This window comes from Sphingomonas sp. S6, assembly GCF_043498045.1.
Lineage (GTDB): Bacteria > Pseudomonadota > Alphaproteobacteria > Sphingomonadales > Sphingomonadaceae > Sphingomonas.
The window spans coordinates 1-112,889 of sequence record NZ_JBIEOE010000004.1; the positions used below are offsets into that span (position 1 = coordinate 1).

Consider the following 112,889-nt stretch of genomic DNA (forward strand, 5'->3'; position numbering starts at 1 on the left):
TGTAACTAGGACATGGAACGGCTTATTGCTTAACGTGCATCCCGGGCCTTGAGGACCCGAAACACACGAGCCGCCGCCCACATGTCCCTTCATCTTACCTACAATGTCAAAGAGCCGACAAAAACCGACGCCCAGTCAATCCCTCTTTTTGGAGGGCGACCCCGGCGCCTGGATTTCGGTGACCGTAGAAGCGAACCGTGTGGTCCGTCGCTGCGGTGACGTCCCTCTAGGCGGGGTGTTCCGAACGGTCAAACACTTTTTTGCATTTTTCTTTCAGGGGACGTGCAAACCCGCAGAAAAGCTGGGATTTACGGGATGTGAAGACCCCCTCCCCTACTCCCCGCCGGATGGCCACCACCCCGAATCACGCCGGCAACCGGTCCGAATCACTCGAGAATCAGGTGCGACGCGCGATTCTGTGGCGCTCGGGCAGCCAGATTTTCGCGCAGACGGTGCAATGGGCCGCCACCTTCCTGGTCATCCGGATCCTCGATCCACGCGATTACGGCCTGTATGCGATGACCTCGGTCGTGCTGGTGTTTCTCAACATGCTCAACGGCTACGGCCTGGCGAGCGGGCTGATCCAGCGCGACGACGTGACGCCGCATCAGACGCGGCAGCTGTTCGGGATGCTGATCGCGCTGAACGGCACGCTCGCGGTCGTGCAGCTCATCCTCGCGCCGGTCGCCGCAGCCTATTACCGCCAGCCCGAAGTCGCGCAGCTGCTGCGCGTGCAGGCGCTGATCTATTGCGTCACCCCCTTTGCCGCGCTGCCCTATGCGCTGCTCAGCCGGCAGATGGAGTTCCGGCGGCAGGCGACCGCCAACGTCGCCGCCTCTCTGGCGGGCGCGGCGACCGCGCTGGCCGGCGCGCTCGCCGGCCTTGGCGTGTGGACATTGGTGTGGGCACCGATCGCGCTGTTCGCGGTGCGCGCGACGATGCTGACCTGGGGCGCCCGATCGCTGATGTGGCCGAGCTTCGACTTTCGCGGCGCCGGCCACCTTGCCCGCTATGGCGGGGTAATGGCGGCGGGGCAGTTCTTCTGGTTCCTGCAGAGCCAGGCCGACGTGTTCATCGGCGGACGCTGGTTCAGCGCCCACCAGCTCGGCATCTACACCACCGCGCTGTTCCTGGCGCAGATCTTCGTGTCGAAATTCGTGCCGCCGCTCAACGAGGTCGCGTTCAGCGCCTATGCCCGCATCCAGCATGACGACGCCGCGGTGTCGCGCGCGTTCGTGCGATCGGTGCGGATCATCATGCTGGCGGCAATGCCCTTCTACGCGGGCCTTGCCGTCACCGCCTATCCGCTGGTGCTGACGGTGCTCGACGCGAAGTGGGTGGAGGTGGCGCCGGTGGTGCAGGTCATCGCGCTGGCCATGCCGTTCATGACGATCCAGGTCCTCTATTCCCCCGCCTGCGATGCGCGCGGGCGGCCGGGCATCGGTGCGCGCAACGGCGCATTCGGCGCGCTGGTGCTCGCCACGACCTTCCTGATCGGGGTGCATTGGGGACCGGTCGGGCTCGCGTGGAGCTGGGTGGTGGCCTATCCGGTGTATCTGGCGGTGAGCAGCTGGCGGTCGCTGCCGGTGATCGGCGTCGCGCCGCTGGCACTGATCCGTGCGGTCGCGCCCGCGGCGATCGCCGCCGCGGCGATGGCGGGCGTCGTCCGACTGGTGGAGGCGCTGCTGCCGCCGCTGGCACCGCCGGTGCAGCTGGCGATCCTGGTCGGCGTGGGGGCCGCGACCTATGGCAGCTGGCTCGCGCTGTTCGCACGCGGCACCGTGCGCGAGCTGATCGCGATCCTACGCAAGCGGCCGCTGCCCGCCTGACGGGGGCAGCTCCGGCCCGTCCTACCCCTGCTGGATATAGTCGCGCATCGCCGCGGCATCCGCCTCGATCCGGTCGATGCGGTATTTGACCAGGTCGCCGATCGATACGAAGCCGACCATCCGCCCGTCCTCGACCACCGGCAGATGACGGATGCGCCGCCGCGTCATCAGCGACAGCGCGCCGATGACGTTTTCGTGCGCGCCGACGCTCTGCACCGGCTGCGTCATCACCTCGGACAGCGGCCGGTCGAGCGCGCCCGCGCCGGCCTGCGCCAGGCAATGGACGACGTCGCGTTCGGAAAAGATGCCCACCGGCACGCCCTCCTCGCAGACCGGCACCGCGCCGATCCGTTTGTCCGCCAGCACCGCCACCGCCTCGCCGACGCGCGTCTGCGGGGTCAGTGCGATCACATCGTCGCCCTTGGTGCGCAGGATTGCCGCGATCGTCATGTTCATCCTCCTCCGTCACATCCGACTCGGTCCCGTCCGGGTCTTCGGGCCGGATCGGGGTTGAGCAGATCATGTTTGCGCGTCATTGGCAAAGCCATGGATCAGCGCCCCGCCGGACTGGACGATCCCGCACTCGCGGCGCACGCCTGGGCGCGGTTCCGCAGCATCATGGCGTGGATGATCGCCGCCGCCGCCGCGTGCAGTGCAGGCGCGATCGGCGGCCTTGCCTGGGTGCACGGGCCGTTGCGGCTGATCACCATGGCAGCGGTGATCGGCGGGGTCGGCGGATCGATCGCGCTCGCGGGCGCGTTGATGGGTCTGGTGTTCCTGAGTTCGGGCACAGGGCATGACGAACACGTCAAGCGGCACGATCCGCCCGCGCCGGGACCGCGGCACGACCGCTAGGTCTGGCGCTGCGGAGGTGTTGCGTGTGCCGCACCGGCAGCCTGCTTATCTGGGGCGATTGTAGACGCGGCATGCACAGGCTCGCGCCAAGCTGAGGTCTCGCGGTTTGAGGGCACGCCCCCGCGCCGCAAGAAACCCCAAGCGTCGCTGGGGCGATCTTTCGAGCGGGATAAGCCCGACAACAACAAAAAAGGGCCGGCTCCTCATCGGAACCGGCCCCTTATGGCGTTCGAAAGACCCCGCGCTTATTCGGCAGCAGGCACTTCCACCGCGGGCGTACGCGGGGTGCGACGACGGCGCGGCTTGGGCGCCTCTTCGTCGGAATCGTTCGCCGCTGCGATGTTGAGCGAGGGCGGCAGGCGATCGGCGTCGACGCCATTGCCCTGATCCTCGACCGCGGGGGCCTCGACCTGCGCATCCCGACGCGGGCGACCGCGGCGCTTGGGCGCGGGCGCGTCGGCGGCGATCACCGTCTCGGCGCGCTCGGTGAGCGATTCGCCCTCTGCGATCGGATCGGCACGATGCTGGCCGGCAACCTCGACCGGCGCCTGCTCCGCTTCGAAGCGGGGACGACGGACGCGGTCCTCGCGCTGGGGGCGGTCTTCACGTTGCGGGCGATCGTCGCGCTGGGGGCGATCGTCGCGCTGGGGGCGATCGTCACGATTGCCGCGCTCTTCGCGATTGCCGCGGTCGTCCCAGGTCCGGCCCTGGCGCTGGTCGCCGTCCTGGCGGTCGCGATCCTGCCGATCCCGATCCTGCCGATCCCGATCCTGGCGGTCGCGGGTCTGGCGCTGCGGGCGATCCTCGCGGCCCTGCCCCTCGCGCGCCTGCGCCTCACCGTCCTGGTCGCCGGCCCGGATCGGTTCGCCTTCGTCGCCGTAATCCTCGTCGTCGTTCAGATCGAACGGCTGCTGGCGGCGCGGCTGATTATCCTCGAAGCGGCCGCGCTGATCGGCGAGCACGCGGAAATAATGGTCGGCGAACTGCAGATAATATTCGGTGTTGACGCGGTCGCCCTGGCGCTGCGCCTCCATGGCGAGGTTCTTGTACTTCTCGAACAGCTGGTTCGCGTTGCCGCGCGCGCGGCTGTCGATGCGGTTGCCGTTATCGGGACGCCCCTGGCCACCCTGCCGCGGCCCGTTGTTGCCGCCGCCGTTGTTGCCACCACGGCCGCGACGGCGGCCGTTCTGCCGATTGTTAATCAAGCTGATGTCCCATGATCTGAGTAATGGTCCTCAAAACCAATCCGGCCCTTCGGGCCTGACGCACGGTCAAACGGTGCCATCCTTTGCGTCCGCGGCGTGCCCTTCGGGGCAACGCTGGAGCCTGTCACGGCCCCCGCCCATGCGGCGACCTGATGACGAAAGGATGCGGGTAACCGTCCTACGACCCCTTGTGATCGTCGATGGTGCTTGCCCCGGCCCGACCAATAGCTGGCGCAAGGGCGTTCCTACAAGCGAAATATGTGGATGGTCGTGCCATCTTTCAACCGGCGCCGCGGGGCGTGACGAGAAGGCAGCGGTCGCGCTGCCCAAGATCGCGATGGACGATGCAGTCGAGGCCGGTCGCGGCGAACAGCGCGGCCACCGCCGCGGCCTGGGTATGACCGATCTCCACCGCCGCGCAGCCGCCGGGCGCGATCAGCCGCGCGAGCTGCCCCGCGAGCAGGCGATAATCGTCGAGGCCATCGGTGCCCGCGAACAAGGCGGAGCCCGGTTCGTGGCGGCGCACCTCGTCGGGCAGTGGCTCGTCGGTGCCGATATAGGGCGGGTTGGCAAGGACGAGATCGAAGCGCGCATCGATCGCCGCTGCCCAATCGCCGCGGACGAAGGCGGTGCGGTGCGCCATCCCCAATGCGATGGCATTCGACGTCGCATAGGCCAGCGCCTGCGCGGAGCGGTCGACGCCGACCCCACGCGCCGGCCATTCGTCGAGCGCGGCGAGCAGCAGCGTCCCCGGACCGGTGCCGAGATCGAGCACGATCGCGGGCGCGCGACTGCCGAAATGCGCGAGGGCGGCGATCAGCAGCGTCTCGCTGTCGGGTCGCGGCACCAGCGCGCCGGGACCGACGGCGAGGTCGATCGTCCAGAAGCCGCGCGTGCCGGTGATATACGCCACCGGCTCGTGCGCCGCGCGCCGTTCCACCAGGCCTGCGAAGGTGGCGGGTACTGGCCGCTCCATGTCGAGCAGCAGCGCGTTGCGATCGATCCCCAGCGCGTGCGCCATGAGCAATTCCGCATCGAGCCGCGCGGTAGGGGAAAAGCCGAAGCGCGCCGCGGCATTTGCGATGGCGGTGCGGAGGGACGTCACACGCCCCTCTGTTGGTCATCCCGGCGAACGCCGGGATCCATGGACACGCGACGCATCGGTCGCGTCCGCACGCCGGCCACACTCCCATCCGTGGATCCCGGCGTCCGCCGGGATGACGAAGCAAGGCAATGGGAACTCACGCCCTCACCCATCCAGCGACGCCAGCCGCTCCGCCTCGTCCTCGGCGATCAGCGCGCCGATCAGTTCGTCCATCTCGCCCTGCAGGATTTCGGGCAGGCGATGCAGCGTCAGGTTGATGCGGTGGTCCGTCACGCGGCCTTGCGGAAAATTGTACGTCCGAATGCGCTCCGACCGATCACCCGATCCCACCATCGCGCGGCGGGTGCCCGAGCGTTCGCTCGCCAGCCGCTCGCGCTCCGCTTCGTACAGGCGCGTGCGCAGGACCTTTAAAGCCTTGGCCTTGTTCTTGTGCTGCGACTTTTCGTCCTGCTGGATCACGACCAGGCCGGTGGGCAAGTGCGTGATACGCACCGCGCTGTCGGTGGTGTTGACCGACTGGCCACCGGGCCCCGACGAGCGATAGACGTCGATGCGCAGGTCCTTGTCGTCGATGCGCACATCGACCTCTTCGGCCTCGGGCAGCACCGCAACGGTGGCGGCGGAGGTGTGGATGCGGCCGCCCGCTTCGGTGACGGGCACGCGCTGCACGCGGTGAACGCCCGCTTCGAACTTCATCTTGGCGAACACGCCCGTCCCGGTGACGCTGGCGACGACTTCCTTGAACCCGCCCGCATCGGACGAGGAGCTGGAGATCACCTCAACCCGCCAGCCCTGCGTTTCGGCATAGCGCTGGTACATGCGCAGCAGGTCGCCGGCGAACAGCGCGGCCTCGTCGCCGCCGGTGCCGGCGCGGATTTCGAGCATCGCCGCGCGTTCGTCCGCCGCATCGCGCGGCAGCAGCGCGAGCGCGAGGCGCCGGTCCGCCGCTTCGAGCGCGCGGGCATTGTCGCGCAACTCCTCCGCGGCCAGGCTACGCAATTCCTCGTCGCCGGTATCCTCCGCCATATAGGCGAGGCTGTCCGCCTCCTGCCGCAGCCGCCGCACCTCGCTCGCCGCCTGGGCGACGGGTTCCAGCTCGGCATATTCCTTCGACACCGCGACGAAGCGGTCGGAGGGCAGATCGCCGGTCGCCATCTGCGCCTGCAACTCGTCCCGCCGCGCCTCGATCTGCGCGATCCGTTCGGGGGAGATGGTGGTCATGCCACGCTTCCTCCGTCACCCCGGCCTTGAGCCGGGGTCCCGCTGCAATCCGCCGCCTTGAACATGAAGCGGGACCCCGGCGCAAGGCCGGGGTGACGAACAAGGCTCACAGCAGCCCCTCCAGCCGCGATGCGCCTCCATCGAGCACGCGCCCGCGCCGGCCTTCACGGCTGAAGGTCAACGTCTCACGCGGTTCGAGTTTGAGCGCCTTGTCGTACCGCTTCTTGGGCGAGCCGGTTGCAACCAGTTCGGCGGACACACCCGCGCGGCGCAGCCTGGCGAGAGTCGCGATCGCCTCGTCCCGCATCGCGTCCTCTTCGATCACCAGGACGACGTCAGGCCGCTCCACCGCCGGCTCGTCCAGCAACATCGCCAGCCGCTCGACACCCGCCGCCCAGCCCACGCCCGCCGTCGGCGCGCCGCCGAGGCTCTCGACCAACCCATCATAGCGCCCGCCGGCCAGCACCGTGCCCTGTGCCCCCAACCGATCGGTGACGAACTCGAACGCCGTGTGCCGATAATAGTCGAGGCCGCGCACTAGCCGCGGGTTGCGCGTCCACCGCACCCCCGCCGCATCCAGGCCCGCCGTCACCGCGTCGAAGAACGCCCGCGCCCCCGCCGTCAGATAGGCGTCGATATCCGGCGCCGCGTCGGCGATCGGCCGGTCGCGCGGGTCCTTGGAATCGAGGATGCGCATCGGGTTCTTGTCCAGCCGGGTCAGGCTGTCTTCGGACAGCTCCCCGCGATGCGCCTCGAAATGCGCGACCAGGCCGGCGCGCCATGCGTCGCGCGTTGCGGCGTCGCCCAGGGTGTTGAGCTGCAACGTCACGCCCTCGGAGATCCCCAGCTCGTGCAGCAACTGATCCGCCATCACCAGCAGCTCGACGTCCGCCGCCGGCTCGGGCGCGCCCAAAATCTCGGCGTCGATCTGGTGGAACTGGCGATAGCGCCCCTTTTGCGGGCGTTCGTAGCGGAACACCGCGCCACTCGTCGCGACCTTCAGCGGCGCATATTGCTGCCAGCCTTCGGTCAGAAAGGCGCGCGCGATGCCCGCGGTGAACTCCGGCCGCAGCGTTAGCGAATCGCCGCCGCGGTCGGGGAAGGTGTACATCTCCTTCGACACGACATCGGTCGTCTCGCCGATCGATCGCGCGAACACCTCGGTCGCCTCGAACACGGGCAGATCGACGCGTTGGAAACAGTACAGGCGGCGGACGCGTTCGAACGTCTCGATCACGGTTGCGAAGCGGCGCTGCTCGTCGCCGAAGATATCCTGGGTTCCGCGCACCCGGCGCGGCGTTTCGATACGGGCCATATGGTGGCGGTATCTAGGCGACGCCGCTGCCAAGCGCTAGCACCCGAAGCATGAGCAATCCGCGCCGCTATTGGGGAATCGGCAACCGCATCGCACCCCCGCGGTTCGCGCTGTTCGTGGCGATCTTCGCCATCGGGCTGGCCGCCCTGATCCCGATCGTCGGCAAGGGGCGCGGGATCATGGGGGCGTTCGATGCCGCCGCGATCGTCTTCCTCCTGTCGCTCGTCTCGCTGTTTCGCCACGCCAACGCCGCGCGCATGCGGCGGGCGACGCGTGAGAACGACGCCAATCGCGCGTTGCTGCTGGCGATTACCGCGGCGACGATGGGCGTGATCCTGGTCGCGGTGGCGGGGGAGCTGAAGGGCCGCAACGATACGCTGGCCATCGTGCTGGTTGTGACGACGCTGGCGCTGAGCTGGCTATTTTCGAACATGGTCTATGCCATGCATTACGCGCATCTGTTCTACAGCGCCGACGACGGCGGTACGGACGCGGGCGGCATCGACTTTCCCGGCTGCAAGGAACCCGATTACTGGGACTTCCTGTATTTCAGCGCGACGCTGGGCATGACGTTCCAGACCAGCGACGTCGAGATCACCTCGCGGCGCATCCGCCGCGTCGTGCTCGGCCAGTGCCTTGCCGCCTTCGTGTTCAACCTGGGCGTCATCGCCTTCACGATCAACGTGCTGGGCGGCGGCGGCAGCAACTGAATCTTTCTCGTCTCGTCACCCCGGACTTGATCCGGGGTCCCACTATTGCCAGCAGGAGAAGCGGGATCCCGGATCAAGGCCGGGATGACGGGTGTGGATATCGGATGGTGCCAGATCGTGAGGAGCGGGGTTTCCGGAGCGACTACGCCGCGTAAGGGCTGGACGCCGCGGCTTTGCGAAGCTTACACCGGTGTATTCGTTTCTTGCCGAAGGCTCGCCATGCTCCGTTCCGTCGCCGTCGCCACCCTGCTCCTGTCCACCGCCGCGCCAGCCCTTGCGCAGGTGCCCGCCGGCAATTCGGCGCCGCAGCCGGTGCCCTTCGTCGACACCATCCCGGAAGCGCAGGACACGCCCTATCCCGGCACGATCCTGCTCAACGTCGATGCGACCAACACCGAACAGGGCATCTTCCGTGTGAAGGAGACGATCCCCGTCGCCAAGGCGGGGCCGACGGCGCTGATGTTCCCCAAGTGGCTGCCCGGCGCGCATAGCCCGCGCGGTGAGATCGAGAAGCTCGCCGGCCTCGTCATCAAGGCGAACGGCCGCGTCATTCCGTGGACGCGCGACATGGTCGATGTCTTCGCCTTCCACATCGACGTGCCGCAGGGCGCGCGCAATCTGGATGTCGAGTTCCAGTTCATCTCGGCGACCAAGGGCGATCAGGGCCGCATCGTCGCGACGCCCAACATGATCAGCCTGCAGCCCAATTCGGTCAGCCTGTATCCGGCGGGCTATTTCACCCGCCAGATTCCGATCCAGATGACGGTGAAGTTCCCGACCGGCTGGACCGCGGCAGGCGCGGTGCCGGCCAAGGCGAACGGCTCGACCTACGTCTATGACAAGACGAATTACGAGATCCTCGTCGATTCGCCGCTGCTCGCCGGCCGCTACGGCAAGACGTGGCCGCTGTCGGAGCGCGTGAACCTCAACGTCTTCGCCGACGATCCCAAGGAACTCGCGGCGACGCCGGAGCAGATCGACGCGCACAAGCGGCTGGTCGAGCAGGCCGAAAAGACGTTCGGCGCGCACCATTACGACCATTACGAATTCCTGCTGTCGATCAGCGACCAGTTGGGCGGCATCGGGCTGGAGCATCACCGCTCGTCGGAGAACGGCGTGACGCCGGGCTATTTCACCGAATGGAATGCCAGCCCCGGCCGCCGCAACCTGCTGCCGCACGAATTCACCCACAGCTGGGACGGCAAGTTCCGCCGCGGTGCGGAGCTGTGGACCCCCGATTACCGTACGCCGATGCGCGACAAGTCGCTGTGGGTCTATGAAGGGCAGACGCAATTCTGGGGCTATGTGCTGCAGGCGCGTTCGGGCCTGGTCAGCAAACAGGACACGCTGGACGCCTATGCGGGCATCGCCGGCAGCTATGATCTCGCCCCCGCCCGCCAGTGGCGCGACCTGATCGACACTACCAATGATCCCGTCATCTCGGCGCGCCGGCCCAAGGGCTGGACCAGCTGGCAGCGTAGCGAGGATTATTACAACGAAGGCCTGATGGTCTGGATGGAAGTCGATGCGATGCTCCGCCAGAAGTCGGGCGGCACCAAGTCGATCGACGATTTCGCCAAGGCCTTCTTCGGCATCCGCAACGGCGACTGGGGCGAAGTCACCTATACGTTCGACGACGTCGCCAACACGCTGAACGCGATCGTCCCCTATGACTGGGCAAGCTTCCTCACCAAGCGCCTGACCGAGACGGGCCAGCCCGCGCCGGTCAACGGCTTCGCGATGAACGGCTACAAACTCGTCTACACCGCCGAACCGACGAAATACTTCACCAACGCCGAAAAGAGCGGCGGCGTGAACGTCACCTATTCGATCGGCCTGTCGGTGGCGAAGGACGGCGAGGCGACCGCGGTGATCTGGGACAGCCCGGCGTTCAAGGCGGGCCTCGACGTCGGCACCGTCATTCAGGCGGTCAACGGCACGGCGTATAGCGGCGATGTGCTGAAGGCGGCGATCGTCACCGCACAGACCTCGAAGGAGCCGATCAAGCTGCTGGTGAAGAGCGGGCCGCGCTATCGCGAAGTCGCCATCGACTATCACGGCGGTCCCCGCTATCCGCGCCTGCAGAAGACTGGCACCGGCGAAACCGGACTCGACAAGCTTCTGATGCCGCGCTGAGGGGCAGCGGGCATAGGATTATCAAGGGACTTTCATGCGTATCGATCTGATTCCGGTCGGCAAGAGCCCGCCCGACGACCTCAACGTAATCATCGAGGTGCCGACCGGTGGCGAGCCGGTCAAATATGAGTTCGACAAGGCGAGCGGCGCGCTGTTCGTCGATCGTATTCTACACACGCCGATGCGCTATCCGGCGAACTACGGCTTCGTGCCGCACACCCTGTCGCCGGACGGCGATCCGCTTGACGCGCTCGTCATCGCGCGCTCGCCGTTCATCCCGGGCAGCGTCGTGCGCGCGCGTCCGATCGCGGTGCTGAACCTGGAAGACGAAGCCGGCGGTGACGAAAAGCTCGTCTGCGTGCCGGTCGACGCGGTGTTCCCCTATTATTCGAACGTCGACGGCCGCGCCGACGTGCCGGAGATCGTGTTCGAACAGATCGAACACTTCTTCACGCACTATAAGGACCTCGAAAAGAAGAAGTGGGTCCGCATCGGCGTCTGGGGTGACCGCGACGAAGCGCGCCGCATCACGCTGGAAGCGATCGAGCGCTACGACGCTGCCAAGGCGAAGGGCGAAGAGCCGCACGACCACGACGTGCCCGGCCGCGAGGGCTGATGCAGCCGAGCCTCCCCCGCACGCGCGGGGGAGGCTCGACCCGCTCACCAGCACCGAAACGTCGCCCCAGCGAAGGCTGGGGCCTCCGGCGGCTCCTGTCCCATGCGCCACCAGGAGATCCCAGCGTTCGCTGGGATGACGTGCGGCGGATCGTATCAGCCGCCCGCCATCCGCCTGAGCGCCTCACCCTCGACGCGCTGCACGGTCCACTCCTCCAGCCCGACCGCGCCCATCCGGCGGTAGACCGCGATTGCATCCGCGTTCCAGTCGAGCACCGCCCATTCGAAACGCGCGCAATTCCGCTCCACCGCGATGCCGGCCAGGTGGCGGAGCAAGGCGCCGCCCACGCCCTTCCCGCGCGCCGCCGGCGTCACATACAGGTCTTCGAGATACAGGCCGCGCCGCCCCTTCCACGTCGAGAAATTGTGGAAGAACAGCGCAAAGCCGACCGGCTCCCTCGCCTCTTCGGCGATTACCGCTTCCGCCGCCGGGTGCGGCCCGAACAGCGCCTCGCCCAGCATCGCCTCGGTCGCCTCGACCGCATCGGGCTCGCGCTCGAACGCGGCCAGCTCACGGACGAAGCGCAGGATCGTCGCGATATCGTCGGGCGTCGCGGGGCGGATGGGGATATCGGTCATAACGACGCTTCCGTTTGCGGGGCGGGAATCGGGCGGCGCACCGCGACCAGGCACCCGGCGATGATCAGCAAGGCGCCCCCGATCGTCCACGGCGACACGCGCTCGGCGAAGACCAGCCAACCGAACAAGGCAGACCAGACGAAGGCGGTATATTCGACGGGCGCCAACACCTGCGCCTCGGCACGGGCGTAGGCCCAGGCGAGCGCGACCGCCGACACCGATCCCAGCGCCGCCGACGCGACGATCGCGGGCAGTTGCTCGATGCGCGGCACCCCTGCGAACCACGGTGCGCCGATCAGCAGCAGTCCGCCCAGCACGATGCTGGTGAACAGCGCCACCTCCAGCGGATCGGCCGCCTGCGCCTGCCGCCGCAGCAGGATCAGGCTGCCCGCATACAGGATCGACGCGATCAGGATCGCGACGCTGCCCAGCACCATGTCCTCCGACGCACGCGCCTGCACCTGATCCGCGGCGATCGCGAACACGCCGAGGCTCGCGACCAGCGACCCTCCGACCGCGCTGCGGTGGATACGCTCGCCGAGCGTCAGGGCGGCCAGGAACAGCGCGATCAGCGGCGCGAGGAAGGTCAGCGCCACCCCCTGCGCCATTGGCACGCGAACGAGGCCCCAGAAGAACAGCAGCACCGACGCGCCACCCACGCTGCCGCGCGCCAGATGCAACCGCAGCGCCGCCCACGCCGGCCACCGCCCGCCCCGCGCGATGAAGATCGGTGCCAGCAACACCACACCCGCCACGGATCGCCAGAGTACGGCAAAATAGGCGCCACTCTGGATCGAGAGCCCCTTCATGATCGCATCCATACCCGCGTAAACGGCGATCCCCCCCGCGGCGACGCCGAAGGCAGTGGCTGGAGATGCGGTGCGGCTCATCGGATCAGGCGGACATCGATGCCAAGTGCGGGGCCGACCTCGGCCAGCCGACGATCACCGGTATAGATCGGAAGGTTGCGCGTCCCGCCCAGCGCCAGACAGGCGCGGTCGCCGAGCGATGCACCCTGCCCTCGCGTCGGCTCGCGCAGGCGCGCCGCTTCCAGCGCGAGCGGAAGGTCAAACGGCACGACGACGATCTCGTACATCGTCAGGATCGACAGCACAGTGTCGGCGCTTGCACCCCGCTCGACGCCGCGCGCGCAACACTCCGAGACATTGACGGCCGACATCAGGCTGCCGCGGACGATGTCGCGGACCAGATCAGCGCCCGGTTCACCCAGCATCAGCGCCATGGTCGCCGAAGCATCGACAACGGCGCTCATTCTTCGCCCCAGTCGGCACGCCGCTCCTTGAGAAAGGTGTCGACGGAGTAATCATCCCCGAAGATCGCGCGCGCCTTGGCCTGCGCCTGCCGTATTGTCTGATCGAACGTCATCAATCGAACGCCGCCGTCCTCGGTGCGATCGATGACCAGCGAGTCGCCGTCCTTGATGCCGAGTTCGCGGCGGATATCTGCGGGGATCACCACCTTGCCCCCTGCGATCACCTTGGCATGATAGGTCATGTCAGAACCTCCAGGTCCTGACGAATAGCACAGGTCCTATTCTGCCGCCACGACCTGCGGCACCGCCGTCGCCGCCTCGATTTCCGCCGCCTTGGCTTCGACCAAGCGGACGATGTGATCGATCATGCCCTCGTCCTGGACATGGTGGTCGGTCACGCCGGACAGATAGACCATGTGCTTGCCATTTCCACCACCGGTGATGCCGATGTCGGTCTCGCGTGCTTCGCCCGGGCCGTTGACGACGCAGCCGAGCACCGACAGGCTCATCGGCGTGCGAATATGCTGGAGCCGTTCCTCGAGCGCCTGCACGGTGCGGATCACGTCGAAACCCTGCCGCGCACACGACGGGCACGACACGACGCGCACGCCGCGGTTGCGGATGCCGAGCGCCTTCAGGATCTCGAAGCCGACGCGCACCTCGTCCTCGGGCTCAGCCGACAGCGAGACGCGGATCGTGTCGCCGATACCGTACCAGAGCAGGCTGCCGATCCCGATCGCCGACTTCACGGTGCCGCCGACGAAGCCGCCCGCTTCGGTGATGCCGAGGTGCAGCGGGCAATCCACCGCCTCGGCAAGCTGCTGATAGGCCGCCACCGCAAGGAACAGGTCCGACGCCTTCACCGCGACCTTATATTCGTGGAAATCGTGATCCTGCAGCAGCTTGATGTGATCGAGCGCCGACTCGACCAGCGCGTCGGGGCAGGGCTCGCCGTATTTTTCGAGCAGGTCCTTTTCCAGCGACCCACCATTGACGCCGATACGGATTGCGCAGCCATTGGCCTTGGCAGCGCGGACCACCTCGGCAACGCGTTCGGACGATCCAATATTGCCCGGATTGATGCGCAGGCACGCCGCCCCCGCATCCGCCGCCTCTAGCGCGCGCTTATAGTGGAAGTGGATGTCGGCGACGATCGGCACGCGGCTGCCGCGAACGATCTGCTTCAGCGCCGCGGTCGATTCGACGTCGGGACAGGAGACGCGAATGATATCGACGCCCGCATCCTCGCAGCGGCGGATCTGGTCGATCGTCGCGCGGATATCGGGGGTGGGCGTGTTGGTCATCGTCTGCACGGTGACGGGCGCATCGCCGCCGACGGGAACGGTGCCGACCATGATCTGGCGGCTCTGACGGCGGACGATGTCGCGCCACGGACGTAAGGACATGGCGCCTATATACAGCAGCCGGGTTGCGGTTCAAAGACGCTGGTGTAGGGCAGCAACGGTTCCATGACGCCCCCCATCCCCCATCACCGGCCGATCCCCCGCCATTATGGCCTCGACTGGCTGCGCGTCGCCGCTTTTGCGATCCTGATCGTCTATCACGTCGGCATGGTGTTCGTGCCCTGGGGCTTTCACGCCAAGAGCGCGCACGGCGCCGACTGGGTGGTATTGCCCATGCTCGCGGTGAACGCCTGGCGGCTCAGCCTGCTGTTCGTCGTGTCGGGCTATGCCAGCCGCGCACTGCTGACCCGCGCGAGCAGCCCTGGCGGCTTCCTGCGCCAGCGGACGCTGCGCCTGCTGGTGCCGCTGGCGTTCGGCGTCGCGGTGATCGTACCGCCGCAAAGCTGGGTCGAGCTGGTGACGCAGCACGGCTATCGCGCCGGCTTCGCGACCTTCTGGATCCACGACTATTTCCGTTTCGGCAAGCTCGCTGGGATCGGTCTGCCCGCGCTCAACCATCTGTGGTTCGTCGCCTATCTGTGGCTGTACACAGTGGTGCTGGCTGCCGGCGTCGCGCTGGTCCGCACCCAGGCGCCGCAGCGGGCATTCGACCGGCTCTTCGCCGGGCCGCTGCTGGTGGTTATCCCGACTGCGTGGCTGGTGTGCATCCACGGCTGGTGGTTCCCCATGGGATATGAAACGCACGATCCTCTCCACGACCTGATGGCGCATTTGAGCTACCTGCCCGCCTTCCTGTTCGGCTTCGCGCTGGCGGGATCGGCGCCGGTGCTGGCGGCGTGCGTGCGCTGGCGCTGGACGGGGCTGGCGATGGCGCTCCTGGGCTATGGCTTCATCCTGGCGGTAGAGCTGGTCGGCGGCGACGCGCCGCGCTGGCTGTATCCCACCTACGGAGCCGCGCATGCGCTGCAGCAATGGGGCGCGACGCTCGCGCTGATCGGCATGGCGGAACGGCACTGGAATCGCGACGCGCCGGCGCGCCGCACGCTGACCGAGGCGGTTTTCCCCTTCTACCTCGTCCATCAGACGATCATCGTCCTCGTCGCCTATTGGTTGATCCCCGCGCGGCTGGCCGGCGGTGCCGAATTCGCGGTGCTGATCGCCGCGACGATCGCCGGCTGCTGGGCCTTTTACGCGATCGGCCGCCGCATCGCGATCCTGCGCCCGCTGATCGGGCTGCGTTCCCTGTCGTCACAGAAGGTAGCATCATGAGCTGGTCCCTTGTCCTGCACGGCGGCGCCGGATCGATCGAGCGGCACCGCCTGACGCCCGAACAGGACGCGGGTGCTCGCGCCGGCCTGTCGCGCGCGCTCGATGCCGGCGCGGCGATCCTGTCGGGCGGCGGCAGCGCGCTTGATGCGGTGGAAGCCGCCGTCCAGGTGCTGGAGGACGACCCGCACTTCAACGCCGGCCGCGGCGCCGCCTTCACCCGTGACGGCGGCATCGAGCTGGATGCGGCGATCATGGACGGCGCCACGCGGGCGGCCGGCGCCGTCGCGGGGATCACGCAGACGCGTTCCCCCGTTGCGCTCGCGCGCCGGGTGATGGCGGCGAGCCCGCACGTCCTGTTGAGCGGCGCCGGCGCCGAGCAATTCGCCCGCGACCAGGGCCTGGAGGTCGCGCCCGACGGCTGGTTCGAGACGCCCGAACGCCGCCGCCAGCTCGACGAAATGCTGTCGCGCAACGCCGACGCCTTCGACGTCGACATGAAATACGGCACCGTCGGCGCGGTCGCGCGCGACTCGGCGGGCCATGTCGCCGCCGCCACCTCGACCGGCGGCGTCACTGGCAAGCGCTGGGGCCGGATCGGCGATTCGCCACTGATCGGCTCGGGCACCTTCGCCGACGATCGCGCCTGCGCGGTATCGTGCACCGGTTCGGGCGAATTCTTCATCCGCGTCGGCGTGGGCCATGAGATTGCGGCGCGCATCCGCCTTGTCGGCGACACGCCGCAAGCGGCCGCGGACGCCGTGATGGCGGAGGTGCATGCGCTCGGCGGCACCGGCGGCGTCATCGTCGCGACGCCTGTGGGCGATGCGGTGTGGAGCCTCACCACCCCCGGCATGTATCGCGCCCGCGCCACCGCGGCCGGTTTGCGCGAGGTCGCGATCTACGGCGACGAGTGATCGTCACGATCCGGCCATGATCCGCGCCGAGCATGGTGTCATGATCCGCCGCCTCGCCTTGCTCGCCGCCGCACTGCTCGCCACCGCCGAAGCCGCGCCGCCCACGACGCTGGCGCCCTATATGACCGGCGGGACGTTCCAGCCGGGCGACTATGGCTGGCTGCGCGGTGCCTTTGATGACGCGACGCCTGCACAGAAGGCCGAATGGCACGTGCTGGACGCCTGGCTGAAGCAGTGCCAGCAGGAGAGTAGCGCACAGACCCGCGCCGAATTGATCGCGCTCGGCATCGCCGATCCGAAGATCCGCCCGGCCGCTTATGGCGAGGCGCCCTGCGGCGCGGTCGGCCGCGCGTTCCCAGAAGGCGACATGGGCAATGATTGGTCGCTGTTCCAAACGAAGCTGGCGAGCGCCCGACGCGTCTCCGACACGCTCGTCTGGTCGGCCGCGCTGGCGCAGGCGGTCGGTGACGAGGCGGGCGACATCCTGACCGCGCAGCTGATCGCCCGACCGATCACTGATCAGGTCCTGCGCACGTCGCTGGCGTGGAATCAGGGCCCGACGAAGGGCGCACCGCCGCTCGATCCGATGGAGGCGGGGATCGTCCGCGGACTTACCTGGTCGGCGATCGCCGCACGCGATCACGCCAATACCGCGTGGATGAAGACGGTGGTCGCCAAACACGGCTGGCCGACGATCGCCACGGTCGGAGCGCAGGCATCGTCAAGCGCCTGGCTGCTGGTCCAGCATGCCGACGACGATCCCGTCTTCCAGCTGAAAATGCTGCGGCTGATGGAGCCGCTGGCTGCCAAGGGCGACGTTTCGCCGAAGAATTATGCGCTGCTCTACGACCGGGTGATGCTGCAAATGGTGGGCTCGCAGCGCTACGGGACGCAGATGAGCTGCGCGACGGGCAGCTGGCAGCCCTTCCCCTTAGAGGATGCCGCGAAGGTCGAAGGCTATCGTCACGCCGCCGGCCTCAACACCATGGCGCAGAACGCCGCGCGCATCCTGCAGGAAAACGGCCCCTGCCCGCCGATGCCCACAGCCCACTGACGCAAAGCCGCTTCTGCCCGTCACATTCCGACGCTAATACCAAGCCCATGAAACTCGTCCGCTTTGCCCTTGCCGCGCTGCCTGCGCTCATCCTCGCCGCGCCTGCCCAGGCCTATTGGGAGTTCGGGCATGAGACGGTCGCGAAGATCGCCTACGCCAACGTCACGCCGCAGACGCGCCGCGCGATCGACCGGCTGCTCGCAGAGACGCCCAAGCTGGATACCCCTGAGTGCCCCGCGACCACGATCGAGGGCGCAAGCACCTGGGCCGATTGCGTCAAGCCCCTGAAAGGCCCCGACGGCAAGTCGCGCTTCGGCTATGCCTACACCTGGCACTTTCAGGACGTGAACATCTGCCAGCCCTTCACGCTGGAAGAGGCGTGCAAGGACGGCAATTGCGTGTCCGCGCAGATCACCCGCGACGTCGCGATCCTGAAGAACAAGCGCCTGCCGGCGAAGGAGCGCGTCCAGGCGCTCGTCTTCCTGATCCACTTCGTCGGTGACCTGCACCAGCCGCTGCACGCGGGCGAGAAGAACGACAAGGGCGGCAATGACGTCGCCGCCGCTTATGGCAGCTACAGCCCCAAGCGGTTCAACCTGCATTCGATCTGGGACGGCACGCTCGCCGAACGTGCGATCACGACCGGGCCGAACCTCGTGCGTCGCTACCCCGCCGCCGAAAAGCGCCGCATCGCCGCGGGCAATGTCGTCGATTGGAGCCGCGAATCGTACACGATCGCGCATGACGTCGTCTATGCGAGCGCGCTGAAGGGCGATCCGTGTGCGCCCTCCCCCGCCAAGGTGACGCTGGACGAGGCGACGATCGAACGGATCGTGCCGGTCGCGCGGCTCGAGGTGGAGCGCGGCGGACTGCGGCTGGCGAAGCTGCTGGATCAGGCGCTGGGCTGATCCAGCGCACCGTCGTCATCGCCGCGCAGGCGGGGATCCATACTCTCTGACGTTGCGGCTCAAGCAAGACCTGCGCGTCTGGATACCCGCCTCCGCGGGAAGGACGGCGAGGGCGGGGCGCTTATCGCCAGCCTCGCCACTTCCAGCCGCCGCGGGTCTTGGCGTGCGCAACCCAGACCACCGCGATCGTCGCTGGAATCACCACGAACGCCGCTGCGTGCGGCCACAGCCGTGACATGCCGATTACCACCGCCAGATAGGCCACCAGCACCGCCCAGCCCTGCCATGCGATCGGCAGGCCCGCGCCATATCCGAAGCGCTTCGCCGCAAACCACGCGTCGTCATCCTCGTTACGCATCATCGTCCTCCTGCTGCTTGGGCGGGCGGCCGCGTTTCGCCGCGACCGGCGCGTCGAGCTTCACCCCCCGCCGGGCGAGCGCCTCGCGCAGCAGGCATTCGACCTGCGCATTCACGCTGCGCAGGTCGCCAGCCGCGCTCCGCTCGATCGCCGCATACAGCGCGGGATCGACGCGAAGGGGAAACGCCTTTTTGGGGGGAGAAGCCATCGATCGGTACGCTTACTGGTAGAGCGAGCCCGCGTTGACGACGGGCTGCGTGTCGCGCTCGCCGCACAGCACGACCATCAGATTGGACACCATCGCCGCGCGGCGTTCGTCGTCCAGCTCGACGACGTTCTTCGCAGACAGTTGGTCGAGCGCCAGCTCGACCATGCCGACCGCACCTTCGACCAACGTCGTGCGCGCTGCGACCACCGCCTGCGCCTGCTGCCGGCGCAGCATCGCGCCCGCGATCTCCTGCGCATAGGCGAGGTGCGTGAAGCCGCATTCGTCGACGGTGATCCCCGCCACCGCCAGCCGTGCGATCAGTTCGGCACGGAGTTCCGCCCCCACCTGATCGTGGTTGCCGCGCAGCGTGATCTCCTGATGCTCGTAATCGTCATAAGGGTAGCGCGAGCCGATCGTGCGCACCGCCGCCTCGATCTGAACGTTCACGAACGCCTTATAATCATCGACGTCGAACAGCGCCTGCGCCGTGTCGGTGACGCGCCAGACGACCTGCGCCGCCATCTCGATTGGGTTGCCGCGCAAATCGTTGACCTTGATCCGGTCTGAAATGACGTTGTTAGCGCGGACCGACACCTTGCGCCGCATCAGCCACGGCAGCACCCAGCGCAGGCCCGCCGTGCGATCGGTACCCGCATAGCTGCCGAACAGCGTGATCGCGCCCGCCTGATTGGGCTGCAACATGTAGAAGCCCGCCGCGATGAACACGACGCCCAGCACACACAGTAGCGGTACGATCGATACGATCGGCGGCAGCGCTTCAGACGCGAGTTCGGCGAAGAAGATGATCGCGGCCACGGCCAGCGCTGCGGCCAGCGCCAGCATCGTATACCCGCTCGCCGTGGCGGCACGCCGTTCCTGCGACCGCGTGAGACTCCCCTGTTGCACCACCCTGTCCTCCGATTAATGTGATATCACATTTATATCGGATTTCAGGGGATGCAAGGGGATCCGCTGGCCGTCACCTCGGCCGAAGAGCCGGGGTCCCGCTTCTAGGTCTGGGCGGAGGGAGAAGCGGGACCCCGGGTCAAGCCCGGGGTGACGGGTGGGATCGGATCGTAGTGGCCTATCAAGCCTGAGAGGCAGACGCTGCCCCTCCGGTGCGTCAGTTCAGGACAACCGTCACAGCACGGCGGTTCTGCGCCCAGGCAGCCTCGTCCGACCCCAGCGCCACCGGGCGTTCCTTGCCATAGCTGATCGTGGTCAGGCGCGACGGGTCGATGCCCTTGGCGACCAGATAGTTCTTGGCCGCATTGGCGCGGCGATCGCCCAGCGCCAGATTGTATTCGCGCGTGCCGCGTTCGTCGCAATGACCCTCGATCGTCGCGCGGACATTGGGATAGCGTTGCAGCCACGCCGCCTGCGTGTCGAGGATCGCACGCGCGTCGGCGTCGATATCGCTCTGATCGGTGCCGAACAGCACCGTGTTCGACGTCACCGAGCGACGGAAGTCCGCATCGGAGCCGGGCACGATCGCGCCATCGACCGGTCCGGTGTTGGCGGGCGGCGCAGTGTTGAGGCCGGCGGTGTTGTCGACCGGGGGCGGCGGCAGCTGCTTGGGCTTGTGCGCACAGGCGGCGAGCGACGCCAGCGCCGCGCCGGTCAACAGGATGTTGGTCAATTTGGTCATCGTCGTGACTCCGTTGGTGATCGTTTCGCCCCCGAAACACCCCTGCCAAAAACGCGTCAGGGCCGCAAAGGTCCCCAGGCCGGATCCGAGCCGTCGAGCGGCGTGGGAATCTTGCGCTCCACCTGTCCGGTCAGGTCGACCATCCACAGATCGGCCTTGCCCGAGCTGCCCGGCGTCGAGCGGTAGAAGGTGATGACGCGGCCATTGGGCGACCAGCTGGGCCCTTCGTCCTGCCACCCGTCGGTCAGGATCTTCTCGCCGCTGCCGCTGGGCGACATGATGCCGATGCGGAAATTGCCCCCGAGCTTGGTGAAGGCGATCAGATCGCCGCGCGGGCTCCACACCGGCGTCGCATAGCGCCCGCCGCCGAAGCTGATCCGCTGCTGGCCGGAGCCATCCGCGTTCATGACATAGATCTGCTGGCCGCCCGACCGGTCGCTTTCGAACACGATGCGCGATCCGTCGGGCGAGTAGCTGCCGCCGGTGTCGATACCCGGCGACGTGGTCAGCCGCTGCGGCGTGCCGCCCTGGGAGGAGACACGATAGATGTCGGTATTCCCGTTCTGCGCCATCGAGAACAGGATCCAGCGGCCGTCAGGCGAAAAGCGCGGCGCGAAGGTGAGGCTGACGTTCTGCACCACCCGGCGCGGCCGGCCCGAGCCGAGATCGTAGACGTAGATCGCCGGCTTGTCGTTCTCATAGCTCATGAAGACGATCGACTGCTGGTTCGGCGCGAAGCGCGGCGTCAGTACGATCGACTGGCCGTTGGTCAGGAAACGGTGGTTGGCGCCATCCTGATCCATGATCGCGAGGCGCTTGATACGCTTCGCCTTGGGGCCGGTTTCGCTGACATAGACGACGCGACTGTCGAAATAGGGGCCTTCGCCGGTCAGACGGGCATAGACCATGTCGGCGCATTTGTGCCCGGCGCGCCGCCAGTCGGACGGTGCGACGACGAAGCCGGTGCGCTTCAGCTCGATCTTCGAAAAGACGTCGTACAGATAGCAACCGATCGTCAGATTGCCGTCGCCATTGGCACGCACGAAGCCCTGCACCAGAGCCTGCGCGCCCGTGCCGCCCCAGTAATCGAAGGCAGGCGCGTTCACTTCCTGAAAGCCGACCGGGCGCAACTGGTTGGCGCCGAGCGGCGTGAACAGGCCGGAATTCCGGAGGTCGTTGGCGATGATGTCCGCCATCTGCCGGCCGAGCGCATCGGTGCGACCTGCGGGCGTATCGACCACCTCGGCGGTCGGCATCGCGGGGATGGCGATCGGCATCGGCGCCGAGACGCCGCCCGTCACCGACACTTCCAGCGGTGCGGGCGTCTGCCCGGCGGACGCGGCCTGGTCCTGCGGCGCCGGCGACGCGGCGGCGGACTGCGCCGGGGCGGGTGCCTGCTGCGCGAGGGCAGGCAGGGCTAGCGCAGGCAGGGCAACGGTGACGCTCAGCGCGACCAGCAACGACCGGATCATGACCATCCTCTCAAACGCGTGTTACACGATACGGCGATCCCATACGCCCCGTCACCCCGGACTTGGTCCGGGGTCCACCGGGCTGAACGGGCAACGGTGGTGCGGCTCGCCATTCGCCAAGCCGCTAAGTGGACCCCGGACCAAGTCCGGGGTGACGGAGTGGGTGGGGCCAGCGCCGTCACTGCAATTTCCAGTTGAAGCGGATCGCGTTCCATCCGCCCGACGGCGTGGAATAATATTCCGGCGGCAGCTTCAGCGGCGAACAGCCCTTGAACGCGGCGATTCCTAGATCGACCACGCGCTGCTTGTAGCGCTCGTTCTCGTCGGTGATGCCCGACTGGCGCACCATCTTCGGCGTCGCCGCGAGCGAGCCATCTTCGTTGAGGCGCAGGTCGAGCACCGTCAGGATCTCATTCGCGCCCGGCCCCGGATTGACCTGTCGCATCGCGCACGGCCGGATCTGGCGTTCGATCGCGTCGATGATCCCGGCAAGCGCCCGCGCGTCGATCTTGGCGGCGCGCGGGGCGGTGGAGGTGCTGGTCGATTTCTCGCTGGTCAGCCCGGCGAGGAAGTTGTCGCCCAGGCGCGAGCCGCGCGGACGCGCCGCCTTGGCGGTTTCGCTGCTACCGGTGCCCTTCGCCGCGGACGATTTGGCCGCGCTCGCCGACTTGCCCGTCCCGGCCTTTGCCGATTCGGCGGCGGGTTTCGCCGTGGCCTTGGCGGGCGCGGGCTTCGCGGCCGGCTTGGGCGCTGCCTCGGCGACGGGCCGGGGCTTGGGCGCGGCCTTCACCGGCGCGGGTTTCGGTTTGGGCTGCGGCTTGGGTTCGGGCTTGGCCGGCTTCGGCTCCGCCTTGGGCGCAGGCTTGGGCGCCGGTTTGGGTTCGGGCTTGGGCTGCGGCGGCGCCGGCTTGGGTTCGGGCGGCGCGGGTTCGGGTTCGGCGGCGGGCTCGGGCTCGGCAGGCGCGGCGGCATCCTCCGGCTCGCCAGTATCGGGCGCGACCGATTGCGCGGGCGGCGTCACCGATTGCGGCGCCGTCGCTTCCAGCCCAACATCCTTGACGAGGCTGACCTCCATCGGCGTCTGCTGCAACTTCTCCGGATTGGGCGTGGCGAGAAAGCCGATCGACAGCAGGCCGAAGAGCACGATGTGCCCCGCAACCGCGATCCCCAGTCCGACCTTCTCGACGCGATCCATTATTTCTGCTCGCCGCCTTCCACCGTCAGCAGCGACACGCGGTTGAGCCCCGCGCGGTTCAGCTCGCCCATCACGCGCATCACCTGCCCGTAATCGAGCGCGCGATCGGCGCGCAGGAACACCTGCGGCGGCTGGCCGCCCGCCTGCACCGCGGCGATCTGCTCCAGCCGCTGCGGCAGCGCGGCGGCGCTCACTTCCTCGTCATCGATATACAGCTTGCCCTGTGCATCGAGCGACAGCTGCACCGGCTTCTGGTCCTGATCCAGCGCCTTCGCCCGGCTGTCGGGCAGGTTCACCGGCACGCCCGCGGTCAGCAGCGGCGCCGTCACCATGAAGATGATGAGCAGCACCAGCATCACGTCGACCAGCGGCGTGACGTTGATGTCCGCCATCGGCGCCCGCCGGCCGCGACCGCGCTGCGAGGGGAGGTTCATCGCCATCAGCGCGCGCTCACCGCGACCCGTCCAGCTGCCGGGACAGCGTGGTGTGGAAGCCGTCGGCGAAGCGGTTCAGCGCCGCCTCGATCCGGTTCACGCCGTGGCTGAAGCGGTTGTAGGCGATCACCGCCGGAATCGCCGCGAACAGGCCGATCGCGGTCGCGAACAGCGCTTCGGCAATGCCCGGCGCGACGACGGCGAGCGACGAATTCTGCGCCTGGGCGATGCCGGTGAAGCTGCGCATGATCCCCCACACCGTTCCAAACAGCCCGACGAAGGGCGCGACCGATCCGATCGTCGCAAGGATGTTCAGCCGATCGCCGATCCGGTCGATCTCGCCTGCCGCCGCCGCGCCCATCGCGGTGGCGAGGCGTTCGCGCGTGCCGTTCTTGTCGATCGTGCCGCCCGCGGTCGAGCGGCGCCATTCCTTCACGCCCGCGACGAACACGCGCGCGGACGGCAGGTCCTTGTCGCTTTCCGCCTTGTAGAAGGCGTCGATATCCTCTGCCTTCCAGAAGTCGCGTTCGAAGGCGCCCATGCCCTTGCGGATCCGGCCCAGCCGCCGCCAGAAGGCGATGATCAGCGCCCAGGTCCAGATGCTGGCGCCGAGCAGGCCGAGCATCACGACCTTCACGACGATATCCGCCTGCAGGAACAGTGCGACGGGCGACAGCGTCGCCGCATCCATGTTGAACACCGGATTCATGAATTAGTCCCCTGCCAGATCAGGCGTTGGTAGATGGCGAGCCAGTCGGCCGGTTGACGCTTCGGCCGTCCCGATGGCGCGACGAGCGCCGCCGTGACATCGGCCTCGGTCAGCACAAGCGAACCGCGCCTGACTGTTTGATGAATGACCACGCTCGCCGGGCTGGCGCGGATCACGCGACTGGCGACGATCAGCGCGTCGTCGAGCTTGGCTGGCGCGCGATAGCGGATGGCGAGGTCGACGATCGCATAGGCGCCCTCGCCCGCTTCGTGATGGCCCCGCTGGTCGATCCCGGCGACGCGCAGCATGTCGGAGCGGGCGCGCTCCATGTAGCGCAGGTAATTGGCGTGGTAGACGACGCCGGACAGGTCGGTGTCTTCGAAATAGACGCGCAGCGGGAACAGGTGCTCGCGCCCCTCGAACCGTCCACCCGCGGGCTGGTCGATGCATCCCTCGTCCATTGCGAGGGCGCGTTAACCCAACCCGGCCCTAGGGGAAACCCTTAGCCGCGCTTGCGCACCGCCTTATTGCGTGACGGTGCCGGTATCGGCGAAGGCGCTGGGGTCCAGTTTGAGGCGCGGATGCGCCGCCGGCGTCGCGGCCGGGACCGCCTGTACGACCAGCGGGCGCGGGGTGAACGGCGTCACGCTCGCCATCCGCGTCGCCGCGGCCTGTTGGGCGCGCCAAGCGTCATAGGCTGCGTAAAAATCGGTGAACGGCTTCTCGAGCACGGCGAGCCGGCCGGCCGCGAAGGCGGGCAGGTCCGCAGGCGCAACGCTCTGCACGTCGGTCAGCGTCGCTGCGGCGGCGTTGCAGAAGGCGTCATGCGCCGGCACCTGGCTGAAGAAATTATAGAGCCGCGTCATCGCGTCGTCATAGCGGTCCTGCCAGTCGCCACCGCCTGCCTTGAATTCACTCGCGAGCCGCGTCTGCGCAGAGGCGAGCATCGCCTTCTGCGCGGCGAGCAGCGCATTGTAATCCGCGACGACCTGCACCGATTCGGGGCCACGGCAGGCGAGCGCGGCAACGTTGAGCGCAGCACGCAGGTGCCAGACCGCTCCGTCGGCGCTGAGGTTGCGATTGGGAGTCGCATAGCGGCCATCGGCCATCAATGCGGGGATCGGCATGCCGACATAGGCGCCCTTCGGCATCGTCAGCGGTGCAGGGGCGGGCTTGGGCAGCGTCGCCACCACGGGCGGCGGCTGCACCCGGCGCGTCGCACAGCCGGCGAGCAGCGCCAGCACGGTCATGGAAATGGCAATCGAACGGCGCATCGTCCCGGCGTCCCTTTCGCCCCCCGGCATGTGAGGGCGACTCTGCAGTCGGATGGTTAACGAAGCGTTAGCGGTGCGGTGAGCCGTGCCTTCCGCGGTGGGACAGGAGGCGTCGGAGAAACATCACGTCTGATGAACCGACCGCCGTCATTGCAAGCGCAGCGAAGCAATCCAGAGCCGGATCATGACGCCTTGGATTGCTTCGCTACGCTCGCAATGACGGATCGACCGGAGGTGACCCTGCTGTTGCAGCGCGCCGAAGCACGCGCCCTCCCTGCAACGAAGGGAGGTCTTACGCCGCCCTCTTGTCCAGCGCCGTGGCCGCTTCCGCCATCAGGTTGGCGATGATGTCCGCGATCGGTTCTTCCTTGGTCACCATGCCGACCGACTGGCCGGCCATCACGCTGCCGTGCTCGACGTCGCCGTCGATCACGGCGCGGCGCAGCGCACCGGCCCAATAATGTTCGATCTGCAACTGCGCCTCGGCCATGGCGACGCTGCCTTCGTCTAGGCTCTGCGCCACTTCGCGCTGCTTGGCGGTGAACAATTCGCCGCCGGCGTTCTTCAGCGCGCGCACCGGGATCACGGGCAGGCGCGGGTCGATCTGCACGCTCGCCACTGCGTCGCGGGCGCTGGCGCGGATGAACGCCTTCTTGAAATTGGGGTGCGCGATCGATTCGGTCGCGCAGACGAAGCGCGTGCCGAGCTGCACGCCCGCCGCACCCATATCGAGATAGCCCGCGATCGCCTCGCCGCGGCCGATGCCGCCTGCGACGAACACGGGCACCAGATCGGCGATCTCGGGCAGCATCTCCTGCGCGAGCACGCTGGTCGAGACGGGGCCGATATGGCCGCCGGCCTCCATGCCCTCGATCACCAGCGCATCGACGCCCGACCGGATCAGCTTCTTGGCGAGCGCCAGCGTAGGCGCGAAGCAGATGACCTTGGCGCCGCTTTCCTTGATTGCTTCCAGCGAGCCCTTGGGCGGCAGGCCACCGGCGAGGACGACATGGCCGATGCTGTGCTTGGCGCAGACCGCGATCAGGTCGAACAGCGCCGGGTGCATGGTGATGAGGTTCACGCCGAACGGCTTGTCCGTCAGCGCCTTCGTCCCCGCGATCTCGGCATCGAGCAGTTCGGGCGTCATCGCGCCGCACGCAATCACGCCGAAGCCGCCGGCGTTGGACATGGCGGCGACCAGGTTGCGCTCGCTGACCCACGACATGGCACCCGCCATGATAGCGACCTCGCTGCCGAGGAACGCGGCGCCGCGCGCCATGCGGCGGGTGAGCCGCTCGCTGCCGATGGTCATGCCTTCCCCCCTGTCGTCACCCCAGCGCAGGCTGGGGTCGTGTGGTTGTCGTCGATGCCCTGACCGCGAAAGACCCAAGCCTTCGCTGGGGTGACGAAGATGGGTTTCACGCCGCTGCCTCTGCGTCGAGGCCATAAGCCGTGTGCAGCACGCGCACCGCCAGCTCGGTTTCGTCCTCGTGGATCAGGACCGAGACCTTGATCTCGCTGGTCGAGATTGCCTGGATGTTGATGCCGCGCGCGCCCAGCGTCGTGAACATCGTGCTCGCGACACCCGCATGGCTGCGCATGCCGACGCCGACGACCGAGATCTTGGCGACGCGCGTATCGTGGACCAGCTCGCCGAAGCCGATCGCCTCACGCCCCTGGTTCAGCGCCTCCAGCGAGCGCGCCAGATCGGCGGACGGCACCGTGAAGGTGACGTCGGTCGACCCGTGGTTGTGCGCGATATTCTGGATGATCATGTCGACGTTGATGTTCGCCGCCGCCAGAGGCTCGAAGATCGCGGCCACCGCGCCCGGCTTGTCGGGGACGCTGGTCAGTGTGATCTTCGCTTCGTTCTTGTCGTGCGCGATGCCGGTGATCAGCTGGCGTTCCACGTCGTCAATCTCCTCTTCGCCGACGATCATCGTGCCGGGCAATGTATCCGCCATGGGCGCGTCCTCGCCCGTGAAGGACGAGAGTACCTGGACGCGGACCTGTTCCTTCATCGCGAGGCCGACCGATCGGGTCTGCAACACCTTCGCGCCGACGCTGGCGAGTTCCAGCATCTCCTCATAGGTCACCTTGGCGAGTTTCCGCGCGCGCGGCACGATGCGCGGGTCGGTGGTGTAGACGCCGTCGACGTCGGTGTAGATGTCGCAACGGTCCGCCTTCACCGCCGCCGCGACCGCGACCGCCGACGTATCCGACCCACCGCGGCCCAGCGTTGTCACGCGGCCATCCTCCGACCGGCCCTGGAAGCCCGGGATCACCGCAACCTCGCCCGCCGCCATGCTGGCGAGCAGCGCGTCCGTCTCGATCGTGCCGATCCGCGCCTTGGCATGCGCATCGTCGGTGTGGATCGGCAGCTGCCAGCCGAGCCAGCTACGCGCCTGCACGCCCGCCGCCTGCAACGCGATCGCCAGCAGGCCGCTGGTGATCTGTTCGCCCGCCGCAACGACGACGTCATATTCCTTGGGGTCGTACAGCGACGAGGCTTCGCGGCAGAAGCCGACCAGCCGGTCGGTCTCGCCCGCCATCGCCGATACGACGACCGCGACCTCGTTGCCCGCCTCCACCTCGCGTTTGACGCGCGCCGCAACGCTCCGGATGCGCTCGATCCCGGCCATCGACGTGCCGCCGAACTTCATCACGATACGTGCCATCGCGTCTCGCCAAACTCCTTGGGTGAAAGGGTGCGCCCTGATAGGTAGCGGCCATGGCAAGCGCAAGCAGCACGATCGATCCCTCCGGCGGCGTCCGCGTCGGCGGGGGCACCACGACCATCGACGCACGCGAGGCGGCGCATTTCGGCGGGATGGCCAAGGACTGGTGGGATCCGAAGGGGTCCTCGGCGATGCTCCACAAACTGAATCCGGTGCGGCTGCGCTACATCCGGGCGGCGATCGACCTGCACTGGGACGGAGACGACACCAGCTTCACGCCGCTCGCCGGCAAGTCGGCGCTCGACGTCGGCTGCGGTGCCGGGCTGCTCGCCGAACCGCTCGCGCGGCTGGGCGCAGCCGTCACCGGCATCGACGCCGCCGCGGAAAATATCGTGGTGGCCGAGGCGCATGCGGCGCAGAGCGGCCTCGCCATCGATTACCGCGCGACCGGCATCGAAAACATGTCCGGCCGCTTCGACCTCGTCACCAGCCTCGAGGTCATCGAGCATGTCAGCGACCCCGCCGGCTTTGTCCGCGGCCTCGCCGAAGCCCTAGCGGACGACGGCCTGCTGATCCTCTCGACCCCCAACCGCACGCCACTCTCCCGCCTCGCGCTCATTACGCTGGCGGAAGGCACCGGCCGCATCCCGCGCGGCACGCACGATTGGGACAAGTTCCTGAGCCCCGAAGAGCTGACCGACCTGATCGAACGCGCCGGCCTGACGGTGACGGACGTGAAGGGGCTGAGCTTTTCGCCCGCAACCGGCTTCACCCTAAGCGATTCGACCGCCCTCGATTATTTCGTGACGGCCAAGCGCGTTTAAGTCCTCCCTCGCTTTAGCGGGGGAGGGAGACCGCGGCCGAAGGCCGTGGTGGAGGGGGACGGCTCCACAAACACGACGCTCACCGCTTCAGCCCTCTCCGTCACCACTATCGCGGCGCCACCTCCCCCTGGCGGGGGAGGAATGATAACGGGGCGGCCCATGCCACTACTCACCAACCCCCGTTTGCGGCTGCCCCTGCTGATCCTCGTCGCCATCGCGGCGCGGGCGCTGACGTTCGGCAATCCGGTCGTCCACGTCGACGAGGAATTCTATTATTTCACCGGCACCGCGCTATGGCACGGTCTGCTGCCGTTCGTGGACGTCTGGGACCGCAAGCCCGTCGGCCTATTCCTGCTCTACGCGATTCCCGCCGGGCTCGGCTTTCCCGCTGGCATCTGGGCCTATCAGGCGATGGCGCTCGCCAGCCTGATCGCGACCGCGGCGCTGGTCGCGCGCCTTGCAGCCCGCGCCGGATTCGCCGCCGGCGCCACCGCGGGCGCGCTCGCTTATATCCTGTGGTTCGACCTGCTCGGCGGACAGGGCGGCCAGTCGCCGGTCTTCTACAATCTGCTGGTGATCGGCGCCGCGCTGCTCGCACTCGACGGCACCCGCCGCGCCGGGCTCGCCGCGATGGCGCTGGTCGGCGTGGCGCTGCAGATCAAATATTCGGTCGTGTTCGAGGGGCTGTTCCTCGGCCTGTGGCTGCTCGCCGACGACTGGCGCGCGCGTAAAAACCCCACCGGCCTCGTTGGATACGGCATCGCCCTGGTTGCACTCGCGATGCTACCCACCGCGCTCGCCGCCGTCGCCTACGCGGCGATCGGCCAATGGGACGCCTTCGTCTACGCCAATTTCCTGTCGATCTTCCACCGCAACCCCGATCCGCTCGGCGAGCTGGCCGGCAATCTTGGCCAGATCGTCCTCGTCATCTCGCCGATCGTCGCGATCGCCATTCTGGCGCTGCACCGGAGCGTAATGACGCGCGCGCGCCGCTTCATCGCGCTGTGGCTCGCGGTGTCGATCGCGGGCGTGATCGTGTTCCGGCCGTGGTTCGACCATTATAGCCTACCCGTGCTGCTTCCCGCCTGTGCCGCTGCGGCGGGCCTGCTGGGGCGCGACGACTGGCAGCGCTGGCGCACACCCGCCCTGCTGCTGACCGCCGCGCTCGCCGGGCAGATCACGCTCGTCATCCAGCGCCTGGAGCGGGGCGAGGCGCGCGAGTTCGCCGCACTCAGCGCTGCGGTCGGGCGCGGGCCGGGGTGCCTGTGGGTCTATTCAGGCAGTACAATGCTGTACGTCTCGACCGCGCGCTGCACGCTGTCGCGCTATATCGTACCGAGCCACCTCGCCCGCACGCGCGAAGCCGGCGCCACCGGCATCGACCAGCAAGGCGAAATCCGCCGCATCCTCGCGGCTCGTCCCGCCGTGGTGGTGATGCGCCCACCCTATGGCGGCGAACGGCCCGAGGCGCGCGCGGCGGTGATGGCGGCGATGGCCGCCAACTACACCCTCACCGCCGCACTGCCGATGGGCAACGAGACGATCAGCGTCTATAAACGGCTGCGATGAAACGCCTGTTCGCCTCGATCCACGACGTCTCGCCCCGCTTCGAGGGTGAGGTCGACCGCCTGCTCGATCATCTCGCTCCCCATGTCGGCCGCCGCCTCGCGATGCTGGTGGTGCCGGACCACTGGTCCAGCGCGCCGATCACGCCTGCTTTCGCGACGCGCCTGCGTGGCTGGGCGGACGAAGGCATCGAGATGTTCGTCCATGGCTGGACGCACCGCGACGATAGCGCCCACACCGGCGCCGCCGCCTCGCTGAAGGCCAAGCACATGACCGCAGGCGAAGGCGAGTTTCTGGGCCTCAGCCATGCCGAGGCGCTGATCCGCATGCGTCGCGGCAAGGCGTTGGTCGAGGATATCACCGGCCGCGCCGCCACCGGCTTCATCGCGCCGGCCTGGCTCTATTCGCCAGGCGCGCGCGCAGCGCTGAAGGACGCTGGGTTCGCATTGGCGGAGGATCATGCGCGAGTCTGGCAGCCCGGAGGTGAGGTCGTCGCCCGCGGGCCGGTCATCACCTGGGCGAGCCGCAGCCGGCCGCGGCAGTTGAGTTCGCTGTTCGCCGCGGGGGCACTGCGGCGCGTGTTGCAGCCGACAAGGAATGTGCGGATCGCGGTGCATCCGGGCGACACGACCGTCCCGGCGCTGATGCACAGCATCACGACGACCTTCGCGGCATTCGGCAAGCACCGGCCGGCAGCCTATGCGGAGTTGCTGGCTTAAGCCCTCACCCCACTCGCCCCGTCACCCCGGACCTGGTTCGGGGTCCACCAAGCCGCCAGCGGATGGCAAGAGGCTTAAAACGTCCCCCTCGCCGCAGAGTGGACCCCGGACCAAGTCCGGGGTGACGAAGGGGAAAACGGCGTCCCTCAGGCGCTGAGCCGCAGCCCATCCTTGCGCGCGATCACGTCGGCGTAGTGCGCTACCAACTCCGCGGCATGCTGCTCGTCGGTCCGCACCTTGCCCGCCGCGACGCCCGCCGCCCGCCGCACCACGGCGCGGTCGCGTGCCAACATCCGCAGAATCGCATCGGCACACGAATGCGCGTCGCGCTGGGCGTAGACCTCCGCGAACAACGGCTCGGCGATTTCCGCGGTGCCGCCGCCATCGGGCACGATCAACGGCGTGCCGCTCGCCAGCGCCTCGGCGGGCACTAGCCCGAACGTCTCCGTCCCGCAGCCGTGGATATAGGCATCCGCGCTCGCCATGATCGTCGCGAGGCGGCGCCGGTCGTAGACCGGGCGGAACAGGCGGATGTGCGGGTTGGCGCCGATGTGCCGTTCCAGCGTCTTGGTATCCATGCCCTGGCCCAGGATGACGAGGCCGACCGGCGCCTGCGTGCCGACGCGGCGGACCGCGTCGATCACCGTCGGCCAGCGCTTTTCGGGATGGTGCCGCCCGACGCCCAAGAGCAGGTGCGCGTCCGCCGGCAGTCCGCATTGCTGGAGCAGCGCCACCCGCAGCGCTTCGTCACGCAAGCTGGGCGAGAAATGCGCGCGCTCGATCCCCAGCGGCATCGTCGCATCGACGCGCACGCCGCGCGCGCCCAATTGCTTGGTCAGCGACGGTCCATTGGTGACGATCGTGTCGTACTGATCGAAGCAGTGCGTCAGATAGCGGTCGTACCACGAAAACGCCCGCTCGATCCGCGGCGCCGAAGCGAAGGTCTTGAGCCAGCGCTTCGGATACGCTTCGACATTGTCGTTGTGCAGGAAGAACGAGCGGATCGCCCGCCCCTTCCATTGCGCGACGATCCAGGCCGAGCGCCACGGCGAGCAATTCTCGACGACGTCGGGGTCCAGCGCATCGAGCCGGCGGTGGATCGGCTCGGCATCCCAGAACAGGCCGTAATTGGCGTCGAACGGCATGCCCGGCGCCTTGATATAGTGGATCGCGCCGCCGCCGGGCCGTTCCTCGATCCGATCCTCGCGACCGGGGGCGAGCACGATCAGCTCATGCCCCATCGACGCCAGCACCTCGATCTTGCGATCGATATAGGTACGCACGCCGCCACCCGTCGGCGAGTAGATTTCGTTGACGTCGACGATCCGCATCGTTCAGTCGCCCTTGACCGGCCCGAACCCGCCCAGGCCGCGCAGATATTGCATGCGGACGGTTCGTTCCACGGTGCCGCCGCCGACGTCGATGATCGCCTGATCCACCTTGGGCCGCGACATGCCGAGCTTCCCCGTGCCGACGAAGCCGGCACCGTCCTGGAAGAAATTGAACTTGTTCTTGCCGTCGCGGTCGTGCGTGACGAGCAGCGCATAGCGGCCGGGGCGCGGCACGCGGATGCACACGTTGACCGGGCCGCTACCCGGCGTGTTCGCCCAGACGCGGCGGAAGGTCTTGCCCTCGGCGACGAGATTGTCGTCGTCCTTCAGGAAATCCGCCTCGGTCGCCGGATACAGCTCCAGCTTGATACGGCCCTTGCGGTCCTTCAGCCCCGTCACCTGCACCAGAATCGCCGACCCGCCGCCGGCGCTGCACGCCGCGGCATCGCTGCCCAGCACCTGCGCGTCGGCCGGTGTTGCCGCCATCAGCAGTGCCGCGGCGAGGATCGCGCGCTTGGTCATGTCCGGCGTCTTCATACCCGTTTCCTGGTCGCGAGATGGTAAAGGCTGAACCCCAGCACAAGCACCGCATGCAGCAGCAGGACGGCGGCGGCCGTGAAGGCGATCAGCTCTGACAGGGCTTGATCCTGCCCGATCATCAGGATCGCAAAATTGGCGAAAAGGAGGTCCTTGTTGGGCAGCAAAGGCAGGCGCGAGAACAGCATACGCCCTGCCGACAGGAACACCCAGATGCCGAGCGGCACGCTGGGCATCGCCAGCGCCCACGCCAGCGCCAGGAAGAACGCCCCGCCGACGAGGCGCAGGCAGTGGATCCCGAACACCGCCCACAGGTCGGCGCGCGGCAGCGAAAACACCTTCCGCGAAAAGATCAGGAAGGGCAGCGACGTGCCGAAGATCACCGCGAGGCTGCCATAGACGTAGCGGATCATGTCGTGCGGGATCAGGTTGCGCCCGACCGGCAGCGCGATCGCGATCATCGCCAGCGTCACCGCATTGCCGGCGATCGCCGACAGGATCGATACGTCCTTCACCGCACCGAACGGCGCCGCGACCAGCTGCGCACGCTGGCGGGCCCAGGCGTAGAAATAGGCCTCGCCCGAATAGCCCATCACGACATCATTCGAGATGCGCTTCTTGTTGAGCGCGACGAAGCCCGCCGCGGGAATCCGCCACAGCCTGTGGAAAATCCAGTAATCCGCGAGCGGCGGCAGGAAATAGAGGACCAGAAACGCCAGATAGAACCACGGGCTGTGCGGCGTCGCGCGTTCGAGGCCGGCAAGGCCCGAGCTCAGCAACTCGTGCGCAAGGCCGCCGAGCATGGCGAGCGTCACCAGCCCGCCGATGATCGCCGGCCAGCGGCTGCGAATCGTCTTCAGGGGCTGCAGCCCGTCGATATTGGCGGAGGACGGTTCGGGCTGTTCCGGGAACCCGTCTGCTTTATGATCGATCTGCACCCAGTGGTCCGAACATGAAGGTGGCGCGATGTAGCCGGCAGCGCGCCGACTTGCACATGAATTCCCTTTCACTGTCGTCTCGGGCAGCAATATGGCAAGAGGCGTAACGAACCATGGCCGCGACCCACATCCTCACCTACGCGCAGGACCTGGCCGGTGGCGGCGTCGAGCGTGCGCAATTGCGCCTTGCGCGCGGCTGGCTGGCCGCCGGACGTCGCGTCACGCTGGCGATCGGCGATGCCAGCGGCCCCTTGGCGTCCGAAATTCCGCCGGGGCTGGAGATCGTGCCGCTCGGCAATCGCGGCTATCTGACGCAGGCGCGAATCGCCGATTGGGTCCGGCAGAATGACCCCGATGTCATCTTCTGCGGTGGCAGCCATTATACGCTGGTCGCCGCCTGGCTGCGCTGGCGGCTGGGTGCGGACTGCCCGCCGATCATCGGCAAATTATCGAACGCCGTGACGCGCGGCGACCATGGCCGCGTCGCCGATGCCGCGCATCGGCTGTGGCTGGCGCAGCACGGCCGGTTCCTCGACCATCTCGTTGCGATGACGCCGGCCACCGCGGCGCAGGCGGCGCGCCTCACCGGCATGCAGCGGCGCACCAGCGTGATCCCCAACCCGCCCGCACCGCGGATCGTCGATCCAACCGTGCCAGTGGTTCCGCTGCCGCCTGGCCGCGTCGTACTGGGCGTCGGCCGGCTGGTGCCGCAGAAGCGCTGGGACCGGCTGATCGCCGCGCTGCCGCTGATGCCCGAGGACGTGCAGGCCGTGATCCTGGGCGAAGGCGAGTTGCGTGGGGCCCTGGAGCGGCAGGCGCGCGAGGCGGGTCTGGCGAACCGCGTCCACCTGCCCGGGCATGTCGCGGACCCGATTGCGGCGATGGCGGCGGCACGCGTGCTCGCGCTGCCCTCCGATTACGAAGGCGTGCCGGGCGTCTTGCGCGAATCGCTGTCGGTGGGGACGCCGGTCGTGTCGACCGCGTGCAGCCCGTCGGTGCGCGAGATCGTATCCTCGCCCGCCTTCGGCACGGTGGTTTCGGCGAACGACCCTGCCGTTTTCGCCGCCGCGCTGACCCGCTGGCTCGACGCGCCCCGCCCCGATCCGGTCGCGCAACCGGGCAGCGATTCGGCCGACCGCTATCTCATGCTGTTCGACCGGCTGGCGGGCGAGGTTCGCGCCAGCCTGAAGGCGCGGCGCGGGGCCTATGCGGGCGCCGGCGCCTTGCCCGTGCCAGCGACTCAGCCACTGTCCTGATCGGCGTTACGCCTCGGCGGCGTCGTCCCGCTCCGATTCGCGTTCCGCACTCCGCTCCAGCGCGGTCTTGACCATCGCGGTCATCGGATCGGCCAGCGCCAGCCCCAGAATGCCGAACAGCGCGCTCGCCATGATCTGCGCGCCCAGCGTCAGCGCCGGCGGCAGGTCGACGGTCTTCTTCGCAACGATCGGCAGCAGCACATAACCGTCGAAGCCCTGCACGATCACATAGGTGCCGATCGCCCAGAAGCCGACATGCGTGCCGGCCGAAAAGCCCACCGCGATCATCAGCGCGCCGCTGATGAAGGCCCCGATATTCGGGATGAAAGCGAGCAGACCGGTGAGAATGCCAAGGATCATCGCCATCGGCACGCCGCCGATCGCCAGCGCCGTGCCGGTCAGCACGCCCTCCGCCACCATGCCCAGCAAGCGCCCGGCGAGCAGACGGCGCAGCGTCTTCCCCATGCGTTCCAGCACGGTCGCGAACTCCGCCCGATGGTCGCGCGGCACCATCCATTCCAGCCCGCGCTGATAGGTGCGCGGGTCCATCGCGACGAACAGGCCGATGACGATGATCATGAACATCGTCGTCAGCGCGCCAAAGGCGGTGCCGACCCACGAGGTGATCCGTCCGACCGACGACAGCGCCTGTTTGGCGATGCCGCTGACGTCGGACGCGCCGGGCATCAGCCCCTGCGAGCTCAGCCAGCCTGCCGCGCGATTCGCCTGCGTTTCCAGCGTCGAACGCAGTTGCCCGAACTGGTCGGCGACCTGCACGCCGGTGAGGTAGAAGGTCCCGATCAGGAAGGCGATCGTCAGCAGCACGACGATCAGCAGCCGCCAGCCGCGCCCGATCGGGAGCACCTTGCCGAGCAGCCGCACGCCGCCATCAAGCAACGCCGCGAAGACGAGGCCGGCGAAGATGATCAGCAGCGGCTGGACCAGGATCACCGCCAGCGCGATCGCGCCGGCGAGGCCCAGCCAGACGGTCGCCCGCTTCAGCTCGCGCCGGACGAACGGATCGCGCAGCTCATTGGGGCTGGCCTCCCGCGTGAGCGGCGCGTCCGTCATCGTGATGGTCCTTACGTCAGTGGGTCTGGGCAGGATGGAGCGACAGGCCGGCCCGGCCCGGGCGCAGCGATCCCCACCAGGTCAGCGGATTGAGCGTTGAGTCGCCGTCGAGGCTGAAGGTCAGGAATTCCGCGCGGCCGCCGAGATTCTCATACGGCACCGGCCCGCCCAGACCCAATTGGGTCAGCGGGAACCGGCTGTCCGCCGATCGATCGCGATTGTCGCCCATCAGGAAGACGTGATTGGCCGGGATGGTCACCGGGCCATAATTGTCGCCGGGGCTGTCGGGTTCCAGATCGACGGTGTCGTAATGGCGGCCGTTCGGCAGCGTCTCGGTGACGATCGGCAGGTGGCATACCTCGCCCTTGCCGCCCGGCGCAGGCCGCTTGGCGCCATAATAATCGGTCTCGCTACACGGGCTGTTGGTGTCGACCGGAATGTCGACATAATGGAGCGGCCCGCGCTGGATCGGCTTGCCGTTCAGGATCACCGTGCCGCCCCGCACCGCCAGCGTGTCACCGGGCAGGCCGATGACGCGCTTGATGTAATCGTTCTGCGTGCCCGGCGGCGTGACGATGACGACATCGCCGCGCGTCGGCAGGCTGCCGAACAGGCGGCCGTGGATGAATGGCAGGCCGACGCTCCAGCTTTCCTCATTCCGGCGCAGCACCAGACCCTTGAAGATCGCCACCGGGTTGGGGATCGTCGGCGACACGAACGACCAGCCATAGGCGAATTTCGACACCACCAGCCGATCGCCGACGCGCAAGCCGGGCAGCATCGATTCGCTCGGGATATAGAAAGGCTTGGCGACGAAGCTGTGGAAGCCGAGCACGATCAGGATGAGCCAGAAGATACCCTTCACCTCGCCCCACCAATCGGTCGTCTTCTTGGGCGACGCCTCGGCAGGCGGCGGCGCTACCGTCCCATTCTGAGCGGACTCGTTACCGTCCAACACCGCTTCCTTCATGCTCTGGGGTCCGGGATCGCCTCGATGATCACAAAGGCCTGCGCCCAGGGATGATCGTCGGTCAGGGTCAGATGTACCTTGGCGAGGTGGCCCTCGGGGATCATGGCGTCAAGCCTGTCCTTCGCACCGCCGGTCAGTGCGAGTGTCGGTGCCCCGGACGGCGCATTGACGACGCCGATGTCCTTCATGAACACACCCGCCTTGAAGCCCGTGCCGACCGCTTTCGAAAACGCCTCCTTGGCAGCGAAGCGCTTGGCGAGTGTCCCGGCCTTGGTGAACGGCCGCTTTGCGGCCCGCGCGCGCTCGGCATCGGTGAAGACGCGGGTTTCGAAGCGATCCCCGAACCGGTCGAGCGACTGCTGGATCCGCTCGATATTGCACAGGTCCGAACCCAGGCCGACGATCACGACCCCATTCCTCCCTGCGCACAGCGCGGGGAGGGGGACCGCCGATCGCAGATCGGTGGTGGAGGGGCGGTGCGGAGCACCGGCGTCGCCGGCCCCTCCAACACCGCTGCGCGACGGTCCCCCTCCCCGCGCTGCGCGCGGAGAGGAATGGGGTGCATCTCACCCACGAGCCGCGTCCATCTCGTCGCGCATCCGCCGCACGGCGCCGTCGAGGCCGACGAACAGCGCCTCGCCGATCAGGAAATGACCGATGTTGAGCTCGCGCACCTGCGGGATCGCCGCGATGGGTCCGACATTGTCGAAGGTCAGGCCATGGCCCGCATGCACTTCGATCCCGTTCTTCGCCGCCAGCGCCGCGGCGTCGGACAGGCGGCGCAGCTCCGCGGTGCGCGCTTCGCCGTCCAGTTCGGCGTAGCGGCCGGTGTGCAGCTCGACGACCGGCGCGCCGAGGCGGATCGCAGCGTCGATCTGCGCTGCATCGGGCTCGATGAACAGCGAGACGCGCACCCCCGCCTCGCGCAATTGCGCGACGATCGGGCTGAGCCGGTCGAACTGCCCTGCGGCATCGATCCCACCCTCGGTCGTACGCTCCTCGCGCTTCTCGGGTACGATGCACGCGGCGTGCGGACGGTGCTTCAGCGCGATCGCGAGCATCTCGTCGGTCGCCGCCATCTCCAGGTTGAGCGGCACGGTCAGGCCGGTCGCGAGCCGCGCGATATCGTCGTCGGTGATGTGCCGGCGATCCTCGCGCAGGTGCGCGGTAATGCCGTCCGCCCCCGCCTCGACTGCCAGCAGCGCCGCTCGCACCGGATCGGGATAGCCGGACCCGCGCGCGTTGCGCACCGTCGCGACGTGATCGATGTTGACGCCCAGCCGCAGGTCGCGGGTCATGCCGCACGGCTCCCCGGCTTGATCGCCGGGATCGCCGCCAGTTCGGGCGGCAGCGCGTCGGGCTGGTAGGTCGGCACATCGAGCCGGATCAGCGGGAAGAAGGGGACATCGAACGCCGCCTTGCCACCCGAACGGTCGACCAGCGAGGCCATGGCGATCACCCGGCCGCCCGCCGCCTCGATCGCGGCGATCGCCTCGCGGCTCGACAGGCCCGTGGTGACGACGTCTTCCATCATCAACACCTCCTGGCCCGGCTCCAGGCGGAAGCCGCGGCGCAGTTCGAACGTGCCAGTCGGGCGTTCGACGAACATCGCCTCGACGCCCAGCGCGCGGGCCATCTCGTGACCCGCGATCACGCCACCCATCGCGGGGCTGACGACCGCGCTGATCCGCGCCTTCAGCTCGGCGGGAATGCGCTGCACCAGCGCGTCGGACAGGCGGGCGCCGCGGCGCGGGTCCATCAGCACGCGGGCGCATTGCAGATAGCGCGAGCTGCGCAGGCCCGACGACAGGATGAAATGCCCTTCGAGCAGCGCGTCCGCGGCGCGGAATTCGGCCAGCACGTCGTCGTCGGTCATCGTCATTCGTCCCGAACAGGAAACCCTTGCGCGGCGCTCATAGGAACTCCGCCCCGCCCCCTCAAGCGCCCGGCCACCATAAACATGGGGGTAACGCTTGAGGCGGGGCGCCCTGCCGCGTATAGCCGTGGCAAAAGGGGTGCATTCGTGTGCCCATAACGGCCCGTTGCCGGGCGGGCGAGGGAACTGAACGGGGTGACGACACGCATGCGCATGAGGTTCAAGGGAATCGTGCTGGCCGCGGGGCTGGCGCTGACCGGCCTGGGGGCGAGCGCCGTGGCGCAGGCCCCCGCGTCGCCCGCTCCGCAAGGGGCCGCTGCCCCGGCGGGCGTGTCCAATATCGCCCCCACCACCGCCAACGCGACCGCTCCGGCGGCGCCGGAATCGGCCGCGCTCGCGATGGACGGTGCGCCGGTGATGACCGCCAAGCCCGGCGTCGGCCACCCGGTCGCCGGCCGCATCGGCCTGCAGCCGCAGGTGACGACCAATGGGCAGTTCGCCCACTGGTTCCACGATTCGATCCTGCTGCCGCTGATCGTCGCGATCAGCGTGCTGGTGCTGCTGCTGCTCATCTGGGTGGTCATCCGCTATCGCCACGCCGCCAATCCCGTGCCGTCGAAGACCAGCCATAACACCGCGATCGAGGTGATCTGGACGCTGGCGCCGGTCATCATCCTGGTGCTGATCGCCGTGCCCTCGATCGGCCTGCTGCAGGCGCAGTTCAAGCCGGCTCCGGCCGGCGCGGTGACGCTGAAGGCGATCGGCAACCAATGGTATTGGTCGTATCAATATCCGGACAACGGCGGGTTCGAAGTCACCGCCAACATGCTCAAGGAAAAGGACCAGGTCGCCAAGGGCGAGCGGTTCCGCACCGATGCCGACGGTCCCCGCCTGCTCGCGGTCGACAATCGCATCGTGCTCCCCGTCGGCGTGCCGATCCGCCTGATCACCACCTCGCAGGACGTGATCCACAGCTGGGCGGTCCCCGCCTTCTGGATCAAGCTGGACGCGGTGCCCGGCCGCCTCAACGAGACGAGCTTCACGATCAAGGAACCCGGCCTGTACTTCGGCCAGTGTTCCGAATTGTGCGGCGCGCGCCACGCCTTCATGCCGATCGCCGTCGAGGCGGTGTCGCCCGCGCAGTTCGCCGCCTGGGTGAAGGCCAAGGGCGGCACGATGCCCGGCACCAGGGCGCCGTCCGACAAGGTGATCCCGCAGCCGGGCGCCGAAGGATCGGCGACCAAACAGGCGGAAGCCAAGGATACCGACGCCGCCACCGGCCCGGTCACCAACGCGACGACCGCCGCCCCCACCACCTCGCAGGGTGCGACCGGCAACCCGGCCACCGGCAACGCGGGACAGTAAGATGACCGATACCGCCCTTCACCCCAACGCCTTCGTCGCGCACGACGATCACGCGCACCATGACGCGGACCACAAGCCGGGCTTCTTCGCCCGCTGGTTCATGTCGACCAACCACAAGGACATCGGCACCTTGTACCTGATCTTCGCGATCGTCGCGGGGATCATCGGTGGCGCGATTTCCGGCCTGATGCGCGCAGAGCTTGCACAGCCGGGCATCCAGTATCTGGTCGGTTGGGCGAACTTCCTGCCCGGCGGCGACGGCGGCCTCGACCACGCGCTTCATCTGTGGAACGTGCTGATCACCGCGCACGGCCTGATCATGGTGTTCTTCATGGTGATGCCGGCGATGATCGGCGGCTTCGGCAACTGGTTCGTGCCGATCATGATCGGCGCGCCCGACATGGCCTTCCCGCGGATGAACAACGTCAGCTTCTGGCTGCTCATCCCGGCGTTCACCCTGTTGCTCGCCTCGCCCTTCTTCGGCGGCGCCGGCACCGGCTGGACGGTCTATGCTCCGCTGTCGACCTATGGCGAACCCGGACCGTCGGTGGACATGGCGATCCTGTCGCTCCACCTCGCCGGTGCCAGCTCGATTTTGGGCGCAATCAACTTCATCACCACCATCTTTAACATGCGCGCACCCGGCATGACGCTGCACAAGATGCCGCTGTTCGTGTGGTCGGTGCTCGTCACCGCCTTCCTGCTGCTGCTCTCGCTGCCGGTGCTGGCCGCAGCGATCACCATGCTGTTGACCGATCGCAACTTCGGCACGACCTTCTTCGATCCGGCCGGCGGCGGTGACCCGATCCTGTACCAGCATCTGTTCTGGTTCTTCGGCCACCCCGAAGTGTACATCATGATCCTGCCGGGCTTCGGCATCGTCAGCCAGATCATCGCGACCTTCAGCCGCAAGCCTGTCTTCGGCTATCTCGGCATGGCCTACGCCATGGTTGCGATCGGCGTCGTCGGCTTCGTCGTCTGGGCGCACCACATGTTCGTCACCGGCCTCAGCGTGAACGTGAAGATGTACTTCACCGCCGCGACGATGGTGATCGCGGTGCCGACCGGCATCAAGATCTTCAGCTGGATCGCGACGATGTGGGGCGGTTCGCTGACCTTCAAGACGCCGATGGTCTGGGCGATCGGCTTCATCTTCATGTTCACCGTCGGCGGCGTCACCGGTGTCGTGCTCGCCAACGGCGGCATCGATGATTACATGCAGGACACCTATTACGTGGTGGCGCACTTCCACTACGTGCTGAGCCTCGGTGCGGTGTTCGGCCTGTTCGCCGGCTTCTATTACTGGTTCCCGAAGATGTTCGGGAAGATGTACAACGAGTTCCTCGGCCAAGCGCACTTCTGGGTGTTCTTCGTCGGCGTGAACGTGCTGTTCTTCCCGATGCACTTCCTGGGCCTGCAGGGCATGCCGCGTCGCTATCCGGACTATCCGGATGCCTATGCGACCTACAATGCGCTGGCGACGCACGGCTATGAGATCATGGCCGCGGGCATGGCGATCTTCTTCGTCAACGTGATCTATTCGCTGATCGCGGGTCCGAAGGCGCCGGACAATCCCTGGGGCGAAGGTGCCACGACGCTGGAATGGACCCTGTCCTCGCCGCCGCCGTACCATCAGTTCGAGACGCTGCCGAAGATCGACTGACGGTGTGAGGTGGGTAGTTGCGGCTACCTACCGATACGGCGAACGCCGCACACACCGACCTCGACCGGTGCGGCGCCGCCGCGATCGATCCCCGCCTCCGCGGCGACAGGCTTACGGGATGTACCCCGTGACCGGTCACCGATGACAGACAAAGCCCCGGAGCGCCCCTCCGGGGCTTTCTTTTGCCGATCGCCGTCACCGGATCTGGCTCCGCCTCGCAGCATGTAGCGGGCGCTCATCAGTACAACGGCCTCCGGAACGAGTCCGAGGTGACGAGCAAGTTCGGCAGCGTGAGAGAGCCCCCAATCAGCCGGCCAATTCGTTACGGTTACGACCAATCCGGCCCTGTATGCGGCGACCCGAGGCTGCGCCCCGCTTATCTGTTAACACTTTGACACGTATGATGCCGGTGTCTTCGATACGTCGGCAGGTGGGTGCCGCCGTCGCGGGGGTGGGGACCGAAGATCATATGCTGGACACGGAACGGGCAGGCGCGGGGGCGTCGCCGGAGGACGTGGGCGAAGCCGGGGCGGGCGATGTGCCGACGCTCCCGATCGCCCTGGGCGGAGCGACGGGCGCTTCCGCCGCGCTGAAGATCGGCAGCGCGATCGCGCCTGCGGTGCTGCTTGCAGCCTGCGGTGGCGGAGGCGGCGGATCGACGCCGACACCAACCGCATCGACACCGGTCGTCGTCACGCCCACCGCGATCACCGCGACCCAGGCGAGCCGCTTCCTCGCGCAGACCACGATGGGCGCGACGCGCGCGATGATCGATACGGTCATCAGCCGCCGCTACGAAGGCTGGATCGACGACCAGTTCGCCTTGCCGCGCGCGACGTCGCATTGGGACTGGCTGAACGCCAACGGCTATAACGTCGCCGCCAACATCAACAGCGAAACCGGCTTCGACGCGACGATGTGGCGGCAGATGATCGTCGAGCCCGATCAGCTGCGCCAGCGGATCGGCATGGCGCTGCTCGACATGCTCGTCGTCGGCATCGGCGGCGTGAACCTCAACTGGAAGCAGTTCGCCACCGCCGCGTATGTCGACGTGCTGCTCGACAATGCGTTCGGCAATTACCGGACCCTGATGGGCGCGATCACCACCAATGCGGCGATGGGATCGTTCCTCACCTTCCTGGGCAACCGCAAGGCGAATACGACCACCGGCGCGCAGCCCGACGAGAATTACGCGCGCGAACTGATGCAGCTGTTCACGCTGGGCTTGTACCAGCTCAACATGGACGGCAGCGTCAAGACGAACGGCGGCACGCCGCTGGAAACCTACGGCCCCGCCGACGTCAGCGGCCTCGCCCGCGTGTTCACCGGCCTCAGCCTAGCGAGCAACGTCAGCACGACGCCCGATCGCTATCGCCAGCCGCTGTTGATGAACGCGTCGATCAACGAAACGGGCAGTGCCACCTTCCTCGGCACCACCGTCAGCGGCGGCGGCACGGCCGCGGTGGACAAGGCGCTCGATGCCATCTTCGCGCATCCCAACATCGCACCCTTCGTGTCGAAACAGCTGATCCAGCGGCTCGTCACCAGCAATCCCAGCCCCGCCTATGTCGGCCGCGTCGCGTCGGTCTTCGCCAACAACGGCTCGGGCACGCGCGGCGACCTGAAGGCCGTGATCAAGGCCATTCTGCTCGATACCGAGGCGCGCAGCGACGACGCATTGACCGGCACCACCGCCGGCAAATTGCGTGAGCCGGTGATGCGGCTCACCGCCTGGGCACGGCTCGCCAAGATCAACTCCGCGTCGAACGCCTGGGCCTTTGGCGACACGTCCAGCCAATCCACCCGGCTCGCCCAATCGATGGGACGCAGCGGATCGGTCTTCAATTTCTTCCGCCCCGGCTATGCGCCACCCGCCACCGGGATCAGCAACGCCGGCCTTGTCGCACCCGAATTCCAGATCACCAACGAACAGAGCGTCGTCGCCTACGTCAACTACATGCAAGGCCTGGTCGCCAACGGCACCGGCGACATGAAGCCCGACTATAGCGACCTGACCGCCAAGGCATCCGACAGCGCGGCATTGGTCGACGAGATCAACGTCGTGCTGGCCGCCGGCCAGCTGAGCAGCGCCACCATCACCGCGATCCGCGCGGCGGTGGACAGCGTCGCGACCACCGCGACCAACGCCGCGACCAACCGCGTCGGCATCGCCTTGCTGCTGACGCTCGCCTCCCCCGACTTCCTGACGCAGCGGTGAGCATCATGGACACGACCCGCGATTCCTCCCGCCGTGCCTTTCTGAAGCGCTCTGCCGCTTTGGGGCTTGCCGGCGTCGCCACGCCCTTCGTCACCAGCCTCGCCGCGATCGGCGAAGCCGCGGCGGCGACCGCGACCGATTACAAGGCGCTGGTCTGCGTCTTCCTGTACGGCGGCATGGACTATGCCAACACGCTCGCCGCCTATGACGCGGATAGCTATGCCAAATATCTGGCGGCACGATCGAATATCGCACTGACCCGCGAATCGCTCGCCGGTACGTTGCTCAACCCGGCGACCGGCCTGCCCAACGGCCGGCAATATGCGCTGGCGCCGACGATGGGATCGCTGCTGCCACTGTTCGACGCCGGCAAGCTGGCGGTTGCGCTCAACGTCGGCACGCTCGTGCAGCCGACGACCAAGGCACAGTATCAGGCGAATAGCGTCAAGCTGCCGCCCAAGCTCTTCAGCCACAACGATCAGCAAAGCTATTTCCAGGCGTCCAACCCCGAAGGCGCGACCAGCGGCTGGGGTGGGCGAATGGGCGACCTGTTCCAGTCGGGCAATGGCGCGGCGACGCTGACCTGCATCAATGCCAGCGGCAATGCGGTGTATCTGACCGGCAAGTCGGCGGTGCAATATGCCATCGGCACCGGCGGCCCGATCGCGTTGCTCAACAATGCGACCTCGCTCTATGGATCGACTGCCGCGGCGGCGACGCTGCGCAGCCTGATGACGGGCAGCAACGGCAATCTGTTCGCCGACGAACATGCCCGCGTGTCGAAGCGCGCGCTCGACACCTATTCGCAGGTCAGCAGCGCGCTCGCCGGGGCGCCGGCCAGTGGCTTCTCGCTATTCCCCGGCAACAACGGCCTCGCCGACCAGTTGAAGATGGTGGCGCGGCTGATTTCGGTCTCGTCGCAGCTGGGGGCGAAGCGGCAGGTGTTCTTCGTGTCGATCGGCGGGTTCGATCTGCACGACAATCTCGTCGCACAGCATCCCGGGCTGATGGGCAAGGTCGCCGATGCGATGCGCGCCTTCTACGATACGACCGTCGCACTCGGCGTAGCGGATCAGGTGACGAGCTTCACCGCGTCCGATTTCGGACGGACGTTGCAGTCGAACGACGACGGGTCCGACCATGGCTGGGGCAGCCATCACTTCGTGCTGGGCGGTGCGGTGAAGGGCCGGCGCTTCTATGGCACCCCGCCTGCGATCGGCAATAACACCGCCGATGACGTGGGACAGGGCCGTCTGCTGCCGACGATCTCGGTCGACCAATATGCCGCCACGCTGGCGAACTGGTTCGGGGTCAGCGGCGGCAATATGACGACGGTGCTGCCCAACATGGGCAATTACAATGCGTCGAGCTGGAACCTGGGCTTCGTCTAAGGCTCAGCCGCAGGTGACCGGAGCGCCGGCCGGCGCGACGACGCGGCACTTCGGCCGGCCGGAGACCTCGACGCTGCCCAGGCCGGTGCTCGTCACCTGCGCGGTATAGCGCGCCCGCGCCCGCACGGTCCCCGGTCCGTCGAGACGGACGACCACGTCGCCCGCATCGAGCGCCCGCGCATCGATCGTCCCCGATCCGCCGTCGAACAGCCGCGCGGCGCCGGCGCGGCCGGCGAGCGTGATCTGCCCGTCACCCACCTGCTGTGCGGCAAGGCGATCGCCATCGATCGACGCCGCGCCGATCGTTGCCGCGCCCATTGCGGCGAGATCGATACTGGCGCCCTTCAACTGGGCGGCCGAGACTTTGCTGGCCCCCGTCACGCTGATCGCGCTTAACCGCGGCGTCGACAACAGGATGCGCAGCGGCGTGGTGTGACGCGCCCGATCCTGCTCGGTCCAGGTGCCAGCGCGGGCAGTTCGGATCGTCAGCGTCGATCCCTCGACGCGGATGTCGACGTCCCCGATCGCGCCGTCGTCGCCCACCACCGTTGCGCCCGGCGATCCCGTCGTCACGCTTACCTCAAAGGCGCCGAACACCCGCAACCGATCGAAGCTGCCGATCGACACGCGCCGCTCCCCCGCGCTCGCCGCCGATGGCAGCGCGAGGAACGACAGGACCAGCAGGGCGGAGACGGGACGGATCATGATCGCAGCCTCGCACCGCCGCCACGCGGCGGCAAGGGCCTGCGTTATCGGCCGCAGCGGACCGAACCCGATCCCTTCTTCGACACGTCGCACTGCGCGGCCGCACCCAGATCGACGTTGCCCGATCCCATCAGCTCCACCTTCGCCCGCCCGCTGACCGCGGCGCGGACGTTGCCCGATCCGGCGACGGTCACGTCCGCCTCGCCGACGCGCAGTCCCGCTGCATCGAGGCTGCCCGATCCCATGACGTTGACCTCCAGCCGCTTGATCGTCCCCCCGGCGCGCAACGTGCCCGCACCGGCGATATTCACTTCGGCCGCATCGGTGGTCAGCGCGGCGATATTCAGGTCGCCCGATCCGGCGATATTCGCCTCGAACGTCGTGCCTTCGATCCGGTCGACCGTCATCGTGCCGGAGCCGACGATATTGGCTTCCGACAGACGTGGCAGCGTCACGAAGACTTTCACGCCCTTGCCGCTGCCGAAGCCGAGGACACGCTTCTGGCGACCGATGACGAGGTCACGGCCATCATGCGCGATACGCAGCTTGTCGAGTTCGTCCGCCGGCCCCTCGGCGCGCACGGAAAAGGCCGTGCCGGCGCGCACGTCGACATCGTCGCCCCCTGCCACCGCGATCCGGTCGAACCCCTCCACCGCATAGGTGCGGGTCGGTCCGCTGCCGCTCGCGGGCACGGAGCTGCCCTCGTCGCTGCCGACCGAACAGGCGGTCAGCGATGCCGCTCCCATCAACGCGATTGCAATCCGGTGCATAGCCTGTCCCCTCTATGTGTATTGCCTAATTAATACACATAGAGGGGCATCGCAAGTCGTCTGCGATCAGTTGCCGCAGCGTACCCGGCCGCTGCCGACCTCGCTGACCGTGCAGCGCGCCTGCGGCCCCAGATCGACCATGCCGCTGCCCGCCATCGATACCTGCGCCGGGCCGCTGACGGTGGCACGGACCGTACCCGACCCACCGACCGACACCTGTGCTTTGGAGGCGCGCAGACCAGTCGCGGCGATCCCGCCCGAACCGCCGACATTGGCCTCCAGCGTGCCCACCGTTCCTGCGGCAGAGATCATCCCCGATCCGCCGACGTTGAATTCGGCGGTCCGCGCATCGAGCGCGTCGATGCGCAGCGATCCCGATCCGCCTACGCCTGCCGAAAACCGGTCCCCGCCCGCGCGATCGGCGTTCAGGCTGCCCGATCCACCGATACTGGCGGCGCGGAGTGCGGGCATGGTGACGTGGACGACGATCTGCCGCTCCATCGCGCTGCTCTGGCGCTCGTCATAGCGCCGCCCGACGACCAGCGCCGATCCATCGCGCGCGATGCGGAAGTTGGCGAACGCCGCGGCCGGCCCCTCCGCCCGCACGCTATAGCCATTGCCGATATGGACGACGACACGTTCCGACCCGCCCAGCCGGATCGCATCGAAATCGCGCACCGGATAGACCATCGCCTCACCCTGCCGCTGCCCGGCGATACCGGGGCCACGGTCGCGTTCCGCGGCGATCGCAGCGGTGGCGGCGAGCGGGATCAGGGCAAGCGCAAGATAGTTCATGGCGGGCATCCTCACGTGGTGTGGCCGGATGCTAGCGCATTGCCTACATTTGTAAACACTAGACCGATCGGACCACCGCCGTCATCGGCTCCGTCGCCCGGCCAACGAAAACCGGCCAACGAAAAAGGGCGGCCCATTGCGGGGCCGCCCTCTTCGATTGCACGCGGCGAACGGCTTACGCCGGCACCTTGTCCTTGTTGTAGATCGCCGCAGCGGCGCGCAGGATGTCGAGGATCTTTTCCTGCGCCTTCAGCTCGTCCACCTCTTCCATCGCGGCGAGTTCGCGCGCGAGGCGGCTGCATGCCGCTTCGAAGATCTGGCGTTCCGAATAGCTCTGCTCGGGCTGGTCGTCGGCACGGAACAGGTCGCGGACCACTTCGGCGATCGACGCGAGGTCGCCCGAGTTGATCTTCGCTTCATATTCCTGCGCGCGGCGCGACCACATGGTGCGCTTGACCTTGGGCTTGCCCTTCAGCGTTTCCATCGCCTCGCGCATCGTCTTGTCCGACGACAGCTTGCGCATGCCGACCGACTCGGCCTTGTTGGTGGGGACGCGGAGCGTCATGCGCTCTTTTTCGAAGCGGAGCACGTACAGCTCCAGGCTGGTTCCGGCGATCTCCTGCTTCTGCAGTTCGATCACACGGCCGACGCCGTGCTTGGGATAAACAACGTAATCACCGACATCGAAGGACAATGCCTTGGCAGCCATGAACGGGCCTTTCTAAGGTCGCATCGCTCGCGTGGACGGTCCATGGCGGAAAACCGCTGGGCAGGACCGACGAGGATGGTTGGTACGAGTGTCTCCTGATCGGGCATGACTCATCCTGCCCGTCGTGGACCCATTTAACACACTCGCAACAAAATTACCAGCGCGGTTGAGTCGCTTAGCTTCGCTCAACCCACTGGAATCGCGCAACCTCAGTCGCCGGCACCCGGCTCGGGCGAGAAGAATTTGTCGTACTTGCCCTCGACACCCTTCATCGCGTCCGCGTCGGGCGGCGTCTGATCGAGCTTGCGCGTGACGTTGGGCCATTGCGCGGAGAAGGTCGTGTTGAGCTCAAGCCACTGTTCCAGGCCGCTCTCGGTATCGGGCAGGATCGCCTCGGCCGGGCATTCGGGCTCGCACACGCCGCAGTCGATGCATTCGCTGGGGTTGATGACGAGCATGTTCTCGCCCTCGTAGAAGCAGTCCACCGGACACACCTCGACGCAATCCATATACTTGCAGCGGATGCAGGCATCGGTGACGACGTAGGTCATGGAGCTTCCTTGCGGCCTTGGGCGATCGATCTCCGCCCTGTGAACCATGGAGCGAAGAACGGGGTACGAACGCGAGGCTGCTATGCCGCGTTCCGGCTCACGTCAATCGATCGCGGGTGTCTGCGATACGTTCGCAACCAGTTCCTGGTAACAGCCTTGCGCTTCGGGTGCCGGTCCGCGGCGCAGCGGCAGCGCCTCGACGCGCAACACACGGACCCGTCCCTGGTGCGCGAAGGTCAGGATGTTGCCGACGCGCACCGGCGCCGCGCTGCGTCCCACCGGCCGGCCGTCGATACGCAAATGCCCATCGCACGCGATCGCCTGCGCCGCCTCGCGCGTCTTGGCGAGCCGCACGAACCACAGGAAGCGGTCAAGCCGCATCGTCGCGTCAACCATGCCCGCTCCAACCCGCGAGTGCCGCAAAGGCGCCGGTCGCAGGCGGTGCGGGCCGCGACTCACGCCGGACCGTGCGGCGCCCTTGCCAGATCCACGTCGGCGCCTCGCCGCCGCGCACGCTGCGAAAGCCGAGCTCTGCCATCAGCCGTTCGAACGTCGCAGGCTCGACCCCCATCGAAATGCCGAGTGCCGGATCGGGGGCGAAGGGCTTCCTGCCCTGCCGCGCGTCATGTGCCGCGCGCGCGATCCGCTCGACGAGGTCGAGCCGCACCGCCTGTGCGCCCAGCGGTCGAAAGCCACTGACGACCTGCGCCCCCGGGCTGCCACGGGCCAGCACGCTCGCGCCTTCGCGTGGCAGCACCGGTGCCGGCCCCCGCACGCCCAACAACGCCGCCCGCCAGCGCGCCGCGCCGGGCTTGAGCAGCCGCGCACCGAACAGGTCGAGCGCGCCGATCGTCACCCCCGCCTTGCGCAGCCGCTTGCGTTCGTCGGGCGACAGGCCGTCCACCGCCTCGCGCAAGGCGATCCGGGGCGCAAGGCCGCCAGCCGCCTCAAGCTCGCCGGCAACCACCCGCAACGCCGGCGTCGCCTGTGGATCGCGCGCCATATCGGCAAGCGCGATCAGTGCCGGCACGTGCCGACGGAGCATCGCGTCGAACCAGCGCACCAGCCGCGCCTGCACCGCCTCACGCTGCGGCTTGGCCAGACAATCGAGATCGCGCTCCAGCACCAGCTGCGGCCGCGCCAGCGAACGCCCCGGCATCAGCTTGGCGACGCCATGCCCATTCCATACGATCATGCCGTCGACGAGGGTCAGCGCCGCATCCTCTGCCGCCGCCAGCGCCTCGCCACGCCGCCCGCGCTCGGTCACGAGCCGTTTCTCGGCCGCGGCGAGCAACAGCCGACGATCCGCAGCCCGCGCGGCCGGATCGACGGTGAAACGGAATCCATCGAGCCGCCCGATCGGGTGGTCCTCGACCAGCACCTCGCCTTCCGGCCCGATCGTCACGGGCAGCAGTGAGGCATCCGCACCGATCTGACGGATCAGCGCGGTCGTACGCTTGTCGACGAAGCGCTGCGTCAGGCTGGCGTGCAGCCCGTCGGACAGCCGTTCCTCGATCGCCTTGGCGCGATCGGCGCCCGCGGCGGGATCGGCGAGCCAGTCGGGGCGCTGCGCGATATAGGCCCAGCTGCGGATCGCCGCGATTCGCCCGGCGATCGTCTCGACATCGCCCGAAATCGTATCGAGCCGTGCCACCTCGTCGGCGAACCATTGATTGGGGACGACGCCGCGCCCTTCGGACAGATAGGTGAAGACGCGCGACACGAAGCGCGCATGCGGATCGAGCCCCAATTTGCGGAAATCGGGCAGGCCGCACGCGGCCCACAGCCGCTTCACCATCGCCGGCGACCGCACCCGGTCGCGCACCCAGCTTTCGTCCGCCAGCCGCTTCAGCACCGCAAGATCGGTTGCCTGCGGCGCGGCGAGCAGCACGCCCGGTTCGGGACGCCGCTCCAGACTGGCGATCAGCGCGTCGATGCTGGTGAAATCGGGCTCGCCGTTGCGCCAGTAGAGATTACCGATCGGGGGGAAGCGATGCTCCTCAATCGCGAACACCTCTTCGGGCAGGAACGCGCCCGGCCCCTCTTCGGTCACGCCGCCGAACGTGCCATCGCGCTGGTGCCGCCCGGCGCGACCGGCGATCTGCGCCATCTCGGCGACGGTCAGCCGCCGGGTGCGGCGTCCGTCGAACTTGTGGAGCCCGGCGAAGGCGACGTGCGCGACGTCCATGTTGAGGCCCATGCCGATCGCATCGGTCGCGACGAGATAATCGACCTCGCCCGCCTGGAACATCGCGACCTGCGCGTTGCGGGTGCGCGGGGACAGTGCGCCCATCACCACCGCGGCCCCGCCGCGCAGCCGCCGCAGCATTTCGGCGACGGCATAGACCTCCTCGGCGCTGAACGCGACGATCGCGGAGCGCTTCGGCAAGCGGCTGATCTTCTTGGCGCCCGCATAGGTCAGCTTGGAAAAGCGCGGCCGGCCGATGATCTCGGCATCGGGCACCAACGCGCGAATCATAGGCCTAAGCGCTTCGGAGCCCAGGATCATCGTCTCCTCGCGCCCGCGCCGCCGCAGCAGCCGATCGGTGAACACGTGCCCGCGCTCCGGGTCTGTTCCCAGCTGCGCCTCGTCCAGCCCGACGAAGGCGACATCGGTCTCCGGCATCGATTCGACCGTACACAAATGCCAGCGCGCATTCGGGGGGACGATCTTTTCCTCGCCCGTCACCAGCGCGACCTGATCGGCACCCTTCAGCTTGACGACGCGGTCGTACACTTCGCGGGCCAGCAGCCGCAGCGGAAAGCCCATGATGCCGCTGGAGTGCGCGCACATCCGCTCGACGGCGAGATGGGTCTTGCCCGTGTTCGTGGGTCCGAGGACCGCCGTAACCGCCGCTTTCATGGCAACAACATCGTGCGTCGCAGGCCGGTGCGCAATGATGGAGATGAAGGCGGGCGGGCTACAGCCGCCGCGCCTCCTCGGGCAGCATCACCGGCACGCCGTCGCGGATCGGATAGGCGAGGCCCGCCGCCTCCGACACGAGTTCCTGCGCGGCCTCGTCATAGCGCAGCGGCTGGCGCGTCACCGGGCAGACGAGCCGTTCGAGCAGCCAGGGATCGATGCCGGCGCTCATTGCAGCGTCACCCGCTCGTCGCCGTCATGCCGGCCGAAGAATTGCATCAGCTGGATGATGAGTTCCGCGCGCGATTCGATATCCGACGCTTCGAGCAAGGCCTGCTTCGCCGCGGCGTCGAACGGCGCGATCTGCGCGATGCCGTTGACCAGACTTTCGTCGTCCAGCCGCCCCACCGCGTCCCAGTCGACCGCATAACCCTGCGCATCGGCAAAGCGGCGCGATTCCTGCTCCAGCGACGATCGGCGGCCCAGCGACAGCGTTTCGTCCGCGCGCACCGGCAGCAGCTCCGCCTCGATCTGGCGGAACGGCGTCGTCACGTCGAGTTCGCGCAGCACGCGGAACAGCGCGACGCCTTCCAGCACCAGATTGTATCGGCCGTCGTCCAACGCCTCGACCTCGGCGATCTTGCCGACGCAGCCGATGTCGTACAGCGCCGACCGCTCCTCGACCGTCGCCGGCATCGTCAGCGGCTGGATCATCCCGATCCGCCGGTCGCGCGCCATCGCGTCCGACACCATCGCCCGATAGCGCGGCTCGAAGATGTGCAACGGCAGGTGCATGCCCGGGAACAGCAGCGCCCCGGGCAGCGGAAAGATCGACAGGCGGGTGCCCTGCGTCATCCGAACAGGATCGCGGACAGGCGGCGGCGCTGTGCCGACACCCAGGGGTCTACCAGGCCGACGACCTCGAACAGCTTGAGCAGCTGCTGGCGTGCCGCGCCATCGTTCCAATCGCGCTCGGCAGCGACGATGTGGAGCAGATTGTCGGCCGCGGCATCGCGATCCCCCGCCGCCATCTGCGCATTGGCGAGGGCGAAGCGGCGTTCGTGATCGTCAGGATGCGCGGCGACCTCCGCGGCGAGGCCGGCGGTGTCCTCGCCCTGCGGCGCGCTCTGGGCGAGCGCGAGCGCCGCCTTGGCGCGCTCGATCCCCGCGTCCTTGATGTCGGCCGGCAGCGCGTCGATCGCGGCCTGTGCCTCATCGGTCTGCCCCGCCGCGACGAGCGCACGAATACGACCCGACAGGATGGCCGGATTCTCCCGCGCCATCTCGAACAGCTGGTCGAAGATCGACAACGCCCGCTCGGCATCGCCACTCGCCAGCACATCCTCGCCCATCGCGATCAGCGGTTCGATCTCGGCGGCGGCATCGGCCGCCTCCGACGGGATGGGCAGCTGCTTCAGCAACTGGTCCAGGATCGTGCGCAGCTGCGATTCGGTGCGCGCGCTGGTCAGGTCGGCGACCAGCTGCCCCTGGAACATCGCATAGACGGTCGGGATCGACTTGATCTGGAATTGCGCGGCAATGAACTGGTTCTTGTCGGTATCGACCTTGGCAAGCACCACGCCCTTGTCGGCATAGGCCGCGGCGACCTTGTCCAGCACGGGGCCCAGCGCCTTGCACGGTCCACACCATTCCGCCCAGAAATCGATGATGACGAGGGACGTCATCGACGGTTCGACGACGTCGCGGCGGAAATCCTCGACCGCCTGCTTGTCGGCTGGCGACAGTCCTAACGTGGCCACGTCTTGCTCCCTTCGTCCATTCTTGGCGCCCATGTGGGGCAGGCAAGCGCCGACGCCAAGGCTTTTGGTTGTGCGAGGGGTTCGGCAAGGCGGCCCGCCCGATTTTCTCCGTCACCCCTGGACTCGGTCCGGGGTGACGCAGTGGGTGGGGCGGCGGGAAAGCTTCAATGAAAGTCCCGCGATTTGGGCAGGATGCGCACGTCACGCGGATGTCGCCCGCGCGGATCCTGGCCGGCGATCGGCTTGGGGCGAATCACCTCGTCCACCGGCGCGAGCGGCATCTGGCCGTCATAGTCCGACGACAGCCGCCGAAGCTCCACGGTGCGGTCATAGGCCTTGACCGTCATCAGATGGATAACGCCCTCCTCGCTGCGCTGAATCACGCCCTCCAGCACCAATAGTCGCGCCGCCATAATCGCGCGCCGGTTCGCCTCGAAATCGCGCGCCCATAGCAGCGCGTTGGTGATGCCCGTCTCGTCCTCGATCGTGACGAAGATCGCATTGCCCTTGCCCGGCCGCTGGCGGACCAGCACCACCCCGGCGACGCGCGCGCGCCGTCCGTCCTTCGCCCGCGCCGCCTGCTCGCTCGACAGCACGCCTTCGGCGGCGAACAGCGGCCGCAGGAATCGCATCGGATGGCCCTTCAGCGACAGCCGCGTCGTCTGGTAATCCGCCGCCACCTCTTCGCTGATCGGCATTGCGGGCAGCGGCGGATCGGCCTCCTCGCGCAATTCGGGCGCCTCCGCCGCGGCGAACAGCGCCAGCTGTTTGGGCGGCGTCCGCCGCACGTCCCACAGGGCGGCACGGCGGGGGAGTGCGATCGACCCGAACGCATCCGCATCGGCGAGCAGGTTCAGCCCCCGCGTCGGCAGGCCCGCACGGCCCGCGACCTGTTCGACGCTCGCAAAGGGCACTTCCCCCCGCGCCGCGACCAGCGCCGTCGCCCAATCCTGCCGAAATCCGTCGATCTGCCGAAACCCCAGCCGGATCGCGAAATCCCCATCCTCGGTCCGTTCAAGCACATTGTCCCACTGGCTCGCATTCACATCGATCGGCCGCACCACCACGCCATGCGCGCGCGCGTCCTCGACCAGCTGCGCAGGCGCATAGAAACCCATGGGTTGCGAATTGAGGATCGCGCAGCCGAACACCGCCGGGTGGAAGCATTTGATCCACGACGACACATACACCAGCCGCGCGAACGACAGCGCGTGACTCTCGGGAAAGCCGTAGCTGCCGAACCCTTCGATCTGCTTGTAGCAGCGTTCCGCGAACTCCTGCGGATAGCCGCGCCGGACCATCCCGCCGATCAGCTTGGCCTGGAAATTGTCCATGCCGCCCACCTTGCGGAACGTCGCCATCGCGCGTCGCAGCTCATTCGCCTCGCCGGGGGTGAAGCCGGCCGCGACGATCGCCAGCTTCATCGCCTGTTCCTGGAACAACGGTACGCCATAGGTTGCCTTCAAAAGCTGAAACAGCTCGTCGGGCGGACCGTACAGCGGCGATGGCGAGGGGAAATCGACCGGCTCCTTCTTGGTGCGGCGGCGCAGATAGGGATGGACCATGTCGCCCTCGATCGGGCCCGGCCGAACGATCGCGACCTGGACGACCAGATCGTAGAATTCCTGCGGCCGCAGCCGCGGCAACATGTTGATCTGGGCGCGGCTTTCCACCTGGAACACGCCGATGCTGTCGCCCTTGCACAGCATCTTATAGACGTCGGGATGCTCGTCGGTCGCCAGGCTGTCCAGCGCGTAGCGGCCCAGGCCATGCGTCTCCATCAGGTCGAAGGCTTTGCGGATGCACGTCAGCATGCCGAGCGCCAGGATGTCGACCTTCATCAGGCCCAGACAGTCGATGTCGTCCTTGTCCCATTCGATGAACGTCCGGTCCTTCATGCCGCCGTTGTGGATCGGCACCATTTCGTCGAGCCGCCCCTGCGTCAGTACGAAGCCGCCGACATGCTGCGACAGATGGCGGGGAAATTGCAGCAGGCGCGACACCATGTCGCCAAGCTGCGCCAGGCGGGGATTGGCGGGGTCGAACCCGGTTTCGGTGAAGCGCTGTTCGGGCATGCGGTCGGAAAAGCTGCCCCAGACGGTGCTGGTCAGTCGCTGCGTCACGTCCTCGCTGAACCCCAGCACGCGGCCGACCTCGCGCACGGTGCTGCGCGGGCGATAATGGATGACGGTCGCCGCGATCGCCGCGCGTTCGCGGGTGTAGCGGCGATAGATATATTGCATCACCTCCTCGCGCCGCTCGTGTTCGAAATCGACGTCGATGTCGGGGGGCTCGCCGCGTTCTTCGGATACGAAGCGCGAAAACAGCAGGTCGTATTTCAGCGGATCGACCGAGGTGACGCCCAGCAGGTAGCAGACGACCGAATTGGCCGCCGACCCGCGCCCCTGACACAGGATCGGCGGGGTACAGCTGCGCGCGAACCGCACCACGTCATGCACCGTCAGGAAATAATAGGCATATTGCTGACGCCGGATGAGGTCGAACTCTTCGTACAGCAGGGTGAGGATACGGTCTGGAACGCGATCCCCGTAGCGGTCGAGCGCATTCTGCCAGACGAGATGTTCCAGCCATGCCTGCGCGTCCCAGCCCGCCGGCACCGGCTCGTGCGGATATTCGTATCGCAACTGGTCGAGCGAGAAGCCGATGCGACCCAGCAGGCGAAGGCTTTCGTCGATCGCTTCGGGCGCGTCGCGGAACAGGCGTCGCATCTCGGCTTCGTCCTTCAGATGGCGTTCGCCATTGGCCGCGAGGCGACGTCCGGCCGTATCGATGGTCACGCCTTCGCGGATGCACGTCACGACGTCGTGCAAGGGCCGGTCGTCGCGTTGCGCATAGAGCGCGTCCGTGGTCGCTAGCAGCGGCACGCCGACCGCCTCGGCCAGGGCCCTCAAACGGCGGAGGCGGCGGCGGTCGTGGCCGCGGCGGGCCATGCTGACCCCCAGCCAGACACCGTCGGGTGCCAGCCGCTTGACTGCCCTCAGCGTCGTGGCGAGGCTGGGATCGCTGCGCGGCGGTGGACGCTCACCCTCATCGATTGCTACCCCGGGACGCGAACTGCTTTCGGGCAGGACGATCAGCAGCAGGTCGCGATGCAGCGCGATGAGGTCGCCCAGTCCCAGCAGGCAATCGCCCTTCACCGACCGCAGATTGCCCGTCGTCAGGATCCGCGTCAGCCGTCCCCAACCGGTGCGGTTGACGGGATAGGCGACGATGTCGGGCGTACCATCCGCGAAGACGAGACGGGTGCCGACCGCCAGCGTGAAGCCGAAGGGTGGCAAGGCGGCACCCAGCCGCCCGGTTTCGGCGCGTTTCAGCGCGTCATAGGCGCGCACCACACCAGCGACGGTGTTACGGTCGGCGATACCGATGCCGGCGTGGCGGAGCGTGATCGCCTGTGCGACCATGTCTTCGGCATGGCTGGCGCCGTCGAGGAACGAATAATTGGTCGCAGCGACGAGCTCGACGAACCCGCTCATGGTGCGATCGCACCGCCAGCCCCTTCCACCCCGTCACTCCGGGCTCGGTCTGGAGCCCACCGGGCCGCCGGGGTCTCGCCCGCCCCTCCCGCTGCGCCACGCGCCGCGAAGTAGATCTCGGACCAAATCCGGGATGACGGTGAAAGCTGGAACACTCTCACGCGAACAACCCATGGACGTACCAGCGCGGGTGCGCCTGTTCGCTATGCAGGCCGTGGCGGAAGATCCAGAAGCGCCGCCCCCGGCGGTCCTCGATCCGGTAATAATCGCGCGTCGGGATGGCGACGTCGTGACGGCGCCACCATTCGCCGGCGATCCGCTCGGGCCCCTCGGCGCGCGCGACCTCGTGGACGCGGCGCCGCCAGCGGAAACGGTGCGGCGGGCCGTCGGGCACCTCCGCCATCACCGCCTCAATCGGTTGGGGCGGATCGAACAGATAGATGGGCCTGAGCGGCGGCTCCCCCGCCTCCGCCTGCGGCCAGTCCCCCGCGGGCGGCGGTGTGGCGGCGGGCAGCATCAGTTCGGCCTGCTCGGGGATATGGCTGTCGCGCGGGGCGAATCGCCGCACCCGCTCACGGCCCAGCCGGGTGGAGAGGCGATCGATCAGCTCCGCCACCGCCGGCACCTGGGTCGCCCCCTCGCCGCCCTCCAGCCGCAGCTGCGCCGCATCGAGCCGCTCGGCGAGCGTCACGTCGAGCCGGATGAGGTCATAACCGTAGCCGGGATCGAGCGGGTCGGCGAGCGCGTCGATCCGCTCGGCAAACAACCGCATCAGCAGCGCGACGTCGCGCGTCGGTTGCCCCGTCTCGACACGCAGCGACTGGATATGGCCGTCGCTGCGGAACAGCCGAGCCTCCCACCGCCGCCCGCCCTGATGGCGCTGGCCGAGCGTGTTTCCCGCCTCGCCCGCCAGCTCTTCGATCACCTCGAGCGCATAATCGGTTCGCGCGATTGGTTCGGCAAAGCGCCGCTCCACCGCCACCGGCGCAACGCGCACGCGCGGCCGGACCGGCGCCTTATAGTCGCCCGACAGCCGCCGCACCGCGGTCGCCGCTTCCTCGCCAAAGCGCGCGGCGATGCCGGCGAGCGGGCGCGCCATCACGTCGCCCACCGTCTTCAACCCCGCGCGGGTCAGCGCCACCGTCGCGTCCGCATCCAGCTCCAGCGCCGCGACCGGCAGGCGCTTCACCGCACGCGTCTCGTCAGGCGCCGGCGCGCCGGCATAGCGGGCGAGCGCACAGGCGATTTCGGGCGTGTCGCCGAACGCATGGCGTGCCAGGATCCCACGCCGTGCCATCCGCGCCTCGACATCGGCGGCAAGCGGACGCTCCCCCTCGAAAGCATGGACGCATCCCGCAATGTCGATCACCAGCGCATCGGGGGGCAGCAGCGCGACCGTGGGGCTGTAGCGCGTGCAGCCATCGGCCAGCCGCTCCAGCCAGTCCATGTCGGCATGCGGATCGGCCGGAAACACCTCCAGTTCGGGCACGCGCGCGCGGGCGTCGGCCAGCGTCAGCCCCGGCTCCAGCCCGGCGCGCGCCGCGGCCAGATCGGTCGCGGTCAGCCGGATCGCCTGGCCCACCGTCTCGACGAAGGCGACCGGCGCCTCACCGCCGACGAACAGATGCGGCCGGGTGGCGCGCAGCCGCTCGATCGGGAGCCACGGAAAGACCAGCGCCAGATAGCGGCGCGTCACGGAAACTCTTGGCATCACGATCCCACTCCACACGCCAGCGCTGCCCCGCAGGACCGCCACGCCGGCGCACACATTCGACATCGAAAGCGGGCAGGCCCGGCGCGCCCTCGCCCAGACCCTGATCCAGCGCGGTCGAGGGCACGGCGGCAACGCTCCACCGCGTCGCAGCGGCGCTCGCGACCGGTTCCGCGCCGATCCGCAGCGACAGCAGTGTGACGCCCGACGCCTCCGCCGCCAGCATCAGCCGCCGCGTCGCGGTAAGGTCCAGCCCCGGCATCGGCCCGACGCTTTCGACCAGCACCATGCCCAGCCCCCCACAGCGCGCCGCATCCGCCGCCGCGCGCAGCAGCGCCGATTCGTCGGCGACGACGACGAGCAGCACCGAATCGGCCGCCAGGCCCAGTTCGGCGAGCCCGCTCGCATGCAGCCGGCCCTGCGCGCGCTCCCCTGCCTCGGTCCGCAGCCACAGCAGCGGCACCGCCCCGGCAGCTAGAGCCAACGCCAGGCCGAACCCCGCGACGCTCGCCCCATCTTCGCCCTCCAGCGCATAGATTTCATGGAGTTGCGCGCGCGCCAGCCCTTCATGTCGCCAGGCATCGACCGGTGCCGCCGCCGCTTGCGCAGCCCCGCCAGCGGCGGCAAGGCCACGCAGACGGGCGATCAGGGCGGACGAGTCGGACATACATGTTCTTGTAATGTTCCGTATATCGAGTCGCCAAGTCGAAATCGTGTGCGAAAATCACAAGATGGGGCTTGCGGCCTCGCGCAGTCGCCGCTAGTGGACGCGCCTCACCCAGCCGGTGGCTCCAACGAGCAGCCGGCACAGGCGCCAGAGCGGGCGTAGCTCAGGGGTAGAGCACAACCTTGCCAAGGTTGGGGTCGAGGGTTCGAATCCCTTCGCCCGCTCCAGTCTTCTTAAAGACTTACAGGCCACGCCGAGGGTGTCGGCTAAAAACACCTTATCATATCCCACTGACGGTTGCGGAAATTCCCACCGGACGTCCCGCTGGCATGTTCTGCCAGACGGCATCGTAGCGGCGGGGAGGCTCGCCCGGGCTGCTGACGAACCCAGCTTCGCGGCCATTCACGCGCTCCTTCACCCGACGCAATGCGCTGAACCCCGCGATGGTCACGCGCGTGATGCGGACAGCGCATCCGGGGCCGCTCGTCAACAGCCTGCACGCGTCGATTATCACCGCCGGTCTGGCCGTCGGCACCTGGGCCGGCGGCGCCGCAATCGACCACGGCGATGGCCTGACGGCACCGCTGTGGGTGGGCGGGGCCCTCGCGCTTCTCGGCCTGATGAGCCTCGTGCCCGAACGCTTTCATCGGTCATCGACATCGTGACGCGGCACGTCGAGCCGTCAGTCCGGGATCGCCCGTCGACCCTGTATCCCGTTACTCGCGCGGCGATGCTCCCGGAACGCGGCGGTGATCGCCCGCAGCGTCTCCTTCGTCTTCGGGTCCGACAGCGAAGGATGCAGGACGATCGACAGCGATGGCAGCGGCGGCAGGCCGAGCGCATCGCCGACATCGATCACGTCGGCAGGCGCGAGCCGGCGCGGGAAGGCGGATACCCCGAGCCCGGCGGACAAGGCCGCCGCGATCGCCGACGTGCCGCCGACGAAGACCTCTTCCCACGCGACCGATGCCCGGTCCAGCAGCCGGGTCGCGACATCCCGCACGGAGCAGCACGGCGACATCGCCGCAAGCCGCAGCGGTTCGCCGGCACGATGCTCGAACGCTGGAGAGGCGAACCAGCCGAAATGCTCCGGCCCGAGGATTTCGCCATCGCGGCGGTCGTCGTCGCTGCGGATGATGACCGCATCAAACCGGCCGCTTTCGAAGCCGTCGAGCAGTACGCTTGAATTGTCGATCAGCACCTCCACGGTCAGCGCCGGGTCGAGCGACTTCAGCCTGGCCAGCAGTGTCGGAACCTCCGGCCCCATGACATGACCCGCGATACCGAGCCGAAAGCGGCGGCGGGTGGCGGTCAGTCCGGCGAGCGCGCGCTCATGCGCGTCAAGGAACTCGCGCGCGGACTGGATGAAGACCTCGCCCTGTGCCGACAGGCGGACCTGCCGCGGCGTGCGTTCGATCAGCCGCGTGCCCAGCCGGTCCTCCAGCCGCTTCAATTTGACGCTGACCGCGCCCTGCGTGGTCCCCAGCACGTCGGCGGCGCGGGTGAAACTGCGATGGTCCGCGACCATGAGGAACGCACGGACCGCGTCGACTTCCAGCGTCATGCCCGCAAACCATCTCGTTTTGTTGTCACTGATATGACCTGCCATCCGGTTGTTTGATAATAAACCAGCCGTCACTTTGCCGATGATGACGACCAGGATCGGCAAGGCCATCGACCACGAGCGTGAGACAGCGCGCTCCCGCATCAAGGCGCCCTGTGCCGATCACAGCAGCAGGGCCGCACGATGAACGCTACCGCCGCCACCCGAAACCGCGCCGCACTCGCGGCCATCTGTCTCTCCGCCTTGATGCTCGGGCTGGAGATATCGAGCATTCCGAGCATCCTGCCCACGCTGGAGCAGGTCTTGCCGGCCAACTTCCGCCAGCTCCAGTGGATCATGAATGCCTATACGATCGCGATGACGACCTGCCTGATGGCGGCGGGCGCGCTGGCCGACCGGTTTGGGCGCAAGCGCATCTTCCTGGGCGGCATCGTCGTGTTCGGTCTTGCTTCCCTCGCTTGCGGCCTGGCCACCAGCGCCCCGATGCTGATCGCCGCGCGATTCCTGCAAGGGGCGAGCGGCGCAGCGATGCTGGCCTGCCAGATCGCCGTCCTGTCACACCAGTTTCGCGACGGACCGGAGCGCGGCACGGCGTTCGGCTGGTGGGGCGTCATCTTCGGGATCGGCCTGGGTTTCGGTCCGCTGGTCGGCGGGCTGACGGTCGCCGTCGCGAGTTGGCAGTGGGTGTTCCTCGTCCATGTGGCGCTGGCGCTGCTCACGCTCGCGCTGGCCCTAACGGGCGTGGTCGAATCCTCCGATCCCCATGCCGTGCGGATCGACCTGCCGGGCATAGCGACCTTGTCGCTCGCCGTATTCTGCCTCGTCTACCTCATCACGCAGGGGCAAGGACTGGGCGCCAATCGCCTCGGCATCGTGCTTGCTGGTGTTGGCGTGATCAGCTTTCTCACCTTCATCGTCGTGGAGATGCACGCCGCGCGGCCGATGTTCGATTTCGGCGCCTTCCGCACCCGCGCCTTCTCCGGCGCGCTGCTCGGATCGGCGGGGATGAACTTCAGCTTCTGGCCGTTCGTGATCTACCTGCCGATCTATTTCCAAGCGGTGCTGGGGCTGAACAGCGTGACGGCGGGGCTGGCGCTCTTGGCCTACACGTTGCCCACGCTGGTGGTGCCGCCCTTCGCCGAGCGCTTGCTGGCCAAGCGCGGGGCTGCGTTCGTCATTCCGACGGGGCTCTTTACCATCGGGCTCGGCTTCGTCCTGATGTGGTTCGCAGCGAGGAGCGGCAACGGGAGCGCGTGGCCGATGCTGCCCGGTTGCGTCGTCGCAGGGGTCGGGCTCGGCCTGACCAACACCCCCGTCACCAACACCGCGACCGGGGCGCTGCCCCCGGAGCGCGCAGGGATGGCGTCGGGCATGGACATGAGCGCGCGGATGATCTCGCTGGCGATCAACATCGCGCTGATGGGCTTCATCCTGCTCGAAGGTATCCGCACCAGCCTGAGCGAAGTCGCGCCGCGGGTCGAGCCCGGTGCCCTCATCCGCCTGTCCGAGACGATCGCCGCCGGTAATCTGTCGGGCGTCACCGCTAGCATCGGTCTCGCCACCGCTCGCGCCGCACTGGTGCAGGGCTTCGGCGGGGTGATGCTCTACGGAGCGGCCTGCGCCTTGGGCCTGTCGGTGCTGAGCTTGCTCGTCTTCGGCCGCCGGAAGGCGACGGTCGTCGATGCAGACGATCCCTCCCAAGTCGCCCCTTGAGTCCCCGCCCGCTATTCCCCAACACTCCCGGCCGATGACCCGCTACGACCGCCGCTTCTGGTTTCTCGCCGCCGGCCTTGCGGCGACGGCGGGATATGTCGATGCGATCGGGTTCCTGCGGCTGGGCGGGTTCTTCGTGTCGTTCATGAGCGGCAATTCCACCCGATTCGCGGTCGGTGCGGTGACGGATGTCCATGTCGCGTATGTTGCCGGCGCGTTGATCGCGGGCTTTGCGGCCGGCGTGGCGGGCGGGACATGGCTGTCGCTGCGGCACGGGGGTGGGCGCCTGCCCGTCTCGCTGCTGCTGATGGGCGCGCTGCTGGCGCTTGCCGCGGCGAGCGACGGACGATCGCCCGCGATGGCGACCAGCCTGATGATGGCGGCGGCGATGGGCGCGGCGAACACCATCTTCCAGCGCGATGGCGAGGTGAGCATCGGCGTCACCTATATGACCGGGACGCTGGTAAAATGCATACAGCGGCTGACCGCCGCGCTGATGGGCAGCGGGCCGCGCTGGGCGTGGCTGCCCTATGCCTTGCTGTGGATGGGGCTGGTCGCGGGCGCGTGCGGCGGAGCCGCCGTCTATGGTGCGGTGGGAACGGCGGGCGTGTGGCTGGCGGTCGCTGCGGTCGCGTTGCTCGCCGTCTATGCGCGCGCGATCGGACGGCCACACGCCCCCTGACCGCCGGGCGGGCGCGCCCGGCGGCGGTGGCTCATTCCATTTCGAGGATGATCTGGTCGACCGCCAGGCTGTCGCCGGCGGCGGCGGAGACGGCCTTCACCCGGCCCGCCTTCTGGGCGCGCAGGATATTTTCCATCTTCATTGCCTCGACCACGGCAAGCGGCTGCCCCGCTTCCACCGCATCGCCCGCGCCGACGTCGAGGCGGACGAGCAGGCCCGGCATCGGCGCGATCAGGAAGCGCGACAAATCGGGCGGCACCTTCTCGATCATATGCTGCGCGTACGGCGCGGCGTGCGCGGGCAGGACACGGACGTCATGGCTCGCACCACGCGTGGTCAGGCGGAAGCCGCTGCGGACGGGCAGGATGCGGACGGTGAGCTGCGCGTCCTCCCCGTTTTCCGGGCCGATCTCGGCCTCCACCATCCGGTCGCCGGGGGTATATTCCAGCGCGATGTCGAGCGCGTCGCCATCGACCGTGATGCCGTCGGTCGAGACCGTCACGTCATGGTCCTCGCCGTCGATCCGCACGCTCCAGGCATGCGGCGGCTGCAGGCGGCTGCCAAGCTGGCCGTCGATGCGGCGCGCACGATCGGCCTGCGCGGTCGCGGCAAAGGCGGCGATCGCGGCGAGATGGCGCTTGAGGTCGGCGTCGGCGGGGGCGCCGTGGAAGCCGTCGGGATATTCCTCGGCAATGAACCCCGTGGTGATGTTGCCCGACCGGAAGCGCGGGTGCTGCATCAGCGCCGACAGGAAGTCGATGTTGGTGCCCGGCCCCTCGATCTCGAATGCGTCGAGCGCAGCGATCTGCGCATCGATCGCCGCCTCGCGCGTCGGCGCCCAGGTGACGAGCTTGGCGATCATGGGATCGTAGAACATGCTGACCTCACCGCCCTCGGCGACGCCATCATCGACGCGGATGCGGGGTTCGTCACCTTGCGTCTCCTCAGCGAAGGCTGGGGTCTCGTGCGGCTCCTGTCCCGCGCCTGTCGCGGGAGACCCCAGCCTTCGCTGGGGTGACGAGGTGGCCACCGGCGGATTGTACCGCACCAGCCGCCCGATGCTGGGCAGGAAGCCGCGATACGGGTCCTCGGCATAGACGCGGTTTTCGACCGACCAGCCGTTGATGCCGACCTGATCCTGGGTGATCGACAGCGGCTCCCCCGCCGCCACGCGGATCATCTGTTCGACGAGGTCAAGGCCGGTGATCTCCTCGGTCACCGGATGTTCCACCTGCAGCCGGGTGTTCATCTCGAGAAAGTAGAAGCTCTCGCCGGTCGTATCCGCGCCCGAGACGATCAGCTCGACCGTTCCCGCGGAATAATAGCCCACCGCACGGGCCAGCGCGACGGCCTGTTCGCCCATCGCCTTGCGCATCGCCGGCGTCACGAAGGGCGAGGGCGCTTCCTCGACCACCTTCTGGTGGCGGCGCTGCACCGAACATTCGCGCTCGTTGAGGTACAGGATGTTGCCATGCTGGTCGCCGAGCACCTGGATCTCGATGTGACGCGGCGATTCGATGAACTTCTCGATGAACACGCGATCGTCGCCGAAGCTGGCGAGACCCTCGCGCTTGGTCGCCTCGAACCCTTCGCGCACGTCCTGCTCGCTATACGCGAGGCGCATGCCCTTGCCGCCGCCGCCGGCCGACGCCTTCATCATCACCGGATAGCCGATGTCGGTCGCGATCCGCACCGCCTCGTCGGTGTCCGCGATCTCCCCCAGGAAACCGGGGACGACGTTGACGCCCGCGTCCTTCGCCAGCTTCTTCGATTCGATCTTGTCGCCCATCGCCGCGATCGCGTTCGGCGGCGGGCCGACGAAGGCGATGCCCGCCTCGGCGCAGGCACGCGCAAAGCTCTCGCGTTCGGACAGGAAGCCGTAGCCGGGGTGGATACAGTCCGCGCCCGTCTCCTTGGCGGCGAGCAGGATCAGCTCGGCCTTAAGGTAGCTTTCGGCGGCGGGCGCCGGCCCCAGGCGCACCGCCTCGTCCGCCATCAGCACGTGGGGGGATCGCGCGTCGGCATCGGAATAGACCGCGACCGTCTTGATCCCCATGCGCTTCGCAGTGCGGAACACGCGGCAGGCGATCTCACCACGATTGGCGACCAGGATTTTCTTGAACATCCTCTTCTCCCTCCCGCTGACGGATCGGACTCTCGAAAGCCTCTCCGCGCGCGGGCATCGTTCTGATGGTGGGGAGGACAGGCCCTCCCCTAACCCCTCCTGCCCAGCAGGAGGGAAATGCTCATTTGCGTGGGACCTGTTTTACGACGAGACGGGCAAACCAGTGGCAGAACAGCGTGCAAAGCACGGCGTAGAGCAGCGTCGGCACCGCGTAGAACAGGTACGACGTGAGATAGCTTGCCGACTTGGCTGACTGGACCTGCACGATAGCGCCGTCATGCGTAGTGATGCTCGTTGCTATCAACCAGAACGACGTCGAGACGACCGTAAAGACGATCGCTGCCACGCGGATGAGCGCCCTCACTCCGCCGCCTCGGCCATCACCGCGTCACCCCGAGCTTGACCCGGGGTCCCGCTTCCTGCCGCAGGTCCGCAACAGCCAGACCCCGGCTCATGGCCGGGGTGACGGGCGCTGGGCTCCGCCGCCATCGGCGTCACGCCCAGCTTCGCGAAGAGCGCGGCGTCCTTGTCGTCGCCGGCGTTGCCCGCGGTCAGCAGCTTATCGCCAGTGAAGATCGAATTGGCCCCCGCCATGAAGCACAGCGCCTGCGCCGAATCCGACATGCTCTCGCGCCCCGCGGACAGGCGCACCATGCTCTCGGGCATGGTGATGCGCGCGACGGCCACGGTGCGGACGAACTCGATCTCGTCGATCTTGGCGAGCGGCGTGTCGGCGAGCATGTCGCCGAGCACGGTGCCCTTCACCGGCACCAAAGCATTGACCGGCACGCTGCCGGGATGCTCGGGCAGGGTCGCCAGCGCATGGACGAAGCCGACGCGATCCTCGCGCGTTTCACCCATGCCGACGATCCCGCCGCAGCACACGTTGATCCCTGCGCTCCGCACCGCATCGAGCGTATCGAGCCGCTCCTGGAAGCTGCGCGTCGTGATGACGTCGCCATAGCGCTCGGGCGAGGTGTCGATATTGTGATTGTAGTAATCGAGGCCCGCGTCGGCGAGCTGCCGCGCCTGATGCGGCTCCAGCATGCCGAGCGTCATGCACGTTTCCATGCCCATGCCGCGCACGCCCTCGACCATCGCGACGATCGCGCCCATGTCGCGGTCCTTGGGATTGCGCCACGCCGCACCCATGCAGAAGCGGGTCGAGCCATTGTCCTTGGCCTGCGCCGCCGCTTGCAGGACGCTGCGCACATCCATCAGCTTGGTCGCCTTGACCCCGCTGTCGGCGCTGACCGACTGCGAGCAATAGCCGCAGTCCTCCGGGCAGCCGCCCGTCTTGATCGAGAGGAGCGTCGACAGCTGCACCTGCCCCGCCGCGTGATGCGCGCGGTGGACGGTCTGCGCCTGCCACATCAGTTCGTCGAAGGGCAGGTCGAACAGGGCTGCGATCTCGTCGCGGGTCCAGTCATTACGGGTCATTGCAGGATCGCCGGTGTGAAGTTGTAGAGAAAGGCTCCGACCCCGCCAGACAGCAGGGTGCTGACCGCGGCTTGCGCGATGCGGATCGTCCGCGCAACCTTGGCACGCGGATGCGCGCTGACCTCGAGGCTGGCGAGGTGCGAGGCCATGAACAGGCTGGTAACGCCCGCCAGCCCGATGAAGGCGAGGATGACGATCAGCTGCTTATGCTCGAAGCGCACGCCCTGCCCGTCGGCAAAGGCAAACACGCCGCCCAGCGACACGAGGGCGATGCCGGTCGTGTGCTTGAAGAAGTCGTAGGAGCGAGGGAACGGCGCATCGCCAACCGGCTCGTCCGAGTCCTCGATCACGCGGCGTCCTCCTGCGGCGGCATATTGTGGCCGAGCAGGCGCAACACCTCTTCGGCCGCCTTGATCAGGTTGGTGCCGGGGCCGAAGATCGCCTGCACGCCCGCATCGCGCAGCGCCTGATAGTCCTGCGCCGGGATCACACCGCCGGCAATCACCTTGATGTCGGCGCGGCCTGCGTCGCGCAGATGGCCGATCAGTTCGGGGATCAGCGTCTTGTGCCCGGCCGCCAGGCTGGAGGCGCCGACGACGTCGACATCCTTCTCCAGTGCGAGCACCGCGGCTTCCTTGGGCGTCTGAAACAGCGGGCCGGGGACGACCTCGAACCCCAGATCGCCGAACATGCTGCTGACGAGGTTGGCGCCGCGGTCGTGCCCGTCCTGCCCCATCTTCGCGACGAGCATGCGGGGTTTGCGACCCAACCGACGCTCGGTAGCGGCAACACCATCGGCGAGCCGCTCCCAGCGCATGTCGTCGGCATAGGCGCCGCCATAGATGCCCTTCACCGGCGTCGGCTGCGTACCGAAGCGGCCGAACACATCCTCCATCGCGCTACTGATTTCGCCCAGCGTCGCACGGGCGCGCGCCGCGTCGACGGCGAGGGCCAGCAGATTGTCCTTACCCCGCGCGCCATCGCGCAACGCGTCGAGCGCGGCGCGGCACGCCGCCTCATCGCGTGTCGCCTTGACGCGTTCGATCCGCCGGATCTGAGCCTCGCGCACCGCCACGTTATCGACGTCGAGGATGTCGATCGGGTCCTCGTCGGCCTTGCGATACTTGTTCACGCCGACGATCACGTCCTCGCCGCGGTCGACACGCGCGGCGCGGGCGGCGGAGGCTTCCTCGATCATCGCCTTGGGCCAGCCCGCCGCGACCGCCTTCGCCATGCCGCCTTCCGCCTGGACGCGCTCGATGATCTCCCACGCGCCATCGACCAGGCTCTGCGTCAGGCTTTCGACGTAATAGGAGCCGCCGAGCGGATCGACGACCTTTGTCATTCCCGTCTCTTCCTGGATCACGATCTGCGTGTTGCGCGCGATCCGGGCGGAGAAATCGGTCGGCAGCGCAATGGCTTCGTCGAGCGCGTTGGTGTGCAGCGACTGAGTGCCGCCCAGCATCGCCGCCATCGCCTCGATCGTCGTGCGCATGACGTTGTTATAGGGGTCCTGCTCGGTCAGCGAGACGCCGCTGGTCTGGCAGTGCGTGCGCAGCATCTTGCTGCGCTCGTCCTTCGCGCCCAGCTGCGTCATCGCGCGATGCCACAGCACGCGCGCGGCGCGCAGCTTGGCGATCTCCATGAAGAAGTTCATGCCGATCGCGAAGAAGAATGACAGGCGCCCGGCGAACTTGTCGATGTCGAGGCCGCTCGCCACGCCGTACTTCACATATTCCATGCCGTCGGCGATGGTGAAGGCGAGCTCGTGGAGCTGCGTCGCCCCCGCCTCCTGCATGTGATAGCCGCTGATCGAGATGCTATTGAACTTTGGCATCTCGCGGCTGGTGTAGCCGAAGATATCCGAAATGATTCGCATGCTGGGTTCGGGCGGGTAGATATAGGTGTTGCGGACCATGAACTCCTTGAGGATGTCGTTCTGGATGGTCCCGTCGAGCAGGCTCCGCGCAACGCCCTGCTCTTCCCCTGCAACGATGAAGAAGGCGAGGATCGGGATCACCGCGCCGTTCATCGTCATGCTGACCGACATCTGATCGAGCGGAATCCCGTCGAACAGTATCTTCATGTCCTCGACGCTGTCGATCGCGACGCCCGCCTTGCCGACGTCGCCGGTGACGCGCGGATGGTCGCTGTCATAGCCGCGATGGGTGGCAAGGTCGAAGGCGACGCTCAGCCCCTTCTGCCCGGCGGCGAGGTTGCGGCGGTAGAAGGCGTTCGATTCCTCCGCGGTCGAGAAGCCGGCGTACTGCCGGATCGTCCACGGCCGGCCCGCATACATCGACGCGCGCACGCCGCGCGTGAACGGCGCAAAGCCGGGCAGGCCGGGGTCTTCGCGCACGTCCTCAGCCGTATAGAGCGGCTTGACCGCGATGCCCTCGGGCGTCGGCCATGTCAGGTCCTTGCCCTTCACCTCCTTCGATGCGGCGGCCTGCCAGTCGGCGAGGGTCGGGCGCGGTGTCGGTTCGGGGGTCGCGGGCGCCCTGGGCGCGGCGCCGCTGTCCTCGCCGGTGTTGGTCTCAATGATCGCCATCAGGCGTCTCCATCAGTTCGACGAGCACGCCGCCCATGTTCTTGGGATGTACGAAGACGATCGGCGTGCCGTGCGCGCCGATACGGGGTTCACCGAGCACGGTCGCGCCCTTCGCCTTCAGGTCCGCAACGGCGGCGTGGATGTCGGGCACCTCGAAACAGACATGATGCTGCCCACCCGCCGGGTTCTTCTTCAGGAAGCCGGCGATGGGCGAACTGTCGTCATAGGGCTCGATCAGCTCGATCTGCGTGTTGGGCGCGTCTATGAAGCACACTTTCACGCCCTGCGCCGGCAGGTCGAACGGCTCGCCGATCACGGTGGCGCCGAGCAGGGTGCGATAGGTCTCGATCGACTGCGCGATCGACGGCGTCGCGATGCCGACGTGGTTGAGGCGGCCGAGGGGGGTCATACGGTTTCTCCGGTCGTCCGGCGCTGCTGGACTTCGTCTTTCAACGCCTGCTTTGTCTCGGCAGACAAGTGTGCGCTCGCTACGCCATCGATCGCCCCTTGAAGCGCCCAGACGGCGCATAGACTGACCTCGCGCGGGTGCGCCGCCTTCATCCGGCAATAGGTTTCCACCGCGCCCAACTCAGCCAACCGCTCGGGGCTATCGACGCCAACCTCGATCATCCAGCCAGCACTTTTCGCCGCCACATTGCGCAGCGCCGTCAGGCGGGCGAGACGTTCATCGTCAAAGGGGGATATTGTCATGCTTCTTCCACGGATTCTCGAGGCTCTTGCCGCGTAGCTTTCGCAAGCCCAGCGCGATCCGCCGCCGCGTCGAGTGCGGCTGGATCACCTCGTCCACGAAGCCCTTGCTCGCCGCGACGAAGGGGTTGGCGAAGCGGGCTTCGTATTCCGCCGTCCGCTCGGCGATCTCCTCGGGCGTCTTTCCACGGAAGATGATTTCGACCGCACCCTTCGCGCCCATCACCGCGATCTCGGCGGTTGGCCAGGCGTAGTTCAAATCGCCGCGCAGATGCTTCGACGCCATCACGTCATACGCACCGCCATAGGCCTTGCGCGTGATGACGGTGATCTTCGGCACCGTCGCCTCGGCATAGGCGAACAGCAGCTTCGCGCCGTGCTTGATGATGCCGTTATGCTCCTGCGCCGTCCCCGGCAGGAAGCCGGGCACATCGACGAAGGTCAGAATCGGAATTTCGAACGCGTCGCAGAAGCGCACGAACCGCGCCGCCTTCTTCGAGCTGTTGATGTCGAGCACGCCCGCCAGCACCATCGGCTGGTTGGCGACCACGCCCACCGTCTTGCCCTCGATCCGGCCGAAGCCGGTGATGATGTTCGCCGCATGCGCCGGCTGCGTTTCGAAGAAGTCGCCCTCGTCGACGACCTTCCGGATCAGTTCGTGCATATCGTAGGGCTGGTTGGCGCTGGCCGGTACGAGCGTGTCGAGGCTCGGCTCCAGCCGGTCCCAGGCGTCGGCGGTCGGCCGTTCGGGCACGGCCTCGCGGTTCGACAGCGGCAGGAAATCGATGAAGTCGCGCGCCGCCAGCAGCGCCTCGATGTCGTTTTCGAACGCATTGTCGGCGACCGAGGTCTTGGTAGTGTGCGTCACCGCGCCGCCCAGCGCCTCCTGCGTCACGACCTCGTTGGTCACCGTCTTCACCACGTCGGGGCCGGTGACGAACATGTAGCTCGAATCCTTCACCATGAAGATGAAGTCGGTCATCGCCGGCGAATAGACCGCACCGCCCGCGCACGGCCCCATGATGAGGGACAGCTGCGGCACGACGCCGGACGCGAGCACGTTGCGCTGGAACACCTCGGCATAACCGCCAAGGCTCGCCACGCCCTCCTGAATGCGCGCGCCACCCGAATCGTTCAGACCGATCACCGGCGCGCCGACCTTCATCGCGGTGTCCATCACCTTGCAGATCTTCTGCGCATGGCGTTCGGACAGCGACCCGCCGAAGACGGTGAAATCCTGACTGAAGACATAGACCAGCCGGCCGTTGATCGTACCCGATCCGGTGACGACGCCGTCGCCGGGGATCACCTGATCCGCCATGCCGAAATCGACGCAATTGTGCTCGACGTACATGTCGATCTCTTCGAACGAGCCTTCGTCGAGCAGGATGTCGAGCCGTTCGCGCGCGGTCAGCTTGCCCTTGGCGTGCTGCGCAGCGACGCGCTTTTCGCCGCCTCCGGCCCGGGCGGCGGCGCGACGGCGTTCGAGTTCGTTCAGCGTGGAAGACATGGGCACACTCCTGCGCGACGGTTTCACCCGGTGTAGGCGCCGCTTTCAACTGTGGGTTTGCAAAATTGCAATCCGCATGTTTGCAAATTAGGCGTGAACGATGGCCACCGAACCGCCCCGCCCCCGCCTGTTCGCCGGCGATCGCGTGCGCGCGCTTCGGGCGCGACTGTCGCTCAGCCAGACGCGGTTAAGCCAGCAACTCGGCATCTCGACCAGCTACCTGTCGCAGATCGAAAGCGGCGATCGACCCATCACCGGCGGCGTGCTGGCGGCCCTGGCGCGGGCCTTTCCGCTCGACTGGGTCGATGTCGCACCCGAGGATGAATCCGCCGCGCTGGTCGCCGCGATGGCGGCGGGGACAGACCCCTCCGTACCCGCCGCGATGATCGACGACGATGCGGTGCGCCGCGGCGTGCGTCAGCAGCCATTGCTCGCGCGGCGGATGGCGGCATTGCACGCCGCGCTCCAGCGCACGCAGGAGCAATTGCGCGTGCTCGACGACCGCGTCGATGCCGGCGGAAGCCAGCCGGTGCCGCTGCCCTGGGAAGAGGTGCGCGACTGGTTTCAGGGCAGCGGCAATTACATCGATGCGCTCGACCGCTTCGCGGAAGGACTCGCCGCCGATCTGTCCGGCGCCCGCGCCTATGCCGATCGGCTGGAACGCGCGCACGGCGTCCGGCTGGCCGACGACGGCGCTGCCCTGCGCAGCTATGATCCCGCCGCCGCGACGCTGCGGATCGACGCCGCGCAGCCGATCGAGACACGCGCCTTCCAGATGGCGCACCAGCTCATCCGGCTGGAGGCGGCGGACCTGATCGAAGGCATCGTCGCCGAGGCGCCCTTGCAGTCGGAGGCGGCGCGCGAATTGCTCCGCGTCGGCCTTGCCAATTACGGCGCCGGCGCGCTGGTGATGCCCTACGCCGCCTTCCGCAGCGCCGCGCGCCACCAGCGCCATGACGTCGATGCCTTGCGGCAGCGCTTCGGCGTCAGCTTCGAACAAGTCTGCCACCGCCTGTCGACGCTGCAACGCCCGGGCGCACCCGGCATCCCCTTCTTCTTCTGCCGCATCGACATGGCCGGCAACATCACCAAACGCCATTCGGCGACGCGGCTGCAATTCGCCCAATATGGCGGCGCCTGCCCCTTGTGGGTCGCGCATGAGGCAGTGGCGATCAGCGACCGCATCCTCGTCCAGGTCGCCGAAATGCCCGACGGTGCCCGCTACGTCTCGATGGCGAAGGGGCTGGTGAAGGCCACCGCAAGCTACCGTCGCTCCCCCCGCCGCTACGCCGTAGTGCTGGGCTGCGAGGTCGAGCATGCCGCCGCGTTCGTCTATGCCGATGGCCTGGACGTCGCCGGCGCAGACAGCGCGACGCGGATCGGTCCCTCCTGCCGCATCTGCCCCCGCCGCGACTGCGATCAGCGCGCCTTCCCGCCCGTCGGCCGCGAACTGCTGGTCGACCCCGACCGCCGCGGGATCGTGCCCTATCGCTTCGACTGATATGGTTGGTCCATGACGATACGAATCGGGATCGGCGGCTGGACCTATGAGCCGTGGCGCGGGACCTTCTATCCCGAGAAATGGCCGCAAAAGCGCGAGCTCGAATACGCCGCGTCGCAGCTGACCGCGATCGAGATCAACGGCACCTATTATTCCAGCTTCAAGCCCGCGAGCTTCGCCAACTGGGCCGCCGCGGTGCCGGACGGCTTCGTCTTCACGCTTAAGGCCTCGCGCTACTGCACCAACCGCAAGGTGCTTAGCCAGGCCGGCGAATCGATCGAACGCTTCGTCAGCCAAGGCATCACGGAGCTGGGCGAGAAGCTCGGCCCGATCCTGTGGCAGTTCATGGCCACGAAAAAGTTCGATCCCGACGACATGGCCGCCTTCCTGAAGCTCTTGCCGACCAAGCACGACGGCATTCCCCTGCGCCACGCCATCCAGGTCCGCCACGACAGCTTCGCCGACCCCGCCTTCATCGCCATGGCCCGCGCGGCGAACGTCGCGATCGTCTACGCCGATTCGGCCGACTATCCCGCGATCGCCGACGTCACCGCCGACTTCGTCTACGCCCGCCTGGAAAATGCGGTGGAGGCAGAACCCGCCGGCTACACCGACGCGGCGCTCGACCGCTGGGCGAAGGCGGCACGCGACTGGCAGGCCGGCGGCCGGCCCGAGGGGTTGCCCTACGTCACGTCCGACACGCCCGCCAAGGCCCAGCGTGACACGTTCGTCTTCTTCATCAATGGCGCGAAAGTCCGCGCGCCACACGGGGCGAAGGCGTTGATCGAACGGGTACGGGGGTAGCTGAGCGTCCACTTACGCCCAATTGCGGACATTCACCGTTAGGACGATCATGGGGCATGATCGCTGAACTTCGAGCCTTGTTGACCGTCGAACATGAACCCCACGAGTCTATTCGGCCCGGGGGAGGTGCGTTCTGTGTCTCTCTGCGGGCGCTTGTGGGACCAGCTGGCGCGCCAGGAGAAGAGTCCTTTGACTTCAAAGTGTGTTCGCCAGCGTGGTTGGAGTATGAATTAGATAGCCATGCCATCGTCGAAGGGCGGTTTTTGCTTATCGCGCGCAGCTTCGATCCTCAGCGCATCGAAGATTATGTGCGCAAGCGTATCGCTCAGGCGTCGGGCGACGACTGGCATACCATCGCAGGCGAGATTGCCCGCTGGGCGCAATGGGAGTTCGAGGACTATCGTCCGTGAGGAACGTCAGCCCCCCCCAATTGCGGCCATGCAACGGATGGGGCATCTTTGCTAAATGAGCAGTTTTCGTCCTGTAGCAGCGCCCACCGGACTGATCATCGTGGCGGTTATTTGCAGCTTCGCCGCTAAAGATTTTGTGGCTTCTGCGGGGTTATCGCAGCTCGCTTCCATGGCAGTTGGTTTGTCGATTGGCTTCCTGATTATCAGTATCGTGTTTTTGTGGAAACGCGGGCGGAACGGTCCTCCGAAGGTCCGCTAACCCTCAATAGCAGACACAGCGGATCGAAGTTCGGTCGTTTATCCTTCGTTGCTGGACGGCGTCGACAAAGCTTCGTTACCTGCCCGCTAGCTTCGCCTTAAGGTCCTTCAACGCCCCGAACGGCCCAGCCTCTTCCTCGCTGATGACGCCCGCGGCCTTCAGCGCGTCGGCGGCATCGGGGCTGCGGGGGAAGGGATCGAGCGACAGCGCGAGGGTTTCCGCAGCGACTTCGCCGAGGTCGATGGCGCCGCCTTCGATTTCCACCGTGTCGAGCGCGCCGGCGTCGAGTTCCACCTCGTCCTGGCCGTCGAGCCGTTCGACGAACAGCAAAGCGACGGGTTCGTCGATCGTTGCAGCCAGCGGCACGCCGGTGACCGAACACGCCTGCGTCACCGCGCCCGTCACCCGTCCGCGCACCGCAATGCCGGCGGCTTCGCGGCGCAACGTCAACTCCGCCTCGAGCCGCTCGACCGCGATCAGGTCGAAGCGCCGCGCCAAGGCGGCGCGTTCGTCGGCGTCGGCCATGATGTGGACGGCACGATCGCCCGCGCCGATCGCGTCGAGGCGTTCGGGGCGGCTGAATTCGGGATTCATGGCAGGTCTCCGGCGGTCAGGCGGTCGAGCGGCGTCGCGTCGAGCGCGGTGCGGAAGGCGGTAATGGACTGCGCCACATGCACCACCGCCTCCGGCGCGGGCCCCTCGCCGCGGTACAGGTTGCGGACCAGCGCCGGCGTCAGATCGCCTGCCGCCAGCCCCTCGCGATAGGCGCCGAGGCGACCGCCGAGCATGCTCATCATCTTGCCCACATGCTTGCCGACGACCAGGTCGCCCATGCCCATCTGCCGGAGTTGCCCGTCCATATCGTCGACGAACCGTTCGGTCAGATGCGCCGACAGCGTCGCCGCCGCCGGCTCCGCCTCCAGCCGCAGCAGCACCATCGTCAGCACCGCGGCGATCATATCGAAGCGGCCGTCGACCGTGTCGGGCACCGCCCCCGCCAGATACCAATGCTCGGCCCGCCCACGCGTCACCACCGCATTGTACAGCGGCAGCGCCTGATCCTGTCGCTCGCCGAACAATCGTCCCCACCAACCCACTGTGCGCCCGTCCTCCCTGCCACTCCCCGCGGCACTGCCGCTTGAAGCCTTGTCGTTCCTCGCATATCGAGGCGATCGGCGGGCGATGCAATCGATCCTGCGCGCGCCATGGGCGGGAAAGCCGCCGCTGGAGATTGTGATGAGCGTATCCGTTGCCCGTTTCGGCGCCCGCGCCCGTGCCCGCGTGGGTCTGATTGCGGGACTGGCATGTATCCTGGGTGCCGGTGCGTGCACGCCGCTGCGGTCGCACCAGGGCTATATCATCGACGCCGATCTGGTGAATTCGGTGCAGCCGGGCGTCGACAACCGCGCATCGGTGGCGCAGGTCCTCGGCCGGCCGACGATCGCCAGCCAGTTCGGGGCGCAGGACTGGTATTACGTCTCGCGCGACAGCCGGAACCTCAACTTCCAGAAGCCCAAGGCGAAGGACCAGATCGCGCTGAAGATCACCTTCGATCCCAACGGCACGGTCAAGTCGGTGACGCGTACGGGCATCGATCAGATCGCCAACGTCGATCCATACGGCAAGACGACGCCGACGCTGGGCAAGAAGCGCGGTTTCTTCGAGGATCTGTTCGGCAACATCGGCACGGTCGGTGCAGCGGGTGCCGGCGGTCCGGGCGGCAGCAACACCGGCGGCGGTCGCAACACGCCGTAAGGGTCAGGGTTTGCGAGGGTCGATCTGACGTTTCGATACGTCACCCCAGCGCAGGCTGGGGGTCTCCCGGTCAGCGCGCGTGACAGGAGCCGCAAGAGGCGCCAGCCTGCGCTGGGGTGACGGGTTGTACCGGCCGATCATCCCTATCACGGCGTTGGCCGCGCCGCCTGCTACGCATCGGCGCGGCCGTGCCGTGCTTGGACCGGCACTGATCCCAAAAGGGGTTAAGGGATCAGTGGCGGCTAACGCGTCATCGCCATTTTGGTTCTTTGGACCCCGCGATTTTTGGCGCGATCGTCGTCAGCGCACCGTGAATAGGATCTGGTCGACGATCCGGCCGCCGCCATCGACCAGCCGCAGCCGGTGCAGCCCCGGCCCCGGCATCACGGGCGCGCTGTGATCGGCCGGCCCCAGATCGCGCGAATCGAGCTGGATGCGATGCGCGGTGGCACTGCCGCTGACCCCGATCACCAACCGCTGGCGATCCGCCGGAATATCGGGATCGAGCGCATAGACGCTGCCCGCCACCGGATTGGTGAAGCGCGGGCGATGCGCCTCGGCCGGCGCCGCGGCGACCCGCGCCTGCGCGGTGCCCCGCACGAAAAACTCCTGCCGCGCCTGTTCGCGCGTGTCGGCGAAGGCGACGCGGCTCGCGACGACGTCGGCGGGCCTGGGCGGCGCGCGGCCGGGCTCGCGGGCATGCAGCGCCAGCATCACGTCGCGCCACACCGGCGCCGCCCCGCTGGTGCCCGACACCGCGCGCATCGGATCGCCCTCCGCATTGCCGACCCACACGCCAACGGTGAAGCGGTCCGAATAGCCGATGCACCAATTGTCGCGCATCGCCTTCGACGTCCCCGTCTTCACCGCCGCCCAGAACGGCAGGCGCAGCGCCGAATCGAGGCCGAAGGTGGCGGCGCGCGCATTGGGATCGGCGATCATGTCGCCGACGATCCACGCCGCCGCGGGGGAGACGATCGCGCGCGGTGCGACCCGCGGCTGGTCCAGCGTCAGCCGCAACGGACTCCACCGCCCGCCTTGCGCCAGCGTGCGATAGGCATCGACCTGCTCCAGCAGCGTCACCTCCGCCGACCCCAGCGCCAGCGAGAAGCCGTAATAGGCGCCGTCCTCCACCAGCCCGCGATAGCCGAGGTCCCACAACCGGTCGCGAAACGGCTCGACGCCGACGAGCAGCAGCGTCCGCACCGCCGGCACGTTGAGCGACCCCGCCAGCGCGATCCGCGCCGACACCGGCCCCTTGAACCCGCGGTCGTAATTCTGCGGCACGTACAGGCCCGACGCGGTGTCGAGCTGCACTGGCGAATCGTCGAGGATCGAGGCGGGGGTCAGATAGCGCCGCTCGATTCCCAACGCGTACAGGAACGGCTTCAGCGTCGATCCCGCCTGACGATAGGCGTTGGCATTGTCCACCGCCGGCGCCGTCGACGCGCCACCGATCCCGCCGACATAGGCGAGCACGTCGCCGCTGGCATTGTCGACCACCACCACCGCGCCATCGCGCGCACGCGTGCCACCGAGGCCGAGCAGCTGCCGCCGCAGTGCCGCCGCCGCCATCCGCTGGATCCCTGCATCCAGCGTCGTCGTGATCCGTAGCCCCGGCCTCGTCAGCAATCGGTCGGAAAGATGCGGCGCGAGGCCGGGATCGAGCGCCAGGCTGCGCGCCGGCCCCAGCATCGCCGCGACCTGCGGCGCAAACCGTGCGCACGCCGTATCGCCCGACAACGCACAGGCCCGCCGCGCGATCGTCGCGGCATCGGCGCGCGGATCGGGCAGCAGCGCGGCAAGCAGCAGCGCATCGTCGCGGGTCAGGCTGGCCGGCGTCTTGCCGAACAGCCCCAGCGCCGCCGCCCCGATCCCCTGCGCCTCACCGCGGTAGCCGGCGAGGTTCAGATAGGCTTCGAGGATCTGGTCCTTGCTCCACCGCGCCTCCAGCGCACGGCCGGCCCGGATCTGGCGCACTTTGTCGATCCATCCCCGCGCGCCCGGCCGCGCCAGCGTTGGCGACAGGAATCCCGCGACCTGCATTGACAGCGTCGACGCGCCGCGCACCCGCTGCCGCTCGATCCGTGCGCGCGTCGCGCCGGCGAGCGCCAGCCAGTCGACGCCGCCATGATCGAAAAAGCGATGATCCTCCGCCCGCACGATCGCCGCCCGCGCATCCGGCGCGATCGCCGACAGCGGCGTCCAGGCGAGCCGCCGCGCCACGAAATCGACGCGCGCACTGTCGATCAGCGTGCCGTGCCGATCGTACAGCCACGCCTCCGACGGCCGCCACCGCGCGCGGACGGTGGCATAGTCCGGAAGGGGCGGCGGTCGGGTGATATAGTCCAGCGCGCCACCGGCAATGGCGACCGCGCCAACCAGCGCGAGCGCATGGCGGGGGGTAAAGCGGAACGCCACCTCAGACGCCCCGACCAGCAGCCCCGCCGCTCTGCCACACCCCTCGCCCCACCCGCTTCGTCACCCCGGACTCGGTCCGGGGTCTACCGTGAGGCTGGGGGGACGGCATGAGCCTCTGTCCTCCCCCCTCGCCGCGGAGTGGCCCCCGGAACGAGTCCGGGGTGACGGGGGATGTGAGGCGACCGCAGCGTACGCCACCTTGCCACCCGTCATTTCGCACCGAGCGACGCAATTCAGGGCGTCCCGATCCTCCTCCGGATCGTCGCGCCTCGCTCGCAATGACGGCCACCCTCACCGCTGCCCCACCACCACCGGCTGGTTGGGCACCTGCGCCCGCACGCTCGGCGAATACATCGCCTCCACCCGCGTCGGCGGCAGGCTGAACCGGCCCGCGCCGTTCAGCCGCAGCGCATAGCTCACCGTGAAGCGCCCGCGCGGCACCCAGGCGAAGAAGCCGCGCCAGCTGTCGTTGCCGCGCTCGATATAGGACGGCTGCACGCCATCGCTCTCGCCGCCCTCCCCCAGCATCTGCGACTGGTTGGCGAGGTCGCCGATGATCGTCGCACCCGCGGGGATCGGATCGTCGACCACCACCCAGTTGCGCTCGGCGCTCGCATCGACGGTGATCGTCACGCGCAGCACGTCGCCGCGCGTCAGCTGCCCGGCTTTGCGCGCCTGCACCACCTGCACCGTGCGCGTCGCGCGGTATCCGGCGAAGACCGGGCTGGTCAGCGGCACCGCGGCGCGCACCAGCACCGTCGCCCACGGCCCCGCCCCGCCGCTCTGGCGCAGCACCAGCGGCGTCTGCGCCGCCGGCAGCGGCAGGCTGACCGTCCGCGCCTCGGCAGCGAGCGGCCAGCTGCGCGACGCACTCGCCGCACCCAGCTGCACCGTCGTCGTGCCCGCGATGGCCTGCGCCGGATAGAGGCCGGCAAACTTGCGCACCGCCACCGCGCCCCAGGCATTGGCGGTCGTCGTGTCCCAATGGCCGCGCGACTGGCGCAGGCTCACGCCGACCATCATCTTCGCCGCCTCGTCCTGCCAGCCCGGCCGGCCGAGCGTGACGAGCAGCGCCTTGATCGCCGCCTCGTCGCCCGACGACATCAGCCACCACGGCGCCGACGACGCATCCGACAGGTCGAGCCGCGTGCCCTCATAGACCAGGCGGCTGCGCAGCACGCCCTCCGCCTGCGCCTTCAACGCCGCCGCATTGGCGGCAGGCACCCGGTCGAGCGCCGCGATATAATCGGCGAGCAGCGAGGTCGGCATGTCCTGCGCCGGCAGACCGATCTGCCCCAGCATCGCGGGCGTGGCTTCCCCGGCGCGCGCGAGTGCCGCGAACGCCACCAGCTTCTGCTGTCGTGGATCGCCATAGGTCTCATGCCGGACCCGGCCGTCGAGCACCGCCTTCAGCCCCTCCACCATCCGTGCGCGCGCGGCCGGCGGCAGCGGCAGCCCCGCCTCGCTGGTCAGCGACAACACATAAGCGGTCAGCGCCTCAGACCCGTCGAGCGACTCGCGCGGCCAATAGCGCAGCAGACCGTCGGAGGCCTGATAGGTCGGGATCGCCCCCGCCAGCGCGCTCCACCGCGCCGCATCACCTAGCGCGACGATCCGGCTCAACTGCTGTTCGAAGCAATTGTACGGATAGCGCGTCATGTAATCGCGCACCCCGGCCAGTGGCGGCGCCAGCGTGTCGGTCAGCTGCACGTCGACCGATCCGCGCCCCGGCAACGCCCCCGCGGGCGCCGCGATCGGCAGGCTGGTAGCGTCACCCACCCGAGTCAGCGCCGCCGCCCAGGTTTCCACCGGCACCGCCGGCACCACCTGCTGGCTGACGGTCAGCCTATCGCTCGCCTTGCCGTCCTTCGACGTGGCCGTGACCTGCCAGCGCAAGGTCCCGCTCGCCTGCGGCGCGGTCAGGTTCCACGCGACCGGCACCGCGCGTCCTGCCGGGATCGTCACGGTCAGCGGCTTGCCCTGTGCGATCCGCGGGAACACCTCCACCTTCGCGGTGACGGTCATCGGCCGATCGCTGCCGTTGCGCAGCGTGAAGCCTGCCGCATACCAATCGCCGCTGCGCACCAGCGGCGGCAGACCGGCATAGACCGACAGGTCCTGCGCGGTGCGGATCGCGGTCGATCCCGTGCCGAACAGCCCGTTGCCGTCGGTGGCGATCGCGACCAGCTTGAACGACGACAGCGCGTCCGACAGGGGCACGCGCAGCGTCGCACGTCCCTGCGCATCCAGCGGCACCGTCCCTTGCCACAGCAGCACCGGTTTGAAATTTTCGCGGTTGAGCGCCGCCGCGGCATCGCCACCACCGCCGCCGGCCTCCACCGCCTTGCGACCGTAATGCCGCTTGCCGACCACCTGCATCTGCGCGGTCGCGGTGAGGACGGACAGCGGCCGTTCGCCCATCATCGCGCTTAGCACGTCCCAGCTGTCGTTGGGCGCGAGCTGCAACAGCGCTTCGTCCACCGCGACGAAGGCGACATCGGCGCTGCTCGCCGGCGCGCCATCCGGTCGCTTCACCTGCACCGCGACCGCAGCGGTGCCGCGCGGCGCGAACCGCTCGTGGTCCGCCTGCACCGTCACGCCCAACGTATGCGTCTCCCACCCGACCTTCACCTTGGCGATGCCGAGGCGGAAGGCGGGCTTGGCCAGGTCGACCAGAGCCGTCGGCTCGGGCGCGGGCTCGCTCTTCACCAGCCCCAGCGACTGGCCGATCCCGCGCAGCCAGCTGGTCCATCCGCTCTCCACCCGCCCGCGCACCGCGAGCACCGAGACGAAGACGTCGGGCGCGTAAGATCCCGGCATCGGCACCTCGACCACCGGATCGGTGCCGCTGAGGTCGGTGACGAAGCTCGACAGCACGCCCTCGCGTTCCACCGTCACCAGCGCGGTCGCCGACCGGAACGGCATGCGCACCTGGAAGCGCGCGGTCTCGCCCGCCTTGTACGCCATGCGTTCGGGGATCACGTCCATCCGGTCGCCATTGTCGCCGCCGAACCACCAGGCGTCGTTGCCGACCAGCCATACCGATTGCACAGCGCGCGCGACATTGCCGTCCGCATCGGTCGTCGTCGCCACCGCATAGACCTCGCCCGACACGCCCGGATCGATCGTGCAGCTGGCCAGCCCCTGCGCATCGGTGGTGGCGGTACAATCCGCCGCCAGCTTCGTCGTGCGCATCTGGTTGTCATAGGCGTAGAAGCCGCCGATCAGCCGCCGCCGCGCGGTGAGGATCTGGCGGCTGTACAGCGCGACAGAGACCTTCTGCCCCTTGATCGGCTTGCCCCGCGCATCGAGCGCGACGAACTTCAGGCGCAGATCGTCCTGTTTCATCAGCCAGCCGTCGGTCTTGATACCCAGCTGCACCGCGGACGGCAGGATCGGGATCACGCGGCTGGCGGTCAGCACCTCGCCATTGGCATCCTGATAATCCATCTCGACGCGCATATCGGCGAGCCCGTCGAGCGTCGGCACGTCGACGTTGACATGGCCCGTACCGTCGCCGCCCAGCGTCACCGGCAAGGTCTGCGTCGGCGGCAGCGGCGTCTCGCGATCGTCGCCGTTCATGGCGCGCGTGCCCTCCTCCACCTTGGCACCGCCGAAGGTGTACGCCTCATAGCCTTCGGGATTGGCGCTATGCGCGAACCAGCCGACGCGCACGTCGACCGGCAGGTTGCTCGCCCCGCCGCCGGAAAGGTAGCCGACATACAGATCGAGCGGCAGCGACTTGGGCCGCACCGCCGGCGCCTTCGGCCCGGTCACGCTCGCCCGCATCGTCGGCAATTTGTACTCGTCGACCTTGAACGATTGCGATGTGAAGGTGACGTCGTCGCCGCGCACGATGCGCAGGTCGTAATCGCCCATCGGCGCGCCCTGCGGCACCGTCCAGCTCGTCTCGCCGATCCCGCGCGCGTCGATGTTGAGCGGCAGGTCGAACTGCGTGTCCGATCCGCGATGCGCGAGGCGCAGCGTGCCGCTGAAGCCCGGAGGGATCGCAAAGCCGCTGCCGTCCGGGCGGCGGACGATATGCTTCATGTGGATCGTCTCGCCCTGGCGCACCAACGCGCGGTCGAAGACGGTGTGGAACGTCTCGAACGGCGCCGAATAGCCATAGGGCAATTCGAAATCGTACGGCCGGATACCCTCGCCCCAGGTCGTCAGCGCAAAGCTGAAATCGTCGCCGCTGCGCGCAGACACCATCAACGGATGCGCGGTCGACGTGTCGGAACAGCTGCCATAGGTCTCCGGCTCGGGCAGCCCCTTTGGCACCATCAGCCCGCCGCTGCGATCGGTGATCCCGCGCGCCAGCACACGGCCCGTGCAGCTGTCGCTCACCTGCACGCTGGCATTCGCCACCGGCTTGCCGCTGTCGAGCGCAGTCACCCAGGCGAGGCTGCGCTCGCGGCCCCATTTGAAATGCACCGCCATGTTGGTGACCAGCGCCGCAGTCGCGACATAGCGCGGCGCGTTCCGCCCCAGCAGCGATCGGCCGAGCCGCGGGCTGGCGAGTTCGACGACATAGAAGCCCGGCTTGCCCAGCGGGATCCCGACGACCTCGAATTCGCGCCCCTTGCCCGGCAGGCCCAGCTTCAGCCCCCCGCCCTGGTCACCCAGGATCGACCGGTCGCCAGTGTGGTTGATGCGCGCGACGACCTCCTCGCCGCGCTTCACGTCCTCGATGTTGGTCTCGCCCGCCGCGGCGACGGTGCGCAGCCATTCGGCCACCGCCGCATCCGAATCGCCGACCTTCAGCGTCCGCCCGCCGATCGCCAGGCTCTTGCCCTGCAGCGACGGCTCGACGTTGCGCACGGTAACCGGCAGCACGCCGCCTTGCACCGATTCGAGGATGCCGAAATCGGCCGCGAACTTCACCAGCGGCGGCGCTTCGTCGAACTTCACCTCCAGCGGAAAGCGTTCGGCGTTGCTGAGGCTCCGACCGCTTTCGTCCTTGATCCCCGCCGGCAGCGTCAGCTTCGCCGTCGCATCGGCGGGCAGCGGCGCCTTGAAGGTCAGATCGCTGATCGTCGCCTTCTTCTTATCGTCGTCGTCGAAGGTCGGCGCGATTGGTTTGCCGTCCGCGAAGGTCAGCCGGATCGCCGCGGCCTGGCTCATCGGCACCGGCGCGGTGAAGCGCACGTACGCCGGCTGCACCGGGCTGCACCCAGCCTGCGGATTGGTACGGCTGCATTCGAAGCGCGCCGCGAACGGCTTGCGCACGGTAAAGTCGAAGCGTTGATCGGTCCCGGCGAGCTTGCCCGACGCCGAGGCAATCCCCTTGCCCCACATCAGCGCCATGTCGCGCCCCGGCGGCAGCGCACGGCGGCATTTCAGCGCAGTGATCCCAGCATAAGCGGCCTGTCGCTCTGCGGGCGTGGCCGGCACCGCCTCGGGCAGTCCGGCATTTTCCAGGAAGCTGCGCACCGACCAGTTGCGCGTCCCCATCTCGCCCAGCAGCTTCGCCGGCAGGCCGGCATTGAGGACATCGACCGGAATCTTCTCGCCCAGCCCATCGACCGCGCAATAGGCGTTGGCGGCCACCGAGGCGCGCGTCGGCGCGACCGGCGCGGCGACCAGGAACACCTGATCCTCTTCGATCTCGTCCCCCGACGGCAACACCGCCAGCGCGCGCGGCCCGCCCGCCTCCACCGTGTAGCTCGCCCGCCCGGAGAAGCTGTAGCCCGATACGCTCTTCAGCCCCTCGACCGCGTCGAAGCTGCATTTGGCATCGCCGGTCAGCGGCGCGGCGAAATCGAATACCCAGGTCTGCGGATCGACCCAGCGGCCGGTGCCGGCGCACCCGGTCTTGAACGGGGCCTTCGCCCGCGGGTCGCCCAGCGGCACCATCGCCTGGTTGAAGCGGATCGTATAGCGTTCGATCGCGCCGCCGCCGTTCGCACCGGCGCCGCCCGTGCCGGGCTGGGCGAGCACCACCTGCGGGCTGTCGTCGCCGAACGCCGCCACGGGCGCCAGAGCCAGTGCCAACACCGCCAACCGTACCGCCGCATTACGCCGCATGCCCGCGCCCCCCGTTGTTGCGCCATGTCTAGGCGGTTCGCGGGGTCGAATCCAGCGGGCCAACGCTGCCTGTCGCACGCGAACATGCAGACCTTTATTGATCCGATTCGCACGAAAATCTCGAAGCTGGCGGCACGACCAGCCCGTTATCTTGCGCGAATTCATGTCGATGTCAGAATCAACTTGCCGATTTTCGGTCCATAACGGAGGTTTGTCGCCGGGGCGGACCGGGGGCGGCGCGTGGATTGGATCACCGCGATTATCGACGCCACGGCGCGTGAGACCATGTTGTTCGCCGCGGCCGGCCTGTTGATCGGCGGGCTGGACGATCTGATCGTCGACCTGTGCTTTCTCGCCCGACGCGGGGTCGGACGCGGCGCTATCCCTACGCACCTCGATCGACTGCCCGCGCCGACCGACAGCGGATGCTTCGCGATCTTCGTCGCCGCCTGGGACGAACAGGCGGTGATCGGGCAGATGCTCGCCACCGCCGTCGCCCGGATCGATCATCCCGATTACCGGCTCTACGTCGGCGTCTATCCCAACGATCCCGGCACGATCGCCGCGGCGCGTGCGGTGGCGGCGACCGACCCGCGTATCCGCGTGATCGTCGGCCCCCGCAACGGCCCGACCACCAAGGCCGATTGCCTCAACAGCCTGTGGCGCGCGCTCGTCGCCGACGCCGCCGAAGGCCCGATCAAGGCGGTGGTGCTGCACGATGCCGAGGATGTCGTCCACGCCGCCGAACTCACCGTGTTCGACACGCTGATCGAAGGATGCGCCGTGGTACAGCTGCCCGTGCTGCCGCTGGTCCGCCGCGGATCGCTGGTATCCGGCCATTATGCCGACGAATTCGCCTATGCGCATATCGTCCAGCAGCCGGTGCGCGCGATGCTGGGCGCCGCGATGCCGCTCGCCGGCACGGGCTGCGCGATCGCGACCGACATGCTGGCGGCCATCGCCGCCGACCGGGGCGGCGCGCCGTTCGACGACACCAGCCTGACCGAGGATTACGAGCTCGGCCTCCACATCGCCGAACGCGGCGGCCGCAGCCGCTTCGCCCGCGTGCGCGATCCCCGCGACGACAGCCTGATCGCGGTGCGCGCCTATTTCCCGGACACCGTGCCCACCGCCACGCGGCAGAAGGCGCGGTGGATGACCGGGATCGCGCTCGCCGGATGGGACCGCACCGGCTGGGGACGGCCGCAGGCGCTGGCCGATCACTGGATGCGCTTCCGCGACCGGCGCGCGCCCGTGTCAGTGCTGGTGCTCGCGATCGCATATGTCGCGATCCTCCTGTGGCCGCTGTCGATCGGCCTGCACTGGCTGACCGGAACCGCGGTGGCGGATGCCCGCCTCGCCGACTGGCTGCTGACCGCGACGACGCTGCTGCTCGTCTGGCGGTTGGGGATGCGGGTCGCCTGCACCGCGCACGACCATGGCTGGCGCCAGGCGGGATGGTCCCTGCCGCGCTTCTTCGTCGGCAACATCATCGCGCTGATCGCCGCGCCGCGCGCGATCCAGCGCTACCTCACGCTTCTGCGCGGCGGCCCGCTGATCTGGGACAAGACCGCGCATGCCTTTCCGGAGCCGGGCACGCCGCTGGCATGACCGGCGGGCGCCCCTTGCGCTTTCTCGCGATCGTGCTTGGCGGCTGGATCGGCATGCGAACCCTGGCTCTGTTGCAAGCGGGCGACCTGCCGCTGGCGCCGCTCGCCAACCCGGTCGAGCACATCGTCGCCGCGCTGGGGATCGGAACGGCGGAGGCGGCCGTGCGCTCCCCGCTTCCGACGACCGGCGTCACACCGATCCCACGGCCGAACCGCACGCCCATCGCGCCGCCGCCAACACTGTCCCGCATCCCGGCCGCCGCCGCCCGGACGGAAGGCGACCGCCCCGCACCCGCCACGACGACGACGCCGCCCCGCCCCACGCCGCCACCCCTGCTCCCGCTGGCAACGCCCGCCACGATCACCCCGCGGGGACCATCGCGGCTCACCGGCAGCATCTGGGGCATCACACGCGGCGGCGGGATCGGGCAGGCAAGCGGCGGCCAGCTCGGCGGATCGCAGGCGGGGATCCGCGTCACCTATGCGCTGGGCACATCGCGCCGCGTCGCACTCGCGGCGCGCCTCTCGACCCCGCTCGCCGGCCGCGGTGCCGAAGCGGCGGTGGGCCTCGACTGGCAGCCCACCCGATTGCCGATCCACCTGCTCGCCGAACGCCGCATCGCGCTCGACGGCGGACACGGCGGCACGATGCTCGGTCTCGTCGGCGGCTATGGCCCCGCGCCCATCGCCGGAGCGGTGACGGTCGAGGGCTATGGCCAGGCAGGACTGATCGCGCGCGACGACACCGACGCCTTCGTCGATGGCGCGCTCCGCCTTGCGCACCCCGTCATGCGTCGGGGCAAGGCCCGCCTCGACGTCGGAGTCGGTGCGTGGGGCGGGGCACAGCGCGGGGCGGCGCGGCTCGACATCGGCCCGTCGCTCGGCCTTGTCGTGCCGGTCGCGAATCACAGCCTCCGCCTGACCGCCGACTGGCGCCAGCGAATCGCAGGCGACGCCCGCCCCGATTCCGGCCCCGCGCTCTCGATCGGCACCGACTTCTGACGACTGGAGCCGAACGACCCGCCCACCCCCGTCACCCCGGCCTTGTGCCGGGGTCCCGCTTCTTCAACGGTCGATCCAGAGCGGGACCCCGGATCAAGTCCGGGGTGACGAGGTAAGGCTGATCACCATCCGGCGCGGTCAGACACGCCTCCCCGCAAGGGGAGGAATGCACTGCCGTGCCGCGCGTCGATCGACCCGCCGAACCGCCCAATGACGATGGTCCTAGTGCCGCGGCGCCAGCCGCGTATAAAGCCCTGCGTGGATCTCTACCTCCCCATCGCCAACCTGTCGGTCAACGCGCTGGTCATCATCCTGCTGGGCGGCGGCGTCGGGCTGCTGTCGGGCATGTTCGGGGTCGGCGGCGGCTTTCTGACGACGCCGCTGCTCATCATCTACGGCATTCCCCCCACCGTCGCCGCTGCCTCTTCGGCCAGCCAGGTGACGGGCGCGAGCGTGTCGGGCGTCTTCGCACATTTTCATCGCGGCGGCGTCGACGTGAAGATGGGCAGCGTATTGGTTGCCGGCGGTATCCTGGGCAGCGGGGCTGGGGCGTGGATCTTCCAGCTGCTCAAAGCGAGCGGCCAGATCGATACGGTGATCGGTGTCGTCTATGTTGCGATGCTGGGATCGATCGGCACGCTGATGGCGCGCGAATCGATCGGGGCGATCGGCGTCGCCAAGGGGCGCGTCCGCCCGCGCGCGCGCAAGCGGCGCCACCATCCGCTGGTCGCCGCGCTGCCGCTGCGCACGCGTTTCTACGCGTCGGGCCTCTACATCTCGCCGCTCGCGCCGCTGCTGCTCGGCTTCTTCACCGGCATCCTCACCATCCTGCTCGGCATCGGTGGCGGCTTCATCCTGGTGCCGGCGATGATCTATCTGCTCGGCATGGCGACCAGCGTCGTCGTCGGCACCAGCCTGTTCCAGACGTTGTTCGTCACCGCGGTCGCCACCATGGTCCACGCCACCACCACCAAGGCGGTCGATATCGTGCTCGCCGGCCTGCTGCTGCTCGGATCGGTGACGGGCGCGCAATTGGGCGCGCGCTTCGCCAGCCGGGTAAAGCCCGAATATCTCCGCCTCGCGCTCGCGATCATGGTGCTGCTCGTCGGCCTGCGCATCCTGCTCGGCCTCGTCTGGCGGCCGGAGGAGATCTTCACGGTCGAGCTGACGTGAGCGCCCGCATGGCTCTGCTGCTGGCCGCGCCGGCGCTACTCGCCTCCTCGGCACCACCGGGCGGCTTCGGGCCGGCGAAACCCGTGCTCGTCCCCGACGTGTCGCAGCGCCAGATCGAGATCGCCTACAGCTTCACCGGCGCGGAGCTGCTGCTGTTCGGCGCGATCCTCTACCCCGGCGGCCGCCTGCCCCCCGGCGAATCGCCGACCGATATCGTGGTGATCGTAAAGGGCCCGACGCAATCGGTGCTGGTCCGCGAAAAGGAAAAGATCGCCGGCATCTGGGTCAATGCCCAGCATCAGCGCTACAGTTCGGCACCCAGTTTCTATGCGCTCGCCTCGTCGCGCCCGATCGACCGGATCGTCGACGAGCGCACCCGCGCGATCTACGAACTGGGGCTCGACAGCCTGCAATTGTCCCCCGGCTCCAATGCGGTCAGCGCAGTCGAGCACCGCTTCCAGCAGGGCCTCGTCGATCTGCGCCGCCGCGCGGGCCTGTATGTCGAGGCGCCGCGCGCGGTCGAGATCACCGACGACGTGCTGTATCGCGCGCGACTCACCATCCCGGCGCGTGTGCCGGTTGGGCGATTCACCGCCGAAACCTTCCTGATTCGCGACGGCCGCGTGCTGGCGGCGGCGGTGCGCGACATCGATATCCGCAAATCGGGCTTCGAACGCTTCGTCGCGCGCGCCGCCGAACGGCATGCGTTCCTTTACGGAATCGCGGCGGTGGCGCTGTCGATCGCGCTCGGCTGGGGCGCAGGCTGGGTCGCGCGCCGCGTGTAACCGTTCCCAACGCTAAATTAACCAGCGCCCTCTACCGCTCGTCCGGTATGAATGGGGATCGGGCGTGATGAACGATATGGCGGGGGCGGGTTCGTTTTCGCAAGGTACGCCGCTGAACGCGGCGGACGTGCAGGAAACGATCGGCCTGTCCGGCGCACCGATCGGGTGCGTCCTGACGATCGCGGGCAGCAGCAGCCGCGTGCTGTTCGATCGCAATGCGCTGGCCCTGTCCGCGCAAGGATCGGATCCGGTCTCCGCCGCCGCGGGCCAGGTCGGCACCCAGATCAAGATGCGCATCGGCCAGTCGTGGCTGGTCGCCAACGTCCGCAGCCTGTCGCTGCGCGATGGGTCGAGCGACTGGGTCGCCGCCGAAATCGACTTCCTCGGCGAAGGCATGGAGGAACAGCTGACCGGCCGCCTGTACGGCTTCCGCCGCGGCGTGACGCGCTATCCGATCCCGGGGTGCGAGGTCTTCCCGATCACCACCGCCGACCTCCAGCAGATCTATTCGGCCAGCAACCGCGCGCATATCCAGATCGGCACCGTCTATCCGACCCGCGACGTGCGCGCCTCGCTTTATATCGACGCGATGCTCAGCAAGCATTTCGCGCTGGTGGGCTCGACCGGCACCGGCAAATCGACCAGCGCCGCGCTGATCCTCCACCGCATCTGCGAACTGGCGCCGCAAGGCCATGTGCTGATGATCGATCCGCACGGCGAATATGGCGCCGCCTTCGGCAACAACGGCGCGCTGTACGACGTCAACAACCTTCAGATGCCCTATTGGCTGATGAACTTCGAGGAGCATTGCGAGGTCTTCGTCACCGCACGCGGCGAAGACAGCCAGCTCGACCGCGACATCCTGGCGAAGTGCCTGTTGATGGCGCGCGGCAAGAATCGTCTGGGCCAGGGCGTCGCCAAGCTCACCGTCGATGCGCCGATCCCCTATCTGCTCAGCGACCTCACCAATTTCATCGGCCTCGAAATGGGCAAGATGGATCGCGCCGGCGACACCGCCCCCTATCTGCGGCTCAAGACCAAGATCGAAGAGATCAAGGCCGATCCGCGCTACGGCTTCATGTTCTCCGGCATGCTCGTCGCCGATTCGATGGCCGACTTCCTCGCCCGCATCTTCCGCATGCCGGGCGACGGCAAGCCGATCTCGATCATCGACGTGTCGGGCGTGCCGTCGGAAATCACCTCGGTCGTCGTCGCGATGCTCAGCCGCATGACGTTCGACTTCGCGATCTGGGCGCGTAACGAGCCCAGGCGCCCGATCCTGCTCGTCTGCGAAGAAGCGCACCGCTACATTCCGAGCAGCCTCGGTGCCGACGGCCGCAACGCGTCGGTCGGCCGCATCCTCGGTCGCATCGCCAAGGAAGGGCGTAAATACGGCGTCAGCCTGGGGCTGATCACGCAGCGCCCGTCCGACCTCGAGGAAGGCGTGCTGTCGCAATGCGGCACGATCATCGCGATGCGCCTCAACAACGAACGCGACCAGGCCTTCGTCCGCGCCGCGATGCCGGAAGGCGCGCGCGGCTTCCTCGATGCGATCCCGGCGCTGCGCAACCGCGAATGCATCGTCTGCGGCGAAGGCGTCGCGGTGCCGATCCGCGTCAGCTTCGACAACCTCGAACCCGCCAAGCAACCCGCGTCCACCGACCCCGTTTTCTCGCAACTCTGGTGCGACGCCGGTGGCGAAGACGATATCATCGCCCGCACCATCCTCCGCTGGCGCGCCCAGGGGCGGTGAGTCGGACGCGCTGCGCTCAATCCAGCCGTCATCCCAGCGCAGGCTGGGATCTCCCGATGATTGCGCGCCGCAGGAGCCGCTGAAGACCCCAGCTTTCGCTGGGGTGACGCTCTCAAACGAGCGCTAAACGGGCCCCGACTACCGCCCGCCCACCGGCACCGCGAGCAGCCCCGCCGCGTAACTCCGGAACCGCCGCAGATCGCTGCCCGATAGCGCGGCGACGCTCGCGAAGCTGATCGAGCGCGGGTTCACCGTCTGGCCGTTGCGCCACACTTCCCAGTGCAGATGCGGCCCGGTCGACAGGCCGGTCGATCCGACATAGCCGATCACCTGCCCCTGCCGCACATGCTGGCCGCGCGCCACCGCGATGCGGCTCATATGGCCATAGCCGCTGGCGAGCCCACCGGCATGGCCCAGCTTGACGAAATTGCCGTAGCCGCCCGAACGCCCCGCGCCCTGCACCACGCCGTCGAGCACCGCATAGATGGGCGAGCCATAGGGCGCACCGATGTCGACGCCCTTGTGCATTTTCAGATAGCCGAGCAGCGGATGCATGCGGAAGCCGAAGGACGAGGTGATCCGCCCCGCGACCGGCATGCCCATGAAGCCGCGCCGTTCGCTCTGGCCCTTGGCGTCGAACCAGCTCGCATGGCCGTCCGCATCGTCCCAGCGGACGAGTTCGACCTTGCGGCGTCCCTGATCGATCCCGGCGAACAGCAGGTCGCCGAGCCGCTGCTCGCCGGTCGCGGCGCGGTCGCGCTGGATGATCAGGTCGAAGCTGTCGGCAGCCCCCACGTCGCGGCCGATCGACAGGCGCGTCGCCAGTGCCTTGATATAGCTTTCCACCACCCGCGCCGGCGCACCCGCGGCGCGCGCCGAGCGATACAGGCTGGAGCCGACGAGACCCTGGATACGCAGTGGCGTGCGGTCGACCGCGATCGGCTGGCGCGTCAGCACCAGGCCGGTGGCAGCACGATCGAGCGTCAGCGCCAGATCGAAGCGCGCGCGCAGCGACAGCTTTTCGAGCGGCCGGGCGACGGTGCGCGTCGGGCGCCGGCCGAGCGTCAGCGACAGGCGGGTGCCCGGCTGGATGTCGTCGAGCGATACCGCCTGCGCGATCAGCTCCGCCGCACGTGCCGCATCGGCGCGGCCGACGCCGGCACGGGTCAGGACGTGCGCCAGCGCATCGCCCTCGCCCAGCGTCGCGCTCAGCTCCACATGCGGGCGTTCGGGTGCCTCGGCGAGTGGCGAGACGAGGTCGTTCGCCGCCATGCGATGGCCTGTGTCACCGCCCCAGGCCAGCGGCGCGATGGCCTGGCCGCGCGCCTCTTCCCAGGCGGTGCCGTCGAGCGCCGCGGGCGCCGCGCCGACCAAGGGGCGGATACCGGGATTGAGCGCCCAGACCGTCGCCAGCAGGCCGGTCAGCGTCGCGAGGCCGCGCCACCAATCACGCGTGCCGATCTGCGCGCCAAGGTCGGGCGCCCAATCGATCGCGCCCCAATCGATACCGAACAGCCCCGGCGTCCGCACTGCCGGCCGCGCACCGGGCACGCCCGGCAGGCGCACGAACGGGCGCGCCGCGGTGCCGCCGGCCAGCTCATAGCCTTGATCGTTGCGCAAAAACACGCGGGCGGCGCCTCATGATCCAAGCGCCGCGTCCCCCCGGCGTCAGGGTGGCAGCGTTGTGGGGCCAAAGCGCTAAAGTCAAATTAACCGCGGAATGTGTGGGTTACGCCTGCGACGAGCCGGTTGCCCGCTGCGGTAGACAGGGGCTGGACTAGCGCAGCAGCGCCAGCGCCGCCATCAGCAGCGCGGCGACGCTGGGATAGAAGGTCAGGCCGAAACCCAGCGCGCGCGCCGCGGCGCCGTCGCGATAGCCGCTCCAGAACAGCAGCCGCCCGGCCGAGAAACACGCCGCGAACAGCGCAACGGCCACGCGCGCATGATCGTCGAGCAGCGTCAGCGCGCCATAGGCGATCGCGGCGAGCAGCGCCTGTTCGGCGGTGTTGCGCAGGATGGCATTGGCCGCATCGACACGGGGGTCGGCGCCGTCGCCGCCGTCGATCGCGCTGGCCGAGGCGAAGCGTCGCCGCGCGACATCGCCGATCGCGGCCGCCACCCACAGGCCCAGCGTCAGCAGCGCGACGCCTAGCGTCCAGCCGCGCGCTTCCAGCATCATCGCATCGCCGCGGGCGTAGCCGACCAGCGCCAACGCCACCGTCACGCCCAGCGCGATGCCCATGGCGCGCGTGACTCCAGCCTGCGCGCGGGCGAGCGGCGTCGCGGGCACCCGCTTCGCCGGATCGACCGGCGTCTCGCTCACACCAGCAGGCCCTGCAGCAGCTTGGGCAGCGTGCCGCTTTCGCCGCGGGCTTCCGCCATGAAACGGTCCTTCAGCGGCGGCAGGCGATCGACCGCGGAGATGCCGAAGCGGCGCACCGCGCTCGCCGTCTTGCCAGGGATACCGAACAGCCGCGTCAGCGTATCGGTGGCAGCGGCGACCATGAACGTGTCGAGCCCGCGCCAGCGCTGGTAGCGTTCGAGCAGCGCCGGATCGCCCAGGTCCAGCCCCAGCCGTTTGCCCTCGACCAGCACCTCGGCGAGCGTCGCGACGTCGCGCAGGCCCAGGTTCAGCCCCTGCCCCGCGATCGGATGGATGCCGTGCGCGGCATCGCCCACCAACGCCAGCCGCTCCGCGGTGATCCGCGCGGCATGGTGGAAGCCCAGTGGATAGCTCGCGCGCGGCGATGCTGCGCTGAGTTCGCCCAGGAACCCGCCCATCCGCTTGGTCGCCTCCGCCAGAAAAGCGCGGTCGCCCAGCTTCATCATGCCTGGCCCATCCACACCCTTCACCGACCAGACGATCGCCGATCGATGGCCGATGTCGTCGTCGGGCAGCGGCAGCAGCGCGAACGGTCCTGCGGGGTAGAAGATCTCGTAGGCAACGTCCTCGTGGCTGTATTCATGGTGGAACGCGCCGACGATCGCGGCATGGTCGTATTGCCAGCGCGCCACCGGGATGCCCGCCGCCTCGCGCGTCGGCGAATTGCGCCCTTCCGCCACGATCACCAGCGGCGCGGTGACGGTGGTGCCGTCGCTCAACGTCGCGGCGACCTGGTGTTCGCCGCGCGCCAGCTCGGTCGCGCGCGTCTGCATGCGCAGGTCGACGCGGGCCGCGGCGGTCGCGGCGGCGAACAGCGCGGCGCGCAACGCCTTGTTTTCGTACATCGTGCCGAGCGGATCGTCGCTCTCGCCAGGCCGGAAGTCGAGCTTGCCGGGCGCCAGTCCGTCGCTGACCCGGATATGCCGGATCGCGCAGCCTTTTCCCGCCAGCGCGGCGCCGACGCCGATCGCATCCAGCATCCGCCCGCTCGCACTCGCGATCGCCGACGCGCGCCCGTCGAAGCCGGGGGCGAGCACGACCGCGGGGTCGGCGGGATCGACCACGATGCTCGTGACTCCATGCGCATCGAGCGCCAGTGCAAGCGTGGCGCCGACCAGGCCGCCGCCGAGGATGATGACGTCCGAATTCATGCACATCCCTCTACAGGTCGCCGCGCACCGTGCCAACGCTCCCTACGGTCGTAGGCAGGCGTTGTTCCCGGCGGGGGAGCGGTTCGGAAAGTCACAAAAGTCACGCCGACGCACGTGTTTTTCGAAACGGGGGGCCTGCGGTGGGACAGAGCGTGGAAGGGGTGGCACGGATGGGGCGTGTAGGACAGCCCGATCGCGGATTCGTCGATTTATTGTTATTTTATAGTGTCTTGCGAGATGATGACGGCGGTGGCGATCCAACACGGCCGGGACCCGCCTTGCCGCATCGGACCTGCGCGACCCTTCGCGTGCCTCGATCGCAGATGCGCGGACCCGGACCGGGTTTGGATGACGGGGGACGTGGGTACATCAGCTCGCCATCCGCCCATCTTGACGGAATCGCCCCATCGGCCGATGAACCGGCGTTAACTTTTCGGAACATTGAAGGAATCGAGCGATGGCGAGCCGTGCGCAGCCAGGGCTGTTGCGTGAGACGGTGAGAGCGGGCGCAGTGCGGGGCGGCGCGTTGGTCGCCGCGATCGCGCTGTTCGTCGCCACCGCGGTCATGGTGCTCGCGCTGGCGAGCTACCGCGCCAGCGACGCCGCGCTCAACACCGCCTCCGGGGGGCCGGTGCAGAATCTCGCCGGCCCGCCCGGCGCCTGGTTCGCCGACCTCGCGCTCACACTGTTCGGCCCGGCGGTCGCATTGCTGCTGCCGATCGCGCCGATCGTCGCTGCGCGGCTGTGGCGCGATCGGCCCGCGGGGCGCTGGCTCGCGATGCTGCGCAATGCCGCGATCGGCGTGGCGCTGATCGCCGCCGCGCTCGCCTTCGTCTCCGATGCGTCGGTTCTGGCGCTGCCTGCCGGCTGGGGCGGCGTCGCCGGCCTGTCGGTGGCCAAGGCCGTGGAATGGGGCCTGTCGTTCATCGGCCAGCCGGGCGCAGAGCGCTGGGCGGCACGCGGCATCGGCCTGGTCGTCGGCATCGCCGGCATCGTCATTTGGGCGAAGAGCCTCGACATCGACCTCGGCGACCGCCGCTTCCGTCTGCGCCGCACGCGTGGCGCGGTGATCGGCGCCGACGACGATGGCGACGATCTGTACGACGACGCCTATGACGACGAGGACGAGGAACCGCTCCAGCTCGCGCGCAAGGTCGTCGAACCGCGCGCGGTCGCGACGCCCGATCCCCGTCCCGCCCCCAATATCGCCGACCGCAATCTCGCGCCCTCCGCCGCCAAGCCCAAGCCCAAGCAGCAGAGCCTCGACCTCGGCCACAGCTATACGCTGCCGCAGCTCGATCTGCTCACCCCCGCGCCGCCGGCGCCGAAGGGCACGATCGACAAGGCCTCGCTGGAGCGCAACGCGCGCCTGCTCGAAAACGTGCTCGACGACTTCAAGGTGCACGGCGTCATCAACGAGGTGCGCCCCGGCCCGGTCGTGACGATGTACGAGCTGGAGCCCGCGCCAGGCATCAAGGCCAGCCGCGTCATCGCGCTCGCCGACGATATCGCGCGCAACATGTCGGCGATCTCGGCGCGCGTCGCGGTGATCCCGGGTCGCAACGTCATCGGCATCGAACTGCCCAACCAGAAGCGTGAATCGGTCAGTCTGCACGAACTCGTCGGCAGCCAGACGTTCGAGGATCAGGCCGCGCAGCTGCCGATCATCCTCGGCAAGAACATTGCCGGCGATCCCGTCATCGCCGATCTTGCGCCGATGCCGCATCTGCTCGTCGCCGGCACCACCGGATCGGGCAAGTCGGTCGGCCTCAACTGCATGATCCTCTCGCTGCTCTACCGGCTGACGCCCGAACAGTGCCGGATGATCATGATCGATCCCAAGATGCTCGAACTGAGCATGTACGACGACATCCCGCACCTGCTGTCGCCGGTCGTCACCGATCCCGCCAAGGCGGTGCGTGCCTTGAAGTGGGCGGTCGAGACGATGGAGGATCGCTACCGCCAGATGTCGTCGGTCGGCGTACGCAGCCTGGCAGGCTTCAACGACAAGGTGCGCGCCGCCAAGGCCAAGGGCCAGCGCCTCGGCCGCCGCGTCCAGACCGGCTACCACCCCGACACCGGCCAGCCGGTGTATGAGGAAGAGCAGCTCGACTACGAACCGCTGCCGCAGATCGTCGTCATCGTCGACGAACTTGCCGACCTGATGATGACCGCGGGCAAGGAGGTGGAATTCCTGATCCAGCGCCTCGCGCAAAAGGCGCGCGCCGCGGGCATCCACCTGATCATGGCGACGCAGCGCCCGTCGGTCGACGTCATCACCGGCGTCATCAAGGCGAACCTGCCGACGCGCATCAGCTTCCACGTCACCAGCAAGATCGACAGCCGCACCATCCTGGGCGAACAGGGCGCCGAACAGCTGCTGGGCCGCGGCGACATGCTCTACATGCCCGGCGGCAAGGGCATCGTCCGCGTCCACGGCCCCTTCGTCAGCGACGACGAGGTGCGCGCCATCGCCGATCACTGGCGCGCGCAGGGCCAGCCCGATTACATCAGCTCGGTCACCGAAGAGCCCGAGGACAGCTTCGCGCTGGAAGGCGCGCCGGAGGGCGAGGACACCGCTGAGGATCAGCAGTATCGTGCCGCGATCCAGCTGGTGTGCGAATCGCAGAAGGCCTCGACCAGCTGGCTGCAACGCCAGCTGCGCATCGGCTACAATTCGGCAGCGCGGCTGATCGAACGCATGGAAAAGGACGGCATCGTCGGCCGCCCCGACCATGTCGGCCGCCGCGAAGTGCTACGCGATACCGAAGGCCACGCGATCTGAGGCGGGGGATCAACAGCTGATACAGATGTATTTTAAACCAAATAAGATGGAAGCTACCGCATCAATCCGCGGACGATAGCCGCCTAAAATCGTTAATTATTATCTTTTATCAATGTTTTACCGCCGTTGCGATACATCATTTACCCTATTCGGCGATGCTATCGACTGAAGCCAGGGTCACTTGCCTGCCATAATGAGTATTATTCGGCATTAATTTCTTGAAGAACGACTTGAACGTGGAGCTACCGCTCCCCAGTTCGAAATCGGTCCTAGATTTGGATCAGGTATAAGTTGCGTTGCGTCAGCCCTCCAGTTGGACTGATGACGATGATACTGAATTCTATTGTTCCAATATTCTCATCTCCTCCACTTAATCCTGATGCTTTGATCGAAGTGATGGGATTTACCCGCGCCGCAGCTTTGACCGTGATAGCGGCAAGCGTCGCTTTCACGCTCAAAATAGCTTGGGATGCTTTCAAGTTCTGGGAGAATAGAGAGCGGTGGAAACACGCCGAAGCACAGAAGCAGGCTGCGGAAGAGAAATTAAATAAAGAAGCCGAGTCCGCCGTGCGGCGGGGCTTGGCGGAATTGGAACGGCACCACTGGGAAAATCAATTGGTCATCCGTACGATGATGAAACGGATCGATGACGATCAGCGCATGCCGCTGGAGTATCAGGTCGATCGGCTCTCCATCATGCCGCTCCCGCGTTTCCTGCTTGACGACCAGATAGCACGCCTGAGCGACGACAAGGCTGTCTACCTTACCAAACTGCAAAGGATGATACCCAACTTCGAACGTGAATATCAGCAGGCCGCGAAGCTGCTTCGCGAAGGGAAGCTCGTCACCTTCCGAAGTTTCCTGAAAACGCTGGATATCAAAGCCGCAGTCGGAATGCGCGTGGCCGGCACGACCCACCAATCGATGTTCGGCTCGGATCTGGGTCTCCATCCAGACCGTTCACCGGCGGGGTCCACAAAGCCCCTCGACTTTTACGAGGACGAGCCTGACGAGGCGTAAGCCGGCCTTCACCGATGGCACCGCGCCTGCCCTACCGTGCCGCCGGCAGCCACGCCGGCTCGAATGCCGGCTGGCGCGGCGGCAGCGGCGAGAGCTGCCGCAGGCGATCGACATCGAGCAGCCGCACGCGATGCCCCCTCCGCGCGATCAGTCCCTCGTCCTCCATCGCGCGCACCGTGCGGTTGACATGGACCCCGGTCAGCCCGAGCAGGTCGCCGATCACCTCCTGCGTCAGCGGCAGGTCGAACGCATCGTCCTCCACCATGCCGATCGGGGTCAGCCGCGTGTGAAGGTCGACCAGCAGCCGCGCGAGCTGTTCGCGGGCCGAGGCATTGCCGGTGATCGCCAGCATGTCCATCAGCGCCAATCGCTCCATCTGCACCGCGACCATGAACAGCGCGGCGAGCCGCGGCGCCGTCTCGTACAGCCGCCCGATCCGCTCATATGGCACGAGGGCGGTCACCGATTCGGTGATCGCGGTCAGCGTGTCCGCCGCCTTCGACAGCACCATCGTCGGCGTACCGAGCATGTCGCCGGGCAGATGCACCTTCTGGATCAGGCGGTTGCCGCTGCGCAGGATGATCGACGACGCCACCCATCCCTTCAGGTGCAGGTGAAAGCCACTCACCGCATCGCCTTCGCGCTGGAAGGTTTCGCCGCGTCGGCGCACCACCTCGCCATCGCCGAGCGTGCCGAGCAATTCGACTTCGGTGCGGGTGAGATCGGCGAACGCGCGGTAACGGTGGATCGGGTACGTCATATGCGTCAGGTTTGCCGACCGTTACGCTAGCGTTCAAGCTGAACCCCCTTGATGCAGAGCAGGACGCCGGCATGATGGCGCCCTCACGTCGCAGGGGGCATTGATCATGACACGCTTCACCGGCCGCGCGCGATCCTGTCTGGCGCTCCCGATCCTCGCACTGCTCGCGACCGCAGCCGCCCCCCGTTCCGCCATCAGCGCGCGAGCGTGCGGTGATAGACGCGATCGAGCGCAGCATCGTCCTGCCGGCAAAGGCTTGGCCGCTGGCCGCCTATGGGCGCAACTATGCCTGGGCGGACCGGACGCATGTGGTCGCCAACTATCTGTTGCCTTCATCCCCGCCAGCCCCGAACCAGGGGTGCGACGTCATGATCGAAAACTTCAAATCGCGGCCCTGCACGCGGGCCGAAATCGCCGACATGGCCCGGCGCTACGCCAAATCCCGCGCTGCCGAAACGCCCGCCGGGCAGCGCCGCTGGTTTGCCCACGCGCACGACCTGCCCTTCATCTTCGATGGTGGCTGCATCCAGGTCACCGTCGAATATGACGTCGCCAGCCGCAGCATCACCCGCACGCAGTGCAACGGCTACGCCTGACGGCCATTCGCCCGATCGCCATTTTCCTTGATCCCCGGCGCCAAGCTGGCAAGGTGTAGCTTAGAGATAATACACCGGGGAGTTCCATTCGATGAAACGCATCGCCGCCGCCGCCGCGCTTCTGCTGGCCGGCACCGCCATGGCGCAGGACAGCACCACCGTCGCCCCGCCCGCCGCGATCGTCGCGGATGGTATCCCGCCGGTGCCGCAGGCGCTCGCCGATGCGACGCGGCCCTATCTGGAATCGCGCTCGTCGGCGTTCGGCGGCTGGAATCCGGTGACGCGCGGCGTGCTGATCGCGACGCGCTTCGGCAATACGGTGCAGGCGCACGAGGTCGCGATGCCGATGGGCGCGCGCCGCCAGCTGTCGTTCGAGGCGGATGCCATCGCCCGCGCAAGCTATGCGCCCAAGCGCGGCGACGTGATGGTCGTGCAGAAAGACGTCGGCGGCAGCGAATTCTGGCAGCTCTACACGCTGCGGGACGGCCGCCTGACGCTGCTGACCGATGGCAAGAGCCGCAATGCGATCAACGCCTGGAGCCATGACGGCCGCTGGCTCGGCTATTCGTCGACGCGGCGTAACGGCCGCGACAACGACCTGTACGTCATCGATCCGCGCAATCCGAAGAGCGACCGCCTCGTCGCGCAGGTGAAGGGCGGCGGCTGGGCGATCAGCGACTTCGCGCCCGATGCGAAGACCGCGGTCGTCACCGAATATCGCTCGGTCAACAAGACCAACCTGTACCGGATGGACGTCGCGACCGGCGCGATGACGCCGATCGGCGATCCTGCCGCCGCCATCGCCTATGGCGAGGCCAAGTTCGCACCTGACGGCACCTTGTGGGTAACGTCGGACGAGGGATCGGACTTCCAGCGCCTCGGCACGATCGATCCGAAGACGGGCCGCTTCACCGCGGTCGCCCCCGAACCGAAGTGGGACGTCGACGCCTTCGACATTTCGGACGACGGCCGCACCATCGCCTATGTCGTCAACGAAGCGGGTATCGACCGGCTGAAGCTGCTCGACGTCGCCAGCCGCCGCGCCCGCACCGTGCCGCTGCCCGCCGGCAGCATCGGCGGCGTGGAATTCGCGCCCTGGGGCGCGCTGGGCTTCGCGCTCAATTCCGCCAAGGCGCCGACCGACACCTATTCGCTCGATCCCGCGACGCTGAAGGTAACGCGCTGGACGGCGAGCGAGACCGGCGGGCTCGACCCGGCGCGCAACGTCGAGCCGGAATTCGTCGAGGTGAAGAGCTTCGACGGCGAACCCGTGTCGGGCTTCCTCTACCGCCCCGATCCGAAGCGCTGGCCGGGCAAGCGCCCGCTCCTGTTCAACATCCACGGCGGACCGGAGGGGCAGTCGACCCCCGGCTTCCTGGGGCGCAACAATTACCTGCTCAACGAACTGGGCATCGCGCTCTTCTACCCCAACGTCCGCGGCTCGACCGGGTTCGGCAAGCGCTTCGTCGCGCTCGACAACGGGCCATTCAAGCGGGAAGATTCGGTGAAGGACATCGGCGCCTTCCTTGACCGGTTCGACAAGGACCCGCGCATCGATTCGAAGCGGATCGCGGAAACCGGCGGCAGCTACGGCGGCTATATGTGTTACGCGCTCGCGATCCGGTACGGCGACCGGTTCAAGGCGGCGAACTGCATCGTCGCCATCTCCAACTTCGTCACCTTCCTCGAAAACACGCAAAGCTATCGTCGCGACCTGCGCCGCGTCGAATATGGCGATGAGCGCGATCCCGCCCAGCGCGCCAAGCTGGTCGAAATCAGCCCGCTCACCCGCGCCAAGGAGCTGAAAATCCCGCTGATGGTCGTCACCGGCGGCAACGACCCGCGCGTGCCCGCATCGGAAGCCAACCAGATGGTCGCCGCGGTCCGCGCCAATGGCGTGCCCGCCTGGCACCTGCTCGCCAAGGACGAAGGCCATGGCTACGCCAAGAAGGAGAATCAGGACTATCAGTTCTGGACCAGCCTGATGTTCTGGCAGGCGAACCTGCTGGGGAAGTGATGGATCGGGTGGCGGGTAAAGTTCTGTAAATCAACGGGAAATCGTGACCCGCTGTCCTACACCTTACCAAGACTATAATCGCGCTCCATGACCCCAAATTCGTCATTGCGAGCGCAGCGCGGCAATCCAGAGCCGGACCAGGACGCCCTGGATTGCCGCGCTACGCTCGCAATGACGCGGGAGGGGTGGAAATCGAAACGATCGCCCTCGATCGTTTCCGTTAAGGTGTTCATGTTGTCTATCTTCCGGGCACCCAACCGCCGTCCCGACAGTTAAGGGCCGGTTCAACGCCCTCCCCCCATCAGGACCCGCATGACCCGATACGCTTTTGCTCTCGCCCTGCCGATCGCCCTCGTCGCGCCGGCCGCTCTGCCGGCCCAGGCGACCGGCGACCTCGCCGCGGTGCAGCGCCACCTCCAGTCGGTCGAGACGATGACCGCCGACTTCACGCAGACCGACCGCAACGGCAAGGTGCTGACCGGTACGTTCACGCTGAAGAAGCCGGGCAAGCTGCGCTTCCAGTATGAAAAGGGCGTGCCGATCCTGATCGTCGCGGAGGGCGGCGCGCTGACCTTCATCGATTATTCCGTGCGGCAGGTGCAGCGCTGGCCGATCAAGAACTCGCCACTGGGCGTGCTGCTCGATCCGACGCGCGATATCACCCGTTATGCGAAGCTCGTCCAGACCGGGAACGACCGCGTCGTCTCGGTCGAGGCGAACGATCCCAAGCATCCCGAATATGGCAAGATCACGCTGATCTTCGCCCGCGACTCGGCGGCCCCGGCGGGACTCGCGCTGCAGGGCTGGGTCGCGCTCGACAGCCAGAACAACCGCACGACGATTCGCCTGTCGAATCAGCGATTCGGCGTGCCGGTGAGCGACCAGACGTTCAAATGGAACGATCCACGGAGGCCGAACGTCCGCTAAGCCGGGTTCATTCATGTACCCGACAGGTTTGCTGGCCTAGAGACGTCCTCGCGGATGTGGGGCGTTCGGGATTTTTTCCCCCTGTTGCCCGGATGACCATCAACCACTTCCCGCCTGCGTGACGAACGCTAGGTCGGCCCTCGCTCCATGCCCCCGGAGCGGGGGCCTTTCCATTTATGGCGGCGAGCGCCGTGCCGGCGCCCACTCGCCAAAAACTCGCCCGGCGAGCAGGGCCCGTCCGACGTCATGGGCTTGGCCCATGACGCGCCCGAAGCCTTGGCCAACCTTGCTCCCCTCCCCGCCCCCGCCTAGATGCACCGGCGTGAAGATCGTCTCCTGGAACATCAATTCGGTCCGCTTCCGGATCGCCATCGTCGAACAGTTCCTGCGCGAGGTGGAACCCGATATCCTGTGCCTCCAGGAAACCAAGGTCATCGACGCCGACTTCCCCTTCGCTGCCTTCCGCGCGCTGGGCTACGACCACATCGTCATTCACGGCCAGCGCATGCACCATGGCGTCGCGATCCTGAGCCGCGTGCCGCTGATCGAAGACGACCGCTTCGACTGGCAGGCGAACCAGGAAGCGCGCCACGTCGGCGTCCGCCTGCCCAACGGCGTGCGGCTGGAGAATGTCTACGTCCCCGCCGGCGGCGACGTCCCCGATCGTGACGTGAACCCCAAGTTCGGCCAGAAGCTCGACTTCGTCGAACGGATGACGCGCTGGTCGGAGGCCCTCGACGTGCCGACCATCCTGACCGGCGACTTCAATATCGCACCGCTGCCCAGCGACGTATGGAGCCACAAGGCCCTGCTGAAGGTCGTCAGCCACACCCCCATCGAGGTCGAGGCGCTCGATCGCCTCCAGGCCTCGAACGATTGGGTCGACTTGGGGCGGCATTTCCACCCCGCCCCCGCGCGCCTCCACACCTGGTGGAGCTATCGCTCGCCCGACTGGACCAAGAACGACCGCGGCCGCCGGCTCGACCATATGTGGGCGACGCGCGACGTTGCCGAAAAGGCGACCAGCCATGTCGTGCACGAGGCGTGCCGCAGCTGGCTCAGCCCGTCGGACCATGTGCCGATCCTGACCGAGTTCGCCTTCTGATGAGCGCGTCCGCCCGCGATGTCGCGCGTGCGATCGACGCGCTGCGCCGCGGCTGGCCGATCGCCATCGCCGCGCCGGGTGAGGCCCCCCTGCCCCTGCTCGCGGTCGAGACTGCGGACCCGATCGGGCTCGAATCCTTCGTGGGCGGGGGCGCATTCCCGCTACTCATCTCCAACGGCCGCGCCGCGACGCTGAAGCTGACCAACCAGCTCGCCGCCGCCGATCCCGATACGCCGGTCGCGATCGAGCCGGCGCCGTGGCTCGACTTTTCCACCGCGGTCGCGCTCGCCGACCCGCAATTCGATCTCGCGACGCCGCTGAAAGGGCCGTTCCGCACGATGGTGATCGATCGCCCGGCGGCGAGCCTCGCGGCGATTCGACTGGCGCGGATCGCGGGACTGCTGCCGGCCTTCTTCCTCGACGGCACCGGTGCCGAGGTGACGATCGATCCCGCCGCGATCGACGCGCATCAGGCATCCAGCGCTTTGCGTCTGGCAACCCGCGCCCGGCTGCCGGTCGACGGTGCGGAGGATGCCGAGATCGTCGCGTTTCGCTCGCCCGACTCGAGCGACGAACATGTCGCACTATTGGTTGGCCAGCCCAATGGATCACCGCCGTTGGTCCGCCTGCATAGCGAATGCCTGACCGGCGATGTGCTCGGCAGCCTGAAATGCGACTGCGGGCCGCAACTGCGCGCGGCGATCGAGGCGATCAAGGCGCAGGGCTGGGGGATCTTGCTGTATCTGCGGCAGGAAGGCCGCGGGATCGGCCTGGTCAACAAGCTGCGCGCCTATGCCCTGCAGGACCAGGGGTTCGATACGGTCGATGCCAACACCCGGCTGGGCTTTGCGATCGACGCGCGCGATTTCGGCGTGGCGGCGCGGATGCTATCGTTGCTGGGGCAGCGCAGCGTGCGACTGTTGACCAACAATCCGGCCAAGGTCGCGGGACTGGAAGCGGCGGGCGTGACGGTGATCGAACGCGTCGCGCACGCCCTGCCGCCCAACCCCCACAATGCACGCTATCTGGCGACGAAGCGGGACCGGACTGGCCACCAGCTCTGACGTCGCTCAGACGAACGCCTCCGGATCGGTGAGTCCCGTCAGCCGTCGCGCCGCACGCCGCGCGAAGGCGAGGATGCAGCGTTTGCGAACGTGCGCAGCCAGCGGCACGCTATGCGCCTCGCGCAGGATCGCCGCGTCATAGCGATCGGCAACGATGACGCCGGTGCGTTCCGGCAGGAAAGCCGAGCCGTCCAGCGGGGCGGTATCGAACCCCGCCGGCACCGCCCAATAATAACGGTCGCAGTGACCGAGATAGTCCGGCCATTTGCCGTCCCCCATCAGGTCGGCGCGCGATACCTTGATCTCGACGATCACCAACTGCCCGCGCGCGTCGATCGCCATCAGGTCGGCACGGCGGCCGCCGTCCAGCGGAACTTCGGGAATGGTGACGAGGTCGTGGCGCAGCAGCATCCGCGTGACGCCGCGCGCGACGTCGGCGGCGCAGATCGCGGGATCGCCGCCCTCAACGCAAGAAACCGGAGCCATGTCGAGCATGACCCCGGTTTAGAACATTCAGCGAACGAGGCAAGCGCCCCGTTGCGGATCAGCGATAGAAGACGTGGTTGCCGATCATCGCGATCTTGGTGACATTGGCACCGGGGCGACGGTTCGGCGTGTTGAAGAACAGCGCCTTGGGAGCCGGGCTGTCCCAGGCCGCATCCAGCGCGACGCGCGCGACGGCGAGGGCGGTGCGATAGGTCGCGCGGCCTTCGTCGATCGCCGGGATTTCACCGTGGCGTACGAAGCTGAACTGGCCGCGCTGCTTTACGACCGAACAGATGTCGCTGGGGAAGCGGCCCGACTTCGAGCGGTTGATGATGACGTTGGCGACGGCGAGCTGACCCGCGAGCGGTTCGCCCTTCGATTCGAAATAGATCGCGCCGGCGAGGCAGCGCTGCGTCTCGTCGACGTCGGCGCTGTCCTGCGCGGCAACGGCTTCGGCGAGGCTGTTATAGTCTTCGTCTTCGCTGGCTTCGACCGTGGGGAGCGGCTGGACCACCGGCTGAGCGGGTCCGAACGTCGCGGTACCGGGAGCGGGAGAGACGGGGACCGATGCCGGAACGACCGGATCGGTAGAGGGGGCGGTCGGTGCGGGAATCGCGGTGCGATTCAGATCCGAGGCCCGGACCGGCGAGCTGTGGCTGATCAGGCCCGCCAGAGAGAAAGACATCACCGCGATAGCCGCGGCGCGCTGCAAAATCGTCATCAACGTATTCGATATGCGGTTGGACCACGGACCCGATCAGTCAGGCTGATCGTCCGGGCATCCCCCCGACTGCGTCACCGACCCGGATCGCACCCAGGCGCGGCACAACGCGCATTCAACGTGCGCGAGCCATCGTCACACAGCCGTCACGAGTCAATTCAACAGGATCGTTTCAGCGGCGAACCGTTCGGCTTCCGGGATATCCAGTTCGACGACCCACAGATCGGGGTCGCGACTGCAACGCCGCCGCCAATAGGCTTCGGCACCATCGGGCGGGACCGATTCGGCTAGAATCGCCACGCCATCGAAGGTGATCGTGCGTTCGAGAACCCGAACCGGAGATGAACGGGACTCGATCAACAGCAGAATCGCGCCCCCTTGCGGGTCGCCCTTCGCCCGCACCATCGCCATGCCACCGGCATCGTTGACCCGGCGCAGCAGCGCGCCGACCATCAGGTGCGTCGGCAGCCGGTCGCTCACGGTGCGGCGCGATAGCCCGGCAGACCGGACAGCGCGATCTGCGAGCGCATGAAAGTGCCGGTGCCGCGCGCCGCCTCCTCGCCATCGGCGTCGATCAGCCGCGCATCGGCGACGTAGACGCGGCGCTTGCCGCTGATCCACCGCCCCTCGGCAATGACGGGCCCCGCCTTCATCGGCCGGGTGAGCAGCAGATTGAACGCGGTGGTCAACAGAAACCGGTCGGTGACCAGGCTGTTCGCCGCATAGAAAGCGGCGTCGTCCAGCATCTTGAAATAGCTGGTGCCGTGCGCGGCGCCCGCCGCGTGATAATGTTCGGGCCCGATCAGGAAGTGGATGCGCGCGACACCCGCCGCAACGATTTCCAGCCGTGATTCGAACAGGCGGTTGATCGGTGCGGCAGCGTAGAGCGATTCGAGGCTGCGATAATGCGCCTGTGCGCCGCTGTCGTCAGTCGTCCCGCTCACGCCGCGTCGCGTGCCGCGTCGGCGGTGAACAGCGCGTACAGCGCATCGGGCGAACCCGCGCCGCGCAGCTTGGTAAGGAACGTCCGGTCGCGCAAGCGCCGCGACACGCGGGCGAGCGCCTTCAGGTGATCCGCACCGGCATCGATCGGCGACAGCAGCATGAACACCAGATCGACGGGCAGATCGTCGACCGCGTCGAATTCGATCGGCTGGGCAAGGCGCATGAAGACGCCGGTCACTGCCGGCAGATCGGGCAGGCGCGCATGCGGGATGGCGACTCCGCCGCCGAAGCCGGTCGAGCCGATCTTCTCGCGCGCCGCCAGCAGTTCGGCGGTCAGGCGACCGTCGATGCCCAGGCTCTCTGCCGCGGTCGCAAGCTGCGCGAACAGGGCCTTTTTATGCGCGACGGCGACGTCCTTATAGACCGCCTCGGGGCGCAGCAGATCGCTGAAGTCGTTCATCCCGGTCTCGAATAAAAGAAAAGGGCCCCGCCGGGCCCGTAACAGTACCGGCGGGGGGTGGAAAGATCAGCTTGCGGCGGGCTGCTGTGCCTGCACGCTGCCGCGCTGCGGCTCAACCCAGCCGATGGTGCCGTCGCCGCGACGATAGACCATATTGTACGCGCCGGTGCCCGCATTCTTGAACAAAAGGGCAGCGGTGTTGCGCAGATCGAGCATCATCACCGCATCCGACACGCTGGCATCGGGAATGTCGACGCGCGTTTCAGCGATGATGAGCGGCGCGTCGCCCACATCCTCTTCGGTGGCGGCTGGTTCCTGGAACAGCGTATAACCCGCGTTGTCATAACCCAGATCCTCCTGGATCGCCGCGGCCTCGCTGGCGTGGCGGTCCTTCAGGCGGCGCATATAGCGGCGCAGCTGGGTCTCGATCTTTCCCGCCGCCCCGTCGAACGCGAGGTGTGCCTCTTGCGCCTGGTGGCTGCCCTTCAGCACCAGGCCCTTCATGACGTGTACCACGATATCGCAGCGGAAGCCGACGTCGTGCGGCCCCTTGCCAAACGTCACCTCGGACGAGATGGCGCGCGCGAAATGCTTGGTGGCGATACCCTGAAGCCGGTCGCTCACATGATCCTTGAGCGCGTCGCCGGTTGCGACCTGATGACCAGAAATCCGGATATCCATCGTCTTCTCCATTGATAGGGGCTGACCTGTTGGCCTTTGCCCGGTTGGCGTTAATCGAACGCCGCGACCCCCCAGATTGGATCCTGCAACTTGGAAACAAATGCCGCGTGGGCGGCAAGTTCCGCCTCGGACGGGCGAAAGGTGCGGGGCGGACGCACCGTGACTGGGCGGCGCACGACCGGCGCCAGTGCGTCTGCGGTCGCGACCTCGCTGACCAGCCCCAGGCCGATCTGCCGTCCGCCCATCAGCTCGACATAGACCTGCGCCAGCAGCTGCGCGTCGAGCAGCGCGCCATGGTGGACACGGTGCGATCGATCGACGCCATAGCGGGTGCAGAGCGCATCGAGCGTATGCTTGGCCCCCGGATGGCGGCTGCGCGCGATCTGCAGCGTGTCGACCATCCGCGTCTTATGGCAGATCGGCGGGAAGCCGAGCGCGCCCAGCTCGCCGTTCAGGAAGCCGAAGTCGAACGAGGCGTTGTGCGCGACGAGCGGCGCATCGCCCAGAAAGTCGAGCAGCTCCGCCACGCCCTCGGCGAACACCGGAAACTTCGACAGGAACGCCGCGGACAGGCCATGGATACGCTCCGCATCGGCCGGCATGTCGCGTTCGGGGTGGTAATAAGCGTGAAAGGTGCGGCCGGTTTCGACCCGGTTGATCATCTCGACGCAGCCGATTTCAACCAACCGATCGCCTTCGCTGAATTTGAAGCCGGTGGTCTCGGTATCGAAGACGATCTCACGCATTACCCTCTTATCCGCCTGCTTCGGCCCTCATGCAAGCGATGACGCGGCGGACGGCCTCTCGCGTCTGGTCGATCGCAACATCGGTGGCGATGATGACGTCGGCGCGCGCGCGTTTCTCCGCATCGGGCATTTGGCGCGCGAGGATGGCGTCGAACTTGGCGGGCGTCATGCCGGGTCGGGTGAGGGTGCGTGCCCGCTGCACCTCGGGCGCTGCTGAGACGACCGCGATCCGGTCAACGTGCGCGTCGCCGCCGGTTTCGAAGAGCAGGGGAATGTCGAAGACGACGAACGGCGCATCGGCGTTGGCGGCGAGGAAAGCCGCACGCTCTTCCGCCACGGCGGGGTGGACGATCCCCTCCAGCCGACGCATCGCGTCGTCATCGCCAAGGACGGCCGCCGACAGCTTCGCCCGGTCCACACCCATATCCGATGTGGTGCCGGGAAACGCCGCCTCGATCGCGGCGACGACGCGGCCGCCGGGGCCTTGCAGGCGATGCACTGTAGCATCGGCGTCGAACACAGGCACGGCGTCGTCGGCAAACATAGTGGCAACCGTCGACTTGCCCATTCCGATCGAGCCCGTGAGGCCGAGAATCAGCGGACGCCCCAGCGACGTAGCGGTCACGTGAGCAGCGCTTCGCGAAGCTCCTCGTCGCGATCGCGTGGGGGTGCGACGCCGAAGAACAGTTCGAACGCCAGCGCCGCCTGGCCGATCAGCATCTCGAGTCCATCGACCGTCTCCAACCCCCGCGCACGCGCCGCCGCGAGCAGCGGCGTTTCGAGCGGCGAATAGACGATGTCGTACACGACGCTATCGTCGTCCAGGTCGGGCAGATCGACGGGCAGGGGGGGCTGGCCGGTCATGCCCAGCGTGCTGGCGTTGACCAGCAGTGCCGTGTCGGGCGGCACCGGTGCCGTCAGCGGCAGCGCCTGCCCCTTGAGGCCGAAGGACGACAGCAACACCCCGGCCTTCAACACGTTGCGGTTGAGCAGCGTCACCGGCCCCATGTCCATTCGGGCGAGCGCGAACAAGACGGCACGCGCCGCGCCGCCGGCCCCGATCACCGTCACCGGCCGATCGGCGAAATCGAACCCGGCGATCGGCGCATAGAAGCCGCCGGCATCGGTGTTGGTCCCGACCAGCGCGCCGTCCTCCGCACGGAAGACGGTGTTGATCGCGCCGATGCCGCCGCGCACGTCCCCGCGATCCTCGACATGATCGAGCGCGGCAAGCTTGTGCGGCATCGTGATGTTGCAGCCACGCCAGGCGGGATCGTCGCGCCGCTCGGCGAAGAAGCGCGGCAGGTCGTCGGTCGTCACCAGCGTCTTGCGATAGTCGGCGTCGAGGCCCAGCTGATCGAGCCAGAAGCGATGGATGACCGGCGATTTCGACTGGGCGATCGGATCGCCGACCACTTCGGCATAAGGGGTCATGAAGGATTCCGGCATTCGAAGCGACCGTCGCAAACGAGGTCGATGGTGAGTGCGCCCACACCGATCAGCACGACCGGCGCGGCGAGCGCGAGGATGGCGGCGAGCAGCAAGGGACGACGTTTCGCGGCAAACTTTGCGAGCGCCGCCACGATGCCGAGGATCAGCGCCCCGATCAGGCAGGGCAAGGCAGACATCAGGCCGACGAATAGCACGGTCAGCGGCCATCCGCCCGCATTCGGTGAATCGTAGAGCATCGGCGAAAACAGAATCGCCATCGCCGCGAACGGCAGGCCAAGGCCGGCGATCACCGCCACGATGATGGCCAACGCGCGATCGCCGTTCATGCGAGTAGCATCCCGCGGACGCGCAGATAGTCGAGCACGCTGAGTAGCGGCAGGCCCAGCACGGTGAACTGGCTGCCGTCAATCCGGCTGAACAGCTGCGCCCCGGGCCCTTCGATCCGATAACAGCCGACGCAGCCGCTGATCGCCGGCCATTCCTGGTCGAGATACGCCTGGATGAAGGCGGGGGAGAGGGGGCGGACATGCATCCGCGCCGCCTCGACGTGGCGCCAGACCGGGCGTCCGGCTTCGGCGATTACTGCGGCGCTCCACAATTCATGACGCGTGCCCGACATGGCGGCGAGATGTTCGGCGGCCTGTTCGCGGCTCTCGGGCTTATCGAGCAGCCGCCCATCGGCGAGCGCGACGACGCTGTCGCTGCCGAGCACCAGCCGGTCGGCGTGGCGCAGGCTGACCTTCACCGCCTTCAATTCGGCAAGCGCATCGGCAAGGTCGCGCGGGGATCGACCGATGAGCGACGCCTTGGCGGCATCCTCGTCGACGCCCGCGGCAGTCGCATCGAACGGGACGCCCGCCGCGGTGAGCATCGCGCGGCGCGAAGCGCTCTGCGAGGCGAGGAGGAGGGGTTGGTTCACGATCACACCTTCATTCGTCATCCCGGCGAACGCCGGGATCCCTGGATACGACGCATTCCGATGTGACGCACACTAAGAGTGGCTCGTGACCGTGGGTCCCGGCGTTCGCCGGGATGACCCATATAGGGGGCACAGGGGATCACCCCTTCCGCTCGTTCGCCAGCGCGATGATCGCCGCAGCCGTCTCCTCAATCGAACGGCGCGTCACGTCGATCACCGGCCAGCCGTTGTCGGCGAACATCCGCCGCGCAAAGGCGATCTCGCGCGTCACCGCTTCCTCCTCGACATAAGCGGTATCCGGCATCTGGTTGAGCGAGAGCAGGCGGTTGCGCCGGATCTGGATCAGCCGGTCCGCGCTGGTCGTCAGCCCGACGACGAGCGGCCGCTTCAGGTCGAACAGCATCCGCGGCGGCGGGCTTTCGACGACGATCGGGATATTCGCGGTCTTCCACCCGCGGTTGGCAAGATAGATGGAGGTCGGCGTCTTCGACGATCGCGACACGCCCGCCAGAACGATATCCGCCTCTTCCCAATCCTCATGCGCGATGCCGTCGTCGTGCGCGATCGTCCATTGGATGGCATCGACGCGGGCGAAATAGGCGGCGTCCAGCGCATGCTGGCGCCCCGGCCGCGCCTTCGCCTGCTGGCCGAGCAATCCCGACAGCGCATCGTTGACCGGATCGAGCGGCGCCACCGCCGGCAACCCAAGCGCCAGACACCGCTGCTCCAGGATA

General features: G+C 67.8%; 108 protein-coding genes and 1 tRNA gene (1 of these 109 running past the window's edge). 37 read left to right on the forward strand and 72 right to left on the reverse strand.

Going from position 1 to position 112,889, the window contains the following annotated elements; all coding sequences use genetic code 11:
* The first annotated feature begins 347 nt into the window (after window positions 1-347).
* A complete protein-coding gene (locus ACGVWT_RS07715) occupies window positions 348-1,829 on the forward strand; it encodes a lipopolysaccharide biosynthesis protein (RefSeq protein WP_315463093.1) in 1,482 nt (493 codons plus the stop codon).
* A 21-nt stretch (window positions 1,830-1,850) separates the two neighbouring features.
* Here ACGVWT_RS07715 and ACGVWT_RS07720 read toward each other — a convergent pair whose 3' ends face one another.
* The gene (locus tag ACGVWT_RS07720) at window positions 1,851-2,279 is read right to left on the reverse strand and encodes a CBS domain-containing protein (RefSeq protein ID WP_315463094.1); all 429 of its coding nucleotides are present in this window, start codon (window positions 2,277-2,279) and stop codon (window positions 1,851-1,853) included.
* A 96-nt stretch (window positions 2,280-2,375) separates the two neighbouring features.
* Between ACGVWT_RS07720 and ACGVWT_RS07725 the strand changes: the two genes are divergently transcribed.
* Entirely contained in the window at window positions 2,376-2,684 is a 309-nt protein-coding gene (locus ACGVWT_RS07725; RefSeq protein WP_315463095.1) for a hypothetical protein, read from the forward strand.
* 245 nt (window positions 2,685-2,929) lie between these two features.
* Here ACGVWT_RS07725 and ACGVWT_RS07730 read toward each other — a convergent pair whose 3' ends face one another.
* From ACGVWT_RS07730 to hisS, 4 genes are all read right to left on the reverse strand, one after another.
* Window positions 2,930-3,889 carry a DUF4167 domain-containing protein gene (locus ACGVWT_RS07730; protein ID WP_315463096.1) on the reverse strand — a complete coding sequence of 320 codons (960 nt, stop codon included), beginning with the start codon at window positions 3,887-3,889 and terminating at the stop codon, window positions 2,930-2,932.
* A gap of 280 nt (window positions 3,890-4,169) precedes the next feature.
* A complete protein-coding gene (prmC, locus tag ACGVWT_RS07735; RefSeq protein ID WP_315463097.1) occupies window positions 4,170-4,994 on the reverse strand; it encodes a peptide chain release factor N(5)-glutamine methyltransferase in 825 nt (274 codons plus the stop codon).
* 144 nt (window positions 4,995-5,138) lie between these two features.
* On the reverse strand, window positions 5,139-6,215 hold the full coding sequence (gene prfA, locus ACGVWT_RS07740) for a peptide chain release factor 1 (RefSeq protein WP_315463098.1): 1,077 nt from the start codon (window positions 6,213-6,215) through the stop codon (window positions 5,139-5,141).
* Window positions 6,216-6,321: 106 nt separating this feature from the next.
* Window positions 6,322-7,530: a histidine--tRNA ligase gene (gene hisS / locus ACGVWT_RS07745; protein ID WP_315463099.1), complete on the reverse strand. Its 1,209-nt coding sequence runs from the start codon at window positions 7,528-7,530 to the stop codon at window positions 6,322-6,324.
* A 50-nt stretch (window positions 7,531-7,580) separates the two neighbouring features.
* On the opposite strand from hisS, the gene ACGVWT_RS07750 reads away from it, so the two are divergent.
* The 3 genes from ACGVWT_RS07750 (at window position 7,581) to ppa (ending at window position 10,992) form a co-directional block, all read left to right on the forward strand.
* Window positions 7,581-8,240 (forward strand): DUF1345 domain-containing protein, encoded by a 660-nt coding sequence (locus tag ACGVWT_RS07750; protein WP_315463100.1) that lies wholly within the window; start codon window positions 7,581-7,583, stop codon window positions 8,238-8,240.
* A 219-nt stretch (window positions 8,241-8,459) separates the two neighbouring features.
* Window positions 8,460-10,376, forward strand: coding sequence for a peptidase M61 (locus ACGVWT_RS07755; RefSeq protein ID WP_315463101.1), 1,917 nt, complete (start codon window positions 8,460-8,462; stop codon window positions 10,374-10,376).
* Window positions 10,377-10,410: 34 nt separating this feature from the next.
* Window positions 10,411-10,992, forward strand: a complete 582-nt coding sequence (gene ppa / locus ACGVWT_RS07760) for an inorganic diphosphatase (RefSeq protein ID WP_116460090.1) — start codon at window positions 10,411-10,413, stop codon at window positions 10,990-10,992.
* Window positions 10,993-11,147: 155 nt separating this feature from the next.
* Here the strand turns inward: ppa and ACGVWT_RS07765 are convergent, their stop codons facing one another.
* From ACGVWT_RS07765 to ispG, 5 genes are read right to left on the reverse strand one after another with little or no spacing between them, the layout of a single operon-like run.
* Window positions 11,148-11,630 carry a GNAT family N-acetyltransferase gene (locus tag ACGVWT_RS07765; RefSeq protein ID WP_315463102.1) on the reverse strand — a complete coding sequence of 161 codons (483 nt, stop codon included), beginning with the start codon at window positions 11,628-11,630 and terminating at the stop codon, window positions 11,148-11,150.
* Window positions 11,627-12,520 carry a DMT family transporter gene (locus ACGVWT_RS07770; protein WP_315463103.1) on the reverse strand — a complete coding sequence of 298 codons (894 nt, stop codon included), beginning with the start codon at window positions 12,518-12,520 and terminating at the stop codon, window positions 11,627-11,629. The genes ACGVWT_RS07765 and ACGVWT_RS07770 overlap by 4 nt, the downstream gene beginning before the upstream one ends.
* Window positions 12,517-12,903 carry a type II toxin-antitoxin system VapC family toxin gene (locus ACGVWT_RS07775; protein WP_315463104.1) on the reverse strand — a complete coding sequence of 129 codons (387 nt, stop codon included), beginning with the start codon at window positions 12,901-12,903 and terminating at the stop codon, window positions 12,517-12,519. Before ACGVWT_RS07775 ends, ACGVWT_RS07770 begins: the two co-directional genes overlap by 4 nt.
* Window positions 12,900-13,145: an AbrB/MazE/SpoVT family DNA-binding domain-containing protein gene (locus tag ACGVWT_RS07780; RefSeq protein WP_315463105.1), complete on the reverse strand. Its 246-nt coding sequence runs from the start codon at window positions 13,143-13,145 to the stop codon at window positions 12,900-12,902. The genes ACGVWT_RS07775 and ACGVWT_RS07780 overlap by 4 nt, the downstream gene beginning before the upstream one ends.
* Window positions 13,146-13,181: 36 nt before the next feature.
* Complete coding sequence (gene ispG, locus ACGVWT_RS07785; RefSeq protein ID WP_315463106.1) at window positions 13,182-14,309, reverse strand: flavodoxin-dependent (E)-4-hydroxy-3-methylbut-2-enyl-diphosphate synthase; 1,128 nt, start codon at window positions 14,307-14,309, stop codon at window positions 13,182-13,184.
* Window positions 14,310-14,372: 63 nt separating this feature from the next.
* Between ispG and ACGVWT_RS07790 the strand changes: the two genes are divergently transcribed.
* Genes ACGVWT_RS07790 through ACGVWT_RS07805 form a run of 4 tightly spaced genes read left to right on the forward strand, consistent with a single transcriptional unit; the run spans window position 14,373 to window position 18,412 of the window.
* The gene (locus tag ACGVWT_RS07790) at window positions 14,373-15,536 is read left to right on the forward strand and encodes an acyltransferase family protein (RefSeq protein WP_315463107.1); all 1,164 of its coding nucleotides are present in this window, start codon (window positions 14,373-14,375) and stop codon (window positions 15,534-15,536) included.
* A complete protein-coding gene (locus tag ACGVWT_RS07795; RefSeq protein WP_315463108.1) occupies window positions 15,533-16,450 on the forward strand; it encodes an isoaspartyl peptidase/L-asparaginase family protein in 918 nt (305 codons plus the stop codon). Before ACGVWT_RS07790 ends, ACGVWT_RS07795 begins: the two co-directional genes overlap by 4 nt.
* 16 nt (window positions 16,451-16,466) lie before the next feature.
* Window positions 16,467-17,504: a DUF6624 domain-containing protein gene (locus ACGVWT_RS07800; RefSeq protein ID WP_315463109.1), complete on the forward strand. Its 1,038-nt coding sequence runs from the start codon at window positions 16,467-16,469 to the stop codon at window positions 17,502-17,504.
* 47 nt (window positions 17,505-17,551) lie between these two features.
* Complete coding sequence (locus ACGVWT_RS07805; protein ID WP_315463110.1) at window positions 17,552-18,412, forward strand: S1/P1 nuclease; 861 nt, start codon at window positions 17,552-17,554, stop codon at window positions 18,410-18,412.
* A 121-nt stretch (window positions 18,413-18,533) separates the two neighbouring features.
* Here the strand turns inward: ACGVWT_RS07805 and ACGVWT_RS07810 are convergent, their stop codons facing one another.
* The 12 genes from ACGVWT_RS07810 to ACGVWT_RS07865 form a co-directional block, all read right to left on the reverse strand.
* Entirely contained in the window at window positions 18,534-18,770 is a 237-nt protein-coding gene (locus tag ACGVWT_RS07810) for a hypothetical protein (protein ID WP_315463111.1), read from the reverse strand.
* Window positions 18,763-18,978 carry a toxin-antitoxin system HicB family antitoxin gene (locus tag ACGVWT_RS07815; protein ID WP_116460100.1) on the reverse strand — a complete coding sequence of 72 codons (216 nt, stop codon included), beginning with the start codon at window positions 18,976-18,978 and terminating at the stop codon, window positions 18,763-18,765. Before ACGVWT_RS07815 ends, ACGVWT_RS07810 begins: the two co-directional genes overlap by 8 nt.
* Window positions 18,979-18,990: 12 nt before the next feature.
* Complete coding sequence (locus tag ACGVWT_RS07820; RefSeq protein ID WP_394425876.1) at window positions 18,991-19,887, reverse strand: SPFH domain-containing protein; 897 nt, start codon at window positions 19,885-19,887, stop codon at window positions 18,991-18,993.
* A gap of 214 nt (window positions 19,888-20,101) precedes the next feature.
* The gene (gene pal, locus ACGVWT_RS07825; RefSeq protein ID WP_241890556.1) at window positions 20,102-20,626 is read right to left on the reverse strand and encodes a peptidoglycan-associated lipoprotein Pal; all 525 of its coding nucleotides are present in this window, start codon (window positions 20,624-20,626) and stop codon (window positions 20,102-20,104) included.
* A gap of 56 nt (window positions 20,627-20,682) precedes the next feature.
* Window positions 20,683-22,098: a Tol-Pal system beta propeller repeat protein TolB gene (gene tolB, locus ACGVWT_RS07830; RefSeq protein WP_315463112.1), complete on the reverse strand. Its 1,416-nt coding sequence runs from the start codon at window positions 22,096-22,098 to the stop codon at window positions 20,683-20,685.
* Window positions 22,099-22,276: 178 nt separating this feature from the next.
* Window positions 22,277-23,293, reverse strand: a complete 1,017-nt coding sequence (locus ACGVWT_RS07835) for a cell envelope biogenesis protein TolA (RefSeq protein WP_315463113.1) — start codon at window positions 23,291-23,293, stop codon at window positions 22,277-22,279.
* Window positions 23,293-23,733, reverse strand: coding sequence for a protein TolR (gene tolR / locus ACGVWT_RS07840; RefSeq protein ID WP_116460104.1), 441 nt, complete (start codon window positions 23,731-23,733; stop codon window positions 23,293-23,295). The genes ACGVWT_RS07835 and tolR overlap by 1 nt, the downstream gene beginning before the upstream one ends.
* A gap of 10 nt (window positions 23,734-23,743) precedes the next feature.
* Window positions 23,744-24,436 carry a protein TolQ gene (tolQ, locus tag ACGVWT_RS07845; protein ID WP_116460105.1) on the reverse strand — a complete coding sequence of 231 codons (693 nt, stop codon included), beginning with the start codon at window positions 24,434-24,436 and terminating at the stop codon, window positions 23,744-23,746.
* Window positions 24,433-24,897, reverse strand: coding sequence for a YbgC/FadM family acyl-CoA thioesterase (locus tag ACGVWT_RS07850; protein ID WP_315463114.1), 465 nt, complete (start codon window positions 24,895-24,897; stop codon window positions 24,433-24,435). Before ACGVWT_RS07850 ends, tolQ begins: the two co-directional genes overlap by 4 nt.
* A 63-nt stretch (window positions 24,898-24,960) precedes the next feature.
* Window positions 24,961-25,710 (reverse strand): hypothetical protein, encoded by a 750-nt coding sequence (locus tag ACGVWT_RS07855; protein WP_315463115.1) that lies wholly within the window; start codon window positions 25,708-25,710, stop codon window positions 24,961-24,963.
* Between the two features lie 292 nt (window positions 25,711-26,002).
* Entirely contained in the window at window positions 26,003-27,022 is a 1,020-nt protein-coding gene (locus ACGVWT_RS07860; RefSeq protein WP_315463117.1) for a nitronate monooxygenase, read from the reverse strand.
* Window positions 27,023-27,128: 106 nt separating this feature from the next.
* Window positions 27,129-28,388 (reverse strand): aspartate kinase, encoded by a 1,260-nt coding sequence (locus tag ACGVWT_RS07865; RefSeq protein WP_315461009.1) that lies wholly within the window; start codon window positions 28,386-28,388, stop codon window positions 27,129-27,131.
* Window positions 28,389-28,441: 53 nt separating this feature from the next.
* Here ACGVWT_RS07865 and ubiG point away from each other — a divergent pair, with 53 nt between their 5' ends.
* From ubiG to ACGVWT_RS07880, 3 genes are all read left to right on the forward strand, one after another.
* Window positions 28,442-29,212: a bifunctional 2-polyprenyl-6-hydroxyphenol methylase/3-demethylubiquinol 3-O-methyltransferase UbiG gene (ubiG, locus tag ACGVWT_RS07870; RefSeq protein ID WP_315461008.1), complete on the forward strand. Its 771-nt coding sequence runs from the start codon at window positions 28,442-28,444 to the stop codon at window positions 29,210-29,212.
* A 159-nt stretch (window positions 29,213-29,371) separates the two neighbouring features.
* Window positions 29,372-30,781, forward strand: coding sequence for a hypothetical protein (locus tag ACGVWT_RS07875; RefSeq protein WP_315461007.1), 1,410 nt, complete (start codon window positions 29,372-29,374; stop codon window positions 30,779-30,781).
* Window positions 30,778-31,497 (forward strand): polysaccharide deacetylase family protein, encoded by a 720-nt coding sequence (locus ACGVWT_RS07880; protein WP_315461006.1) that lies wholly within the window; start codon window positions 30,778-30,780, stop codon window positions 31,495-31,497. Before ACGVWT_RS07875 ends, ACGVWT_RS07880 begins: the two co-directional genes overlap by 4 nt.
* A gap of 146 nt (window positions 31,498-31,643) precedes the next feature.
* Here ACGVWT_RS07880 and ACGVWT_RS07885 read toward each other — a convergent pair whose 3' ends face one another.
* Genes ACGVWT_RS07885 through ACGVWT_RS07895 form a run of 3 tightly spaced genes read right to left on the reverse strand, consistent with a single transcriptional unit; the run spans window position 31,644 to window position 34,303 of the window.
* Window positions 31,644-32,828, reverse strand: a complete 1,185-nt coding sequence (locus ACGVWT_RS07885; protein ID WP_315461005.1) for a glycosyltransferase — start codon at window positions 32,826-32,828, stop codon at window positions 31,644-31,646.
* A 3-nt stretch (window positions 32,829-32,831) separates the two neighbouring features.
* Window positions 32,832-33,365 (reverse strand): DUF2141 domain-containing protein, encoded by a 534-nt coding sequence (locus ACGVWT_RS07890; RefSeq protein WP_315461004.1) that lies wholly within the window; start codon window positions 33,363-33,365, stop codon window positions 32,832-32,834.
* The gene (locus tag ACGVWT_RS07895; RefSeq protein WP_116460114.1) at window positions 33,362-34,303 is read right to left on the reverse strand and encodes a hypothetical protein; all 942 of its coding nucleotides are present in this window, start codon (window positions 34,301-34,303) and stop codon (window positions 33,362-33,364) included. The genes ACGVWT_RS07890 and ACGVWT_RS07895 overlap by 4 nt, the downstream gene beginning before the upstream one ends.
* Before the next feature lie 113 nt (window positions 34,304-34,416).
* Between ACGVWT_RS07895 and ACGVWT_RS07900 the strand changes: the two genes are divergently transcribed.
* The gene (locus ACGVWT_RS07900; RefSeq protein WP_315461003.1) at window positions 34,417-35,559 is read left to right on the forward strand and encodes a glycosyltransferase; all 1,143 of its coding nucleotides are present in this window, start codon (window positions 34,417-34,419) and stop codon (window positions 35,557-35,559) included.
* Window positions 35,560-35,565: 6 nt separating this feature from the next.
* On the opposite strand, the gene ACGVWT_RS07905 is transcribed toward ACGVWT_RS07900, so the two are convergent.
* From ACGVWT_RS07905 to pyrE, 5 genes are all read right to left on the reverse strand, one after another.
* A complete protein-coding gene (locus ACGVWT_RS07905; RefSeq protein ID WP_116460116.1) occupies window positions 35,566-36,630 on the reverse strand; it encodes an AI-2E family transporter in 1,065 nt (354 codons plus the stop codon).
* Window positions 36,631-36,646: 16 nt separating this feature from the next.
* Window positions 36,647-37,600: a signal peptidase I gene (gene lepB / locus ACGVWT_RS07910; RefSeq protein ID WP_315461002.1), complete on the reverse strand. Its 954-nt coding sequence runs from the start codon at window positions 37,598-37,600 to the stop codon at window positions 36,647-36,649.
* Entirely contained in the window at window positions 37,597-38,007 is a 411-nt protein-coding gene (gene acpS, locus ACGVWT_RS07915) for a holo-ACP synthase (protein WP_116460118.1), read from the reverse strand. Before acpS ends, lepB begins: the two co-directional genes overlap by 4 nt.
* 159 nt (window positions 38,008-38,166) lie before the next feature.
* Window positions 38,167-38,898: a pyridoxine 5'-phosphate synthase gene (locus ACGVWT_RS07920; RefSeq protein ID WP_315461001.1), complete on the reverse strand. Its 732-nt coding sequence runs from the start codon at window positions 38,896-38,898 to the stop codon at window positions 38,167-38,169.
* Window positions 38,895-39,476: an orotate phosphoribosyltransferase gene (pyrE, locus tag ACGVWT_RS07925; RefSeq protein WP_053111651.1), complete on the reverse strand. Its 582-nt coding sequence runs from the start codon at window positions 39,474-39,476 to the stop codon at window positions 38,895-38,897. Before pyrE ends, ACGVWT_RS07920 begins: the two co-directional genes overlap by 4 nt.
* 213 nt (window positions 39,477-39,689) lie before the next feature.
* Between pyrE and coxB the strand changes: the two genes are divergently transcribed.
* The 4 genes from coxB to ACGVWT_RS07945 all read left to right on the forward strand — a co-directional run bounded on the left by coxB (window position 39,690) and on the right by ACGVWT_RS07945 (window position 46,113).
* A complete protein-coding gene (gene coxB, locus ACGVWT_RS07930) occupies window positions 39,690-40,841 on the forward strand; it encodes a cytochrome c oxidase subunit II (RefSeq protein WP_394425895.1) in 1,152 nt (383 codons plus the stop codon).
* Between the two features lies 1 nt (window position 40,842).
* The gene (gene ctaD / locus ACGVWT_RS07935) at window positions 40,843-42,504 is read left to right on the forward strand and encodes a cytochrome c oxidase subunit I (RefSeq protein ID WP_043061152.1); all 1,662 of its coding nucleotides are present in this window, start codon (window positions 40,843-40,845) and stop codon (window positions 42,502-42,504) included.
* A 469-nt stretch (window positions 42,505-42,973) separates the two neighbouring features.
* Complete coding sequence (locus ACGVWT_RS07940; RefSeq protein WP_315460999.1) at window positions 42,974-44,722, forward strand: DUF1800 domain-containing protein; 1,749 nt, start codon at window positions 42,974-42,976, stop codon at window positions 44,720-44,722.
* Between the two features lie 5 nt (window positions 44,723-44,727).
* Window positions 44,728-46,113 carry a DUF1501 domain-containing protein gene (locus ACGVWT_RS07945; RefSeq protein ID WP_315460998.1) on the forward strand — a complete coding sequence of 462 codons (1,386 nt, stop codon included), beginning with the start codon at window positions 44,728-44,730 and terminating at the stop codon, window positions 46,111-46,113.
* Window positions 46,114-46,116: 3 nt separating this feature from the next.
* Here the strand turns inward: ACGVWT_RS07945 and ACGVWT_RS07950 are convergent, their stop codons facing one another.
* The 13 genes from ACGVWT_RS07950 to ACGVWT_RS08010 form a co-directional block, all read right to left on the reverse strand.
* Window positions 46,117-46,818: a GIN domain-containing protein gene (locus ACGVWT_RS07950; RefSeq protein WP_315460997.1), complete on the reverse strand. Its 702-nt coding sequence runs from the start codon at window positions 46,816-46,818 to the stop codon at window positions 46,117-46,119.
* Window positions 46,819-46,862: 44 nt separating this feature from the next.
* Window positions 46,863-47,588 (reverse strand): head GIN domain-containing protein, encoded by a 726-nt coding sequence (locus tag ACGVWT_RS07955; protein ID WP_315460996.1) that lies wholly within the window; start codon window positions 47,586-47,588, stop codon window positions 46,863-46,865.
* Between the two features lie 66 nt (window positions 47,589-47,654).
* Entirely contained in the window at window positions 47,655-48,383 is a 729-nt protein-coding gene (locus ACGVWT_RS07960) for a GIN domain-containing protein (protein ID WP_315460995.1), read from the reverse strand.
* A gap of 175 nt (window positions 48,384-48,558) precedes the next feature.
* On the reverse strand, window positions 48,559-49,092 hold the full coding sequence (locus ACGVWT_RS07965; protein ID WP_017980630.1) for a CarD family transcriptional regulator: 534 nt from the start codon (window positions 49,090-49,092) through the stop codon (window positions 48,559-48,561).
* Window positions 49,093-49,301: 209 nt separating this feature from the next.
* Window positions 49,302-49,643 carry a ferredoxin FdxA gene (fdxA, locus tag ACGVWT_RS07970; RefSeq protein WP_017980629.1) on the reverse strand — a complete coding sequence of 114 codons (342 nt, stop codon included), beginning with the start codon at window positions 49,641-49,643 and terminating at the stop codon, window positions 49,302-49,304.
* A gap of 102 nt (window positions 49,644-49,745) precedes the next feature.
* Window positions 49,746-50,039: an RNA-binding S4 domain-containing protein gene (locus ACGVWT_RS07975; RefSeq protein ID WP_116460124.1), complete on the reverse strand. Its 294-nt coding sequence runs from the start codon at window positions 50,037-50,039 to the stop codon at window positions 49,746-49,748.
* Window positions 50,032-52,506, reverse strand: a complete 2,475-nt coding sequence (locus ACGVWT_RS07980) for a helicase-related protein (protein WP_315460994.1) — start codon at window positions 52,504-52,506, stop codon at window positions 50,032-50,034. The genes ACGVWT_RS07975 and ACGVWT_RS07980 overlap by 8 nt, the downstream gene beginning before the upstream one ends.
* A 58-nt stretch (window positions 52,507-52,564) precedes the next feature.
* Window positions 52,565-52,738 (reverse strand): Trm112 family protein, encoded by a 174-nt coding sequence (locus ACGVWT_RS07985; RefSeq protein WP_315460993.1) that lies wholly within the window; start codon window positions 52,736-52,738, stop codon window positions 52,565-52,567.
* Window positions 52,735-53,361, reverse strand: coding sequence for an LON peptidase substrate-binding domain-containing protein (locus ACGVWT_RS07990; protein WP_241890527.1), 627 nt, complete (start codon window positions 53,359-53,361; stop codon window positions 52,735-52,737). The genes ACGVWT_RS07985 and ACGVWT_RS07990 overlap by 4 nt, the downstream gene beginning before the upstream one ends.
* Complete coding sequence (locus ACGVWT_RS07995) at window positions 53,358-54,266, reverse strand: tetratricopeptide repeat protein (protein ID WP_315471943.1); 909 nt, start codon at window positions 54,264-54,266, stop codon at window positions 53,358-53,360. The genes ACGVWT_RS07990 and ACGVWT_RS07995 overlap by 4 nt, the downstream gene beginning before the upstream one ends.
* A gap of 164 nt (window positions 54,267-54,430) precedes the next feature.
* A complete protein-coding gene (locus ACGVWT_RS08000; protein ID WP_315460992.1) occupies window positions 54,431-57,763 on the reverse strand; it encodes an error-prone DNA polymerase in 3,333 nt (1,110 codons plus the stop codon).
* Between the two features lie 157 nt (window positions 57,764-57,920).
* Window positions 57,921-59,459 (reverse strand): DNA polymerase Y family protein, encoded by a 1,539-nt coding sequence (locus ACGVWT_RS08005; protein ID WP_315460991.1) that lies wholly within the window; start codon window positions 59,457-59,459, stop codon window positions 57,921-57,923.
* Entirely contained in the window at window positions 59,371-60,141 is a 771-nt protein-coding gene (locus ACGVWT_RS08010; RefSeq protein WP_315460990.1) for an ImuA family protein, read from the reverse strand. Before ACGVWT_RS08010 ends, ACGVWT_RS08005 begins: the two co-directional genes overlap by 89 nt.
* Window positions 60,142-60,293: 152 nt before the next feature.
* On the opposite strand from ACGVWT_RS08010, the gene ACGVWT_RS08015 reads away from it, so the two are divergent.
* Together ACGVWT_RS08015 and ACGVWT_RS08020 are read left to right on the forward strand one after the other, a co-directional pair.
* Window positions 60,294-60,368: transfer RNA gene (locus tag ACGVWT_RS08015), tRNA-Gly, on the forward strand.
* 216 nt (window positions 60,369-60,584) lie between these two features.
* On the forward strand, window positions 60,585-60,806 hold the full coding sequence (locus tag ACGVWT_RS08020) for a hypothetical protein (protein WP_315460989.1): 222 nt from the start codon (window positions 60,585-60,587) through the stop codon (window positions 60,804-60,806).
* Window positions 60,807-60,823: 17 nt separating this feature from the next.
* On the opposite strand, the gene ACGVWT_RS08025 is transcribed toward ACGVWT_RS08020, so the two are convergent.
* On the reverse strand, window positions 60,824-61,705 hold the full coding sequence (locus ACGVWT_RS08025) for a LysR family transcriptional regulator (RefSeq protein ID WP_315460988.1): 882 nt from the start codon (window positions 61,703-61,705) through the stop codon (window positions 60,824-60,826).
* A 183-nt stretch (window positions 61,706-61,888) separates the two neighbouring features.
* Here ACGVWT_RS08025 and ACGVWT_RS08030 point away from each other — a divergent pair, with 183 nt between their 5' ends.
* Both ACGVWT_RS08030 and ACGVWT_RS08035 read left to right on the forward strand, forming a co-directional pair.
* Window positions 61,889-63,418, forward strand: coding sequence for an MFS transporter (locus ACGVWT_RS08030; protein WP_315460987.1), 1,530 nt, complete (start codon window positions 61,889-61,891; stop codon window positions 63,416-63,418).
* Between the two features lie 34 nt (window positions 63,419-63,452).
* Window positions 63,453-64,100: a DUF1275 family protein gene (locus ACGVWT_RS08035; protein ID WP_315460986.1), complete on the forward strand. Its 648-nt coding sequence runs from the start codon at window positions 63,453-63,455 to the stop codon at window positions 64,098-64,100.
* A gap of 31 nt (window positions 64,101-64,131) precedes the next feature.
* Here the strand turns inward: ACGVWT_RS08035 and ACGVWT_RS08040 are convergent, their stop codons facing one another.
* The 8 genes from ACGVWT_RS08040 to ACGVWT_RS08075 form a co-directional block, all read right to left on the reverse strand.
* Window positions 64,132-66,225: an acetyl/propionyl/methylcrotonyl-CoA carboxylase subunit alpha gene (locus ACGVWT_RS08040; RefSeq protein ID WP_315460985.1), complete on the reverse strand. Its 2,094-nt coding sequence runs from the start codon at window positions 66,223-66,225 to the stop codon at window positions 64,132-64,134.
* A 121-nt stretch (window positions 66,226-66,346) separates the two neighbouring features.
* Window positions 66,347-66,571: a hypothetical protein gene (locus tag ACGVWT_RS08045; protein ID WP_315460984.1), complete on the reverse strand. Its 225-nt coding sequence runs from the start codon at window positions 66,569-66,571 to the stop codon at window positions 66,347-66,349.
* A 14-nt stretch (window positions 66,572-66,585) separates the two neighbouring features.
* Window positions 66,586-67,665, reverse strand: coding sequence for a biotin synthase BioB (gene bioB, locus ACGVWT_RS08050; RefSeq protein WP_315460983.1), 1,080 nt, complete (start codon window positions 67,663-67,665; stop codon window positions 66,586-66,588).
* Window positions 67,662-68,015 (reverse strand): hypothetical protein, encoded by a 354-nt coding sequence (locus ACGVWT_RS08055; RefSeq protein WP_315460982.1) that lies wholly within the window; start codon window positions 68,013-68,015, stop codon window positions 67,662-67,664. The genes bioB and ACGVWT_RS08055 overlap by 4 nt, the downstream gene beginning before the upstream one ends.
* Window positions 68,012-70,216: a methylmalonyl-CoA mutase gene (scpA, locus tag ACGVWT_RS08060; protein WP_315460981.1), complete on the reverse strand. Its 2,205-nt coding sequence runs from the start codon at window positions 70,214-70,216 to the stop codon at window positions 68,012-68,014. Before scpA ends, ACGVWT_RS08055 begins: the two co-directional genes overlap by 4 nt.
* Window positions 70,203-70,625 carry a methylmalonyl-CoA epimerase gene (gene mce, locus ACGVWT_RS08065; protein ID WP_116460137.1) on the reverse strand — a complete coding sequence of 141 codons (423 nt, stop codon included), beginning with the start codon at window positions 70,623-70,625 and terminating at the stop codon, window positions 70,203-70,205. Before mce ends, scpA begins: the two co-directional genes overlap by 14 nt.
* Window positions 70,622-70,927 (reverse strand): TfoX/Sxy family DNA transformation protein, encoded by a 306-nt coding sequence (locus ACGVWT_RS08070; RefSeq protein WP_116460138.1) that lies wholly within the window; start codon window positions 70,925-70,927, stop codon window positions 70,622-70,624. The genes mce and ACGVWT_RS08070 overlap by 4 nt, the downstream gene beginning before the upstream one ends.
* Complete coding sequence (locus ACGVWT_RS08075) at window positions 70,908-72,434, reverse strand: acyl-CoA carboxylase subunit beta (RefSeq protein ID WP_116460139.1); 1,527 nt, start codon at window positions 72,432-72,434, stop codon at window positions 70,908-70,910. The genes ACGVWT_RS08070 and ACGVWT_RS08075 overlap by 20 nt, the downstream gene beginning before the upstream one ends.
* Window positions 72,435-72,534: 100 nt before the next feature.
* Between ACGVWT_RS08075 and ACGVWT_RS08080 the strand changes: the two genes are divergently transcribed.
* From ACGVWT_RS08080 to ACGVWT_RS08090, 3 genes are read left to right on the forward strand one after another with little or no spacing between them, the layout of a single operon-like run.
* Window positions 72,535-73,935 (forward strand): short-chain fatty acyl-CoA regulator family protein, encoded by a 1,401-nt coding sequence (locus ACGVWT_RS08080; RefSeq protein WP_315460980.1) that lies wholly within the window; start codon window positions 72,535-72,537, stop codon window positions 73,933-73,935.
* Between the two features lie 12 nt (window positions 73,936-73,947).
* Window positions 73,948-74,739, forward strand: a complete 792-nt coding sequence (locus ACGVWT_RS08085) for a DUF72 domain-containing protein (RefSeq protein ID WP_315460979.1) — start codon at window positions 73,948-73,950, stop codon at window positions 74,737-74,739.
* Between the two features lie 56 nt (window positions 74,740-74,795).
* Window positions 74,796-75,149: an Imm8 family immunity protein gene (locus ACGVWT_RS08090; protein ID WP_315460978.1), complete on the forward strand. Its 354-nt coding sequence runs from the start codon at window positions 74,796-74,798 to the stop codon at window positions 75,147-75,149.
* A gap of 334 nt (window positions 75,150-75,483) precedes the next feature.
* Here ACGVWT_RS08090 and ACGVWT_RS08095 read toward each other — a convergent pair whose 3' ends face one another.
* Window positions 75,484-76,002: a DUF177 domain-containing protein gene (locus ACGVWT_RS08095; protein ID WP_315460977.1), complete on the reverse strand. Its 519-nt coding sequence runs from the start codon at window positions 76,000-76,002 to the stop codon at window positions 75,484-75,486.
* Window positions 75,999-76,505 (reverse strand): ubiquinol-cytochrome C chaperone family protein, encoded by a 507-nt coding sequence (locus ACGVWT_RS08100; RefSeq protein WP_315460976.1) that lies wholly within the window; start codon window positions 76,503-76,505, stop codon window positions 75,999-76,001. Before ACGVWT_RS08100 ends, ACGVWT_RS08095 begins: the two co-directional genes overlap by 4 nt.
* Before the next feature lie 139 nt (window positions 76,506-76,644).
* On the opposite strand from ACGVWT_RS08100, the gene ACGVWT_RS08105 reads away from it, so the two are divergent.
* Window positions 76,645-77,163 carry an outer membrane protein assembly factor BamE gene (locus ACGVWT_RS08105; RefSeq protein WP_286164999.1) on the forward strand — a complete coding sequence of 173 codons (519 nt, stop codon included), beginning with the start codon at window positions 76,645-76,647 and terminating at the stop codon, window positions 77,161-77,163.
* A gap of 300 nt (window positions 77,164-77,463) precedes the next feature.
* Here the strand turns inward: ACGVWT_RS08105 and pbpC are convergent, their stop codons facing one another.
* Entirely contained in the window at window positions 77,464-79,584 is a 2,121-nt protein-coding gene (pbpC, locus tag ACGVWT_RS08110) for a penicillin-binding protein 1C (RefSeq protein ID WP_315460975.1), read from the reverse strand.
* A gap of 291 nt (window positions 79,585-79,875) precedes the next feature.
* Complete coding sequence (locus tag ACGVWT_RS08115) at window positions 79,876-85,614, reverse strand: alpha-2-macroglobulin (RefSeq protein ID WP_394425921.1); 5,739 nt, start codon at window positions 85,612-85,614, stop codon at window positions 79,876-79,878.
* 240 nt (window positions 85,615-85,854) lie between these two features.
* Here ACGVWT_RS08115 and ACGVWT_RS08120 point away from each other — a divergent pair, with 240 nt between their 5' ends.
* The 5 genes from ACGVWT_RS08120 (at window position 85,855) to ACGVWT_RS08140 (ending at window position 91,937) form a co-directional block, all read left to right on the forward strand.
* On the forward strand, window positions 85,855-87,225 hold the full coding sequence (locus ACGVWT_RS08120) for a glycosyl transferase family protein (protein ID WP_315460973.1): 1,371 nt from the start codon (window positions 85,855-85,857) through the stop codon (window positions 87,223-87,225).
* Window positions 87,222-88,226 carry a hypothetical protein gene (locus ACGVWT_RS08125; protein ID WP_315471944.1) on the forward strand — a complete coding sequence of 335 codons (1,005 nt, stop codon included), beginning with the start codon at window positions 87,222-87,224 and terminating at the stop codon, window positions 88,224-88,226. Before ACGVWT_RS08120 ends, ACGVWT_RS08125 begins: the two co-directional genes overlap by 4 nt.
* Before the next feature lie 258 nt (window positions 88,227-88,484).
* The gene (locus ACGVWT_RS08130) at window positions 88,485-89,399 is read left to right on the forward strand and encodes a sulfite exporter TauE/SafE family protein (protein WP_043061052.1); all 915 of its coding nucleotides are present in this window, start codon (window positions 88,485-88,487) and stop codon (window positions 89,397-89,399) included.
* Between the two features lie 8 nt (window positions 89,400-89,407).
* Window positions 89,408-90,184 carry a TIGR02186 family protein gene (locus ACGVWT_RS08135; RefSeq protein WP_315460971.1) on the forward strand — a complete coding sequence of 259 codons (777 nt, stop codon included), beginning with the start codon at window positions 89,408-89,410 and terminating at the stop codon, window positions 90,182-90,184.
* A 67-nt stretch (window positions 90,185-90,251) separates the two neighbouring features.
* A complete protein-coding gene (locus tag ACGVWT_RS08140; protein WP_315461026.1) occupies window positions 90,252-91,937 on the forward strand; it encodes a helicase HerA domain-containing protein in 1,686 nt (561 codons plus the stop codon).
* Window positions 91,938-92,075: 138 nt separating this feature from the next.
* Here the strand turns inward: ACGVWT_RS08140 and ACGVWT_RS08145 are convergent, their stop codons facing one another.
* The 3 genes from ACGVWT_RS08145 to ACGVWT_RS08155 form a co-directional block, all read right to left on the reverse strand.
* The gene (locus tag ACGVWT_RS08145; protein WP_315460970.1) at window positions 92,076-93,563 is read right to left on the reverse strand and encodes a M23 family metallopeptidase; all 1,488 of its coding nucleotides are present in this window, start codon (window positions 93,561-93,563) and stop codon (window positions 92,076-92,078) included.
* Window positions 93,564-93,714: 151 nt separating this feature from the next.
* Window positions 93,715-94,260 carry an MAPEG family protein gene (locus ACGVWT_RS08150; RefSeq protein WP_315460969.1) on the reverse strand — a complete coding sequence of 182 codons (546 nt, stop codon included), beginning with the start codon at window positions 94,258-94,260 and terminating at the stop codon, window positions 93,715-93,717.
* Complete coding sequence (locus tag ACGVWT_RS08155) at window positions 94,257-95,471, reverse strand: UbiH/UbiF/VisC/COQ6 family ubiquinone biosynthesis hydroxylase (RefSeq protein ID WP_315460968.1); 1,215 nt, start codon at window positions 95,469-95,471, stop codon at window positions 94,257-94,259. Before ACGVWT_RS08155 ends, ACGVWT_RS08150 begins: the two co-directional genes overlap by 4 nt.
* Window positions 95,472-95,928: 457 nt before the next feature.
* Here ACGVWT_RS08155 and ACGVWT_RS08160 point away from each other — a divergent pair, with 457 nt between their 5' ends.
* Window positions 95,929-98,256, forward strand: a complete 2,328-nt coding sequence (locus ACGVWT_RS08160; RefSeq protein ID WP_315460967.1) for a DNA translocase FtsK 4TM domain-containing protein — start codon at window positions 95,929-95,931, stop codon at window positions 98,254-98,256.
* A 327-nt stretch (window positions 98,257-98,583) separates the two neighbouring features.
* Window positions 98,584-99,276 carry a hypothetical protein gene (locus ACGVWT_RS08165; protein ID WP_315460966.1) on the forward strand — a complete coding sequence of 231 codons (693 nt, stop codon included), beginning with the start codon at window positions 98,584-98,586 and terminating at the stop codon, window positions 99,274-99,276.
* A 31-nt stretch (window positions 99,277-99,307) separates the two neighbouring features.
* On the opposite strand, the gene ACGVWT_RS08170 is transcribed toward ACGVWT_RS08165, so the two are convergent.
* Window positions 99,308-100,036: a Crp/Fnr family transcriptional regulator gene (locus ACGVWT_RS08170; protein ID WP_315460965.1), complete on the reverse strand. Its 729-nt coding sequence runs from the start codon at window positions 100,034-100,036 to the stop codon at window positions 99,308-99,310.
* Window positions 100,037-100,248: 212 nt separating this feature from the next.
* Between ACGVWT_RS08170 and ACGVWT_RS08175 the strand changes: the two genes are divergently transcribed.
* From ACGVWT_RS08175 to ribA, 5 genes are all read left to right on the forward strand, one after another.
* Window positions 100,249-100,632, forward strand: a complete 384-nt coding sequence (locus tag ACGVWT_RS08175) for a hypothetical protein (protein ID WP_315460964.1) — start codon at window positions 100,249-100,251, stop codon at window positions 100,630-100,632.
* A gap of 91 nt (window positions 100,633-100,723) precedes the next feature.
* Window positions 100,724-102,649 (forward strand): prolyl oligopeptidase family serine peptidase, encoded by a 1,926-nt coding sequence (locus tag ACGVWT_RS08180; protein ID WP_315460963.1) that lies wholly within the window; start codon window positions 100,724-100,726, stop codon window positions 102,647-102,649.
* A 312-nt stretch (window positions 102,650-102,961) separates the two neighbouring features.
* Window positions 102,962-103,576, forward strand: coding sequence for an outer membrane lipoprotein carrier protein LolA (locus tag ACGVWT_RS08185; protein WP_315460962.1), 615 nt, complete (start codon window positions 102,962-102,964; stop codon window positions 103,574-103,576).
* A gap of 322 nt (window positions 103,577-103,898) precedes the next feature.
* The gene (locus ACGVWT_RS08190) at window positions 103,899-104,681 is read left to right on the forward strand and encodes an exodeoxyribonuclease III (protein ID WP_315460961.1); all 783 of its coding nucleotides are present in this window, start codon (window positions 103,899-103,901) and stop codon (window positions 104,679-104,681) included.
* Window positions 104,681-105,745 (forward strand): GTP cyclohydrolase II, encoded by a 1,065-nt coding sequence (gene ribA / locus ACGVWT_RS08195; RefSeq protein WP_315460960.1) that lies wholly within the window; start codon window positions 104,681-104,683, stop codon window positions 105,743-105,745. The genes ACGVWT_RS08190 and ribA overlap by 1 nt, the downstream gene beginning before the upstream one ends.
* 6 nt (window positions 105,746-105,751) lie before the next feature.
* On the opposite strand, the gene ACGVWT_RS08200 is transcribed toward ribA, so the two are convergent.
* The 12 genes from ACGVWT_RS08200 to ACGVWT_RS08255 all read right to left on the reverse strand — a co-directional run.
* Entirely contained in the window at window positions 105,752-106,240 is a 489-nt protein-coding gene (locus tag ACGVWT_RS08200) for an MmcB family DNA repair protein (RefSeq protein WP_315460959.1), read from the reverse strand.
* A gap of 49 nt (window positions 106,241-106,289) precedes the next feature.
* Window positions 106,290-106,952 carry a cell wall hydrolase gene (locus ACGVWT_RS08205; RefSeq protein WP_315460958.1) on the reverse strand — a complete coding sequence of 221 codons (663 nt, stop codon included), beginning with the start codon at window positions 106,950-106,952 and terminating at the stop codon, window positions 106,290-106,292.
* Between the two features lie 153 nt (window positions 106,953-107,105).
* Entirely contained in the window at window positions 107,106-107,432 is a 327-nt protein-coding gene (locus tag ACGVWT_RS08210; RefSeq protein WP_315460957.1) for a DUF1491 family protein, read from the reverse strand.
* Window positions 107,429-107,896, reverse strand: coding sequence for a PaaI family thioesterase (locus tag ACGVWT_RS08215; RefSeq protein WP_116460163.1), 468 nt, complete (start codon window positions 107,894-107,896; stop codon window positions 107,429-107,431). The genes ACGVWT_RS08210 and ACGVWT_RS08215 overlap by 4 nt, the downstream gene beginning before the upstream one ends.
* The gene (locus tag ACGVWT_RS08220; protein WP_315460956.1) at window positions 107,893-108,357 is read right to left on the reverse strand and encodes a PTS sugar transporter subunit IIA; all 465 of its coding nucleotides are present in this window, start codon (window positions 108,355-108,357) and stop codon (window positions 107,893-107,895) included. The genes ACGVWT_RS08215 and ACGVWT_RS08220 overlap by 4 nt, the downstream gene beginning before the upstream one ends.
* A 66-nt stretch (window positions 108,358-108,423) precedes the next feature.
* Window positions 108,424-109,038: a ribosome hibernation-promoting factor, HPF/YfiA family gene (gene hpf / locus ACGVWT_RS08225; RefSeq protein ID WP_043061065.1), complete on the reverse strand. Its 615-nt coding sequence runs from the start codon at window positions 109,036-109,038 to the stop codon at window positions 108,424-108,426.
* Window positions 109,039-109,088: 50 nt separating this feature from the next.
* Entirely contained in the window at window positions 109,089-109,784 is a 696-nt protein-coding gene (gene dnaQ, locus ACGVWT_RS08230; RefSeq protein WP_315460955.1) for a DNA polymerase III subunit epsilon, read from the reverse strand.
* 7 nt (window positions 109,785-109,791) lie between these two features.
* On the reverse strand, window positions 109,792-110,394 hold the full coding sequence (coaE, locus tag ACGVWT_RS08235) for a dephospho-CoA kinase (protein WP_315461025.1): 603 nt from the start codon (window positions 110,392-110,394) through the stop codon (window positions 109,792-109,794).
* 11 nt (window positions 110,395-110,405) lie between these two features.
* The gene (locus tag ACGVWT_RS08240; protein ID WP_315460954.1) at window positions 110,406-111,218 is read right to left on the reverse strand and encodes a shikimate dehydrogenase; all 813 of its coding nucleotides are present in this window, start codon (window positions 111,216-111,218) and stop codon (window positions 110,406-110,408) included.
* Complete coding sequence (locus tag ACGVWT_RS08245; protein WP_244057289.1) at window positions 111,215-111,562, reverse strand: hypothetical protein; 348 nt, start codon at window positions 111,560-111,562, stop codon at window positions 111,215-111,217. The genes ACGVWT_RS08240 and ACGVWT_RS08245 overlap by 4 nt, the downstream gene beginning before the upstream one ends.
* A complete protein-coding gene (locus tag ACGVWT_RS08250; protein ID WP_315460953.1) occupies window positions 111,559-112,155 on the reverse strand; it encodes a nucleoside triphosphate pyrophosphatase in 597 nt (198 codons plus the stop codon). The genes ACGVWT_RS08245 and ACGVWT_RS08250 overlap by 4 nt, the downstream gene beginning before the upstream one ends.
* Before the next feature lie 139 nt (window positions 112,156-112,294).
* A protein-coding gene (locus ACGVWT_RS08255; RefSeq protein ID WP_017980517.1) for a pyruvate, water dikinase regulatory protein crosses the window boundary here: on the reverse strand, window positions 112,295-112,889 show its 3' portion. Its footprint extends 215 nt past the window's final position; 595 of the gene's 810 nt are visible here — the last part of the coding sequence; its start codon lies beyond the right edge, outside the window; it ends in the stop codon at window positions 112,295-112,297.

Bases quoted from the DNA above. Each gene is read 5' to 3' on its own strand.
- ACGVWT_RS07960 (WP_315460995.1), bottom strand. From the start codon at position 48,383: ATGAACTATCTTGCGCTTGCCCTGATCCCGCTCGCCGCCACCGCTGCG.
- ACGVWT_RS08135 (WP_315460971.1), top strand. From the start codon at position 89,408: ATGGCTCTGCTGCTGGCCGCGCCGGCGCTACTCGCCTCCTCGGCACCA.
- ACGVWT_RS07900 (WP_315461003.1), top strand. From the start codon at position 34,417: ATGGCCGCGACCCACATCCTCACCTACGCGCAGGACCTGGCCGGTGGC.
- ACGVWT_RS08180 (WP_315460963.1), top strand. From the start codon at position 100,724: ATGAAACGCATCGCCGCCGCCGCCGCGCTTCTGCTGGCCGGCACCGCC.
- bioB (WP_315460983.1), bottom strand. From the start codon at position 67,665: ATGACCCGTAATGACTGGACCCGCGACGAGATCGCAGCCCTGTTCGAC.
- ACGVWT_RS08170 (WP_315460965.1), bottom strand. From the start codon at position 100,036: ATGACGTACCCGATCCACCGTTACCGCGCGTTCGCCGATCTCACCCGC.
- ACGVWT_RS08020 (WP_315460989.1), top strand. From the start codon at position 60,585: ATGGTCACGCGCGTGATGCGGACAGCGCATCCGGGGCCGCTCGTCAAC.
- ACGVWT_RS07890 (WP_315461004.1), bottom strand. From the start codon at position 33,365: ATGAAGACGCCGGACATGACCAAGCGCGCGATCCTCGCCGCGGCACTG.
- ispG (WP_315463106.1), bottom strand. From the start codon at position 14,309: ATGTCCTTACGTCCGTGGCGCGACATCGTCCGCCGTCAGAGCCGCCAG.
- lepB (WP_315461002.1), bottom strand. From the start codon at position 37,600: ATGAAGGAAGCGGTGTTGGACGGTAACGAGTCCGCTCAGAATGGGACG.
- ACGVWT_RS08000 (WP_315460992.1), bottom strand. From the start codon at position 57,763: ATGAGCGGGTTCGTCGAGCTCGTCGCTGCGACCAATTATTCGTTCCTC.
- ACGVWT_RS07790 (WP_315463107.1), top strand. From the start codon at position 14,373: ATGACGCCCCCCATCCCCCATCACCGGCCGATCCCCCGCCATTATGGC.
- hpf (WP_043061065.1), bottom strand. From the start codon at position 109,038: ATGGATATCCGGATTTCTGGTCATCAGGTCGCAACCGGCGACGCGCTC.
- ACGVWT_RS07755 (WP_315463101.1), top strand. From the start codon at position 8,460: ATGCTCCGTTCCGTCGCCGTCGCCACCCTGCTCCTGTCCACCGCCGCG.
- ACGVWT_RS07800 (WP_315463109.1), top strand. From the start codon at position 16,467: ATGATCCGCGCCGAGCATGGTGTCATGATCCGCCGCCTCGCCTTGCTC.
- ACGVWT_RS07945 (WP_315460998.1), top strand. From the start codon at position 44,728: ATGGACACGACCCGCGATTCCTCCCGCCGTGCCTTTCTGAAGCGCTCT.
- ACGVWT_RS08245 (WP_244057289.1), bottom strand. From the start codon at position 111,562: ATGAACGGCGATCGCGCGTTGGCCATCATCGTGGCGGTGATCGCCGGC.
- ACGVWT_RS07855 (WP_315463115.1), bottom strand. From the start codon at position 25,710: ATGCGCCGTTCGATTGCCATTTCCATGACCGTGCTGGCGCTGCTCGCC.
- ACGVWT_RS08165 (WP_315460966.1), top strand. From the start codon at position 98,584: ATGATACTGAATTCTATTGTTCCAATATTCTCATCTCCTCCACTTAAT.
- ACGVWT_RS08205 (WP_315460958.1), bottom strand. From the start codon at position 106,952: ATGACGATTTTGCAGCGCGCCGCGGCTATCGCGGTGATGTCTTTCTCT.
- ACGVWT_RS07725 (WP_315463095.1), top strand. From the start codon at position 2,376: ATGGATCAGCGCCCCGCCGGACTGGACGATCCCGCACTCGCGGCGCAC.
- ACGVWT_RS08155 (WP_315460968.1), bottom strand. From the start codon at position 95,471: ATGAATTCGGACGTCATCATCCTCGGCGGCGGCCTGGTCGGCGCCACG.
- pyrE (WP_053111651.1), bottom strand. From the start codon at position 39,476: ATGACCGACGACGACGTGCTGGCCGAATTCCGCGCCGCGGACGCGCTG.
- ACGVWT_RS08030 (WP_315460987.1), top strand. From the start codon at position 61,889: ATGAACGCTACCGCCGCCACCCGAAACCGCGCCGCACTCGCGGCCATC.
- ACGVWT_RS07850 (WP_315463114.1), bottom strand. From the start codon at position 24,897: ATGGACGAGGGATGCATCGACCAGCCCGCGGGTGGACGGTTCGAGGGG.
- ACGVWT_RS07965 (WP_017980630.1), bottom strand. From the start codon at position 49,092: ATGGCTGCCAAGGCATTGTCCTTCGATGTCGGTGATTACGTTGTTTAT.
- ACGVWT_RS07985 (WP_315460993.1), bottom strand. From the start codon at position 52,738: ATGAGCGCCGGCATCGATCCCTGGCTGCTCGAACGGCTCGTCTGCCCG.
- tolR (WP_116460104.1), bottom strand. From the start codon at position 23,733: ATGGCGATGAACCTCCCCTCGCAGCGCGGTCGCGGCCGGCGGGCGCCG.
- ACGVWT_RS07955 (WP_315460996.1), bottom strand. From the start codon at position 47,588: ATGCACCGGATTGCAATCGCGTTGATGGGAGCGGCATCGCTGACCGCC.
- ACGVWT_RS07920 (WP_315461001.1), bottom strand. From the start codon at position 38,898: ATGACCCGCGACCTGCGGCTGGGCGTCAACATCGATCACGTCGCGACG.
- ACGVWT_RS08035 (WP_315460986.1), top strand. From the start codon at position 63,453: ATGACCCGCTACGACCGCCGCTTCTGGTTTCTCGCCGCCGGCCTTGCG.
- ACGVWT_RS07720 (WP_315463094.1), bottom strand. From the start codon at position 2,279: ATGACGATCGCGGCAATCCTGCGCACCAAGGGCGACGATGTGATCGCA.
- ACGVWT_RS08090 (WP_315460978.1), top strand. From the start codon at position 74,796: ATGATCGCTGAACTTCGAGCCTTGTTGACCGTCGAACATGAACCCCAC.
- ctaD (WP_043061152.1), top strand. From the start codon at position 40,843: ATGACCGATACCGCCCTTCACCCCAACGCCTTCGTCGCGCACGACGAT.
- ACGVWT_RS07990 (WP_241890527.1), bottom strand. From the start codon at position 53,361: ATGACGCAGGGCACCCGCCTGTCGATCTTTCCGCTGCCCGGGGCGCTG.
- ACGVWT_RS08080 (WP_315460980.1), top strand. From the start codon at position 72,535: ATGGCCACCGAACCGCCCCGCCCCCGCCTGTTCGCCGGCGATCGCGTG.
- ACGVWT_RS07810 (WP_315463111.1), bottom strand. From the start codon at position 18,770: ATGCGTAACGAGGATGACGACGCGTGGTTTGCGGCGAAGCGCTTCGGA.
- ACGVWT_RS07835 (WP_315463113.1), bottom strand. From the start codon at position 23,293: ATGGATCGCGTCGAGAAGGTCGGACTGGGGATCGCGGTTGCGGGGCAC.
- tolQ (WP_116460105.1), bottom strand. From the start codon at position 24,436: ATGAATCCGGTGTTCAACATGGATGCGGCGACGCTGTCGCCCGTCGCA.
- ACGVWT_RS07795 (WP_315463108.1), top strand. From the start codon at position 15,533: ATGAGCTGGTCCCTTGTCCTGCACGGCGGCGCCGGATCGATCGAGCGG.
- pal (WP_241890556.1), bottom strand. From the start codon at position 20,626: ATGACCAAATTGACCAACATCCTGTTGACCGGCGCGGCGCTGGCGTCG.
- ACGVWT_RS07975 (WP_116460124.1), bottom strand. From the start codon at position 50,039: ATGGTTGACGCGACGATGCGGCTTGACCGCTTCCTGTGGTTCGTGCGG.
- ACGVWT_RS08220 (WP_315460956.1), bottom strand. From the start codon at position 108,357: ATGAACGACTTCAGCGATCTGCTGCGCCCCGAGGCGGTCTATAAGGAC.
- ACGVWT_RS07770 (WP_315463103.1), bottom strand. From the start codon at position 12,520: ATGAGCCGCACCGCATCTCCAGCCACTGCCTTCGGCGTCGCCGCGGGG.
- ubiG (WP_315461008.1), top strand. From the start codon at position 28,442: ATGGCAAGCGCAAGCAGCACGATCGATCCCTCCGGCGGCGTCCGCGTC.
- ACGVWT_RS08125 (WP_315471944.1), top strand. From the start codon at position 87,222: ATGACCGGCGGGCGCCCCTTGCGCTTTCTCGCGATCGTGCTTGGCGGC.
- ACGVWT_RS08010 (WP_315460990.1), bottom strand. From the start codon at position 60,141: ATGTCCGACTCGTCCGCCCTGATCGCCCGTCTGCGTGGCCTTGCCGCC.
- ACGVWT_RS08115 (WP_394425921.1), bottom strand. From the start codon at position 85,614: ATGCGGCGTAATGCGGCGGTACGGTTGGCGGTGTTGGCACTGGCTCTG.
- ACGVWT_RS08085 (WP_315460979.1), top strand. From the start codon at position 73,948: ATGACGATACGAATCGGGATCGGCGGCTGGACCTATGAGCCGTGGCGC.
- ppa (WP_116460090.1), top strand. From the start codon at position 10,411: ATGCGTATCGATCTGATTCCGGTCGGCAAGAGCCCGCCCGACGACCTC.
- scpA (WP_315460981.1), bottom strand. From the start codon at position 70,216: ATGGCGATCATTGAGACCAACACCGGCGAGGACAGCGGCGCCGCGCCC.
- ACGVWT_RS08070 (WP_116460138.1), bottom strand. From the start codon at position 70,927: ATGACAATATCCCCCTTTGACGATGAACGTCTCGCCCGCCTGACGGCG.
- ACGVWT_RS07860 (WP_315463117.1), bottom strand. From the start codon at position 27,022: ATGACCATCGGCAGCGAGCGGCTCACCCGCCGCATGGCGCGCGGCGCC.
- ACGVWT_RS08025 (WP_315460988.1), bottom strand. From the start codon at position 61,705: ATGACGCTGGAAGTCGACGCGGTCCGTGCGTTCCTCATGGTCGCGGAC.
- coxB (WP_394425895.1), top strand. From the start codon at position 39,690: ATGAGGTTCAAGGGAATCGTGCTGGCCGCGGGGCTGGCGCTGACCGGC.
- dnaQ (WP_315460955.1), bottom strand. From the start codon at position 109,784: ATGCGTGAGATCGTCTTCGATACCGAGACCACCGGCTTCAAATTCAGC.
- tolB (WP_315463112.1), bottom strand. From the start codon at position 22,098: ATGATCCGGTCGTTGCTGGTCGCGCTGAGCGTCACCGTTGCCCTGCCT.
- ACGVWT_RS07750 (WP_315463100.1), top strand. From the start codon at position 7,581: ATGAGCAATCCGCGCCGCTATTGGGGAATCGGCAACCGCATCGCACCC.
- ACGVWT_RS08160 (WP_315460967.1), top strand. From the start codon at position 95,929: ATGGCGAGCCGTGCGCAGCCAGGGCTGTTGCGTGAGACGGTGAGAGCG.
- fdxA (WP_017980629.1), bottom strand. From the start codon at position 49,643: ATGACCTACGTCGTCACCGATGCCTGCATCCGCTGCAAGTATATGGAT.
- ACGVWT_RS07775 (WP_315463104.1), bottom strand. From the start codon at position 12,903: ATGAGCGCCGTTGTCGATGCTTCGGCGACCATGGCGCTGATGCTGGGT.
- ACGVWT_RS07950 (WP_315460997.1), bottom strand. From the start codon at position 46,818: ATGATCCGTCCCGTCTCCGCCCTGCTGGTCCTGTCGTTCCTCGCGCTG.
- ACGVWT_RS08105 (WP_286164999.1), top strand. From the start codon at position 76,645: ATGAGCGTATCCGTTGCCCGTTTCGGCGCCCGCGCCCGTGCCCGCGTG.
- ribA (WP_315460960.1), top strand. From the start codon at position 104,681: ATGAGCGCGTCCGCCCGCGATGTCGCGCGTGCGATCGACGCGCTGCGC.
- ACGVWT_RS07875 (WP_315461007.1), top strand. From the start codon at position 29,372: ATGCCACTACTCACCAACCCCCGTTTGCGGCTGCCCCTGCTGATCCTC.
- ACGVWT_RS07780 (WP_315463105.1), bottom strand. From the start codon at position 13,145: ATGACCTATCATGCCAAGGTGATCGCAGGGGGCAAGGTGGTGATCCCC.
- hisS (WP_315463099.1), bottom strand. From the start codon at position 7,530: ATGGCCCGTATCGAAACGCCGCGCCGGGTGCGCGGAACCCAGGATATC.
- ACGVWT_RS07940 (WP_315460999.1), top strand. From the start codon at position 42,974: ATGCTGGACACGGAACGGGCAGGCGCGGGGGCGTCGCCGGAGGACGTG.
- ACGVWT_RS07880 (WP_315461006.1), top strand. From the start codon at position 30,778: ATGAAACGCCTGTTCGCCTCGATCCACGACGTCTCGCCCCGCTTCGAG.
- mce (WP_116460137.1), bottom strand. From the start codon at position 70,625: ATGACCCCCCTCGGCCGCCTCAACCACGTCGGCATCGCGACGCCGTCG.
- ACGVWT_RS07765 (WP_315463102.1), bottom strand. From the start codon at position 11,630: ATGACCGATATCCCCATCCGCCCCGCGACGCCCGACGATATCGCGACG.
- ACGVWT_RS07885 (WP_315461005.1), bottom strand. From the start codon at position 32,828: ATGCGGATCGTCGACGTCAACGAAATCTACTCGCCGACGGGTGGCGGC.
- ACGVWT_RS07980 (WP_315460994.1), bottom strand. From the start codon at position 52,506: ATGAAAGCGGCGGTTACGGCGGTCCTCGGACCCACGAACACGGGCAAG.
- ACGVWT_RS08140 (WP_315461026.1), top strand. From the start codon at position 90,252: ATGAACGATATGGCGGGGGCGGGTTCGTTTTCGCAAGGTACGCCGCTG.
- ACGVWT_RS07715 (WP_315463093.1), top strand. From the start codon at position 348: ATGGCCACCACCCCGAATCACGCCGGCAACCGGTCCGAATCACTCGAG.
- ACGVWT_RS08040 (WP_315460985.1), bottom strand. From the start codon at position 66,225: ATGTTCAAGAAAATCCTGGTCGCCAATCGTGGTGAGATCGCCTGCCGC.
- prfA (WP_315463098.1), bottom strand. From the start codon at position 6,215: ATGACCACCATCTCCCCCGAACGGATCGCGCAGATCGAGGCGCGGCGG.
- ACGVWT_RS07905 (WP_116460116.1), bottom strand. From the start codon at position 36,630: ATGACGGACGCGCCGCTCACGCGGGAGGCCAGCCCCAATGAGCTGCGC.
- ACGVWT_RS08095 (WP_315460977.1), bottom strand. From the start codon at position 76,002: ATGAATCCCGAATTCAGCCGCCCCGAACGCCTCGACGCGATCGGCGCG.
- ACGVWT_RS07815 (WP_116460100.1), bottom strand. From the start codon at position 18,978: ATGGCTTCTCCCCCCAAAAAGGCGTTTCCCCTTCGCGTCGATCCCGCG.
- ACGVWT_RS08075 (WP_116460139.1), bottom strand. From the start codon at position 72,434: ATGTCTTCCACGCTGAACGAACTCGAACGCCGTCGCGCCGCCGCCCGG.
- ACGVWT_RS07805 (WP_315463110.1), top strand. From the start codon at position 17,552: ATGAAACTCGTCCGCTTTGCCCTTGCCGCGCTGCCTGCGCTCATCCTC.
- ACGVWT_RS08240 (WP_315460954.1), bottom strand. From the start codon at position 111,218: ATGACCCCTTATGCCGAAGTGGTCGGCGATCCGATCGCCCAGTCGAAA.
- ACGVWT_RS07865 (WP_315461009.1), bottom strand. From the start codon at position 28,388: ATGGCACGTATCGTGATGAAGTTCGGCGGCACGTCGATGGCCGGGATC.
- ACGVWT_RS08185 (WP_315460962.1), top strand. From the start codon at position 102,962: ATGACCCGATACGCTTTTGCTCTCGCCCTGCCGATCGCCCTCGTCGCG.
- ACGVWT_RS08200 (WP_315460959.1), bottom strand. From the start codon at position 106,240: ATGCTCGACATGGCTCCGGTTTCTTGCGTTGAGGGCGGCGATCCCGCG.